The sequence below is a fragment of the Pseudomonas sp. N-137 genome (assembly GCF_034555295.1).
In the GTDB taxonomy this organism is placed as follows: domain Bacteria; phylum Pseudomonadota; class Gammaproteobacteria; order Pseudomonadales; family Pseudomonadaceae; genus Aquipseudomonas; species Aquipseudomonas rhizophila.
This window is the reverse complement of the sequence record NZ_JAXUDQ010000008.1, coordinates 1-115,343: the sequence shown is the minus strand read 5'-3', so window position 1 is coordinate 115,343 and position 115,343 is coordinate 1. Positions and strand designations below refer to the sequence as shown.

Annotated in this window: 92 protein-coding genes (1 of these 92 running past the window's edge); 48 read left to right on the top strand and 44 right to left on the bottom strand. The window is 60.9% G+C overall.

What is annotated here, in order from left to right; all coding sequences use genetic code 11:
• The 4 genes from T3A99_RS08325 to T3A99_RS08310 form a co-directional block, all read left to right on the top strand.
• On the top strand, positions 1 to 782 hold the 3' portion of the coding sequence (locus T3A99_RS08325; protein WP_047228859.1) for an amino acid ABC transporter substrate-binding protein. Its footprint begins 250 nt before the window's first position; 782 of the gene's 1,032 nt are visible here — the last part of the coding sequence; its start codon lies beyond the left edge, outside the window; its stop codon occupies positions 780 to 782.
• A 65-nt stretch (positions 783 to 847) separates the two neighbouring features.
• Positions 848 to 2,029, top strand: coding sequence for an amino acid ABC transporter permease (locus tag T3A99_RS08320; protein ID WP_047228860.1), 1,182 nt, complete (start codon positions 848 to 850; stop codon positions 2,027 to 2,029).
• Positions 2,030 to 2,041: 12 nt separating this feature from the next.
• Positions 2,042 to 3,139, top strand: a complete 1,098-nt coding sequence (locus tag T3A99_RS08315) for an amino acid ABC transporter permease (protein ID WP_047228861.1) — start codon at positions 2,042 to 2,044, stop codon at positions 3,137 to 3,139.
• Between the two features lie 11 nt (positions 3,140 to 3,150).
• Positions 3,151 to 3,915 (top strand): amino acid ABC transporter ATP-binding protein, encoded by a 765-nt coding sequence (locus T3A99_RS08310; protein ID WP_047228862.1) that lies wholly within the window; start codon positions 3,151 to 3,153, stop codon positions 3,913 to 3,915.
• Between the two features lie 58 nt (positions 3,916 to 3,973).
• On the opposite strand, the gene T3A99_RS08305 is transcribed toward T3A99_RS08310, so the two are convergent.
• A complete protein-coding gene (locus tag T3A99_RS08305; RefSeq protein ID WP_047228863.1) occupies positions 3,974 to 4,462 on the bottom strand; it encodes a type II toxin-antitoxin system MqsA family antitoxin in 489 nt (162 codons plus the stop codon).
• Positions 4,459 to 4,770 carry a type II toxin-antitoxin system MqsR family toxin gene (locus tag T3A99_RS08300; protein ID WP_047228864.1) on the bottom strand — a complete coding sequence of 104 codons (312 nt, stop codon included), beginning with the start codon at positions 4,768 to 4,770 and terminating at the stop codon, positions 4,459 to 4,461. The genes T3A99_RS08305 and T3A99_RS08300 overlap by 4 nt, the downstream gene beginning before the upstream one ends.
• A 319-nt stretch (positions 4,771 to 5,089) precedes the next feature.
• Between T3A99_RS08300 and T3A99_RS08295 the strand changes: the two genes are divergently transcribed.
• The 4 genes from T3A99_RS08295 to T3A99_RS08280 all read left to right on the top strand — a co-directional run bounded on the left by T3A99_RS08295 (position 5,090) and on the right by T3A99_RS08280 (position 8,351).
• Entirely contained in the window at positions 5,090 to 6,418 is a 1,329-nt protein-coding gene (locus tag T3A99_RS08295) for a CynX/NimT family MFS transporter (protein ID WP_076383631.1), read from the top strand.
• A gap of 85 nt (positions 6,419 to 6,503) precedes the next feature.
• Positions 6,504 to 6,974, top strand: a complete 471-nt coding sequence (locus tag T3A99_RS08290) for a nuclear transport factor 2 family protein (protein ID WP_047228866.1) — start codon at positions 6,504 to 6,506, stop codon at positions 6,972 to 6,974.
• A gap of 41 nt (positions 6,975 to 7,015) precedes the next feature.
• Entirely contained in the window at positions 7,016 to 7,339 is a 324-nt protein-coding gene (locus T3A99_RS08285; RefSeq protein WP_076383632.1) for a GIY-YIG nuclease family protein, read from the top strand.
• 79 nt (positions 7,340 to 7,418) lie between these two features.
• Entirely contained in the window at positions 7,419 to 8,351 is a 933-nt protein-coding gene (locus tag T3A99_RS08280) for a glutathione S-transferase family protein (RefSeq protein WP_322834211.1), read from the top strand.
• Positions 8,352 to 8,437: 86 nt separating this feature from the next.
• Here the strand turns inward: T3A99_RS08280 and T3A99_RS08275 are convergent, their stop codons facing one another.
• The 3 genes from T3A99_RS08275 to yejK all read right to left on the bottom strand — a co-directional run bounded on the left by T3A99_RS08275 (position 8,438) and on the right by yejK (position 10,383).
• Positions 8,438 to 8,713, bottom strand: a complete 276-nt coding sequence (locus T3A99_RS08275; RefSeq protein ID WP_047228869.1) for a hypothetical protein — start codon at positions 8,711 to 8,713, stop codon at positions 8,438 to 8,440.
• 309 nt (positions 8,714 to 9,022) lie between these two features.
• Positions 9,023 to 9,379, bottom strand: a complete 357-nt coding sequence (locus T3A99_RS08270) for a glutaredoxin family protein (RefSeq protein ID WP_322834210.1) — start codon at positions 9,377 to 9,379, stop codon at positions 9,023 to 9,025.
• Positions 9,379 to 10,383: a nucleoid-associated protein YejK gene (yejK, locus tag T3A99_RS08265; protein WP_047228871.1), complete on the bottom strand. Its 1,005-nt coding sequence runs from the start codon at positions 10,381 to 10,383 to the stop codon at positions 9,379 to 9,381. Before yejK ends, T3A99_RS08270 begins: the two co-directional genes overlap by 1 nt.
• Positions 10,384 to 10,778: 395 nt before the next feature.
• Here yejK and T3A99_RS08260 point away from each other — a divergent pair, with 395 nt between their 5' ends.
• Positions 10,779 to 11,060, top strand: a complete 282-nt coding sequence (locus T3A99_RS08260) for an HU family DNA-binding protein (RefSeq protein WP_047228872.1) — start codon at positions 10,779 to 10,781, stop codon at positions 11,058 to 11,060.
• A 113-nt stretch (positions 11,061 to 11,173) separates the two neighbouring features.
• On the opposite strand, the gene rlmF is transcribed toward T3A99_RS08260, so the two are convergent.
• The 5 genes from rlmF to T3A99_RS08235 all read right to left on the bottom strand — a co-directional run bounded on the left by rlmF (position 11,174) and on the right by T3A99_RS08235 (position 17,882).
• A complete protein-coding gene (gene rlmF, locus T3A99_RS08255) occupies positions 11,174 to 12,193 on the bottom strand; it encodes a 23S rRNA (adenine(1618)-N(6))-methyltransferase RlmF (RefSeq protein WP_076383633.1) in 1,020 nt (339 codons plus the stop codon).
• A 265-nt stretch (positions 12,194 to 12,458) separates the two neighbouring features.
• Positions 12,459 to 15,305, bottom strand: a complete 2,847-nt coding sequence (locus T3A99_RS08250) for a valine--tRNA ligase (protein ID WP_322834209.1) — start codon at positions 15,303 to 15,305, stop codon at positions 12,459 to 12,461.
• Positions 15,306 to 15,529: 224 nt separating this feature from the next.
• The gene (locus T3A99_RS08245) at positions 15,530 to 15,895 is read right to left on the bottom strand and encodes a hypothetical protein (RefSeq protein WP_047228875.1); all 366 of its coding nucleotides are present in this window, start codon (positions 15,893 to 15,895) and stop codon (positions 15,530 to 15,532) included.
• Positions 15,896 to 15,902: 7 nt separating this feature from the next.
• Positions 15,903 to 16,331 carry a DNA polymerase III subunit chi gene (locus T3A99_RS08240; protein WP_047228876.1) on the bottom strand — a complete coding sequence of 143 codons (429 nt, stop codon included), beginning with the start codon at positions 16,329 to 16,331 and terminating at the stop codon, positions 15,903 to 15,905.
• 60 nt (positions 16,332 to 16,391) lie between these two features.
• Complete coding sequence (locus T3A99_RS08235; protein WP_047228877.1) at positions 16,392 to 17,882, bottom strand: leucyl aminopeptidase; 1,491 nt, start codon at positions 17,880 to 17,882, stop codon at positions 16,392 to 16,394.
• A gap of 459 nt (positions 17,883 to 18,341) precedes the next feature.
• On the opposite strand from T3A99_RS08235, the gene lptF reads away from it, so the two are divergent.
• The 8 genes from lptF to pdxJ all read left to right on the top strand — a co-directional run bounded on the left by lptF (position 18,342) and on the right by pdxJ (position 26,742).
• Complete coding sequence (gene lptF / locus T3A99_RS08230) at positions 18,342 to 19,463, top strand: LPS export ABC transporter permease LptF (RefSeq protein ID WP_047228878.1); 1,122 nt, start codon at positions 18,342 to 18,344, stop codon at positions 19,461 to 19,463.
• The gene (lptG, locus tag T3A99_RS08225) at positions 19,456 to 20,517 is read left to right on the top strand and encodes an LPS export ABC transporter permease LptG (RefSeq protein ID WP_047228879.1); all 1,062 of its coding nucleotides are present in this window, start codon (positions 19,456 to 19,458) and stop codon (positions 20,515 to 20,517) included. Before lptF ends, lptG begins: the two co-directional genes overlap by 8 nt.
• Before the next feature lie 140 nt (positions 20,518 to 20,657).
• Positions 20,658 to 22,457 carry a translation elongation factor 4 gene (lepA, locus tag T3A99_RS08220; protein ID WP_047228880.1) on the top strand — a complete coding sequence of 600 codons (1,800 nt, stop codon included), beginning with the start codon at positions 20,658 to 20,660 and terminating at the stop codon, positions 22,455 to 22,457.
• Between the two features lie 5 nt (positions 22,458 to 22,462).
• Positions 22,463 to 23,317: a signal peptidase I gene (gene lepB / locus T3A99_RS08215; RefSeq protein ID WP_047228881.1), complete on the top strand. Its 855-nt coding sequence runs from the start codon at positions 22,463 to 22,465 to the stop codon at positions 23,315 to 23,317.
• Positions 23,318 to 23,501: 184 nt separating this feature from the next.
• On the top strand, positions 23,502 to 24,191 hold the full coding sequence (rnc, locus tag T3A99_RS08210) for a ribonuclease III (protein WP_047228882.1): 690 nt from the start codon (positions 23,502 to 23,504) through the stop codon (positions 24,189 to 24,191).
• Positions 24,184 to 25,086, top strand: a complete 903-nt coding sequence (era, locus tag T3A99_RS08205; protein ID WP_047228883.1) for a GTPase Era — start codon at positions 24,184 to 24,186, stop codon at positions 25,084 to 25,086. Before rnc ends, era begins: the two co-directional genes overlap by 8 nt.
• Before the next feature lie 171 nt (positions 25,087 to 25,257).
• Positions 25,258 to 25,947: a DNA repair protein RecO gene (gene recO / locus T3A99_RS08200; protein ID WP_076383636.1), complete on the top strand. Its 690-nt coding sequence runs from the start codon at positions 25,258 to 25,260 to the stop codon at positions 25,945 to 25,947.
• Positions 25,948 to 25,998: 51 nt separating this feature from the next.
• The gene (gene pdxJ / locus T3A99_RS08195) at positions 25,999 to 26,742 is read left to right on the top strand and encodes a pyridoxine 5'-phosphate synthase (protein ID WP_047228885.1); all 744 of its coding nucleotides are present in this window, start codon (positions 25,999 to 26,001) and stop codon (positions 26,740 to 26,742) included.
• 131 nt (positions 26,743 to 26,873) lie between these two features.
• Here the strand turns inward: pdxJ and mltF are convergent, their stop codons facing one another.
• Positions 26,874 to 28,334, bottom strand: coding sequence for a membrane-bound lytic murein transglycosylase MltF (gene mltF, locus T3A99_RS08190; protein ID WP_322834208.1), 1,461 nt, complete (start codon positions 28,332 to 28,334; stop codon positions 26,874 to 26,876).
• A gap of 287 nt (positions 28,335 to 28,621) precedes the next feature.
• Here mltF and purL point away from each other — a divergent pair, with 287 nt between their 5' ends.
• Complete coding sequence (purL, locus tag T3A99_RS08185) at positions 28,622 to 32,518, top strand: phosphoribosylformylglycinamidine synthase (protein WP_322834207.1); 3,897 nt, start codon at positions 28,622 to 28,624, stop codon at positions 32,516 to 32,518.
• Positions 32,519 to 32,522: 4 nt separating this feature from the next.
• Positions 32,523 to 32,834, top strand: a complete 312-nt coding sequence (locus T3A99_RS08180; RefSeq protein ID WP_047228888.1) for a YqfO family protein — start codon at positions 32,523 to 32,525, stop codon at positions 32,832 to 32,834.
• A gap of 249 nt (positions 32,835 to 33,083) precedes the next feature.
• Here T3A99_RS08180 and T3A99_RS08175 read toward each other — a convergent pair whose 3' ends face one another.
• Positions 33,084 to 33,590, bottom strand: a complete 507-nt coding sequence (locus tag T3A99_RS08175; protein WP_047228889.1) for a L,D-transpeptidase family protein — start codon at positions 33,588 to 33,590, stop codon at positions 33,084 to 33,086.
• Positions 33,591 to 33,631: 41 nt separating this feature from the next.
• On the bottom strand, positions 33,632 to 34,183 hold the full coding sequence (locus T3A99_RS08170; RefSeq protein WP_047228890.1) for an NUDIX hydrolase: 552 nt from the start codon (positions 34,181 to 34,183) through the stop codon (positions 33,632 to 33,634).
• 146 nt (positions 34,184 to 34,329) lie between these two features.
• Here T3A99_RS08170 and T3A99_RS08165 point away from each other — a divergent pair, with 146 nt between their 5' ends.
• Genes T3A99_RS08165 through T3A99_RS08155 form a run of 3 tightly spaced genes read left to right on the top strand, consistent with a single transcriptional unit; the run spans position 34,330 to position 35,676 of the window.
• Complete coding sequence (locus T3A99_RS08165; protein WP_047228891.1) at positions 34,330 to 34,929, top strand: CoA pyrophosphatase; 600 nt, start codon at positions 34,330 to 34,332, stop codon at positions 34,927 to 34,929.
• 16 nt (positions 34,930 to 34,945) lie between these two features.
• Entirely contained in the window at positions 34,946 to 35,470 is a 525-nt protein-coding gene (locus T3A99_RS08160; protein ID WP_092456398.1) for a gamma carbonic anhydrase family protein, read from the top strand.
• On the top strand, positions 35,467 to 35,676 hold the full coding sequence (locus tag T3A99_RS08155; protein WP_047228893.1) for a DUF1289 domain-containing protein: 210 nt from the start codon (positions 35,467 to 35,469) through the stop codon (positions 35,674 to 35,676). The genes T3A99_RS08160 and T3A99_RS08155 overlap by 4 nt, the downstream gene beginning before the upstream one ends.
• 161 nt (positions 35,677 to 35,837) lie before the next feature.
• Here the strand turns inward: T3A99_RS08155 and T3A99_RS08150 are convergent, their stop codons facing one another.
• Together T3A99_RS08150 and T3A99_RS08145 are read right to left on the bottom strand one after the other, a co-directional pair.
• A complete protein-coding gene (locus T3A99_RS08150; RefSeq protein ID WP_047228894.1) occupies positions 35,838 to 36,485 on the bottom strand; it encodes a Pr6Pr family membrane protein in 648 nt (215 codons plus the stop codon).
• A gap of 3 nt (positions 36,486 to 36,488) precedes the next feature.
• Entirely contained in the window at positions 36,489 to 36,719 is a 231-nt protein-coding gene (locus T3A99_RS08145; RefSeq protein ID WP_047228895.1) for a VF530 family DNA-binding protein, read from the bottom strand.
• Between the two features lie 269 nt (positions 36,720 to 36,988).
• Between T3A99_RS08145 and T3A99_RS08140 the strand changes: the two genes are divergently transcribed.
• Positions 36,989 to 38,371 carry a carbohydrate porin gene (locus tag T3A99_RS08140; RefSeq protein WP_322834206.1) on the top strand — a complete coding sequence of 461 codons (1,383 nt, stop codon included), beginning with the start codon at positions 36,989 to 36,991 and terminating at the stop codon, positions 38,369 to 38,371.
• A gap of 218 nt (positions 38,372 to 38,589) precedes the next feature.
• Positions 38,590 to 41,004, top strand: coding sequence for a glucose/quinate/shikimate family membrane-bound PQQ-dependent dehydrogenase (locus T3A99_RS08135; protein WP_047228897.1), 2,415 nt, complete (start codon positions 38,590 to 38,592; stop codon positions 41,002 to 41,004).
• A 321-nt stretch (positions 41,005 to 41,325) separates the two neighbouring features.
• Here the strand turns inward: T3A99_RS08135 and purT are convergent, their stop codons facing one another.
• The 4 genes from purT to T3A99_RS08115 all read right to left on the bottom strand — a co-directional run bounded on the left by purT (position 41,326) and on the right by T3A99_RS08115 (position 44,644).
• Positions 41,326 to 42,507 (bottom strand): formate-dependent phosphoribosylglycinamide formyltransferase, encoded by a 1,182-nt coding sequence (purT, locus tag T3A99_RS08130; RefSeq protein WP_047228898.1) that lies wholly within the window; start codon positions 42,505 to 42,507, stop codon positions 41,326 to 41,328.
• 102 nt (positions 42,508 to 42,609) lie between these two features.
• Entirely contained in the window at positions 42,610 to 43,077 is a 468-nt protein-coding gene (locus tag T3A99_RS08125) for a preQ0 transporter (protein WP_047228899.1), read from the bottom strand.
• A gap of 197 nt (positions 43,078 to 43,274) precedes the next feature.
• Complete coding sequence (locus T3A99_RS08120; protein ID WP_047228900.1) at positions 43,275 to 44,060, bottom strand: siderophore-interacting protein; 786 nt, start codon at positions 44,058 to 44,060, stop codon at positions 43,275 to 43,277.
• Entirely contained in the window at positions 44,057 to 44,644 is a 588-nt protein-coding gene (locus T3A99_RS08115) for a PadR family transcriptional regulator (RefSeq protein WP_047228901.1), read from the bottom strand. Before T3A99_RS08115 ends, T3A99_RS08120 begins: the two co-directional genes overlap by 4 nt.
• A 429-nt stretch (positions 44,645 to 45,073) precedes the next feature.
• Here T3A99_RS08115 and T3A99_RS08110 point away from each other — a divergent pair, with 429 nt between their 5' ends.
• The 6 genes from T3A99_RS08110 (at position 45,074) to T3A99_RS08085 (ending at position 52,195) form a co-directional block, all read left to right on the top strand.
• Positions 45,074 to 45,562, top strand: a complete 489-nt coding sequence (locus T3A99_RS08110) for a CS1 type fimbrial major subunit (protein WP_047228902.1) — start codon at positions 45,074 to 45,076, stop codon at positions 45,560 to 45,562.
• A 114-nt stretch (positions 45,563 to 45,676) separates the two neighbouring features.
• Entirely contained in the window at positions 45,677 to 48,199 is a 2,523-nt protein-coding gene (locus T3A99_RS08105; RefSeq protein ID WP_322834205.1) for a TcfC E-set like domain-containing protein, read from the top strand.
• Between the two features lie 105 nt (positions 48,200 to 48,304).
• Positions 48,305 to 49,048 (top strand): molecular chaperone, encoded by a 744-nt coding sequence (locus T3A99_RS08100; RefSeq protein WP_322834204.1) that lies wholly within the window; start codon positions 48,305 to 48,307, stop codon positions 49,046 to 49,048.
• A gap of 45 nt (positions 49,049 to 49,093) precedes the next feature.
• On the top strand, positions 49,094 to 49,576 hold the full coding sequence (locus tag T3A99_RS08095) for a CS1 type fimbrial major subunit (RefSeq protein WP_047228905.1): 483 nt from the start codon (positions 49,094 to 49,096) through the stop codon (positions 49,574 to 49,576).
• A 30-nt stretch (positions 49,577 to 49,606) separates the two neighbouring features.
• Positions 49,607 to 50,878, top strand: a complete 1,272-nt coding sequence (locus T3A99_RS08090; protein WP_322834203.1) for a hypothetical protein — start codon at positions 49,607 to 49,609, stop codon at positions 50,876 to 50,878.
• A 51-nt stretch (positions 50,879 to 50,929) separates the two neighbouring features.
• The gene (locus tag T3A99_RS08085; RefSeq protein ID WP_223194349.1) at positions 50,930 to 52,195 is read left to right on the top strand and encodes a hypothetical protein; all 1,266 of its coding nucleotides are present in this window, start codon (positions 50,930 to 50,932) and stop codon (positions 52,193 to 52,195) included.
• A gap of 34 nt (positions 52,196 to 52,229) precedes the next feature.
• Here the strand turns inward: T3A99_RS08085 and T3A99_RS08080 are convergent, their stop codons facing one another.
• Positions 52,230 to 55,337 (bottom strand): transglycosylase domain-containing protein, encoded by a 3,108-nt coding sequence (locus T3A99_RS08080; protein ID WP_288912309.1) that lies wholly within the window; start codon positions 55,335 to 55,337, stop codon positions 52,230 to 52,232.
• Positions 55,338 to 55,697: 360 nt separating this feature from the next.
• Between T3A99_RS08080 and T3A99_RS08075 the strand changes: the two genes are divergently transcribed.
• Together T3A99_RS08075 and T3A99_RS08070 are read left to right on the top strand one after the other, a co-directional pair.
• Positions 55,698 to 56,159 carry an REP-associated tyrosine transposase gene (locus tag T3A99_RS08075; RefSeq protein WP_047230585.1) on the top strand — a complete coding sequence of 154 codons (462 nt, stop codon included), beginning with the start codon at positions 55,698 to 55,700 and terminating at the stop codon, positions 56,157 to 56,159.
• Positions 56,160 to 56,667: 508 nt separating this feature from the next.
• Positions 56,668 to 58,089, top strand: coding sequence for an amino acid permease (locus tag T3A99_RS08070; protein WP_047230406.1), 1,422 nt, complete (start codon positions 56,668 to 56,670; stop codon positions 58,087 to 58,089).
• 108 nt (positions 58,090 to 58,197) lie between these two features.
• Here T3A99_RS08070 and T3A99_RS08065 read toward each other — a convergent pair whose 3' ends face one another.
• The 6 genes from T3A99_RS08065 to T3A99_RS08040 form a co-directional block, all read right to left on the bottom strand.
• Positions 58,198 to 59,817 (bottom strand): FMN-binding glutamate synthase family protein, encoded by a 1,620-nt coding sequence (locus T3A99_RS08065; protein ID WP_047230405.1) that lies wholly within the window; start codon positions 59,815 to 59,817, stop codon positions 58,198 to 58,200.
• Between the two features lie 138 nt (positions 59,818 to 59,955).
• Positions 59,956 to 61,362 (bottom strand): ATP-binding protein, encoded by a 1,407-nt coding sequence (locus T3A99_RS08060; protein ID WP_107321936.1) that lies wholly within the window; start codon positions 61,360 to 61,362, stop codon positions 59,956 to 59,958.
• Positions 61,355 to 63,160, bottom strand: coding sequence for a DAHL domain-containing protein (locus T3A99_RS08055; protein WP_322834202.1), 1,806 nt, complete (start codon positions 63,158 to 63,160; stop codon positions 61,355 to 61,357). Before T3A99_RS08055 ends, T3A99_RS08060 begins: the two co-directional genes overlap by 8 nt.
• Positions 63,157 to 64,116 carry a cytochrome-c peroxidase gene (locus T3A99_RS08050; RefSeq protein ID WP_274089966.1) on the bottom strand — a complete coding sequence of 320 codons (960 nt, stop codon included), beginning with the start codon at positions 64,114 to 64,116 and terminating at the stop codon, positions 63,157 to 63,159. The genes T3A99_RS08055 and T3A99_RS08050 overlap by 4 nt, the downstream gene beginning before the upstream one ends.
• Positions 64,117 to 64,161: 45 nt before the next feature.
• Positions 64,162 to 66,036, bottom strand: coding sequence for a putative bifunctional diguanylate cyclase/phosphodiesterase (locus tag T3A99_RS08045; RefSeq protein ID WP_047230401.1), 1,875 nt, complete (start codon positions 66,034 to 66,036; stop codon positions 64,162 to 64,164).
• Complete coding sequence (locus T3A99_RS08040; protein WP_047230400.1) at positions 66,033 to 68,324, bottom strand: EAL domain-containing protein; 2,292 nt, start codon at positions 68,322 to 68,324, stop codon at positions 66,033 to 66,035. The genes T3A99_RS08045 and T3A99_RS08040 overlap by 4 nt, the downstream gene beginning before the upstream one ends.
• A 229-nt stretch (positions 68,325 to 68,553) precedes the next feature.
• Between T3A99_RS08040 and T3A99_RS08035 the strand changes: the two genes are divergently transcribed.
• The 4 genes from T3A99_RS08035 to T3A99_RS08020 all read left to right on the top strand — a co-directional run bounded on the left by T3A99_RS08035 (position 68,554) and on the right by T3A99_RS08020 (position 71,708).
• Positions 68,554 to 69,918, top strand: a complete 1,365-nt coding sequence (locus T3A99_RS08035; protein ID WP_047230399.1) for an HD domain-containing phosphohydrolase — start codon at positions 68,554 to 68,556, stop codon at positions 69,916 to 69,918.
• Positions 69,919 to 70,083: 165 nt separating this feature from the next.
• A complete protein-coding gene (locus tag T3A99_RS08030) occupies positions 70,084 to 70,500 on the top strand; it encodes an NUDIX domain-containing protein (protein WP_322834201.1) in 417 nt (138 codons plus the stop codon).
• 24 nt (positions 70,501 to 70,524) lie between these two features.
• The gene (locus tag T3A99_RS08025) at positions 70,525 to 71,163 is read left to right on the top strand and encodes a LysE family translocator (protein WP_274089964.1); all 639 of its coding nucleotides are present in this window, start codon (positions 70,525 to 70,527) and stop codon (positions 71,161 to 71,163) included.
• Between the two features lie 2 nt (positions 71,164 to 71,165).
• A complete protein-coding gene (locus tag T3A99_RS08020) occupies positions 71,166 to 71,708 on the top strand; it encodes a GNAT family N-acetyltransferase (protein WP_076383651.1) in 543 nt (180 codons plus the stop codon).
• 7 nt (positions 71,709 to 71,715) lie between these two features.
• Here the strand turns inward: T3A99_RS08020 and T3A99_RS08015 are convergent, their stop codons facing one another.
• Complete coding sequence (locus T3A99_RS08015; protein WP_322834200.1) at positions 71,716 to 72,963, bottom strand: hypothetical protein; 1,248 nt, start codon at positions 72,961 to 72,963, stop codon at positions 71,716 to 71,718.
• A 150-nt stretch (positions 72,964 to 73,113) separates the two neighbouring features.
• On the bottom strand, positions 73,114 to 74,031 hold the full coding sequence (gene metR / locus T3A99_RS08010) for a transcriptional regulator MetR (protein ID WP_047230407.1): 918 nt from the start codon (positions 74,029 to 74,031) through the stop codon (positions 73,114 to 73,116).
• 107 nt (positions 74,032 to 74,138) lie between these two features.
• On the opposite strand from metR, the gene metE reads away from it, so the two are divergent.
• On the top strand, positions 74,139 to 76,451 hold the full coding sequence (gene metE / locus T3A99_RS08005) for a 5-methyltetrahydropteroyltriglutamate--homocysteine S-methyltransferase (RefSeq protein ID WP_076383653.1): 2,313 nt from the start codon (positions 74,139 to 74,141) through the stop codon (positions 76,449 to 76,451).
• Positions 76,452 to 76,661: 210 nt separating this feature from the next.
• On the top strand, positions 76,662 to 77,681 hold the full coding sequence (locus tag T3A99_RS08000; protein WP_076383654.1) for an alpha/beta fold hydrolase: 1,020 nt from the start codon (positions 76,662 to 76,664) through the stop codon (positions 77,679 to 77,681).
• A gap of 178 nt (positions 77,682 to 77,859) precedes the next feature.
• Here T3A99_RS08000 and T3A99_RS07995 read toward each other — a convergent pair whose 3' ends face one another.
• Positions 77,860 to 78,741, bottom strand: a complete 882-nt coding sequence (locus tag T3A99_RS07995; protein ID WP_322834199.1) for a LysR substrate-binding domain-containing protein — start codon at positions 78,739 to 78,741, stop codon at positions 77,860 to 77,862.
• A gap of 115 nt (positions 78,742 to 78,856) precedes the next feature.
• On the opposite strand from T3A99_RS07995, the gene T3A99_RS07990 reads away from it, so the two are divergent.
• Positions 78,857 to 80,494: a 5-guanidino-2-oxopentanoate decarboxylase gene (locus T3A99_RS07990; protein ID WP_076383656.1), complete on the top strand. Its 1,638-nt coding sequence runs from the start codon at positions 78,857 to 78,859 to the stop codon at positions 80,492 to 80,494.
• Entirely contained in the window at positions 80,491 to 81,939 is a 1,449-nt protein-coding gene (locus T3A99_RS07985; protein WP_076383657.1) for an aldehyde dehydrogenase family protein, read from the top strand. The genes T3A99_RS07990 and T3A99_RS07985 overlap by 4 nt, the downstream gene beginning before the upstream one ends.
• A 153-nt stretch (positions 81,940 to 82,092) precedes the next feature.
• Here the strand turns inward: T3A99_RS07985 and T3A99_RS07980 are convergent, their stop codons facing one another.
• Positions 82,093 to 83,022, bottom strand: a complete 930-nt coding sequence (locus T3A99_RS07980; RefSeq protein WP_047230390.1) for an AraC family transcriptional regulator — start codon at positions 83,020 to 83,022, stop codon at positions 82,093 to 82,095.
• 327 nt (positions 83,023 to 83,349) lie between these two features.
• Here T3A99_RS07980 and T3A99_RS07975 point away from each other — a divergent pair, with 327 nt between their 5' ends.
• Entirely contained in the window at positions 83,350 to 83,703 is a 354-nt protein-coding gene (locus T3A99_RS07975) for a putative quinol monooxygenase (protein ID WP_107321945.1), read from the top strand.
• 41 nt (positions 83,704 to 83,744) lie between these two features.
• Positions 83,745 to 83,990: a hypothetical protein gene (locus T3A99_RS07970; protein ID WP_322834198.1), complete on the top strand. Its 246-nt coding sequence runs from the start codon at positions 83,745 to 83,747 to the stop codon at positions 83,988 to 83,990.
• A gap of 115 nt (positions 83,991 to 84,105) precedes the next feature.
• Here T3A99_RS07970 and T3A99_RS07965 read toward each other — a convergent pair whose 3' ends face one another.
• The 7 genes from T3A99_RS07965 to T3A99_RS07935 form a co-directional block, all read right to left on the bottom strand.
• Positions 84,106 to 84,726 (bottom strand): flavin reductase family protein, encoded by a 621-nt coding sequence (locus T3A99_RS07965; RefSeq protein ID WP_107321946.1) that lies wholly within the window; start codon positions 84,724 to 84,726, stop codon positions 84,106 to 84,108.
• Between the two features lie 339 nt (positions 84,727 to 85,065).
• Positions 85,066 to 85,437, bottom strand: a complete 372-nt coding sequence (locus tag T3A99_RS07960) for a heme utilization protein (RefSeq protein WP_322834197.1) — start codon at positions 85,435 to 85,437, stop codon at positions 85,066 to 85,068.
• A 302-nt stretch (positions 85,438 to 85,739) separates the two neighbouring features.
• Positions 85,740 to 87,059 carry an MFS transporter gene (locus T3A99_RS07955; protein ID WP_047227120.1) on the bottom strand — a complete coding sequence of 440 codons (1,320 nt, stop codon included), beginning with the start codon at positions 87,057 to 87,059 and terminating at the stop codon, positions 85,740 to 85,742.
• A gap of 296 nt (positions 87,060 to 87,355) precedes the next feature.
• Positions 87,356 to 88,501, bottom strand: a complete 1,146-nt coding sequence (locus T3A99_RS07950; RefSeq protein WP_322834196.1) for a CfaE/CblD family pilus tip adhesin — start codon at positions 88,499 to 88,501, stop codon at positions 87,356 to 87,358.
• Complete coding sequence (locus T3A99_RS07945) at positions 88,498 to 91,185, bottom strand: TcfC E-set like domain-containing protein (RefSeq protein WP_076383661.1); 2,688 nt, start codon at positions 91,183 to 91,185, stop codon at positions 88,498 to 88,500. Before T3A99_RS07945 ends, T3A99_RS07950 begins: the two co-directional genes overlap by 4 nt.
• Positions 91,186 to 91,250: 65 nt before the next feature.
• Entirely contained in the window at positions 91,251 to 91,748 is a 498-nt protein-coding gene (locus tag T3A99_RS07940; RefSeq protein WP_047227118.1) for a CS1 type fimbrial major subunit, read from the bottom strand.
• Between the two features lie 89 nt (positions 91,749 to 91,837).
• Positions 91,838 to 92,593: a fimbrial protein TcfA gene (locus T3A99_RS07935; protein WP_047227117.1), complete on the bottom strand. Its 756-nt coding sequence runs from the start codon at positions 92,591 to 92,593 to the stop codon at positions 91,838 to 91,840.
• Positions 92,594 to 92,927: 334 nt separating this feature from the next.
• Here T3A99_RS07935 and T3A99_RS07930 point away from each other — a divergent pair, with 334 nt between their 5' ends.
• Entirely contained in the window at positions 92,928 to 93,257 is a 330-nt protein-coding gene (locus T3A99_RS07930) for a hypothetical protein (protein ID WP_139049252.1), read from the top strand.
• Between the two features lie 118 nt (positions 93,258 to 93,375).
• Here the strand turns inward: T3A99_RS07930 and T3A99_RS07925 are convergent, their stop codons facing one another.
• The 6 genes from T3A99_RS07925 to T3A99_RS07900 form a co-directional block, all read right to left on the bottom strand.
• Complete coding sequence (locus T3A99_RS07925) at positions 93,376 to 94,716, bottom strand: sigma-54-dependent transcriptional regulator (RefSeq protein ID WP_274089956.1); 1,341 nt, start codon at positions 94,714 to 94,716, stop codon at positions 93,376 to 93,378.
• Positions 94,709 to 96,475 (bottom strand): sensor histidine kinase, encoded by a 1,767-nt coding sequence (locus tag T3A99_RS07920; RefSeq protein ID WP_322834195.1) that lies wholly within the window; start codon positions 96,473 to 96,475, stop codon positions 94,709 to 94,711. The genes T3A99_RS07925 and T3A99_RS07920 overlap by 8 nt, the downstream gene beginning before the upstream one ends.
• A gap of 77 nt (positions 96,476 to 96,552) precedes the next feature.
• The gene (locus tag T3A99_RS07915) at positions 96,553 to 99,366 is read right to left on the bottom strand and encodes an RHS repeat-associated core domain-containing protein (RefSeq protein ID WP_139049255.1); all 2,814 of its coding nucleotides are present in this window, start codon (positions 99,364 to 99,366) and stop codon (positions 96,553 to 96,555) included.
• A 65-nt stretch (positions 99,367 to 99,431) separates the two neighbouring features.
• On the bottom strand, positions 99,432 to 102,239 hold the full coding sequence (locus T3A99_RS07910; protein WP_322834194.1) for an RHS repeat-associated core domain-containing protein: 2,808 nt from the start codon (positions 102,237 to 102,239) through the stop codon (positions 99,432 to 99,434).
• A gap of 3 nt (positions 102,240 to 102,242) precedes the next feature.
• Positions 102,243 to 106,700 (bottom strand): SpvB/TcaC N-terminal domain-containing protein, encoded by a 4,458-nt coding sequence (locus tag T3A99_RS07905; protein WP_322834193.1) that lies wholly within the window; start codon positions 106,698 to 106,700, stop codon positions 102,243 to 102,245.
• A 564-nt stretch (positions 106,701 to 107,264) separates the two neighbouring features.
• Positions 107,265 to 108,788 (bottom strand): fumarate hydratase, encoded by a 1,524-nt coding sequence (locus tag T3A99_RS07900; RefSeq protein WP_047227110.1) that lies wholly within the window; start codon positions 108,786 to 108,788, stop codon positions 107,265 to 107,267.
• A 467-nt stretch (positions 108,789 to 109,255) separates the two neighbouring features.
• Here T3A99_RS07900 and T3A99_RS07895 point away from each other — a divergent pair, with 467 nt between their 5' ends.
• Genes T3A99_RS07895 through T3A99_RS07885 form a run of 3 tightly spaced genes read left to right on the top strand, consistent with a single transcriptional unit; the run spans position 109,256 to position 112,068 of the window.
• Positions 109,256 to 110,362, top strand: coding sequence for a sensor domain-containing diguanylate cyclase (locus T3A99_RS07895; protein ID WP_047227128.1), 1,107 nt, complete (start codon positions 109,256 to 109,258; stop codon positions 110,360 to 110,362).
• Positions 110,355 to 111,290, top strand: coding sequence for an iron-sulfur-binding ferredoxin reductase (locus T3A99_RS07890; RefSeq protein WP_047227109.1), 936 nt, complete (start codon positions 110,355 to 110,357; stop codon positions 111,288 to 111,290). Before T3A99_RS07895 ends, T3A99_RS07890 begins: the two co-directional genes overlap by 8 nt.
• 28 nt (positions 111,291 to 111,318) lie before the next feature.
• Positions 111,319 to 112,068 carry an enoyl-CoA hydratase-related protein gene (locus T3A99_RS07885; RefSeq protein ID WP_281459880.1) on the top strand — a complete coding sequence of 250 codons (750 nt, stop codon included), beginning with the start codon at positions 111,319 to 111,321 and terminating at the stop codon, positions 112,066 to 112,068.
• A gap of 345 nt (positions 112,069 to 112,413) precedes the next feature.
• Here the strand turns inward: T3A99_RS07885 and pyk are convergent, their stop codons facing one another.
• Complete coding sequence (gene pyk / locus T3A99_RS07880) at positions 112,414 to 113,865, bottom strand: pyruvate kinase (RefSeq protein ID WP_047227107.1); 1,452 nt, start codon at positions 113,863 to 113,865, stop codon at positions 112,414 to 112,416.
• A 252-nt stretch (positions 113,866 to 114,117) separates the two neighbouring features.
• Between pyk and T3A99_RS07875 the strand changes: the two genes are divergently transcribed.
• Both T3A99_RS07875 and T3A99_RS07870 read left to right on the top strand, forming a co-directional pair.
• On the top strand, positions 114,118 to 114,492 hold the full coding sequence (locus tag T3A99_RS07875; RefSeq protein WP_047227106.1) for a tetratricopeptide repeat protein: 375 nt from the start codon (positions 114,118 to 114,120) through the stop codon (positions 114,490 to 114,492).
• 294 nt (positions 114,493 to 114,786) lie between these two features.
• Complete coding sequence (locus tag T3A99_RS07870) at positions 114,787 to 115,146, top strand: PilZ domain-containing protein (protein WP_047227105.1); 360 nt, start codon at positions 114,787 to 114,789, stop codon at positions 115,144 to 115,146.
• Positions 115,147 to 115,343: the final 197 nt, after the last annotated feature.

Sequence of the window (115,343 nt, the reverse complement as noted above, 5' to 3'; positions counted from 1 at the left end):
AGTTGAACGCCAAGGAGCGCTTCACCGCGCTGCAGTCCGGCGAAATCGACATCCTTTCGCGCAACACCACCATGACCAGTTCCCGTGACGCGGGCATGGGCCTGAAATTTCCAGGCTTCATCACCTACTACGACGGCATCGGCTTCCTGGTAAACAACAAGCTGGGCGTCAAGAGCGCCAAGGAACTGGACGGTGCAACCATCTGCATCCAGGCCGGTACCACTACCGAGCTGAACGTCTCCGACTACTTCCGTGGCAATGGCCTCAAATACACCCCGATCACCTTCGACACCTCCGATGAAAGCGCCAAGTCGCTGGAATCCGGTCGTTGCGACGTGCTGACCTCCGACAAGTCCCAGCTGTTTGCCCAGCGCAGCAAGCTGGCCGCGCCGAAGGACTACGTGGTTCTGCCGGAAACCATTTCCAAGGAACCACTGGGCCCGGTCGTGCGTAACGGCGATGACGAGTGGCTGGCCGTTGTGCGCTGGACTGGCTACGCCATGCTCAACGCCGAAGAAGCCGGCATCACTTCGAAGAACGTTGAAGCTGAAGCCAAATCCACCAAGAACCCGGACGTCGCCCGTATGCTCGGCGCTGACGGTGAATATGGTAAAGACCTGAAGCTGCCCAAAGACTGGGTTGTCCAGATCGTCAAACAAGTCGGTAACTACGGTGAAGTGTTCGAGCGCAACCTCGGCAAAGGCACCCCGCTGGAAATCGATCGCGGCCTGAACGCGCTGTGGACCAACGGCGGCATTCAATACGCACCACCAGTGCGCTGATGGTTCTATCACCCGGTGGGCCAACCACCGGGTGATGTTCTGTTCCATTCTTTGCGGGGCACTTCATGCAAAATTCAATCGGCGCACCTAAGCAGAGGCTTAGCCTCAGCGATCCACGCGTGCGTGCCTGGGTATTTCAGATCGTCACCATTGTGGCGGTGGTTTCACTGGGCTGGTTTCTGTTCGACAACACGCAAACCAACCTAGAGCACCGGGGCATCACCTCCGGCTTCAGCTTTCTGGAGCGCAGTGCCGGGTTCGGCATCGCTCAAACCCTGATCGACTACACCGAAGCGGACAGCTATGCCCGCGTCTTTGTCATCGGGTTGCTCAACACTCTGCTGGTGACGTTCATCGGCGTGATCCTGGCGACGATTCTCGGTTTCATTGTCGGCGTGGCCCGACTGTCGAAAAACTGGATCATCGCCAAAGTGGCAACGGTGTATGTGGAGGTTTTCCGTAATATCCCGCCACTGCTGCAGATCCTGTTCTGGTACTTCGCGGTATTCCTCACCATGCCGGGGCCCCGCGCCGCCCATAACTTCGGCGACACCTTCTTTGTCAGCAGCCGGGGCCTGAACATGCCGGCCGCGCTGGTGGCGGACGGGTTTTGGCCATTCGTGATCAGCGTCGTGCTGGCCATCGTCGCCATCGTGCTGATGACCCGCTGGGCCAACAAGCGTTTCGAAGCCACGGGTGAGCCGTTCCATAAATTCTGGGTGGGCCTGGCGCTGTTCCTGGTAATCCCGGCGCTGTGCGCCCTGGTCTTCGGAGCCCCTGTGCACTGGGAAATGCCGGAACTCAAGGGCTTCAACTTCGTCGGTGGCTGGGTGCTGATTCCCGAATTGCTGGCATTGACGTTGGCACTGACGGTGTACACCGCGGCGTTCATCGCCGAGATCGTGCGTTCGGGCATCAAGTCGGTCAGCCACGGCCAGACCGAAGCCGCCCATTCCCTGGGCCTGCGTAACGGTCCGACCTTGCGCAAGGTGATCATCCCGCAAGCCCTGCGCGTGATCATCCCGCCGCTGACCAGCCAATACCTGAACCTGGCGAAGAACTCCTCGCTGGCGGCCGGTATCGGTTATCCGGAAATGGTTTCGCTGTTTGCCGGTACGGTGCTGAACCAGACCGGGCAGGCGATCGAAGTTATTGCGATCACCATGAGCGTGTACCTGGCGATCAGTATCAGCATTTCCCTGCTGATGAACTGGTACAACAAGCGCATTGCGCTGATCGAGCGGTGAGGAAAAACGCGCATGACATCCCATACTTTCAAACCTGACATGCCCCCACCGAGCAGTAGCATCGGCGTGGTGGCGTGGATGCGCGCGAACATGTTCTCCAGCTGGCTCAACACCTTGCTGACGTTGTTTGCGTTCTACCTGATTTACCTGGTCGTTCCACCGATCATCAGTTGGGCGATCCTCGACGCCAACTGGGTCGGCACCACACAGGCTGACTGCACCAAGGAGGGCGCCTGCTGGGTGTTCATCCAGCAGCGCTTCGGCCAGTTCATGTACGGCTACTATCCGACGGACCTGCGCTGGCGCGTGGACCTGACCGTGTGGTTGGCTGTCATTGGTGTGGCTCCGCTGTTCATCTCGCGCTTCCCGCGCAAGGCGGTCTACGGCCTGAGTTTCCTGGTGCTGTATCCGATCATCGCCTGGTGCCTGTTGCACGGTGGTGTATTCGGCTTGACCACCGTGCCGACCAGCCAATGGGGCGGCCTGATGCTGACCCTGGTGATCGCCACCGTCGGTATCGCCGGGGCTTTGCCGTTGGGCATCGTGCTGGCTTTGGGGCGGCGTTCGAACATGCCGGCGATTCGTGTGGTCTGCGTGACCTTCATCGAATTCTGGCGCGGCGTGCCGTTGATCACGGTGCTGTTCATGTCCTCGGTGATGCTGCCGCTGTTCCTGCCTGAAGGCATGAACTTCGACAAGCTGCTGCGGGCACTGATCGGCGTGATCCTGTTCCAGTCGGCCTACGTGGCTGAAGTGGTGCGTGGCGGCTTGCAAGCCATTCCCAAAGGTCAGTACGAAGCGGCCGCGGCGATGGGCCTGGGCTACTGGCGCAGCATGGGCCTGGTGATTCTGCCGCAAGCCCTGAAGATGGTGATCCCGGGTATCGTCAACACCTTCATCGCGTTGTTCAAGGACACCAGCCTGGTGATCATCATCGGCCTGTTCGACCTGCTCAACAGCGTGAAACAAGCTGCCGCCGACCCGAAATGGCTGGGCATGGCCACCGAAGGCTATGTGTTCGCCGCCCTGGTGTTCTGGATTTTCTGTTTTGGTATGTCCCGCTATTCCATGCATTTGGAACGCAAGCTGGACACTGGCCACAAGCGTTAGGAGCGTAGTTTATGAGTGAAGCGATCAAACAGCCTGTGAGCCCTGAAGGCATTATTCAGATGCAGGGCGTGAACAAGTGGTACGGCCAGTTCCACGTGTTGAAAGACATCAACCTGAACGTCCAGCAGGGCGAGCGTATCGTGCTGTGCGGCCCGTCGGGTTCCGGCAAGTCCACCACCATCCGTTGCCTCAACCGCCTGGAAGAACACCAGCAGGGTCGCATCGTGGTCGATGGCGTGGAACTGACCAACGACCTCAAGCAGATCGAAGCGATCCGCCGTGAAGTCGGCATGGTGTTCCAGCACTTCAACCTGTTCCCGCACTTGACCATCCTGCAGAACTGCACCCTGGCGCCGATGTGGGTGCGCAAGATGCCCAAGCGCAAGGCCGAGGAAATCGCCATGCATTACCTGGAGCGCGTACGCATTCCAGAGCAGGCGCACAAATACCCGGGCCAGCTCTCCGGCGGCCAGCAGCAGCGTGTGGCCATCGCCCGTGCCCTGTGCATGAAACCGAAAATCATGCTGTTCGATGAACCGACTTCAGCGCTCGACCCGGAAATGGTGAAAGAGGTTCTGGACACCATGATCGGCCTGGCCGAAGACGGCATGACCATGCTCTGCGTGACCCACGAAATGGGCTTTGCCCGCACCGTGGCCAACCGTGTGATCTTCATGGACAAGGGCGAAATCGTCGAACAGGCCGCGCCGAACGACTTCTTCGATAACCCGCAGAACGACCGCACCAAGCTGTTCCTGAGCCAGATTCTGCATTGATCCGGCCTTAGGCATTGAAATAGACCCGGACTTGTCCGGGTTTATTTTTGCCTGGGATTCAGGGTGTCAGAACGGTTGCCTGTTCCGGATGGCGGGTAGTCAACAACTGCTTCAAATCGGTGCCCTCGCTCAGTGCGAGTACTTCCGCCATCAGGTGGGGATGACGATCGAGCAGGCGCATCAGCATGAACAGTGGTTGCGGTGGGGCGACTTCGCCACGCTCGTAACGGGAAAAGGCGTTGTGTCCGCCGCCAGACAGCAGTTTCACCGCGTCTTTTTGCGTGAGGTGCAGTTTGCGGCGGATGCGTTTCATCTCCGCCGCCATCGCCTGGGCACAATCTTCGAGCAACTGATCGCTCGCCTGGGAATAACGTTGCGCGCTGTCGGTGTCGTGATCAAATTCGATTTCACCACAGACCCGGCACTCCCATCCGGCGATGTCGTGCACCTGCCGTGCTACCTGCTTGTAGTCGATGGTAAAGCTGCGGCCCTCAAAGTGTTGCATGGCGTCTTGAGTACCGCAGTTGACACATTGCTGCGTTTTCATTGGTCTTTCTCCTTGAAGGAGACTACCGGATGCCCACCGCCAGGGCGGTAGGTCACCTTGATGTAAATCTCCCGATCCTGAAATGTGGTGTGATAAACGTCCTGCCAGATTCGATGATCGGCATAGGTCGTCATCGATTTGTGCAACATCCTGTACTCCAGCGAGGCCATGATTTGCAGCATCCGGGCAGTGCTTAACGACATTCTTCGAGCGCCTTGCTGAGCGCTCATTGTGAATGCCTTGTTCCCCAGCCTGAGGACTTCGGCCTTGACGACTGCCAGGTCGTAGTGGGGTGTGCTCTTTTCCATAGAACTGTATGCCTTGTCCTTAAAATTACCCTTAAGGGGTAATTTTGACCAATCGAAAATTTCGCTCCTTTTCCCTCGCATTGACCTTAGGCGGTTGCCGTCCTACAAGAAGCTGACTAATCTGTCAGAAAATTCAACCCATGCTGCCTACCCCTGCGCTCAGCGAAGGCTATCGTGACTTCCCAAGCGTCATCGGCGCGCAGTGGCGCCAGAGCTTCGTCCTCGTCCTCAACCGGTGTTCGATCTGCACATCGAATCCTCGACGCTGTCGAACAACAGGTTCGGCAATGGGCCAAGGCCCTCCGTCGACAGTTGATCAATGAACCCTGAACCAGAGCTTTCCATGTCCCGCGATACGCTTGACCGCATGACCCCGACGACGCCCAAACGCGCCGCAGAGCTTGAACATTTGCTGATCGACGCCGAAACCGACGATGAGCAGACCCAGCAGGCCCCTCCATTGCTGCGCAAACCCTGGCTGTTACTGCTCGGGTTGATCCTGGTGGCGCTGAACCTGCGTCCGGCGCTGTCGAGCATGGCCCCATTGCTTAGTGAAGTTTCAAAAAGCCTTGGTTTGTCGGCTGCCCAGGCCGGCTTGCTGACGACGCTGCCAGTGCTTTGCCTGGGCCTGTTCGCACCGCTGGCGCCGGTGCTGGCGCGGCGCTTTGGAGCTGAGCGGGTAGTGTTGGGAATCTTGCTGGCCCTGGCCGGTGGGATCATTTTGCGCAGTTCTTTCGGCCAGATCGGCCTGTTTGCTGGCAGCATCCTGGCCGGCGCGAGCATTGGTGTGATCGGTGTGCTGTTGCCGGGCATCGTCAAGCGTGACTTCGCCAAACACGCCGGCGCCATGACCGGCGTCTACACCATGGCGCTGTGCCTGGGGGCGGCGATGGCGGCCGGGGCCACCGTGCCGTTGAGCGAGCATCTGAATCACAGCTGGGCGATGGGCCTGGGGTTCTGGGTGGTGCCGGCGCTGCTGGCCGCCGTGTTCTGGCTGCCGCAAGTGGGCCAGAAACACGGTGCTCATCAGGTGGCATATCGGGTTCGCGGTTTGCTGCGTGACCCGTTGGCCTGGCAGGTGACGTTGTACATGGGGTTGCAGTCGTCCCTGGCCTACATCGTGTTCGGCTGGCTGCCGTCGATCCTAATTGGCCGTGGCCTGACGCCGACCCAGGCCGGGCTGGTGTTGTCCGGCTCGGTCATCGTGCAACTGATCAGTTCCCTGGCGGCGCCCTGGCTGGCGACTCGGGGCAAGGATCAACGCCTGGCCATTGTGATCGTCATGGTCATGACTCTGGGCGGGCTGTTTGGATGCCTCTATGCGCCCATTGAAGGTTTGTGGGGTTGGGCGATCCTGCTGGGGCTTGGGCAGGGAGCAACGTTCAGCCTGGCGCTGACGCTGATCGTGCTGCGCTCGCGGGACGCCCATGTGGCGGCGAATCTTTCCAGCATGGCCCAAGGGTTCGGCTACACATTGGCGTCCATGGGGCCGTTCGCGGTCGGGGTGGTCCACGACTGGACCGGCGGCTGGAGTGCCCTGGGCTGGATCTTCGGCGTGATTGGCCTGGGCGCGATCATCGCGGGCATCGGGGCCGGCCGGGCGCTATACGTTGGGGTCAGCAGCGAAAGAGTCAGTGATCTTCGCTGATGTTATTTTCATGGCGAATGACGATAGTGTTCCTCGCCAGAGCAGATTATCGTGCAGCTCTACTGAAGATTTTCGGAGCTTGTCCATGAGTGATGCCCACAACGCCTTGATCACCCGCTTCTACCAGGCCTTCCAGCGTCTGGATGCCGACGCCATGAGCGCCTGCTACACCGACGACGTGGTGTTCAGCGACCCGGCGTTCGGTGAACTGCGCGGGCGCGATGCCGGCGACATGTGGCGCATGCTCACCACTCGGGCCAAGGATTTTTCCCTGACCTTCGATAACGTGCGCAGCGATGAGCGTACCGGCGGTGCCCACTGGGTCGCGACTTACCTGTTCAGTCAGACCGGCAACACGGTGGTCAATGACATTCAGGCACGGTTCGTGTTTCGCGACGGCAAGATTTGCGAGCACCATGACAGTTTTGATCTGTGGCGCTGGTCTCGCCAGGCATTGGGCACCAAGGGCCTGCTGCTGGGTTGGACGCCCCTGGTGCGCAATGCCGTCAGAGCCCAGGCCCTCAAGGGGCTACGGGCGTTTCAGGCCAGTCGCTGATAAGATTGCGGCTTGTTTTCTACACGTCTGCTGAACATCCTGTGACGACCGCCAACCCATCCTCCGACCTGCCAGGGCAAGCTGCAGCCGAACCGGGCAAACCCTGGTTCGTCTACCTGGTGCGGGCCGCCAACGGTTCGCTGTATTGCGGCATCAGTGATGACCCGGTTCGGCGTTTCGCCAAGCATCAAAGCGGCAAGGGCGCGCGTTTTTTCCTTTCCAGCCCGGCGGTGGCGTTGGTGTACACCGAAGCCTGTCGCGACAAGGGCGAAGCCCTGCGCCAGGAGCGATTGATCAAGAAACTCAAGAAAAGCGCCAAGGAGTGCCTGGTGGCGAGCGCATCGATGTTCCATCAACCGCGCTGATACGGCTTCATCAGAAGGGTAGGCTGTCGGACCCTGGCACGCTAAGCTGCGGGACTTCCTCCCCGCAGTGGCGAACCTCATGTCAGAGCTGATTCTTCATCATTACCCGACGTCTCCCTTCGCCGAGAAAGCCCGCTTGTTACTGGGTTTCAAGGGCCTGTCCTGGCGTTCGGTGAACATACCGCCAATGATGCCCAAGCCCGACCTGACGGCACTGACGGGCGGCTACCGCAAGACCCCGGTATTGCAGATCGGCGCGGATATCTATTGCGACACGGCGCTGATCGCCCGTCGGTTGGAGCAGGAAAAAGCTTCGCCGGCGTTGTTTCCCGAAGGCCGGGAGATGATTGCAGCGTCTTTTGCCGCATGGGCCGATTCGGTGGTGTTTCAACATGCGGTAAGCCTGGTGTTTCAGCCGGAGTCGGTGGCGGTGCGTTTCGCCAAGTTGCCGCCTGAAGTCATCAAGACGTTTATCAGCGATCGGGCCGGGCTGTTCAGTGGCGGTACGACCAAGCATCTGTCTGCCGAACAGGCCAAGCACCAATGGCCCACGATCATGGCGCGTCTTGAGCAACAGTTGCAGCGCGAGGAGGGTGACTTTCTGTTGGGCGATCCATCGATTGCCGACTTCGCCATGGCTCACCCTCTGTGGTTTCTCAAAGGCACTGCGGTGACTTCGCCGCTGGTAGACACCTACCCGGCGATCTCGGCATGGTTGGCGCGAGTGCTGGGTTTTGGCCATGGCGCGTCGAACGCGATGAGTTCCGAAGAGGCTTTGGAAGTGGCTCGCAACGCTACGCCGGCAGCGCTGCCGGATGAGTCATTCGAGGAGCCGAATGGGTTCACGAAAGGGCAGCAGGTGACGATTGCCGCAACCGATTATGGCGTCGACCCGGTGGCCGGAGAGTTGTTGTTTGCCGGTCGTGAAGAGCTGATCCTGCGTCGCGAAGACGCGCTTGGCGGTGTGGTGCATGTGCACTTTCCACGGCTGGGTTTTCAATTATCAACCTGATAAGAAAGTCAGGCGCTCGATTAAAGTCGATCTGTCGCCCGGAGCAGGCAATTCCGGGCGTTTATTCCAGAAGCGATCACCCGATATTACAGCTCGCATAGAACCAGGTGTGGCGCATTGGGAGGAATAAGGCCTTGCAGGTCGAAGATCGTTGTGGCGCGGCGGATTGCATCGCTCGTGCTGCTCCCGTTGAAAACGGTGGTGGTCTGTATGACGGTTTGATTCGGTGGCAGGAAGAGTTGGCAGGTGTATTGCGCGGCAGAGGCGGAACCGGCGTAGATCGCAATGAAAGACAACACCAGGGCGCGGTGGGTGTTTTTTATAACGCGGTTTCGGGCTGGGTAGTGCTGTATCGAGTTCATTTTATATGCTCCGTCTGTTCAGGCGTTCTCGCAAGAGGTTCGGCTCAGCGACGGCTTCGGCTGAGGGGGCATATAAAAAATGAACGCTATTTCAGGCATTGATACTGTAGGAGTTGACAGTCCCGACTAATGGGCGCTTACCGTCTACCCAGGGCTTGCGCTCTGACTGGACCACCGCCATCGCGAGCAAGCTCGCTCCCACACTGGATTTGCAGTGGTAACAGGCTTGGCGTCCGCCACGAATCCCTGTGGGAGCGAGCCTGCTCGCGATGAGGCCATCCGATCCAGCATCATCGCTAGCGGACAAACCTATTTCGCGGACAGTGCCTCAAGGATGTTCTGCGGCTCAAAACCACGAATCAGCGTGCCATTTACATCCAGAATCGGGATCCCGCGCCCGCCCAGCGCCTCATAGGCCTTGCGCGCCTGAGCGTTTTTCTCGATATCGAACTCGCGATAGGGCACGCCTTTTTCATCCAGGAACCGCCGGGTCGCCTTGCAGTAACCGCACCAGTCGGTGGCGTACAGCACAACCCGGGCATCGGCCCGGATCTGTTCAGGCAGCATCTGCGAGGGATTGAATACCCGCTCGATCTTGCCCCAGTTCTGGTACGCCACAACCACCAGCAAAATCAGCAGAAACTTCTTCAGGGCCTTTGCGAGCATCAGTTACGGCGCTTGAGCTGATCGGTCAGCGACGTGGGCAGGCCCTTGATGATCAGCGTGCCGGCTTCTTCGTCATATTCGATCTTGGAGCCCAGCAGGTGGGCTTCGAAACTGATGGACAAGCCTTCGGCGCGGCCGGTGAAGCGGCGGAACTGGTTGAGGGTGCGTTTATCCGCCGGAATCTCCGGCGACAACCCGTAGTCCTTGTTGCGAATGTGGTCGTAGAAGGCTTTCGGGCGATCTTCGTCGATCAGTTCGGACAGCTCTTCCAGGCCCATCGGCTCGCCGAGCTTGGCCTGGCTGCTGGCGTAATCCACCAGGGTCTTGGTTTTCTCCCGGGCGTCGTCCTCGGGCAGGTCTTCGCTTTCGACGAAATCACTGAAGGCCTTGAGCAGGGTGCGGGTCTCGCCGGGGCCGTCGACGCCTTCCTGGCAGCCGATGAAGTCGCGGAAATATTCCGAGACCTTCTTGCCGTTCTTGCCCTTGATGAACGAGATGTACTGCTTGGACTGTTTGTTGTTCTGCCATTCCGACACATTGATCCGCGCTGCCAGGTGCAGTTGGCCCAGATCAAGGTGACGGGACGGGGTCACGTCCAGCTCGTCGGTGACCGCCACGCCTTCGCTGTGGTGCAGCAGGGCGATCGCCAGGTAATCGGTCATGCCCTGTTGATAATGGGCAAACAGCACGTGGCCGCCCACCGAGAGGTTGGACTCTTCCATCAGCTTTTGCAGGTGTTCCACCGCTACGCGACTGAATGCGGTGAAGTCCTTGCCGCCGTCGAGATACTCCTTCAGCCAGCCGCTGAACGGGTGCGCCCCGGACTCGGCATGGAAGAAGCCCCAGGCCTTGCCTTGTTTGGCGTTGTAGCTCTCGTTGAGGTCGGCGAGCATGTTCTCGATGGCCGTGGACTCGCTCAACTCGGAGTCACGGGCATGGAGCACGGCGGGCGTGCCGTCGGGTTTTTTGTCGATCAGGTGGACGATGCAATGACGGATCGGCATGGATTTCTCGGCTGATGAAAGAGAGGAGGGCGCGCTCCCCCAAAAAGGCCCAGTGTACCGCAATCACTGGTTTTGGAACCCTGCAAAGCCCCTTTCAGACCCGTCCGACACGCCATATGCATTTTTTTACCGTTTTCGCGCAAGAAAGCTGACCAAATGGGTAGCTAGAGGCGGATATTTCACAGGCGTTGTGCTAGTTTTGCCCGGTCTTACGCGAAGTCACTGCGTTAAGCGTGCATTCAGCATTTGTCAGGTCGAACCAAACCCGGTTTTCGGCATCTATTACCCCGATCCGTCGTGGTGATTACCGAGGGTGTCTGATCCTCTGAGATCGGGCTCGATGGCTGACACTGCACTCTGCAATCCATATGAATTTGATAGGGAAGGAACACTACATGGCTCTTACTAAAGACCAACTGATCGCTGACATCGCTGAAGCTATCGACGCGCCTAAAACCACCGCGCGTAACGCTTTGGACCAACTGGGTCAGATCGTTGCCGATCAGCTGGAAAATGGCGGCGAAATCACCTTGCCAGGCATCGGCAAGCTGAAAGTCACCGAGCGTCCTGCCCGCACCGGCCGCAACCCTTCGACTGGCGCAGCCATCGAAATCGCTGCCAAGAAAGTTGTTAAGTTCGTTCCAGCCAAAGCGCTGACCGACGGCATCAACAAGTAAGATCGCGTTTAAAAGAAAACCGTGCTGCGGAGTGATCCGGGCACGGTTTTTTATTGCCTTGGAAAAAGTGGTCTGTGGTCAGGGCATTTGTGGCAGCAAGGCCTTGCTCCCACTCAGCCCTTGCGAACCCAACGCGACTGGCGCCACGCCTGCTGCTGTGCCTCGGTCTGGAAGGTCCAGGCCACAAAGCGGCTCTGCTTCTGCCCCTGGGACATTTCCACCACCTGGCTGTGCAGCGCCCCGGCCTTTTTCAAGGCGGTTTGAATCGCCGGTAGATTCGACGCCTTTGACACCAGCGTGCTGAACCACAGCACCTGGCTGGCCACCTGTGCGCTCTCGCCGATCAGTTGCGTCACAAACCGGGCCTCTCCGCCCTCGCACCACAACTCCGCCGCCTGACCGCCAAAATTCAGCACCGGCAGCTTGCGCTTCGGGTCGGCCTTGCCCAGCGCACGCCATTTGCGCTGGCTGCCCTTGGTGGCTTCCTCCAGGGAGGCGTGGAAGGGTGGGTTGCACATTGTCAGGTCGAACCGCTCGGCCTCTTCCAGCAAACCCAACAGGATCTGCTTGCGGTTGGCTTGCTGGCGCAGTTGGATGGCTTTGTTCAGCCCGTTGGACTGGACAATGGCTTTGGCCGAGGCAATGGCCGTCGGATCGATTTCCGAACCGAGGAAATGCCAGCGGTAATCGCTGTAGCCGATCAGCGGGTACACGCAGTTGGCCCCCGTGCCGATGTCCAGCACCTTCACCGCCGCCCCGCGTGGAATCGTTCCTTCGTTGTGGCTGGCCAGTAAATCAGCGAGGAAATGCACGTAGTCCGCGCGTCCTGGCACCGGAGGGCACAGGTAGTCGGCCGGAATGTCCCAATGGGCGATGTCGTAGAAGGACTTGAGCAGCGCCCGGTTGAACACCCTTACGGCTTCCGGGCTGGCGAAGTCGATGCTTTCCTTGCCATAGGGGTTGATGATCACGAACTTCGCCAATTCGGGCGTGGACTTGATCAATGCCGGGAAGTCGTAGTGACCCTGGTGGCGATTGCGTGGGTGCAGGCTGGCTTTCTCCCGCGGCACTTTGGCCTCGATGGCGGGTTTGGGCTTGGAGCGTGCTGGCTTGGGCGTGCGAGGGGCGGTCATGTGCGGGTCGATTCGGGGAGGGTTCAAAAAAGTGGCGGGTATTGTCCCACATCCTGCCCCTGCGAACCCAACTGCAACGATCGGCGCGATCTACTGTGGGAGCGAGCCTGCTCGCGATAGCGGTGGGTCAGCTTGCACCAATGTTGGATGTACCGCCGTCATCGCGAGTAGGCTCGCTCCCACAGGGGGTAAGCGTGTTCACTAGAAAGTACCAGGCATAAAAAAGGAGGTCCATCAGGACCTCCTTCTTCATTGCAAATCCCCGTTACAGGCTGGAGATCCGCGCATGTTGCTCGGCCAGCTTGCCCAAGGCCTGTTCAGCCTCGGCCAGTTTGGCGCGTTCCTTCTCGATGACTTCAGCCGGCGCCTTGTCAACGAAACCGGCGTTGGACAGTTTGCCGCCGACACGCTGGACTTCGCCCTTCAAACGCAGGATTTCCTTATCCAGGCGCGCCAGTTCGGCAGCCTTGTCGATCAGGCCGGCCATCGGCACCAGCACTTCCATCTCGCCAACCAAGGCGGTGGCGGACAGCGGTGCTTCTTCGCCAGCGGCCAGGACGGTCACCGATTCGAGCTTGGCCAGTTTCTTGAGCAGTGCTTCGTTCTCGTGGAGGCGGCGCAGGTCTTCGGCGCTGGCATTGTTCAGGAACAGGTTCAGCGGTTTGCCCGGGCCGATGTTCATTTCGGCGCGGATGTTACGCAGGCTCAGCATGAAGGTCTTGAGCCATTCAATGTCGTCTTCGGCGGCCGGGTCGATGCGGGTTTCGTTGGCCACCGGCCACGGTTGCAGCATGATCGTCTTGCCTTGGGCGCCCGCCAGCGGAGCGACACGCTGCCAGATTTCCTCGGTGATGAACGGCATGAACGGATGCGCCAGGCGCAGGGCGACTTCCAGCACGCGCACCAGGGTGCGGCGGGTGCCGCGCTGGCGTTCGACCGGGGCGTTTTCGTCCCACAGCACTGGTTTGGACAGCTCCAGGTACCAGTCGCAATACTGGTTCCAGATGAACTCGTACAACGCTTGTGCCGCCAGGTCGAAACGGAACTGATCGAGCTGGCGGGTCACTTCGGCTTCGGTGCGTTGCAGCTGGGAAATAATCCAGCGATCAGCCAGGGTCAGCTCAAAGGCTTCGCCGTTCTGGCCGCAGTCTTCGCCCTTGTCCAGCACGTAGCGCGCGGCGTTCCAGATCTTGTTGCAGAAGTTGCGATAACCCTCGACGCGGCCCATGTCGAACTTGATGTCACGACCGGTGGACGCCAGCGAGCAGAAGGTGAAGCGCAGGGCGTCGGTGCCGTAGCTGGCGATGCCGTCGGCGAATTCTTCGCGGGTGGCCTTCTCGATCTTCTTCGCCAGTTTTGGCTGCATCAGGCCCGAAGTGCGTTTCTGCACCAGGGTTTCCAGATCGATGCCGTCGATGATGTCCAGCGGGTCCAGGACGTTGCCCTTGGACTTGGACATCTTCTGGCCCTGACCATCGCGCACCAGGCCGTGCACGTAGACGGTCTTGAACGGGACTTGTGGCGTGCCGTCTTCGTTTTTCACCAGGTGCATGGTCAGCATGATCATCCGGGCGACCCAGAAGAAAATGATGTCGAAGCCGGTGACCAGTACGTCGGTGGAGTGGAATTTCTTCAGGAACTCGGTCTGCTGTGGCCAGCCCAGGGTGGAGAAGGTCCACAGGCCCGAGCTGAACCAGGTATCGAGTACGTCGTTGTCCTGTTGCAGAGCTACGTCCGGACCGAGGTTGTGCTTGGCGCGGACTTCGGCTTCATCGCGGCCGACGTAGACCTTGCCTGACTCGTCGTACCAGGCCGGGATGCGGTGGCCCCACCACAGTTGGCGGCTGATGCACCAGTCCTGGATGTCACGCATCCACGAGAAGTACATGTTTTCGTATTGCTTGGGCACGAACTGGATGCGGCCATCTTCTACCGCAGCGATCGCAGGCTCGGCCAGCGGTTTGGTGGATACGTACCACTGATCGGTCAGCCACGGCTCGATAATGGTGCCGGAGCGGTCGCCTTTCGGCACTTTCAGGCCGTGATCATCGACGCTGACCAGCAGGCCGGCTGCGTCGAATGCCGCGACGATCTGCTTGCGCGCTTCAAAGCGGTCCAGGCCGGCGTATTCGGCCGGGATCTGGCCGTCGACGCTTTCGTTCAGCGTGCCGTCGAGGTTGAACACCTGGGCCGCCGGCAACACGTTGGCGTTCTTGTCGAAGATGTTCAGCAGCGGCAGGTTGTGGCGCTTGCCGACTTCGTAGTCGTTGAAATCGTGGGCCGGGGTGATTTTCACGCAACCGGTGCCGAATTCGGGGTCGCAGTAATCGTCGCCGATGATCGGAATGCGCCGGCCAACCAGGGGCAGCTCGACGAACTTGCCAATCAGGGCTTGGTAGCGCTCATCGTTCGGGTTCACCGCAACGGCGGAGTCACCCAGCATGGTTTCCGGGCGCGTGGTGGCGACGATCAGGTAATCCTTGCCTTCGGCGGTCTTGGCGCCGTCGGCCAGCGGGTACTTCAGGTTCCACAGGAAGCCTTTCTCGTCGTGGTTCTCCACTTCGAGGTCGGAAATGGCCGTGTGCAACTTGGTGTCCCAGTTGACCAGGCGCTTGCCGCGATAGATCAGGCCGTCTTCATGCAGGCGCACGAAGGCTTCCTTCACCGCTTCCGAAAGACCGTCATCCATGGTGAAGCGTTCGCGGCTCCAGTCCACGGACGAGCCCAGGCGACGGATCTGGCGGCTGATGTTGCCACCGGACTCGTCTTTCCATTCCCAGACTTTCTCGAGGAATTTCTCGCGTCCCAGGTCATGGCGGTTCTGGCCCTGGGCTTCGAGGCGACGTTCCACCAGCATCTGCGTGGCGATGCCAGCGTGGTCGGTGCCCGGCTGCCAAAGGGTGTTGCGGCCTTGCATGCGGCGGAAACGGATCAGGGCATCCATGATCGCGTTGTTGAAACCGTGGCCCATGTGCAGGCTGCCGGTGACGTTCGGCGGCGGGATCATGATGGTGTAGGAATCGCCCGCGCCTTGCGGAGCGAAATAATTCTCGGACTCCCAGGTGTTGTACCAGGAAGTTTCAATGGCGTGCGGCTGGTAGGTCTTATCCATGCGCGGCGGGACCCTATTGGCATTTATTCAGGAAAAGCCGGGAAGTATAGCGGGCGGGGGAGATGCAAGCCACACGCAGCAAGCGAGAAGCCGGACACGGTTGAACCCTGTGGAAGCGAGCCTGCTCGCGATGAGGCCAGCAGATTCAACATCAATGGGGACTGACAGTCCGTTATCGCGAGCAGGCTCGCTCCCGCAGGATGTTCACAATGAGGCAGAGGGCGTTATTCGTACTGACTCAGCAATCGCTCCATCCGCGCATCCAGCCGGCGCTTGATCTCGGTCTCGATGTGCGGAGCGAAGTCGTCGATGACGTCTTGCATGATCAATTGCGCGGCGGCGCGCAGTTCGCTTTCCAGGTGCAACAGCGCATCGGGGCCTTTGGCCTCGGCCTTGGGCGCCGGCTTGGGTTCGGGCTGGCCGTTGATCGGCTCGAACAGCAGTGGAATCTGCTCGTCATGCTCGGGCTCGTGCTCCACCGTATCGGTCAACAGCGGTGGTTGCAGGTTGTCGTCGCCGAGCAGTTGGCGGATCGACTCGAGGTCGTCCAGCAGGTGCGTGGGCTTTTGTGGCGGTTTTGGAGTGTCCATCGTGGGCTCAGAGTCGCTGTAAACGGTGGTCTTGCAGAGGATAGCCCTGTTCGCGGTAGAAACGGAAACTCTCCCGCGCGGCTTGCCGGATGCCCGGGTCTTCCACCACCACTTCCGCCACACGGGCGAAGCGCTGGGCAAAAGGCGGCACTTTCAGGTCAAGGTTGACCAGCAAGTCCTGGTGCTGACCGCAGTCATCTCCCAGCCCGAGCACGATCAATCCTTCGGGTTCGTTTTCGGCCGGGCCATGGGGTACGAAGCTCTCGCCCTTGAAGGCCCACAGACGTGCATCGAGGTCATCGCGCTGGGCGGCATCGCTGCAATGCAGGTAGATGCGGTGGCCCATGCGCCAGGCCTTTTCGGTGAGCTTGCAGGCGAAATCCAGCCGCGCCGACGGATCGGCGCTGGGCAGGATGTAGAAATCGACTTTGGTCATTGCAGTTCCTGAGCCGCCATTGGCGCCGCCCGAAGGCGACGCCAACGCCGGTCATCGGTGTCAGGCCTTGGCGCGGTCCAGCAGGTATTGGGTCAGCAGGGGAACCGGCCGGCCGGTGGCGCCCTTGTCCTTGCCGCCGCTGGTCCAGGCTGTGCCGGCGATATCCAGGTGCGCCCAGTTCAGGTTCTTGGTGAAGCGCGAGAGGAAGCACGCCGCGGTGATCGTCCCGGCTTTCGGGCCGCCGATGTTGGCGATGTCGGCGAACGGGCTGTCCAGCTGCTCCTGGTATTCGTCGAACAGCGGCAATTGCCAGGCGCGGTCGTCGGCTTGCTGGCCGGCGCTGAGCAGTTGGCCGATCAGCTCGTCGTTGTTGCCCAGCAGGCCCGAGGTGTGGGCGCCGAGGGCGACGACGCAGGCGCCGGTCAGGGTGGCGATGTCGATCACCGCTTGCGGCTTGAAGCGTTCGGAGTAGGTGAGGGCGTCACACAGCACCAGGCGGCCTTCGGCGTCGGTGTTGAGGATTTCCACGGTCTGGCCGCTCATGGTGGTGACGATGTCGCCTGGACGCGAGGCGTTACCGCTGGGCATGTTCTCGGCGCAGGCCAGGATGCACACCAGGTTGATCGGCAGTTGCAGTTCGAGCACGGCGCGCAGGGTGCCGAACACGCTCGCGGCGCCGCCCATGTCGTACTTCATTTCATCCATGCCGGCGCCCGGCTTGAGGCTGATGCCGCCGGTGTCGAAGGTGATGCCCTTGCCGACCAGTGCGTACGGCTTCTCGGACTTCTTGCCACCGTTGTATTGCATGACGATCAGGCGTGGCGGCTGTGCGCTGCCCTGGCCGACGGAGTAGAACGAGCCCATGCCCAGGTCTTTGATTTTCTTTTCGTCGAAGACTTCGACTTTCAAGCCCTTGAATTCCTTGCCCAACGCCTTGGCCTGTTCACCCATGAACGTCGGGTGGCAGATGTTCGGTGGCAGATTGCCCAGGTCGCGGGTGAAGGCCATGCCGTTGGCGATCGCGGTGGCGTGGGTCACGGCACGCTGAACTTCAGCCTGGGCAGCCTTGATGGTCAGCAGGGTGATTTTTTTCAGGGCGCGGGGTTCGGCTTTCTGGCTCTTGAACTGGTCGAACTGGTATTCGCCGTCCACCAGGGTTTCAGCCAGCAGGCGGTTTTTGCCGTAGCTGTCGCGACCCTTGACCACCAACTCGTCCAGCGCCAGGACGGCATCAGCGCCACCCAGACCCTTGAGGGTGCCCAACACGCCGGCGATGATTTTACGGAACGGACGGTCGCCCAGTTCGGCGTCCTTGCCCACGCCCACCAGCAGCACGCGCTCGGCCTTGAGGTTGGGCAGGTTGTGCAGCAACAGGCTCTGGCCGACTTTGCCAGCCAGGTCGCCGCGCTTGAGCACAGCGCTGATGGCACCGCCGCTCAGGCTGTCGAGTTGGGTGGCGACGACGCCGAGCTGGCGGTTTTCACCGACGGCAACCACCAGCGTGGCGGTTTTCAACGTTTCTGGGCTGACGCTTTTTACAACCAGTTCCATGTCCGGATCCCTGAATGAATGGTCAAGATGCCAGGCGCCGACACAATGGCGCGCTGAGCGAGCTTCTTCTATATAAGAGAAGCGCCGGTGCTTGCCGGCGACAAAGGCCGCAGTTTGAACCCCGGCGCCAGGGCCTGACAACCCCACCGACAGCGCTAAATTGTGGCTTTAAGCACCGGGTTAAAGCGTGCGAAGTGACAGGCGCCCCCAATCACAGGATAATGCGGCTCTTTTTTCGGCGGCGCGCTGTGGCGGGCCGGCTCGATACGTTTGCTTGTTTGGCCGCCTTAGGGTTTGTATGAAAAGTCGCCGAGCGGCGATCAGGCAAGGCGAAAACAGGCGAGGAAGCGGAGTTGACTGGTTGTCAATGAGCATTCCGAGCCTGTTTTCAACGCAGCATGATCGTCGCGCAGGCACTTTTCGTACAAATCCTAGCCTGACAGCCCTGGAGTGTCTGGTGTGATCGTCTTCCGTTATCTATCCCGCGAAGTCCTGCTGACCCTGAGCGCCGTCAGCGCCGTGCTGCTGGTCATCATCATGAGCGGGCGCTTCATCAAATACCTCGCCCAAGCGGCCTCCGGTGCCCTGGATCCAGGCTCGCTGTTCCTGATCATGGGCTTTCGCCTGCCGGGCTTTTTGCAACTGATCCTGCCGCTGGGGTTGTTCCTGGGTATTCTGCTGGCCTACGGCCGGTTGTACCTGGACAGCGAAATGACCGTGCTGTCGGCCACCGGCATGAGCCAGCAACGCCTGTTTCGCATGACCCTCTTCCCGGCCACTCTGGTGGCGCTGGTTGTGGCCTGGCTGAGTCTTAGCCTGGCGCCCCAGGGAGCCAACCAGTTCCAGATGCTGATCAACCAGCAGGACGCCCTGACCGAGTTCGACACCTTGGTGCCCGGGCGCTTCCAGGCCCTGCGCGACGGGACTCGCGTCACCTATACCGAAGAACTCTCGGAAGACCGGGTCGACCTGGGCGGCGTCTTCATTACGCAAAAGAACGTGTCTTCCGACACCAAGAAGGACCGCGGCATTTCGGTGCTGGTGGCTGAGAAGGGGCGTCAGGAAATCAACCCCGACGGCAACCGCTACCTGATCCTGGAAAACGGCTACCGCTACGACGGCAAGCCGGGGCAGGCCGATTACCGGGCCATCAAGTACGACACCTATGGCGTATTGCTGCCCAAGCCCGAGGTCAGCGACGAAGTCACCGACCGCGATGCCATGCCCACCTCGAGTTTGCTGGGCAACAACGACATTCGGGCGCGCACTGAATTGCAATGGCGCCTTTCGCTGCCGCTGCTGGTATTCATCGTGACCCTCATGGCGGTCCCGCTGGCGCGAGTCAATCCGCGCCAGGGCCGTTTCCTCAAGCTGCTACCGGCGATTCTTCTGTATATGGCTTACCTGACCATCCTGATTTCCGCCCGTAGCGCTCTGGAGAAAGGCAAGATCCCGCCCGCGCTGGGCCTTTGGTGGGTGCATTCGATCTTCCTGGCGATTGGCCTCGGGTTGCTCTACTGGGAACCACTGCGCCTGAAGCTGGCCAGTCGTCGCAGCGCGCTGGAGGTGGCCCGTGGTTAAACTCGATCGGTACATCGGCAGCAGTGTGTTCATGGCGATTCTCGCGGTGCTGGGGATCATTCTTGGCCTGGCGACCCTGTTCGCCTTCATCGATGAAATGGGTGATGTCAGCGACACCTATACCTTGATGGACGTGTTGAGCTACGTATTGCTGACCGCCCCGCGGCGGCTCTACGACATGCTGCCGATGGCGGCGCTGATCGGTTGCCTGATCGGGCTGGGCAGCCTGGCGAGCAACAGCGAGCTGACCATCATGCGCGCCGCCGGTGTTTCCGTTGGTCGGATCGTCTGGGCCGTGATGAAACCGATGCTGGTGCTGATGCTGGTGGGTTTGCTGGTCGGCGAATACGTTGCCCCGGCCACCGAAAACACTGCCCAGGCCAACCGTTCCCTGGCCCAGGGTGGCGGCGACGCACAAAGCGCCAAGCATGGCCTGTGGCACCGCCAGGGTGACGAGTTCATCCACATCAACTCGGTCCAGCCCAACGGTGTCCTGTACGGCGTGACCCGCTACCGCTTCGACGACCAGCGGCACATGCTGTCGTCGAGCTTCGCCAAGCGCGCCAAGTTTGTTGAAGATCACTGGCAGCTCAATGATGTCACCACCACGTTGTTCCATGACAAGCGCACCGAAGTGGTCGCTGCGCCGCAAGAGCGTTGGGACGTGGCGCTGAGCCCGCAGTTGCTCAGCACCGTGGTGATGGCGCCGGACTCCCTGTCGATTACCGGTTTGTGGGGGTATATCCACTATCTGGCGGATCAGGGCTTGAACAACGGTCGCTACTGGTTGGCTTTTTGGGTCAAGGTGTTGCAGCCGCTGGTCACCGCAGCCTTGGTGCTGATGGCGATTTCCTTCATCTTCGGCCCGCTGCGTTCGGTGACCCTCGGTCAGCGTGTGTTTACCGGCGTACTGGTGGGTTTCACCTTCCGTATTGCCCAGGATTTGCTGGGGCCGTCGAGCCTGGTATTCGGTTTCTCGCCGCTGTTTGCGGTGCTGGTACCGGCCGCCGTCTGCGCCTTGGCCGGGCTCTGGCTGTTGCGCCGGGCCGGTTGATCAGCGCACCGATGGCGAGGGGGCTGCGGGGGGCAAGGCTGTGTGGGAGCAAAGCTTGCTCCCACTTGCGCGGTGTATCAGGTACAATTCCCGGCTATTTTTCGGCGGGCCATGCCTGCAGCCTTTTTGAGTGTTGATCCGTGAGTGATTTGAGTCATATCCGCAATTTCTCCATCATCGCCCACATTGACCATGGCAAGTCGACGCTGGCTGATCGCTTCATCCAGATGTGCGGCGGCCTGGCCGAGCGTGAAATGGAAGCCCAGGTCCTGGATTCCATGGATCTGGAGCGTGAGCGCGGGATCACCATCAAGGCCCACAGCGTTACGCTCTACTACAAGGCCCGCGACGGCATTACCTATCAGCTGAACTTCATCGATACCCCGGGCCACGTCGACTTCACCTATGAAGTCAGCCGGTCGCTGGCGGCCTGTGAAGGTGCATTGCTGGTGGTCGATGCCGGCCAGGGCGTCGAGGCGCAATCGGTTGCCAACTGCTACACGGCCATCGAGCAGGGCCTGGAAGTCATGCCGGTGCTGAACAAGATCGACCTGCCCCAGGCCGATCCGGACCGCGTGAAGGAAGAAATCGAGAAAATCATCGGCATCGATGCCACCGACGCGGTCACTTGCAGCGCCAAGACCGGCCTGGGCGTGGACGAAGTGCTCGAGCGCCTGGTGACCACCATTCCTGCGCCGACCGGCAATATCGAAGATCCGCTGCAAGCGTTGATCATCGATTCCTGGTTCGACAACTACCTGGGCGTCGTCTCCCTGGTTCGCGTGCGCCACGGCCGCGTCAAGAAGGGTGACAAGATCCTGGTCAAATCCACCGGCAAGATCCACCTGGTGGACAGCGTCGGTGTCTTCAACCCGAAACACACCGCCACCGTTGATCTGAAGGCCGGTGAAGTGGGTTTCATCATCGCCGGCATCAAGGACATTCACGGTGCACCGGTCGGTGACACCCTGACCTTGAGCTCCACCCCCGACGTCGATGTGCTGCCCGGCTTCAAGCGTATCCAGCCTCAGGTCTACGCCGGCCTGTTCCCAGTCAGCTCCGACGACTTCGAGGATTTCCGCGAAGCCCTGCAAAAGCTGACCCTGAACGACTCGTCCCTGCAATACACCCCGGAAAGCTCCGACGCCCTGGGCTTTGGCTTCCGTTGCGGATTCCTGGGCATGCTGCACATGGAGATCATCCAGGAGCGCCTGGAGCGCGAGTACGACCTGGACCTGATCACCACGGCGCCGACGGTAATTTTCGAGCTGCTGCTCAAGAACGGCGAAACCATCTACGTCGACAACCCGTCCAAGTTGCCGGACCTGTCGGCCATCGAGGATATGCGCGAGCCGATCGTGCGGGCCAACATCCTTGTGCCGCAGGAGCATCTGGGCAACGTCATTACCCTGTGCATCGAAAAGCGTGGCGTGCAGCACGACATGCTGTTCCTCGGTACCCAGGTCCAGGTGACCTACGACCTGCCGATGAACGAAGTGGTGCTGGACTTCTTCGATCGCCTGAAATCCACCAGTCGCGGCTATGCTTCGCTGGACTATCATTTCGATCGTTACCAATCGGCTAATCTGGTGAAGCTGGATGTGCTGATCAACGGTGAGAAAGTCGATGCCCTGGCATTGATCGTGCACCGTGACAACGCGCACTACAAAGGTCGTGCATTGACCGAGAAGATGAAGGAACTGATTCCGCGGCAGATGTTCGATGTGGCAATCCAGGCCGCCATTGGTGGGCAGATTGTGGCGCGTACAACCGTCAAGGCGCTCAGAAAGAACGTATTGGCCAAATGCTATGGCGGCGACGTCAGCCGTAAGCGCAAGCTGTTGGAAAAGCAGAAGGCCGGTAAAAAACGCATGAAGCAGGTTGGTAACGTGGAAATTCCACAGGAAGCCTTCCTTGCGGTGCTCAGGTTGGATAGTTAGGTCCTATGTCGCTAAATTTCCCGCTGTTGCTGGTTATCGCCGTGTTCGTCTGCGGCCTGTTGGCGTTGCTTGATCTGTTGTTCCTGGCGCCGCGGCGCCGGGCTGCCATCGCCTCCTATCAGGGCAGCGTCAGCCAGCCTGATGGGGTGGTGGTCGAAAAACTCAACAAGGAACCGCTGCTGGTCGAATACGGCAAGTCGTTCTTTCCGGTGTTGTTCATCGTACTGGTGCTGCGCTCGTTCCTGGTGGAACCGTTCCAGATCCCGTCCGGCTCAATGAAGCCGACCCTGGATGTGGGCGACTTCATCCTGGTGAACAAGTTCTCCTACGGGATCCGCCTGCCGGTGATCGACAAGAAGGTCATCGAAATCGGTGACCCGCAACGCGGCGATGTCATGGTGTTCCGTTTTCCGAGCGATCCGAACGTCAACTACATCAAGCGTGTGGTCGGCTTGCCGGGAGACAAGATTCGCTACAGCGCCGACAAGCGCCTGTTCGTCAACGGCGAACTGGTGGCCGAACGGTTGATCGGCTCCGAGCCGGGCACACTGGGCAGCGCCGAGCTCTACCAGGAAAAACTCGGCGAGGCCGAACACCTTATCCGCAAGGAAATGAGCCGTTACCGCGCCGCACCGGACCATTCGTGGACCGTGCCGGCCGGGCACTATTTCATGATGGGCGACAACCGCGACAACTCCAACGACAGCCGGTACTGGGATGATCCGAACATTCCCAAGGACATGCTGGGCATGGTCCCCGACCGTAATATCGTCGGCAAGGCCTTTGCGGTCTGGATGAGCTGGCCGGAACCCAAACTCAGTCACCTGCCGAATTTCTCGCGGGTTGGCCTGATCAAGTAATCACACACGGCGCTGTTGAACACAGCGCCGAATGCATTTCTGGAGCCTGCACAAGGTTGCCCGAAGGCATGAAGCCAACGATAGTCAGGACGTCATTTTTGAACACAGCGTTAATTGTCCCAAGCCAACGGCACTTCGCGGCCGTGGTGGTGGAATCCAGCCACGAACTCAGCGTGGGTAAACCGTGAGCGTTTCTCTAAGCCGTCTCGAGCGTCAGCTCGGCTACACTTTCAAGGATCAGGAGCTGATGCTTCTGGCTCTCACTCACCGCAGTTTTGCCGGGCGCAACAACGAACGCCTGGAGTTTCTGGGTGATGCCATCCTCAACTTCGTGGCTGGCGAGGCATTGTTCGAACGCTTCCCGCTGGCTCGGGAAGGCCAGTTGTCGCGTTTGCGCGCGCGCCTGGTCAAAGGTGAGACCCTGGCCGTGCTGGCCCGCGGTTTCGACCTGGGTGAGTACCTGCGCCTGGGCTCCGGTGAATTGAAGAGCGGCGGTTTCCGTCGTGAGTCGATTCTGGCCGATGCCCTGGAAGCGCTGATTGGCGCGATCTACCTGGACGCCGGCATGGAAATGGCGCGCGAGCGCGTGCTGGCCTGGCTGACCTCCGAGATCGACAGCCTGACGCTGGTGGACACCAACAAGGACCCGAAAACCCGTTTGCAGGAATTCCTGCAATCGCGCAGTTGCGAGTTGCCGCGTTACGAAGTGGTGGATATCCAGGGCGAGCCGCATTGCCGAACCTTCTTCGTTGAATGCGAAGTGGTCTTATTGAATGAAAAAAGCCGGGGTCAGGGTGTGAGTCGTCGTATTGCCGAACAGGTAGCGGCCGCCGCAGCACTGATTGCCCTGGGCGTGGAGAATGGCAATGACTGATACAACCGTCACCCGCTGCGGCTATGTCGCCATTGTCGGCCGGCCGAACGTGGGCAAGTCCACGCTGCTCAATCACATCCTGGGCCAGAAGCTGGCGATCACTTCGCGCAAGCCTCAGACCACCCGCCACAACATGCTGGGTATCAAGACCGAAGGCGCCGTACAGGCGATCTACGTTGATACCCCCGGCATGCACAAAGGTGGCGAAAAAGCGCTGAACCGCTACATGAACAAGACTGCTTCGGCGGCGCTGAAAGACGTCGATGTGGTGATCTTCGTGGTTGATCGCACCAAGTGGACCGAAGAAGACCAGATGGTTCTCGAACGCGTCCAGTACGTGACAGGTCCCTTGATCGTGGCGCTGAACAAGACCGACCGCATCGAAGACAAGGCCGAATTGATGCCGCACCTGAGCTGGTTGCAGGAGCAACTGCCCAACGCCCAGATCATGCCCATCTCGGCCCAGCACGGCCACAATCTCGATGCGCTGGAGCGGGTGATCGCCGAGCACCTGCCGGAAAACGATCACTTCTTCCCCGAAGACCAGATCACCGACCGCAGCAGCCGCTTCCTGGCCGCCGAACTGGTGCGCGAGAAAATCATGCGCCAATTGGGCGCAGAGCTGCCGTACCAGATCACCGTGGAAATCGAAGAGTTCAAGCAGCAGGGCAAGACCCTGCACATCCATGCGCTGATCCTCGTCGAACGCGACGGCCAGAAAAAAATCATCATTGGCGACAAGGGCGAGCGTATCAAGCGCATCGGCACCGAAGCGCGCAAGGACATGGAGCTGTTGTTCGACTCCAAGATCATGCTCAACCTGTGGGTCAAGGTGAAGGGTGGTTGGTCCGATGATGAGCGGGCGCTGCGGTCGTTGGGTTACGGCGACCTGTAAAGCTCTTCCTGAGTGCATGAATTTCCATTGTGGGAGCGAGCCTGCTCGCGATAGCGGTCTGTCAGTCAACATTCCTGTTGAATATCAGTCCCTCATCGCGAGCAGGCTCGCTCCCACAGTGGTTTGTGGTTGTCAGTAATACTGCGTTTACTCATTGAGAGCTGCGATCCCATGCCGCCAACCCAACCCACCGCCCAACCCGCCTACGTTCTGCATTCGCGCGCCTACCGCGAAAGCAGCGCCTTGGTGGACTTTCTTACGCCCCAGGGGCGACTGCGGGCGGTGTTGCGGGGCGCGCGTGGCAAGGCCGGAACGCTGGCGCGGCCGTTCGTGCCGCTGGAAGTGGAATTCCGGGGGCGGGGCGAGTTGAAGAACGTCGGGCGCATGGAAAGCAACGGTGTTGCGGCCTGGCTTAACGGCGAGGCGTTGTTCAGCGGCCTTTATCTCAACGAGCTGCTGATCCGCCTGTTGCCCGCCGAAGACCCCCATCCCGCAGTGTTCGATCACTATGCCGCCACACTGTTGGCCCTGGCCGAAGGTCGCCCTCTGGAACCGCTGTTGCGTTCCTTCGAATGGCGGCTACTGGACGATCTGGGCTACGGTTTTGCCCTGAACACCGACCTGCATGGCGAGCCCATCGCAGCGGACGGTCTGTATCGGCTGCAGGTGGATGCCGGCCTGGAACAGGTCTACCTGCTGCAACCCGGGTTGTTCAATGGCACCGAACTTCTGGCCATGGCCGAGGCCGACTGGAGTGCGCCGGGCGCGCTCTCGGCGGCCAAGCGTCTGATGCGCCAGGCCCTGGCGGTTCATTTGGGCGGTCGGCCGCTGGTCAGTCGCGAGCTGTTTCGCAAGCCTTGATCAACCCGTATGCTGTGGGCCGAATCTCTGTCCATCTCAGGAGCGCTTTTCGTGAGCACCAGCAATCGCATTCTTCTCGGCGTGAACATCGACCATGTCGCCACCCTGCGCCAAGCCCGTGGTACCCGCTACCCGGACCCGGTCAAGGCCGCGCTGGATGCTGAAGAGGCAGGCGCCGACGGCATCACCGTGCACCTGCGTGAAGACCGCCGTCACATCCAGGAGCGCGACGTACTGCTGCTCAAGGACGTGCTGCAAACGCGCATGAATTTCGAAATGGGCGTGACCGAAGAAATGATGGTGTTTGCCGAACGCATCCGCCCCGCGCACATTTGCCTGGTGCCCGAGACGCGTCAGGAGCTGACCACCGAAGGCGGCCTGGACGTAGCGGGGCAGGAAGCACGGATCAGGGCGGCGGTGGAGCGTTTGTCGAAGATCGGCGCAGAGGTGTCGCTGTTCATCGACGCCGACGAGCGGCAGATCGAAGCCTCCAGGCGCGTCGGTGCCCCGGCCATCGAACTGCACACTGGCCGTTATGCCGATGCGCAAACGCCCACCGAGGTAGCTGAAGAGCTGCAGCGGGTAGCCGATGGCGTCGCCTTCGGCCTGGCCCAGGGCCTGATTGTGAATGCTGGCCATGGCTTGCATTACCACAACGTCGAGGCCGTCGCGGCCATCAAGGGCATCAATGAACTGAACATTGGCCATGCGCTGGTGGCCCATGCATTGTTTGTCGGGTTCAAGTCGGCGGTGGCTGAAATGAAAGCGCTGATCCTGGCAGCCGCCAAAGTTTGATGCATACGCAGGGCCCGTGTGGGAGCGAGCCTGCTCGCGATAGCGGTCTGACATTCACCATTGATGTCGACTGACACACCGCTATCGCGAGCAGGCTCGCTCCCACAAGGGGGCCTCAGTGTATTGGGGATTCAGAGCGGCGGGGTTTCCGGGTTCGGCTTGCTCTTGTCGACGCCCGGCACGTGCAGGTTGCCCTCGGCCACTTGGTCGCCTTCGAGCTGCGGCTGTGTGACCCAGGTCAGGATGTCGTAGTAGCGACGGATGTTCGCCACGAAATGCACCGGTTCACCGCCCCGGGCGTAGCCGTAGCGGGTTTTGCTGTACCACTTCTTCTGGGAAAGGCGCGGCAGGATCTTCTTCACATCCAGCCACTTGTTCGGATTCAACCCTTCCTTGGCCGCCAGTTTGCGAGCGTCATCCAGGTGACCGCCACCCACGTTATAGGCGGCGAGGGCGAACCAGGTGCGGTCCGGCTCCTCGATGCTCTCGTCCAGTTGTTCTTTTATGTAGGCCAGGTACTTGGCGCCACCCATGATGCTCTGCTTGGGATCCAGGCGATTGGACACACCCATGGCCTGGGCGGTGTTCTGGGTCAGCATCATCAGGCCGCGCACACCGGTCTTGGACGTGACTGTCGGCTGCCACAGTGATTCCTGGTAGCCGATGGCCGCCAGCAGGCGCCAGTCGACTTTTTCGGCCTTGGCGTAGTTCTTGAAATGCTTCTCATACTTGGGCAGACGTTGCTGCAAATGCTGGGCGAAGGTGTAGGCGCCGACATAACCCAGGACATCAACGTGCCCGTAGTAGCGATCCTTCAGGCGTTGCAGGGTGCCATTCTTCTGCACTTTGTCCAGGTAGGCGTTGATTTCGTTGAGCAGGCTGTTGTCTTCGCCAGGGGCCACGGCCCAGCTCTGGTTGCTGGCATCGCCCAGGTCGAAAGCGACCCGCACGTTGGGGAAGTACACCTGGTTCATTGCCACTTCGTTGGAGTCCACCAGCGTCAGGTCGATCTGGCCTTCATCCACCATGCGCAGCAGGTCGACGACTTCTACCGCGTCGGACTCTTCGTATTCGATGCCGGGATATTTCTGTTTCAACTGCGCCAATTGTTCGGCGTGGGTGCTGCCCTTGAGCACCATGATCTTCTTGCCCTCCAGGGCGGCCGGGTCGGTGGGGCGTGACTGGCCGTTGCGGTAGATGATTTGTGGGGTGACTTCGAGGTAGGAGTGGGAAAATCGCACCTGACTCTTGCGTTTTTCGCTGCTGACCAGACCGGCGGCAGCCAGTACCGGGCCGTTGGGCTTGCCCAGCTGGGTGAAAAGGTCATCGAGGTTGTCGGCGGTCTCGATTTTCAGCTCCACCCCCAAATCGTCGGCGAAACGCTTCACCAGCTCGTATTCGAAGCCGGTTTCACCATTGCGATCCTGGAAGTAGGTGGCGGGGCTGTTTCGGGTAACCACCCGCAGCACGCCATCCTCCTTCACGCGCTCCAGTGTGTTGGGTTTCTCAACACAACCACTGAGCACCAGGAAGAGTCCGGTTGCGATCAGCCACTTGGCGTACCGCGGACGCAAAGCCGTTGGGGAAAACATCTGCGCAGTATACGCAAACGGCCCCGACCGCCATATCTCGACAGCAGAAGGCCAGTCTGCTAGCGGTTGCAAAACGTGTCCGCAACACAGGCGGGCCGGGGGGCCCCGTGTTTTGCCCCGATGAAAAATATCTCGGTACGACCGTGCAAACGGGGGCCGGAAGAGCCATTCCTGCAAAGACCGACATTCGGCCAGCATCGTACGTGCCGTTTCGGGTGCCGTCGCCAGCGGTTTAGGCTAGAATGCACGGCCTCAAAGCACACCCCCTTCCCGAGGCTGTCCCGAAGATGTTGATCCTGCGCGGCGCTCCTGCCCTTTCTGCCTTTCGCCACAGCAAACTCCTTGAGCAACTGAGCCAGAAGGTTCCGGCTGTCAGTGGCTTGTATGCTGAATTCGCTCACTTCGCCGAAGTCACCGGCGGTTTGACCGGCGACGAACAGCAGGTGCTCGCGCGCCTTCTGAAGTACGGTCCCAGTGTTCCTGTCCAGGAGCCGACCGGTCGTCTGTTCCTGGTGCTGCCACGTTTCGGCACCATTTCGCCATGGTCGAGCAAGGCCAGCGACATCGCCCGTAACTGCGGCCTGGCGAAAATCCAGCGCCTGGAGCGCGGCATTGCCTTTTATGTTGCCGGTGAGTTCAGCGAGGCCGAGGCCCAACTGATCGCCGAGGGCTTGCATGACCGCATGACCCAGATCGTCCTGGGCAACCTGGAGCAGGCCGCGGGCCTGTTCAGCCATGCCGAGCCAAAACCGCTGACCGCCATCGATGTGCTGGGCGGTGGCCGTGCCGCACTGGAAAAAGCCAACGCCGAACTGGGCCTGGCCCTGGCCGAAGACGAGATCGATTACCTGGTCAACGCCTTCCAGGGCTTGAAGCGCAACCCCCACGACATCGAACTGATGATGTTCGCCCAGGCCAACTCCGAGCACTGCCGGCACAAGATCTTCAACGCCAGTTGGGACATTGATGGCCAGAGCCAGGAAAAAAGCCTGTTCGGCATGATCAAGAACACCTATCAGATGCACAACGAAGGTGTGCTCTCGGCCTACAAGGACAACGCCGCGGTGATCGTCGGCAACGTCGCCGGGCGTTTCTACCCGAACCCTGAGACCCGCCAGTACGGTGCGGTCCAGGAGCCGGTGCACATCCTGATGAAGGTCGAGACTCACAACCACCCGACCGCCATCGCCCCGTTCCCGGGTGCGTCCACCGGTTCCGGTGGCGAGATCCGCGACGAAGGCGCCACCGGTCGCGGTGCCAAGCCCAAGGCTGGCCTGACCGGCTTCACCGTATCGAACCTGCAGATCCCGGGCTTTGAACAGCCGTGGGAAAAGCCCTACGGCAAGCCCGAGCGCATCGTCAACGCCCTGGACATCATGATCGAAGGTCCTCTTGGGGGCGCGGCGTTCAACAACGAATTCGGCCGTCCGGCCCTGACCGGTTACTTCCGTACCTTCGAGCAATCCATCAGCACTCCGCGCGGTGAAGAAGTGCGCGGCTACCACAAGCCGATCATGCTCGCCGGCGGCATGGGCAACATCCGCGCCGAACACGTGCAGAAAGGCGAGATCCTGGTCGGTTCCAAGCTGATCGTCCTCGGTGGCCCGGCCATGCTGATCGGCCTGGGCGGCGGCGCCGCTTCCTCCATGGCCACCGGCACCAGCTCGGCGGACCTGGACTTCGCCTCGGTCCAGCGGGAAAACCCGGAAATGGAACGCCGTTGCCAGGAAGTCATCGACCGTTGCTGGCAGTTGGGTGAACACAACCCCATCAGCTTCATCCACGACGTCGGCGCGGGCGGCCTGTCCAACGCCTTCCCGGAATTGGTCAACGACGGTGGCCGTGGTGGCCGCTTCGAACTGCGCAACATTCCGAACGACGAGCCGGGCATGGCCCCGCACGAAATCTGGAGCAACGAATCCCAGGAACGTTATGTCCTGGCGGTCGGCCCGGCCGACTTTGAGCGTTTCCAGGCCATTTGCGAACGCGAGCGCTGCCCGTTCGCCGTGGTCGGCGAAGCCACTGCCGAGCCGCAACTGACCGTCACCGACAGCCACTTCGGCAACAGTCCGGTGGACATGCCGCTGGAAGTGCTGCTGGGCAAGGCCCCGCGCATGCACCGTTCGGCCGTTCGCGAAGCCGAGCTGGGCGATGATTTCGACCCGTCGACGCTCGACGTTGCCGATTCCATCGAGCGCGTTCTGCACCACCCGGCCGTGGCGAGCAAAAGTTTCCTGATCACCATCGGCGACCGCACCATCACCGGTCTTGTGGCCCGTGATCAAATGGTCGGCCCGTGGCAGGTGCCGGTGGCCGACGTTGCCGTGACCGCCACCAGCTTCGACGTCTACACCGGCGAAGCCATGGCCATGGGCGAGCGCACGCCGTTGGCGTTGCTGGACGCTCCGGCGTCGGGCCGCATGGCGATTGGCGAGACCCTGACCAACATCGCGGCCTCGCGCATCGGCAAGATCTCCGACATCAAACTGTCGGCCAACTGGATGTCCGCCGCCGGTCACCCGGGTGAAGACGCCCGCCTGTACGACACCGTCAAGGCTGTCGGCATGGAGCTGTGCCCGGAGCTGGGCATCACCATTCCGGTGGGCAAGGACTCCATGTCCATGGCCACGCGCTGGAACGACGAAGGCGTGGACAAGAGCGTCACCTCGCCGCTGTCGCTGATCGTCACCGGTTTCGCCCCGGTCACCGACATCCGCCAGACCCTGACCCCGCAACTGCGCATGGACAAGGGCACCACCGACCTGATCCTGATCGACCTGGGCCGTGGCCAGAACCGCATGGGCGCCTCGATCCTCGCCCAGGTGCACGGCAAGCTCGGCTCGCAAGCGCCGGACGTCGACGATGCCGAAGACCTGAAGGCGTTCTTCGCGGTCATCCAGGGCCTCAACGCCGACGGTCATCTGCTGGCCTACCACGACCGTTCCGACGGTGGTTTGCTGACCACCGTGGTGGAAATGGCTTTCGCCGGCCATTGCGGCCTGAGCCTGACCCTCGACAGCGTTGCCGAGTCTACGGCTGAAATCCCGGCCATCCTGTTCAACGAGGAACTGGGCGCGGTGATCCAGGTTCGCCAGGACGCCACCCCGGACATCCTTGCCCAGTTCAGCGCAGCGGGCCTGGCCGACTGCGTCTCGGTGATCGGCCAGCCGATCAACAACGCCCACATCAACATCACCTTCAACGGCGACACCGTCTTCGAAGGCCAGCGCCGTCTGTTGCAGCGCCAGTGGGCGGAAACCAGCTACCAGATCCAGCGCTTGCGGGACAATGCCGACTGCGCCGAGCAGGAATTCGACGCGCTGCTGGAAGAAGACAACCCGGGTTTGAGCGCCAAGCTCAGCTACGACGTCAATCATGACGTGGCCGCGCCTTACATCAAGAAAGGCATTCGCCCACAAGTGGCGGTGCTGCGTGAGCAGGGTGTCAACGGTCAGGTGGAAATGGCGGCGGCGTTCGACCGCGCCGGTTTCAACGCGATCGACGTGCACATGAGCGATATCCTGGCCGGCCGTGTCGACCTGAACGACTTCAAGGGCATGGTCGCCTGTGGCGGTTTCTCCTACGGCGACGTGCTGGGTGCCGGTGAAGGCTGGGCCAAGTCGGCACTGTTCAACAGCCGCGCCCGCGACGCGTTCCAGGGCTTCTTCGAACGCACCGACAGCTTCACCCTCGGCGTGTGCAACGGTTGCCAGATGATGTCCAACCTGCACGAGTTGATCCCGGGCAGCGAGTTCTGGCCGCACTTCGTGCGTAACCGTTCCGAGCAGTTCGAAGCGCGCGTGGCGATGGTCCAGGTCCAGGAATCCAACTCGATCTTCCTGCAGGGCATGGCCGGTTCGCGCATGCCGATCGCCATCGCCCACGGCGAAGGCCATGCGGAATTCGAAAGCGAAGAAGCCCTGCTCGAAGCCGATTTGTCCGGTTGCGTGTCGCTGCGGTTCGTCGACAACCACGGCAAGGTCACCGAAACCTACCCGGCCAACCCGAACGGCTCGCCGCGCGGGATCACCGGCCTGACCAGCCGCGACGGCCGCGTCACGATCATGATGCCGCACCCGGAACGTGTGTTCCGCGCGGTGCAGAACTCATGGCGTTCGGACGACTGGAACGAAGACGCGCCATGGATGCGCATGTTCCGCAACGCTCGCGTCTGGGTGAACTAAGGGCGTGTACAAGCTCTGCTTCTTCGTCCCGGCCAGCCACCTGGACGTGGTCAAAAGCGCCGTATTCGCCGCCGGTGGCGGACGGATCGGCGCCTATGACCACTGCGCCTGGCAAGTGCTGGGCCTGGGCCAGTTCCGCCCCTTGGACGGCAGCCAGCCGTTCATTGGCGAAGCGGGGCAGGTCGAGCAGGTCGAGGAATGGAAAGTGGAGCTTGTCGTGGCCGATGAGTTGATTCGTGCGGCGGTGGCGGCGTTGAAGCAGAGCCATCCCTATGAGACACCGGCTTATGAAGTGTGGCGGTTGGAGGATTTTTGATCGTCCGGCCGTTGAATGAGAAGCCCGCTGATTGATTCAGCGGGTTTTTTATTGGTCGCGATATAGGTTGAAACACAACTGTGGACACGGACCTGTGGCGAGGGGATTTATCCCCGTTGGGCTGCGCAGCAGCCCTCAAGCCAGGCAATTCGGTGTTTCAGGCAGATTGAGTTGTTGGCTTAGGGGACTGCTGCGCAGTCCAACGGGGATAAATCCCCTCGCCACAGGGAACTCATGTGTGGTCGGGCGCTACGGCCGGATCTCGATCATGGTGCCATCCGGCACCAGGTTCCACACCTCGCGCATGTCCACATTGCGCATGGCAATGCAGCCGTCGGTCCAGTCCAGGGTGTGGAACAGCTGCTCAGGGTTTTCTTCGGAATCCGGGGTGCCATGGATCATGATCATGCCCCCCGGTTCCACGCCTTCGCGGCGGGCGCGGGCGGCGTCGCTGATGTTGGGGTAGGAAATGTGCATCGACAGGTAGAAGCGGTCGCTGGTCTTGCGCCAGTCGATCCAGTAGAAACCCTCGGGGGTGCGCTTGTCGCCTTCGATGAGCTTGGGGCCTTTTTTGGCGCCCTTGCCCAAAGAAATGCGATAGGTCTTCAGTGGTTTGCCGTCGTTGATCAATTGCAATTGATGGGCGGACTTGAGCACCAGCACTTTTTCGATGGTCTTGCCGTTGTAGGTTCCCACCGCAGAAGCCTGGGACACCGCAGCGAACGACAAGCAGAACAGGACAAGCAACCAGCGCATTGAAACGATATCCCTAGAGGTGTCGCGGCTATTATGGATTTTTAGGTATTGGCAGGCTGGGCCAGCGGCGGGATCGATTCGGATCGCACCGGGTAGTCCTCGGTTCGCCGGTCAGCATAGAAGTATTCTAGGGTACGGCCCACCGTGCGGAAAGCCAGCTCGTCCCAGGGAATGTCCGCTTCGTCGAACAGTTTCACTTCCAGGCTCTCGGGCCCGGCGGCGAAATCTTCGTCCACCAGCTCGGCGCGGAAGAATACATGCACCTGGCTGATATGCGGAACATCGATCAGCGTATAAATGCTCAGGTTGCGCACGCGGGCGCAGGCTTCTTCGGCGGTCTCGCGCACGGCGGCCTGCTCGACGGTTTCGCCGTTCTCCATGAAACCTGCCGGCAATGTCCAGTAACCGCGCCGTGGCTCGATGGCACGCCGGCACAGCAGCACTTTGCTGCCCCAGGTCGGCACGCAACCGGCCACGATATTGGGGTTCTGGTAGTGGATGGTGTGGCAGGTATCGCAGACAAAGCGCAAGCGCGAGTCGCCTTCGGGGATACGCTGGGTTACCGGGTTACCGCACTGGCTGCAGAATTTCATGCTTGGGTTCCTGAATGCTGCGCCTATCTTGGCGTCTGCGGGCGGCTGTCGGCAAGTTGTCGTTTCGCGACACGTCGCAGTGCGGGGGTTGGGCGGCTTGCCTGATTGGTGCATGATGCAAGGTAGCGAATAAATCGAGAAGTCTCATGCTGGACGAGCTACTGCATCGAGTAAGCAACCATACCCCACGTGATCTGGAGACTGACCGACGTTTCCCTGAAGCGGCGGTGCTGGTGCCCATTACCCGCAGTGACGAGCCGGAACTGGTCCTGACCCTGCGCGCCAGCGGGCTTTCGACCCATGGCGGCGAGGTTGCATTTCCCGGTGGGCGCCGCGACCCGGAAGACCCGGACCTGATTTTCACCGCCTTGCGCGAAGCCGAAGAAGAAATCGGCCTGCCCCCCGGCCTGGTGGAAGTGATCGGCCCCCTCAGTCCCTTGATCTCGCTGCACGGCATCAAGGTCACGCCCTACGTGGGGGTGATTCCCGATTACGTCGAATACCAGGCCAACGATGCCGAGATCGCCGCGGTGTTCAGCGTACCGCTGGAGTTCTTTCGCAAGGACCCGCGCGAGCACACTCATCGCATCGACTACCAGGGCTGCAGTTGGTATGTGCCCAGCTATCGTTTTGGCGAGTACAAGATCTGGGGCCTGACGGCGATCATGGTGGTCGAGCTGGTCAACCTGATGTTCGACGCCGGCATCGACCTGCACACCCCGCCCAAGACTTTCATCAATACCTGAAGCCCCGAGGAACCTCATGAAATACCGCCTGGGTGATGCCCGTGTCGAAACCCACCCACAGAGCTGGGTCGCCCCCAACGCCACATTGGTGGGCAAGGTCCGCCTCGAAGAAGGCGCCAATGTCTGGTTCAACGCGGTGCTGCGTGGCGATAACGAACTGATCCTGATCGGCAAAAACAGCAACGTGCAGGACGGCACGGTGATGCACACCGACATGGGCTTCCCGCTGACCATCGGCACCGGCGTGACCATCGGCCATAACGCCATGCTTCACGGTTGCACGGTGGGGGACTACAGCCTTATCGGCATCAATGCGGTGATCCTCAACGGCGCGAAGATCGGCAAGAACTGCATCATCGGCGCCAACTCGCTGATCGGCGAAGGCAAGGAGATTCCTGACGGTTCGCTGGTGATGGGCTCACCCGGCAAGGTTGTGCGGGAATTGACCGAAGCGCAGAAGAAGATGCTCGAGGCCAGCGCGGCGCACTATGTTCACAACGCGCAGCGCTACGCCCGCGACTTGGCCGAGCAAGAGCAATGAACCCGCCAGAACGCCCGGTTCCGTCGCCCTGCGTGAACATCTGCGCCCTGGACGATGACGACATCTGCACCGGCTGCCAGCGCACCGTGGCGGAAATCACCCGTTGGAGCCGGATGGACAACGATGAGCGACGCAGTGTTCTGGCGTTGTGTCATGAAAGGGCCAAGGCCAGTGGATTGGTGTGGATGTTGCCGGTGAGGCGCTGACGCCCACACAAGACTCTGTATGAGCACATACCTGTGGGAGCAAAGCTTGCTCGCGATGCAGGCACCCAGGTCGTCAGGTGGACCGCGTGATCATTCATCGCGGGCAAGCCTTGCTCCCACAGGTTTGGCCTCCACAGATATTTTTCCTCAAAATCTTTATTTCAGCGACGCCACCGATCCAAACCCACCACCCCCAGCGCAATCGCGACAAACCCCGCCAATATCCCTGCGGCATTGATGAGCACCTGTGGATAACCCAGGTTCGCCACGTCAATGAAAGGGTAGGGGTACGCCGCCAGTAATTCCCCCCGCAGCAGGAGCCACGCGAAGTACACCACCGGGTAAATCATCCACAGCCCGATGTGCTTCATGCGCAAGGTGCCCTTGGGTACGCAGAACCACCAGTAGGTCATGAACAGCAACGGCATGACGTCGTGCAGCAATTCGTCGGCCACGAACTGCCAGCCTTCGGGTTGCCACAGATGTCGCAGCAGCAGGTTGTAGGCCAGGCCGACCAGGGTGATGCTCACGGTAATGCCGCTGCTGACCCCCGGCTGCAAGAACCAGCGCCGGGCCGGCGATTCTCGCTGGATCAGTTCCCAGGTCAGCACCACGGCCACCAGAGTGTTGGTCAGCACGGTGAAGAAACTGAGAAAGTTCACCAGGCCGCCGAGCAAGCTTGCGCCCAGTTCCCAGCGACCGAGCAGGATCAGGTACAACTGGATGCTCAACCCGGCCCAGCCCAGCAGGGCCGCCACTGACACGAAACATTGTCGCAGCGCGGGGCGCCGACGGATCTGAATGTCCACGGCTCAGACCGGTCGTTTGGTGCGCATCAGCTTGATGTACAGCCGCTCGACTTTCTCCCGCGCCCACGGCGTCTTGCGCAAAAAGGTCAGGCTGGACTTGATGCTCGGGTCGCTCTTGAAGCAACGAATGTCGATGCGCTCGGCCAGACCCGACCATTCGTAGTGCTGCACCAGGGCGTTGAGGATCTGCTCCAGCGTCACGCCGTGCAGCGGGTTGTTGTTGGATTCGGTCATGGGAGGCCTTCGCGCAAAGAGGTGTAAAGCCGCGCACCTTAGCCGAGGTGCCCGCGTGGTGGAAGTATCACTGAAACGCTGCCTGTTTGTTTCGCGGCTTTGCGCAACGCCTACTGTTACCGAATCCGAAATGATTCATGTCAGTAAAAGGCCTTTCTCTATTTGTAACAGGACATTATCCTTGCGCCGCCTGCTGAAACGCTTCTTCTGCCGTGCCAAAGCCCCCGGCGTTCAGCGAATCCCCTAAAAAGATCAAGAATTCCTTCTTTATGTTCGATGTTCAGACTCTGCAAGACAGCGCTGTCCGGCACTGTATTGCCGCCAGAAACACCCTTCACCTGATGGCCGGTCTCGGCGCCTTGGGCATTGCCATCGGCGCTCAGGCCGCTCCCGCGTTCGACAGCGACTCACCCTGGATGCTGGGTGACTGGAACGGCACGCGAAGCGAACTCGCGAAAAAAGGCTACGACTTCAAGTTCGATTACACCGGTGAAATGGGCAGCAACCTGCACGGCGGCTACGACCATGACCGCACCGCTCGCTACAGCGACCAGTTCGCCTTCGGCACGCACCTGGACCTGCAGAAAATCCTCGGTTGGCACGCCGCCGAGTTTCAACTGACGGTCACCGAGCGCAGCGGCAATAACATCAGCAATGACCGGATCAACGACCCGCGCGTTGGCGGTTTCACTTCCGCCCAGGAAGTCTGGGGCCGTGGCCAGACCTGGCGGTTGACGCAGATGTGGTATCAGCAGGCATTTTTCGATGACCGGCTCGATATCAAGGCCGGTCGTTTCGGTGAGGGCGAGGATTTCAACAGCTTCCCCTGCGACTTCCAGAACCTGGCGTTCTGCGGCTCGCAAGTGGGCAACTGGGTGGGCGGCATCTGGTACAACTGGCCGGTCAGCCAGTGGGCGCTGCGGGTCAAGTATCACCTCACGCCTGAGCTGTATGCGCAGATCGGGGCTTATGAACAAAACCCCTCGAACCTGGAAACCGGTAACGGCTTCAAGCTCAGCGGCAGCGGCACCCAGGGCGCCGTAGTGCCGGTGGAGCTGGTGTGGTCGCCCAAGCTCAATGGTCTGCCGGGCGAATACCGCGCCGGTTATTACTACAGCAGTGCCAACGCCACCGACGCCTACAAGGATCGCAACGGCCAGCCGGCCGCCCTGAGCGGCGAGGCGTATCGCAGCGCGTCGAGCAAGCATGGCGTGTGGTTGGGGGCGCAACAGCAACTGACCAGCCTCGCCAGTGACCATTCCCGTGGCCTGAGTGTGTTCGCCAACGCCACGATGCACGACAAGAAAACCAACGCTATCGACAACTATGTCCAGGCCGGTCTCGTCTACAAGGGCCTGTTCGACGCCCGCGCCAGGGATGACATCGGTTTTGCCCTGGCTCGGGTTCACGTCAACCCGGCTTACCGCAAGAACGCCGAGGCCACCAACCAGGCCCGCGCCGTCCAGGGTTACGACAACCCGGCCTTTTTGCCGCCTCAGGACACCGAGTACAGCGCCGAGTTGTATTACGGCGTACACGTGACGAACTGGCTGACCGTGCGCCCGAACCTGCAGTACATCCGCCATCCAGGTGGCGTGGACAAGGTCGATGACGCGCTGATTGGCGGGATCAAGATTCAGTCGTCGTTCTAGTCAGTGCACAAGACCCTTGTGGGAGCGAGCCTGCTCGCGGTAGCGATTTCACATCCAACATTGAAGTCGACTGTCACGCCGCCATCGCGAGCAAACCCGCTCCCACAGCAACCGCTTCAACCCAATTACCTCTTTCAACTGAACCATGCCCCCTCAAGATCGTCATCTACAGTGACTACTTGCGCGGGACTCCTTAAAACCTCACGGAGAATCACACTATGAGCACTGAGGGTGCTATGAGTCGAAGCCGTCTGCTACCGAGCCTGCTCGGCATTCTGCTTCTATTGATGGGCCTGGCCCTGTTGGCGGGGGGAATCAAGCTGAGCACGCTTGGCGGCTCGCTGTATTACCTGCTGGCCGGTATCGGCCTGGCGCTGACCGGCGTGCTGCTGATCATGGCCCGGCGTGCAGCCCTGGGCCTGTACGCGCTGGTGCTGTTCGCCAGCACCGTGTGGGCGCTGTGGGAAGTGGGCCTGGACTGGTGGCAACTGGTGCCGCGCCTGGCAATGCTGTTTGCCTTGGGCATCGTCATGTTGCTGCCGTGGTTCCGCCGTCCACTGTTGACCCCCGACGCTTCGCCCATGGGCACCCGTGCTTTGGGCGCCGCCGTGGTTATTGCCGGCATCACCGCGCTCGCCAGCCAGTTCACCAATCCGGGTGAAATCGAGGGCCAACTGGACCGCGACAGCGTGCCTGGCATGACCAACACCGCCCCGGCGATGCCGGACGGGGATTGGAACTCCTATGGCCGCAGTGCCCATGGTGACCGTTATTCGCCCCTGGCGCAGATCACCCCCGAGAACGTCAGCAAGCTGGAACCGGCCTGGACCTATCGCACTGGCGACCTGCCAGGGCCGAACGACCCGGGTGAGACCACGGCGGAAAACACACCGCTGAAGGTCAACGGCATGCTCTACGTGTGCACGCCCCACAGCCAGGTGATTGCTTTGGAGCCTGAAACCGGCAAGGAAATCTGGCGGTTCGATCCGAAGCTTTCCACGCAGAAAGCGGAAAACTTCAAGGGCTGGGCCCACATGACCTGCCGCGGCGTGACCTATCACGATGACGCGGTGTACGCCTCGGCCGAGCAGAGCCCGACCGGCGCGGCCAGCACCACGCCGGCGAGCACCGTGTGCCCACGCCGGATCTTCCTGCCGACCGCCGACACGCGCCTGATCGCGCTGAACGCCGACACCGGCAAGATGTGTGAAGACTTCGGTGACAAGGGCCAGGTCGACCTGACCGCCAACATTGGCGGCTTCACGGCCGGCGGTTACTACTCCACGTCGCCACCGGCCGTGACCCAGAACCTGGTGGTGATCGGTGGCCACGTCACCGATAACGTCTCCACCGACGAGCCAAGCGGGGTCATCCGCGCCTATGACGTGCACACCGGCGAGCTGGTGTGGAACTGGGACAGCGGCAACCCGGACGACACTACGCCGATTGCCGAAGGCCAGACCTACACCCGTAACTCGCCGAACATGTGGTCCATGTTCAGCGTCGATGAAAAACTCGGCATGCTCTACCTGCCGATGGGTAACCAGACGCCCGACCAGTTCGGTGGTTTCCGTACACCAGAATCGGAGAAATACGCCGCCGGCCTGACCGCGCTGGATATCGCCACCGGCAAGGTGCGCTGGTACTTCCAGTTCACCCACCACGACCTGTGGGACATGGACGTAGGCGGGCAACCGACGCTGATGGACTTGAAAACCGCCGATGGCGTGAAGCCGGCGGTACTGGCATCGACCAAGCAGGGCAGCATCTACGTGCTGGACCGCAGCAATGGTCAGCCGATCGTGCCGATCAAGGAGATCCCGGTGCCGCAAGGCGCGGTAGAGGGTGACTACACCTCGCCGACCCAGCCGATGTCCGACCTGAACTTCGTGCCGCCGGTCCTCCAGGAACGCGACATGTGGGGCGTGACCCCGTTCGACCAGATGCTGTGCCGGATCGACTTCAAGTCGCTGCGCTACGAAGGCATGTTCACGCCGCCGTCGCTGCAAGGCTCGATCGTCTACCCAGGTAACTTCGGCGTGTTTGACTGGGGCGGTATTTCGGTTGATCCGGTACGCCAGATCGCTTTCGTCAATCCGAGCTACATGGCGTTCAAGTCGAAACTGGTTCCTGCGGCCGAAGTGGCCGGCGGTCCGGGGCGCAAGAGCGAGACCGAAGGCGTGCAGCCGAACAAAGGCGCGCCGTATGGCGTGATCCTCGAAGCGCTGCTTTCGCCAATGGGCCTGCCTTGCCAGGCACCGGCCTGGGGTTATGTGGCGGCCGTCGACCTGACCAACAACAAAACCCTGTGGATGCACAAGAACGGCACCGTGCGTGACAGCTCGCCGGTACCGATCCCGCTGAGCATGGGCGTACCGAGCCTGGGCGGCGCCTTCACCACCGCCAGCGGCCTGGCGTTCCTGAGCGGTACCCTCGACCAGTACCTGCGTGCCTATGACGTGAAAAACGGCAAGCAACTGTGGGAAGGCCGCCTGCCAGCGGGCGCCCAGACCACGCCGATGACCTACACCGGCAAGGACGGCAAGCAATACGTGCTGGTCGTTGCCGGTGGCCATGGTTCCCTGGGTACCAAGCAGGGTGACTATGTGATCGCCTATAAACTGCCGGATTAAGCGGGAGTGATCGTTCCCACGCTCCTGCGTGGGAATGCATCCTCCGACGCTCTGCGTCACCGTTTCAGAAGCGGAACGCGGAGCGTCCCTGGCGGCGTTCCCACGCTGAGCGTGGGAACGATCTGGGGTAAACCGGCGCTCATGAAAAAGGCGACACCTTTGCGGGTGTCGCCTTTTTCTTTAGCCCAATGTCATCCCAAGTTAGCTGTGGGAGCAAAGCTTGCTCGCGATGCTGGCGCCCTGGTCTTCAGTTGGACCGCGTTATCGTTCATCGCGGGCAAGCCTTGCTCCCACAGATCACCATGAGGCAAGCGATACTGCTTACAACTCGATCTTGACGGCCTGGGAAGCCCGGGTCGCCTTGGCGCGGGCGGCGTCGATGGATTCGTCCCGCGCCAGGGCCACGCCCAGGCGTCGCTGGCCGTTGACTTCCGGTTTACCGAACAGGCGCAGGGCGGTGTCCGGTTCGGCCAGGGCTGCGCCGAGGTTGGCGAAAGCGGTCTGGGTCGACTGGCCTTCCACCAGGATCACCGCCGAGGCCGATGGGCCGAACTGGCGGATCAGCGGGATCGGCAGGCCGAGGATGGCGCGGGCGTGCAGGGCGAACTGCGACAGGTCCTGGGAAATCAGCGTCACCAGGCCGGTGTCGTGTGGGCGCGGCGAGACTTCGCTGAACCACACCTGGTCACCCTTGATGAACAGCTCGACGCCAAACAGGCCGCGACCACCCAAGGCTTCGGTCACGGCTTTAGCCACGCGCTCGGATTCAGCCAGGGCCACCGGGCTCATGGCCTGAGGCTGCCAGGATTCCTGATAGTCGCCTTTTTCCTGGCGGTGACCGACCGGTGCGCAGAAGGTGGTGCCGCCAACATGGCGCACGGTAAGCAGGGTGATTTCATAGTCGAAATCGATGAAGCCCTCGATGATCACCCGGCCCTTGCCGGCACGGCCGCCTTCCTGGGCGTAGTCCCAGGCTTTCTGCACGTCATCGGCACTGCGCAGCAGGCTCTGGCCCTTGCCCGAGGAACTCATCACCGGCTTTACCACGCACGGGAAGCCCAGGGTTTCAACGGCCTTGCGGTAGTCTTCCACGGTGTCGGCGAAGAAATACGGCGAGGTCGGCAGACCCAACTCTTCGGCGGCCAGGCGCCGGATGCCTTCGCGGTTCATGGTCAGTTGCGCGGCACGAGCGGTGGGGATCACGGTGAAGCCTTCAGCTTCCAGTTCCACCAGCGTGGCGGTGGCGATGGCTTCGATTTCCGGCACGATGAAGTGCGGCTTCTCGGCCTCGATCACCGCGCGCAGGGCCGCGCCATCGAGCATGTTGATCACATGGCTGCGATGGGCCACTTGCATGGCCGGCGCGTTGGCGTAGCGATCCACGGCAATCACTTCAACGCCCAGGCGCTGCAGTTCGATTACCACTTCCTTGCCCAGTTCACCGCTGCCACACAACAAAACGCGGGTCGCGGTGGGCGACAATGGAGTTCCGATACGGGTCATCTGAAGGTCCTCAAACAGGAGCGGAGCATCGAGGGTCGCGCGCCGGGCGAGCTTCCCATGGGGAGAAAGCGCGGCATTTTACATGAACCGCAGGTTTTGGCTTCAGCCGGTGACGGCCTGTTTGCGCAAACGCCAGGCCATGATCAGCCACACTGCCGTGACCCCGGCGAATTTCGAGACCAGCGCGGTGATCACCACGGCCGGTGTCAGGGCATCGATCATGCCGAAGAAAATGAAGGTGTCCAGAGGAATACTCAGGGCCGAACTGATCCACAACCGGTCATGCAGCGGACGCTTGGTGATGGAGAACACCAGCCAGTCAATGCATTCGGATACCGCGAACGCCGTGGCGCTGGCCAGGGCAATGGTCGGGTCGGAGGTGACGTAGGACAACACCAGCGCCACCAGCATCGCCACGATGGCGCCGTGGCCGAACCGAGTTTGCACCATGTCGCGCAGGACAAATACCAGCCCGCCCCAGGCCGACCAGATGATGTCCAGGTGCGGCGCGGCGGAAAACGCGAAGTTGATCAGCACGACGCTGCTGATATAGGCGATCAGGAAAAGCATGGATCGGGGTACCTGGTGGGGTGTAAATCAAGTATTCAAGAGCGACGATAGCCCTGTGGGAGCAAAGCTTGCTCGCGATGCAGGCGCCTCGCTTTCTGAAAGACCTCATTGCCTTCATCGCGGGCAAGCCTTGCTCCCACACAGGTTGTGTTCGGTCAGTGGGTGCAGGGTACTTTAGCAGGCCAGCACGCCGCACCTCATTCCTCCTCGCTGTCATCCGCCTTCCAATACCCCACCGCCTTCACAAAATCCTGATCCAGCCCTTTCTCCTCCAACAACACCTTGCGAATCTGTCGCGACACTTTGCTCTCGGTGGCGACCCAGGCGTATAGCTTGCCGCCGGGCATTTCCAGGTGCTGCACGGTGGTCAGCAGGTTGTTCTGGCGGCCTTCGCGCAGCACCCAGATCACGTGTACTTGCGCGGGGCTGTTAAGGATTTGCTGCTCGGCGCCGTTTTCCACTTCCACCACCACCAGCGCACGCCGGTTGGCCGCCAGGTTTTCCAGGCGACGGGCGATGGCGGGCAGGGCGGTTTCGTCGCCGATCAGCAGGTAGTGGTCGAAGATGTCCGGGACAATCATCGAGCCCCTTGGCCCGGCGATGTTGAGGTATTGCCCGGGCGTCGCCTGGGTCGCCCAGGTCGCGGCAGGCCCATCGCCATGCAGCACAAAGTCGATGTCCAGCTCCAGCGTCTGCAGGTCATAACGGCGCGGGGTGTAGTCGCGCATTTGCGGCATCGGGCCCTGATCCTTGCCAGCGCCGGGGGCGAAGTTTTCCAGGGCGGCGTGTTCCTCGGCGTTCTGTGGGAACAGCAGTTTTACGTGATCGTCGCTGCCGAGGCTGGTGAACCCGGCCAGTTCCGGCCCGCCCAGGGTGATGCGGCGCATGCGCGGAGTCAGGTCCTGCACTCGCAACACTTGCAGGCGGCGGCGCTTGATCTCGTGGCTGACACGGTGAATGGTGTTTTGATCGACTTCAGTCATTGGCTGGACTCCGAAACAGGTGGACGGTCGGGACCGTCGATAATGGCTTTGGCGGTGTTGTTGAGCAGGTCGCGAATCCGCAGGGTTTCTTCCGGGCTCCACCGGCCATGGTGTTTGTGCAGCGCATTGCGCAGGTTATACACCGCTTCGTGGATTTCCGGGGGGCGGTCTTGGCCGCGCAGGGAGCGCTTGCTCGCTTCAATGCGCATGCGTACCTCATTCAACGCCGGGGCCTGGTCTTCAAGGAATAGACGTCCGGCGTCGGTCACGCTGTAGCGTTTTTTTCCACCTTCGGCGTTGCCGGCGATCAATGCGCCCATTTCCAGGAAGGTCAGCGTCGGATAAATCACGCCGGGGCTGGGGCTATAGGCGCCGTCGAACATGTTTTCGATCCGGCGGATCAAGTCGTAGCCGTGGCAGGGCTGCTCGCCAATCAGCGCGAGCAACAGCAATTTCAGGTCACCGGAGGCGAAGACCCGGGGGCCCCGGCTACCACGCTCACGGCCTGCGGGTCGACGTTCGAAACCATCGTGTTCATCGTGTTCATCGTGTTTTCGGCTGGGATGGGAAGGGGGGACTGTCATATGCCTGCTCTCCGTTCTGCATAAGATAGAACTGAGATATATCTTTATCCGTAGATATATCTTTGACCCTCGATATATCTTGGAACTAAGATATATCGAAGTCGGGTTCCAATTGTTTGAAAAAGATAAGACCTTACCCGAATCCCTTGCCTGTACGGGCGGCAAAGTAGGCAACTGTCTGCATTTGCAGTTTTAAATCCGGGGTGTGACTTGCAGGTGTGGGTTGTTTCTTACATCCAAACTTCGGTTTTATATAAAACAGTGTATTTTTCGTTATTGCGCATGGCGGTTTGGCTACGTGCTTTTGGGAATAGGCCTGCTTATTTTTAATTAAAGAGAGTGGATCATGCTCCGGCGTTGAGGTCAGGCCAGGCTGTAGTGGGTCTGCAACTTCAAGCCTTCTCTTTATGCTATGAACAGGTGTCAAACATGCTCAAACAAATCGTATCCGGTACTGCTCTGGTCGCCGCTGCCCTGAGTTCCTCGCTGGTCTTCGCTCTGGACGATGCTCGCTCCTCTATTCATATCACCGCGACGATCCCCACCAAGCAGTTCCATGTACTGCCACGCAACCCTGACTTCGGTAAGGATGAAGTCATGCACTACAACCCGGTGACCAACTCCTTGAGCCCTTTGCGTCAGACCTTCGACGTGAAGAACACCGACGGTTCGGTGCATGCCTATATCCTGGGCGGCCAGGCTTCGCTGACCAATGGTACGGACGCCATTCCGCTGCTGACCCGGTTCAACAATGTCACCCTGACCGAGTTTCCTCAGGAAGTGGTGACTGACGCGGCATCCACTCCAGGTACCCAGGCCGACATGCTCATCATGGCCTCGACCGTGCCTCTGGAGAGCCAGGTCGGTCAATACACCGCCGACTTCACCGTGATCTTCGACGCGGTGCCTCGCCCGTAAACCCTTCACTGCCCGATGAGGCTTTTCTCGTCCTGCGGGCATGAACGCAGGTCGGCCGCCCGGCCGGCCTGTACCTGGAACGTCCCGATAGTTTGCTGATATGAGAATCCATTGATGTTTGCGATGACACCCATCGTGGGTGCGCTGGCGCTGTTGTTGTGCGCCAGTGCATTGGCTGCGCCGACCGCCCCGGGTACGACGCCCAGAAGTCTGTTGTCCCAGGCCAAGGGGCTGCCGGAGGAGTTTGAAGCCCACTTTTTCGATGTGCCTCTGGCGGTTCGTATGGAACTCGATCAACAGTACCTCGGCGAAGCCATGGTGGTGTTGACACGCGATGATCGTATTACCTTGCTCGAATTCACCGACACCCAGGACAGCCCGATCCCGCCCGTCGAGCGCGGGCAATGGGAGCAACTGCTCAAACAGGGGCGCGCCTTGGGTGCCTGCGAAGCCAAATGCACGGCGGGGCTGCTGGCGGTGCATTACAGCCTTGAACATTCACTGGTGTCGATCCTCACTGAAAAAGTGGAGCGCGGCAGCGTGGAGAAACGTTATTACGATCAGCCACAGGGGGGCAGCCTGGGCTTGATCGTCAATAACCAACTCAATCTCAACGGTGGTCAGGAGCAGGATACGGGCGGGCGTTATGGCCTCAATGCCAGTTCCAGCGTGGGCAACTGGACCCAGTCGTTCGATCTGCAGCTGTCGCGCCTGGGCGGGCCGGACGATAAGCTCTACCACGCCGTTCATGAGCTGCACACCCAGCGCGAGATGCAAGACAGTTTTTTGCGCCTGGGTTATTTCATGCCGGGCTCCGATGGTTTGAACCGTCAGATCCGTTCGTTCGGGGCCAACCCGGATACCGCGCTGGGGGTCATGTACGGCAGTTCCGACAGCCTGGTGATCAATAATCCCAAGCCCAGCGTGTACCCCATTTATGTCACCGCCAGTCGTCAGGCGGCGGTGGAGATCTACCGCAACGGCCTGTTGCTCAATACCCAGGCCGTCAGCGCCGGCTTGCAGAGCCTGGATACCCGGCCATTGCCCGGCGGCATCTATGAAGTGGAAGTGCGGCTGATCGAAGACGGGCAGACCACCGCCACGTCCCAGGAGCTGGTCTACAAGCCCAACAACTGGCGCAGTGCCGATGATCGCTGGCGCTACAACCTGTTTGCCGGCCGCGAAACCAAACTGCTGAGCAATTGGGATGATCAACCCTCGGGCTTCACGACTGCCGGGGTCGGTCTCAATTACTTGCTGCACCCGCGAGTGGTGTTGGGGCTTTCCACGCGCCAGGTGCAGGACAAGCTGCAGTACGGCACCTCGGTGGACTGGACGCTGCCCGCCAACACCAGCTTCTTTGCCAACGTTTACCAGACCGAGCAATACGGCACTGGCATGGACCTGCAGGCGCTGTACAGCTACGGTCTGGGCAGTGTGGTGGCCAGCCATAATCGCAGTTGGCTGGACACGCGCAACACTTACGAAACCCTGCCTGACGGCACCCGTATCCGCCAGCGCGACGTGTTCGTCGGCCAGACCAGCAATTCGTCGCTGTCGGTCTCCCATCGACTGAGCAACAAGTCGTCGATCAACGGGCGGCTGTTCTACAGCGAAGGCAATGTCGAGGGCGCCGGTGTGGACCTGGGATGGACCCAGCGTGGCAAGCTTGGCGGCAGCGATGCCAACTGGCGGTGGTCGGTGTTCGACCGTCCGGGCACCTCCAGTACCGCCGATCGACGAAATCGCGGCGTGGACCTGAGCGTCAGCGTGGCCTTGGGCGGGCCGGGCGAGTATTGGTCGGGCAGTATCGGCACCCGCACATCCCGTGACGGAACGCGGGACAACAATGGGTCGCTGAGCTATCGCCGGGACCTGCAGGATCACGTGCTGCAAAGCGTGTCCGCCACGGTACTGGCCGATACCTATGGCGTGGGCCTGTCCGGCCTCGCCAGTTTCGACACCGATACGGTGTACGGCGACGGTTTCATCCAGCGCTCTTCCTACAACAACAACCTCACCGGTGGCTTGAACCTCAGCAGCACGGTGGCCGTGGGTGGCCAGAAAGTCGCCTTCACCGGCCTGCCCCAGAGTGGCGGCGCGGGCATGATCGTGGATGTGGAAACCGACCTGGACGACATCGTCCTGCTCGCCGACGACCTGACGGGTGGCACCACCACCTTGCGTCCCGGCCGCAACTTCGTGCCCATCACCGCCTATCAGAACAGCCTGTTGACCTTCGACTTCGACGGCGTGCATCCACCGGCGGCCAACATAGAGCCTTCACGCAGCCGCTATCACTTGAACAAAGGGGGCGTGGACTACCGCAAAGTCAGCGTGATGAGAAGCGTGACCGTGCTCGGTCGTCTGCTGGACGCGCAGGGCCAGCCGCTCAAGGGCCATCACGTGATCAACCACGCCAGCCGTGGAGTCAGCGAGGTGGACGGTTTCTTCTCCATGGAGATGAACGCCAGCTCCCCGACGCTTGAAGTGCGCTATGGCAATGACTTGCTTTGCCAGTTCCGCCTCGACCCGGATAACGCCAACAGCGAGGGCGATGTGTTGATGATCGGTGATTTGCGCTGCACGCCAGACACCCTGGCCGACAGCAACAACTCGATCGAGACGGCGGGTTGAACTTGATCCTGGCGCGCCGGCCAGCGTGGTGCGCCCTTCAACATTGCAAGCAGTGTTCCGTGAAACGGTCGCCATCGGCCGCCTTCCATTCATGAGGTTTTGGTAATGAAGCGCTTATTGGTTCTGTGTGGTTTGTCGCTGTTTTCGCTGATGGCCCAGGCCGGGCCGCAGATTAATGTCGGGGTGGTCTACGACTATCTCGAAGGCGACAAGAGCACCTACATGAAACGGATCTTCAACGGCGGAACGTCCACCGCATTCGTCAAGGTCGACATCCTCGAGATTCTTTACAGCGACGACGGCAGCTACCTGGAGGTGCCGCTACAGGATCAGGACGGCGTACTCGCCAGAAATGGTCTGATGGCGAGCCCGGCACGCCTGATCGTGCCGGCCAACGGCATGCAGGGCACGCGTCTGCTGTTCATGGGCGACCGCAGCAAGGAGCGGTACTTCCGGGTTCGCTTCGTCCCGGTGGTGCCGGAGGCCGAGGACGAGTTCGCCGTCAGCGCCGAGGAACGCGAGCAATACAAGAAGGAACGGATCGCCGCCGGGGTGAAAGTGCTGGCCGGCTTCGGCACGGTGTTTTTTGTCAGGCCCAAGGAGACCCGTTTCGAGACGGCCATCGATGACAGTGCCGATCGCTATCTGGTGCGCAACAACGGCAACAGCGTGGTGGTGATTGATGAGTTCAAGGATTGCGCTGCGCAAAAAGACAACGATTGCCGGCCGACCACCAAGCACCACGTCATGGCCGGTCGCACCTTTTCGTTCGACAAGGAGCCTGGGCGTGAGTACCGCTTCAGCCTGATCGAAGGTCGCGAGGAAAAAGCCATTGAGATCAAAGGCTGACGGTATGCCGTCACTGAACCGCCGTTGGCGCCACAGGTAATCATCATGTTCAAGACGCTGTTACGTACTCTCCTGTTCACCGCCTTGACGCTGCCGGGTTTGCCCGCGTGGGCAGCGCTGGAGCGGGAAACGTTCGAACTCTTCGTCACTATCCCGACGATCGACTTCCACGTGCTGCCGGTCGACCCGCAACTGGTCGAGCGTGAACAGCCGATGCTGTTCAGCACCCTGACCTCCGGGCTCTTGCCGCTGCGGGCCAATTACGAAGTGAAGAACATCAACGGGGCCATTGGCGCCCGTCTGGGGCAAGAGGCTTACCTGTCCAATGGCCGTGAGCGCATCGACCTGCAGGTGACGTTCAACAACGTCCAACTGACCCTGGATTCGGCCCAGGTGGTCTCGGCCGCCGAAGCCCGGCCCGGTCGGCGTGTGGGGCTGGAAATCATCGCCGTCAAGACCGAGGAGGAGTATGCGCCTGGGGATTATTTCGGCACCGTGCACATGGTGTTCGATGCCATTGCGCCGTAGGGCAATTGCGGTTTATTGGAGTAAGTCGAAATGAGTCGTTCAAACATCTTCGGGCGCGGTGTTTCGCTGTGCCGCGTTGCCACGGCTTTTGTCTTGTTGTGTATAGGCATGCCGACGGCCAATGCATTGACCCAGGAGATCAGTGCGCGTTTCCGGCCTGATCCGGCGAAGCCCATGGAGAACAAGTTCACCAATACCACACCGGTGAGTGGGTATTGTTCCCAGCACCCCAGGGAATGTGAAATCACGGGCATGTTCAGTATCCGGATGCCCATTACCTTTGATTCGTCCGCGCCTATTCAGGCCAACCACCCCAGTAATCGGCAAGGCGCCATGTTCAAGGTGCCCGCCAACTGGCGTCCGGCAACCGTCTTCAATTCAAGCACCGGCGAAAGTGAAGAGGTTGAAGTGCGCGTATCCGGTATCGGTTCGCAATATCGCCTCAGCGTGAGTCCTGTCGAGCTGGTGGGAGGGGGGGAGGATCTCAAGACGGCCCATTACAGGCTATGGGGCGGCAGTTGGGTGTATGCGCCTTCGCCGTGCCGCTACAGTGGTGTTGCGACCTACAACACGCTCACGTACGCATTTTTTTGGAAAACGCCGCAAGAAAGCGCCTGCGCCAAACAGGCAAAATACCTGGTGCCCGATATGCGCTACACCTATCTGGATTTTGCCTACGAACTGCGCACCCCCAACCCCTTGAAGATGTCGGCCGGTCATTACACTGGGACGTTGAGCTACAGCGTCGGGCCGGGCCAGGACTTCGACATGGGTGACGTGATGATCCCGAACGATTCGGTGATTGCGCTCAATTTCAATCTCGAAGTCCAACACACGCTCAAGGTCGAAGTTCCTCCTGGCGGCAACAAGGTCGTGCTCGAACCTCAGGGCGGTTGGCAGGCCTGGTTGAGCCAGGGGCAAAAACCGACGCGGTTGTTTCGTGACCAGACCTTCCATATCTGGGCTTCATCGCGGTTCAAGATGCGTATGCAATGCCAATTCGCCGATACGAGCGATAACACCTGCCTGCTCTGGGCACCCAGCTCCGGCCTTCTGGTGCCGGTGAATGTCAGCGTGACCCTGCCCAACGGCTTGACTGACGCCGCCGGCCAACCGGTCAACCGCCGTCGGCTCTACCTCGACGGCAGCGGCACCGAACTGTTCCAGCCGGGGCACTACATCGACCGCAAGCCGGGCACCCTGCATTTCGAAGTCGGCCGCAATCAGGTTGAGGAAATGCTAGCTGGGGAAGCCAAGAGTTACATAGGCAATGTGACGGTGATCTGGGATTCAGAGGTTTAGGTGATCCCCTGTGGGAGCGGGCTTGCTCGTTGCAGTTTTATTGGAGTGAAAATGAGTCGTTCAAACATCTTCGGGCGCGGTGTTTCGTTGTGCCGCGCAGTCGCGGTTTTTGCCTTGTTGTTGACAGGCGTTCCGACGGCCAATGCGCTGACCCGGGAAATCAGTGCCGTATTCAGGCCAGACCCTGCTAAGCCTCAAGAGAATAAATTTCGCAATACCACTCCGACCACGGGTTACTGCGCGTCATTTCCAAATCAATGCAAGACGATGTTCAGCATTCGCTTGCCTATCACTTTCAGTTCGACCCTTCCTATCGAAGCGAATCATGGGGACGCTCGGCAAGGTGCGATGTTCAAAGTGCCTGCCGGTTGGCGCTCGCTACAAGTAACCCATGCAAGTACGGGTGAAACTGAAGTCGTTGAAATACGTTTGTCCGGCATAGGTTCGGAATACCGACTTCCTGTTAACGCAGCCGACTTGGTCGGTGGAGGTGTTGACGCTTTAAAGGCTCATAACCTGTTATGGGGTTCTAGCTGGGTCAGTGCGCCCTCGCCATGTCGATTCGGCGGTAATGCACCTTATAACGTCAATTGGTACGGTTTTTTCTGGACCACCCCGGTAGAAGGTGTGTGCGCCAAAAGGGCTCGTTACTTGATCCCCAGTATGACTTACCGTTATCTGGATTTTGCCTACGAATTGCGTACCCCCAATCCCTTGACCATGTCGACCGGTCAATACACGGGCTCGCTGACTTATAGCGTTGGTCCGGGGCAGGACTTCGATATGGGCGATGTGATGATCCCGAATGATTCAATAATCGCGTTCAATTTCAAACTGGATGTCGAACACACCCTCAAGGTCGAAGTGCCTCCTGGCGGCAACAAGGTCGTGCTCGAACCTCAGGGCGGTTGGCAGGCCTGGTTGAGCCAGGGGCAAAAACCGACGCGGTTGTTTCGTGACCAGACCTTCCACATCTCAGCCTCGTCGCGTTTCAAGATGGGCCTGCAATGCCAGTTCGCCGGTTCGAGTGATAACACCTGCCTGCTCTGGGCACCCAGCTCCGGCCAGATGGTGCCGGTGAATATCAGTGTGACCCTGCCCAATGGCCTGACCGACGCTGGTGGCCAACCGGTCAACCGCCGTCGGCTCTATCTCGATGGAAGCGGCACCGAGTTGTTCCAGCCGGGGCATTACATCGAGCGTCGGTCGGGAACGATGCACTTTGAAGTCACCCGCAACCAGGTCGAGGAAATGCTGGCCGGCGATGCCAAGAGTTACATAGGCAATGTGACGGTGATCTGGGATTCGGAGGTCTAGCGGTCCACCATCGCTCCTAAGGGGTTGGATTGAGTCAATGGCGCGCCACCAACGGCTGGCACTGGGTATGGCTACCCGGTTGCAAGTACGGCGAGAGGAACGGCGCCATACCCTTGAGCACCTGCACCGGCAAGGCCGAGGTGAATTTGAAGTTCTGCGCCGAAACCCCCGGCACATAGGCGGTGAGGGTGCCGAAATGGCTGTCGCCGATGTAGAACACAAAGGTCGCGGTGCGGTTGATCGACTTGGAACTGATGACCCGCCCGCCGGCGCCAACGGCTTCGATGCGATTGTCGCCGGTGCCGGTCTTGCCACCCATCGATAACGGCGTGCCATCGGCCAGGGTGAAACTGCCGGCCACCCGTTTCGCGGTGCCGGCATCGACCACCTGGGACAACGCACCGCGCAAAGCCCGGGCCACTTCCACCGGCATCACCCGTTTGCCGTTATCCGGATCGCTGATCAGCCGTGTCTCATAAGGGGTATTGACGGCGAAGTCGAGGCTGTCGACGCGCAGCGCCGGGAGCCGGATGCCGTCGTTGAGGATGGTGCCCACCAGCTCCGCCAGCGCGGCGGGGCGGTCGCCGGAGCTGCCGATGGCGGTGGCCAGCGACGGCACCAGATGGTCGAACGGGTAGCCGACTTTCTGCCAGCGTTGGTGGATATCAAGGAAGGCCTCGACTTCCAGCATGGTGCGGATACGACTGTCGCGGGCGCTCTTGTGCCGGCTTTTGAATAGCCAACTGTAGACCTCTTGGCGTTCGAACCGGCTGGCTTTGACGATCTGGCTGAACTTGGCATCAGGATTGTTCAGCAGATAACCCACCAGCCACAGGTCCAGCGGATGGACTTTGGCGATAAAGCCCTGGTCGGGCAGGTCATAGTTGCCCGGGCCGTAGCTGCTGTAGAGCCGTTCCAGGCGTTCGTCGGTGAGCTTTTCGGCGCTCTTGGCCGACTTGAGGTGAGAACGCACAAAGTGGTTGAAGCTTTCCTGGCTGTCGCCGGGAAAGAAATAGCGGTGCACGGCGGCCAGGCGGATCGCGGTGGGGCGCATGCCGTCGAGGAAGGTTTCGAGACGCTGGCCCGTGTCCTTTTTCTGGTACTTCTTCCAGAACTTGAGCAGGAAGGTGGTGCCTTCGCGGTCGGCAAACTGGGCCAGGTACTCCTGGCGGCGCGGATTCTTGTCGTCCTTGAGCAGCTCCGAACTGTTGTCGGGACCCGCGTACGTGGCGTAGCGCACCAGGTCACGCATCAGGCGAATGAATGGCAGGTTGATCGACTCGCGCAGGGCGTCGCGCAAGGTGGGATTACGGCCGTTATCTTCCTTACGGAAATTATTGAAGGTGTGCAGCCCGCCGCCGGTGAAAAACGCCTCGCCGGGGCTGGCTGAATAGGTACGATCCAGCGCTGCCTCAAGCATCGTCGGCAGGTTGCGATCGCTGTGTTGGATCAGGTAGTCGACGGCCCAACGGGAGAGGCGGTCCTGGTCGGCGATCTCGGCTTTTTTCAATGTTGCCGGGGTTTCGTGGGCATAACGTTCGTGCAGTTCGGCGATGATCTGCAGGTAGGTGGTGAGCACCCGTAACTTGGCGGTGGAGCCCAGTTCCAGTTTGCTGCCTTCGTTGATATCAAAGGGTTGGTCGGTGCTGTCGGTTTGCACGCGCACGCGCGAGCCGTCCGGGGTCAGTTCCAGCAGGGTGAAGCTGTAGCGCACCTGGGCGGTGCTGGTAGGCGTCAGAAGACGTTCGCCCATCAGGCCGATTTCGGCAGCGAACGCCGGGTCCGCCAAGCGCTTGAGGTAATCGGTGGCCTGGGTCTGCAAGTCGTTTTGCAAGGTGCTGGTGGCGGAGAGGTCCAGGCGATCGAGGTCGTAGAACGAGCGGTTGAGCAGCGTGGCCAGACGACTGCGGGCGGCGCTGATGCCCTTGTTGATTTCGTTGGGCTGAATGGTGGGTTGCTGCACCCAGTCGCGATAACTGACCTTGCTTGCCAGGGTCGCTTCGGCCAAGGAGGCGTCGATCACGCCGTTCTGGGCCAGCAGCCGGACGTGGCTGTCGGTCAGGCGCGCCAGTTCGTCCCGGCCTTTGGACAGGTAATAGGAGGGGCGGCGCTGGGCGATCATCAACGACAGCATTTCCCGCAGGGCCAGGCCTTTTTCCGCGAGGCTGGCGGGGTCTGTCGCGGTGCTGGACAAGCGTTCGTTGGCACGCTTGAAATCGGCGCCGTACCAGACCCGCAAACCTTCGGCCATGCCGTGGACTTCGCCATGCCCCGGCACGGCGGAGAGCGGCACGCTGTTGAGGTAATCACGGATGATTTTCTGCCGGGCCTCAAGGGTCTGTGGGCCTGCCTGATAGGCCCGCACACTGGCGGAAATCATCTGGCGGATTTTCTCCGCCCCCGACCCGGTGAGGCCGTCGGCGGAGTGGCGGTACTTTTCCAGCTGCGTCGCCAGTGTACTGCCCCCGGCGGACTGCCCAGGCAGACTCAGGAGCTTGGCGACTTGCGACCACGCCGCCATGCCGAAGCGCGGCCAGTCCACCGCCGGGTTGGCCTGGGGGTGCTTGGGGTCGAGTAAAAAGCGGTTCTCGATGAACAACAGGCTTTGCACCACCACGGGGGGGATTGCCTCGAAGCTGGCGTACAGTTGCTGCGGGTACTTGAACTGGTACAGCGGCGCGACGCGGCAATCGGTGATCGTCAGGCCGGCCTGGATCTTTTCCGCATAAGGGACAAACAGGCCCTTATCGACGTAATTCATCAAGGCCGGGGAGAAACGTGCCTGGGCCTGGATCACATAATCGCGCTTGAGCAACCGCGGCAGGAATTCATCCAGCGAGCTGTAACCCAACCGCCGGTCGAACGGACCTGCGCCAGGGTAGACGATGGCGTCGCTGGGCCCCGGTTGCACCGAATAGGTCAAAGACGCGGCGTACCGGCTTAGCTCCTGGGCTTGAAACCTGGACGTGCGCATTTCCTTGGCCACCGCCAGGCCGACCACCACCACGATAATCAACAGCAACAACCAGAACGCTCGCCAGCCATGCCCTGCGCGGCGTTTTTTTTGGGGTAAAGGTGCTTCTTCCATACGTTCAGTCGGGCCCACAGGTTTACTCGAATCGGTTTGCCATAACGCGCCCATAGTCGACTGATCCATTCACGCATTGATCGGGACTTGTTTGAAGCTTAGACGGTGGCGGCGCGGGCGGCGGGGAAATTGTGGACACCGTATGTATAAGACGGTTGTTGTTCTCTATGGCTGAGGGGCTTTTGTGGCGAGGGAGCTTGCTCCCGCTCGGCTGCGCAGCAGACGCAACTGATGCATGGCTGAGCAGTATTCCAAGGTTGAAAAGGCCGGGGGCGGCTGCGCCACCCAGCGGGAGCAAGCTCCCTCGCCACGGGTACTACGTTGCTATCGGAAACGTCGTTCAAACATCAAAGTCTCGGGTCAGACCGGGCGGGGCTACCGTAAGTTGATACCCCAACGACAGGAAGCCAAGGAATGTATCCACCACGCCCAAACTCTCATCAATTGCGTCGCGGACGCTCTTCGGAACGGGGGCGAGGCTACCTCGTCACTACGGTCGTTCACCAACGCATGCCGCTCTTCAAGGACTGGCGATTGGGACGCTTGCTGGTTGCAGAACTGCGCCGGGCTCATGAACGAGGCCAGGTTAATTCGCTGGCCTGGGTTGTCATGCCGGACCATCTGCATTGGCTGGTGCAACTGGAGCAAGCCCAACTCACTCAGGTCATGCAAGCCGTCAAATCTCGCAGCACCCTGGCGATCAATCGAGCAATGAATAGAAAAGGTGCCTTCTGGCAAAGCGGTTTCCACGATCGTGCGATCCGCGACAACCAGGAGCTGCGGCCCTTCGCTCGGTACATCATCGCCAATCCGCTTCGCGCAGGGCTGGTGGATCGCATTGGTGATTACCCGCTCTGGGACGCGAAATGGCTCTAGTCGCTTTGGTTGCTTTGGTTGCTCTTGTGGCGAGGGAGCTTGCTCCCGCTCGGCTGCGCAGCAGACGCAACTGATGCATGGCTGAGCAGTATTCCCAGGTTGAAAAAACCGGGGGCGGCTGCGCCACCCAGCGGGAGCAAGCTCCCTCGCCACAGGGGCTGTTCAGCCCAAGAACTCTGCGCTAGAGCCATCGGCATGTCCCCGGGCATGACGCTGCACCATCGCTGTGCAATACTCGGCGCCGTTTTACGAATTGACTGTAATCCCAGGCAATACGTCTCCATAGATGGGTATAGGGATGAGGTTTATCCCTGATTTTCCCTGGTTTTACAGTGAAACTCTCTGCCTCTGGCTTTTTATACTGCACGACCCGCTGATCCTGCGGCTTTTGTTCTACAGGACGGTCTATCCACAAAACAGACCCGGTTTCGGCAAGGTGGCAGGCCTATCGGCTTGCGGCTTTGGAGACTCGGTGGTCAATCCAATAACAAAACGAGGTTGTATCCCTATGCCTGTCGGCAATCATCTGCCCCATGGCGAGACCGCTCAGGGTGGTCCGCTCAAACGTGAACTCGGCGAGCGGCATATCCGCCTGATGGCGCTCGGCGCTTGCATCGGTGTCGGGCTGTTCCTCGGCTCGGCCAAGGCCATCGAAATGGCCGGTCCGGCAATCATGCTGTCCTACATCATTGGTGGCCTGGCGATCCTGGTGATCATGCGTGCGCTCGGTGAGATGGCCGTGCACAACCCGGTGGCCGGCTCGTTCAGTCGTTATGCCCAGGACTACCTCGGGCCGCTGGCGGGATTCCTGACCGGCTGGAACTACTGGTTCCTGTGGCTGGTTACCTGCGTGGCGGAAATCACCGCGGTGGCGGTGTACATGGGCATCTGGTTCCCCGACGTGCCCCGCTGGATCTGGGCCCTGGCGGCACTGATCAGCATGGGCTCGATCAATCTGATCGCGGTCAAGGCCTTCGGCGAATTCGAGTTCTGGTTCGCCTTGATCAAGATCGTCACCATCATCGCCATGGTCATCGGCGGCGTGGGCATCATCGCTTTCGGGTTCGGCAACGACGGCGTGGCCCTGGGTATTTCCAATCTCTGGACGCACGGCGGTTTCATGCCCAACGGCGTGCAGGGTGTGTTGATGTCCCTGCAAATGGTGATGTTCGCCTACCTGGGTGTGGAAATGATCGGCCTGACCGCCGGTGAGGCGAAGAACCCGCAGAAAACCATCCCCAACGCCATCGGTTCGGTGTTCTGGCGGATCCTGCTGTTCTACGTCGGTGCTCTGTTTGTGATCCTGTCGATCTACCCCTGGAACGAGATCGGCACCCAGGGCAGCCCGTTCGTGATGACCTTCGAGCGCCTGGGTATCAAGACCGCCGCCGGCATCATCAACTTCGTGGTGATCACTGCGGCGCTGTCGTCCTGCAACGGCGGGATCTTCAGCACCGGGCGGATGCTCTACAGCCTGGCGCAGAACGGCCAGGCCCCGGCTGGTTTCGCCACCACCTCGGCCAACGGCGTGCCGCGCCGCGCGTTGCTGCTGTCCATCGCCGCGCTGCTGCTGGGCGTGCTGCTCAACTACCTGGTGCCGGAAAAAGTCTTCGTCTGGGTGACCTCCATCGCCACCTTCGGCGCGATCTGGACCTGGGTGATGATCCTGCTGGCCCAGCTAAAATTCCGTAAAAGCCTGAGCGCTTCGGAACGTGCGGCCCTGAAATACCGCATGTGGCTGTACCCGGTCAGTTCGTATTTGGCGCTGGCGTTCCTGGTGCTGGTGGTGGGCCTGATGGCCTACTTCCCCGATACCCGCGTGGCCCTCTACGTGGGCCCGGCGTTCCTGGTGCTGCTGACGGTGTTGTTTTATACCTTCAAGTTGCAGCCCACGGGTGATGTGCAGGGTTCGATGGATACCGCTTCATAAATTGCCGGCAATAAAACGAAAAGCCCCGGTCGAATGATCGGGACTTTTTCTCAAGGGGATACCCCTCGTACCGTGGAGGATCCTGTCTCATGCCTGATGGCACTGCCGTCAAGCGGCGGCGACTTCCTGCGGCTCAAAACTGTCCGCCCGCGCCATCTGCCACATCCGCGAATAAAACTCCCCATTGACCTCACCCGTCAGCAATTCCCCCGGTTTCAAGAACACATGCAACTGGGAAAATAGCTTGATTTCAGTGGCGGACATGCGCCGTACCAGATGTTTGGGTTGCAGTTGTGAAGGATGCTCGAGGCCGGCGGCGGCGAGCATTTCGGCCAGGGCCTTGAGGGTGTTGCGGTGGAAGTTGTAGACCCGCTGGGCCTTGTCCGGCACAACCAGGGCGCGCTGGCGCAGGGTGTCCTGGGTGGCGACGCCGGTAGGGCATTTGTTGGTATGACAGCTTTGGGACTGGATGCAGCCGATGGCGAACATGAAGCCCCGCGCGGCGTTGGCCCAGTCGGCACCGATGGCCAGGACGCTGGCGATGTCGAAGGCGCTGACGATCTTGCCGCTGGCGCCGAGCTTGATTTTGTCCCGCAGGTTCAGGCCCACCAAGGTGTTGTGGACAAACAGCAGGCCCTCGCGCAACGGCACGCCAATGTGGTCGGTGAATTCCACTGGCGCTGCACCCGTGCCACCTTCCTTGCCGTCCACCACGATGAAGTCGGGCAGGATGCCGGTTTCCAGCATGGCCTTGGCGATGCCCATGAACTCCCAGGGGTGGCCCAGGCAGAACTTGAAACCCACTGGTTTGCCACCGGACAGTTCGCGCAATTGCTGGACGAACTGCATCAGTTCGATCGGTGTGGAGAAAGCACTGTGGCGTGACGGTGAAACGCAGTCCTCGCCCATGAGGATGCCACGGGTTTCGGCGATTTCCCGGGTGACCTTGTGCTTGGGCAGAATTCCGCCATGGCCTGGTTTGGCGCCCTGGCTCATCTTGATTTCAATCATCCGCACCTGCGGGTTCTGCGCTTGGGCGGCGAAGCGCTCCGGGTCGAAGCGACCTTCACGGGTGCGACAGCCGAAATAGCCGCTGCCCAGTTCCCAGGTCAGGTCGCCGCCGTGTTCGCGGTGATAAGGGCTGATGCTGCCTTCGCCCGTGTCGTGGGCGAAATTGCCGAGCTTGGCGCCCTGGTTCAACGCCCGAATGGCGTTGGCGCTCAGGGAACCGAAGCTCATGGCGGAGATGTTGAACACCGACGCTGAATACGGTTGGGTGCATTGCGGTCCGCCGACCGTCACGCGAAAACCGCTGGGGTCGCTTAACGGAGCCGGGCGCATGGAATGGCCGATGAATTCGAAACCGGTCTGATAAACATCGATCAGGGTGCCGAACGGTTTGTCGGCGCTTTCGTTCTTGGCCCGGGAGTACACCAGGGAACGCTGTGCGCGCGAGAAGGGCAGGGCGTCGCTGTCGGATTCGAGCAGGTACTGACGAATTTCCGGGCGGATGCCTTCGACCAGATAGCGGATATTACCCAGGATCGGGTAGTTGCGACGCACGGCATGGCGGTTCTGCAGCAGGTCGAACAGTCCCAGCAGACTTAACAGACCTGTCACCAGCGTGATCGGCCAGAGCCAGTCGTGTTGCAGAAACGGTAGGCTGGCGAGGGTGAAAACTACGCAGCCGGCAAAGAAGGCGTAACGGCTCAGTAAAGACAGGCTCATGCGGTTTCCTTCGGGTGAGCGATGGGGTGGGGCGGTGCAGGCATTCTGCGCTGGCAGCGAAAGGGCGGGCAACTGTGGCGAGGGGATAAATCCCCTCGCCACAAGAGCCTGTTCGCTGCTGTTAGGCGGCGCAGTTGTTCAGCTCGCCTGTTTCATCTGCCGCACCGGCAACTCCACGCGGAAGGTAGTTCCCACCCCGACCTCGCTGCGCACTGTGATCTCGCCGTTGTGTTTTTTCACGATGCCGTAGGACAGTGAAAGTCCCAGTCCCGTGCCCTGGCCGACAGGTTTGGTGGTGAAGAACGGGTCGAAGATTTTTTGCAGTGTCTCAGGCGGCATGCCCGAGCCGTTGTCGGCGACTTCGATCCACACGGTGTCTTCTTCAATGCCGTTGCGCAAGGTGATGGTGCCACGCTCGGGGCCGATGGCCTGGGCGGCGTTGACGATGAGGTTCATGATCACCTGGTTGATCTGCGACGGTAGGCATTCGACTTCCGGCAACGGGCTGTATTGCTTGATCACGTCGGCCTTGTACTTGATTTCATTGGCGACGATGTTCAGCGTCGAATCCAGGCCTTGTTGCAAGTTGGCCATCTGCCATTCCTGGTTGGAGTCGACGCGGGAGAAGTCCTTGAGGTCCTTGACGATCTGCCCGACCCGGCTGATGCCGTCCTTGGACTCTTTGATCAGCAGTGGAATGTCCTCGACGAGGAAGTCCAGCTCCACCTGCTCGCGCAGCTTTCTCAGATTCACTACCAGTTCCGGCGAAGAAATGGCTTGCTCGGCACTGTCATAGGCCTGGAGCATCTCCTGGAGTTTGCCAAAGTAGCCATCCAGGGCCCCCAGATTGGAAGAAATGAAACCGATCGGGTTGTTGATTTCGTGAGCGACCCCGGCGGCCAACTGGCCCAGCGAGGCGAGTTTTTCCGACTGGACCAACTGGCTTTCCAGCATCTTGCGTTCGTCGATTTCCATCTGCAGCAAAGAACTGGCCTGTTTGAACGCCTGGGTCCGCTGCTCCACCAGCTCCTCGAGTTTGCTCATCTGCAATTGCGCGCGGGAAGTCATTTCCCACTTGGTGGTCAGGGTGTTGGCCATTTGCTGGACTTCGATGTTGTCGAAGGGTTTCTTCAGAATCAGCAACCGGTCATGGCCATTGAGGCGGTCCAGCAGTTCGTCCCAGGAATAGTCCGAGTAGGCGGTGCAGACCACCACTTGCAACAGTGGGTCGTGCTTCCAGAGTTCCTCGATGGTTTTGGCGCCATCCCAGCCCTCGGGCATGCGCATGTCGACAAAGGCCAATGCATAAGGGTGCTCCGTTGCCAGCGCTTGCAGCAGTTTGTTCAGACCTTCCTGGCCGCCGTAGGCCGAGTCGAGTTCGAATACGGTGCCGGCCGGTTTCGGTGCGTCGCCGAACAAGGCGTTTTCCATGTCCAGTAGATCGACATTGACCTGATCCTCCGGCGTGAGGATTTTGCGGAAATCGTCATGGATGGCCGGTGTATCGTCGATCAACAGGATGCGGCGGTTGCTCAGATTATTCATGCTCACCTTCTGCGAGTTTCAAGGGCAGTTGCAACACGAACGTTGCTCCTGTGCCTGGTCCCTCACTGTGAGCGGTGAGGTGGCCGTTCATCTCAATGGCCGCGAGCGCGCAACTGTGCAAACCGAACCCGTGGCCTTCCTTACGGGTGGTAAAACCATGGGCGAAGATACGCGTCATGTTTTCCGCCGGGATGCCTTCGCCTTCATCCTTGACACTGATCTGCAGGGTATCGTCATTGATCACCGTGGCCTTGAGGGTCATGTTCCGTGCGTGGTTGGAAACCCCCGCCATGGCGTATTTGGCGTTGCTGATCAGGTTGATCAGAATCAGCAGCAAGCGGTGTTTGTCGCCCAGGATCCGCGGCACGTCGCCGTATTCCTTGAGCACCGTCACGTGGTGTCGGGTCAGGGCGCCGGAGTTCATGCGCAGGGCGTCTTCGAGCAGTTCGCTGACCACCAAAGGCTCCACCAGGCTGTTGGCGCCGGCATAGGATTGCTGGGTGGAGACAATATCCTTGATGTGATCCACGCTCTTGCTCAACTGGGCCAACTCGTCGGTAAGGCCTTGCTGTTCGACCGCGATGGCCTCCACCAACTGGTTCAGATAGCCGGGCAACAGCTTGCCTTTTTCGTCTTCGGTAAGGAAGTGCCCCAGGTCGTGGGGGTGTTCATTGATCAGTTGCATCGCCTTGCCCAGCCCCAGGGCCTTGCTGCTGCGCAGTTTACGGCTGATCAGGTCGGCGGAGATGTTCACACTGTTGAGCACGTTGCCAACGTTGTGCAGCACGTTGGTGGCGATTTCCGCCATGCCGGCCTGACGGGCGGTGTCCATCAGTTCGCTCTGGGTGTCCTTGAGTTGGCGGGTGCGCTCTTCGACCCGTACCTCCAACTCGTCGTTGGCGGTTTGCAGGGCGTTGTTGGCCCGTTTGGTTTCGGCGAAGCTGCGCATCAACCGGATGGCCAGCCCGATCAGGATCAACACCAGGAACGTGGCGAAAACCAACAGAAGAATATGGTTGCGCTGATGCCTGGCGGCAGCTTTCTCCTGGTCTTTGTCCAGCAGGCTGGTGATGGTGTCCAACCGGCCGGCCACGGGAACGGCTTCGATTCCCTGCAAGAGGTCATTGACCCTGGGTTGTTCGCGCAAGATCAGCGCGATGTGCCTGCTCAGGATATCGACGGATTTTTGCAGACCTTCCGGCAGGCGCTCCTTGTTGACGTCCAGCCGGTTCAGGCCTAGCAGCACTTCGGCGGCTTGCTCACGGGTGGTCAGATGAGCGAACTCCATGGCGCTGAGCAACAGATCGTAGGTGTCGATGGCAACGTTTTGCAGCTGCAGTTTGTCGGCGTCCGCAAGTTCGCCGAACTGGGCCTGGATGTCATCTTCGGCGGTGGGCAGGAAGGCGAGGGAGTTGCGCAATACCGCATTGTGGGATTTGAATCTTTCCACCAGACGGGTTTTCTCCTTCACCGCCTTGAGGTATTCGTCGCGCTCCTGTTCCCAGCTTGACGGTGCGTGGCGAGCCGGTTCCGATTCGATGGCGTCGAGGCGCTGCCACAGACGCGCCATCTCATTGAGGGGCGAGACCAGGGGGTCATAGTTTTGGCTCAAAGCCATCCGGGATTTAAGGACTTCGTTGTCCCAGATGGCGTCCTGCTGTTTGAGCAGGCGGATCAGGTCCCGAGATTCAATGTACGAGGCGGCCTGCTGTGCACTCGACTGGATGTACATAAACAGCAGGACTGACGCCAGCAAGAGGCCGACGAATGCCAGACCGAGGCGACGCAGGGCGGTCATAGCGGCTTGCCCTCCCATTCGCCGGTGAGGGTCTTGAGGAATTCGACGATCAGTTCCGTGTCGTTCTTCAAGGGTTCACGGCCCAACTGGTACTTGAACATCACTTCCACCGCGTTCTCCAGGGTAGGCGCTGACCCTGCGTGAAAGTACGGGGCGGTGATGGCGACGTTACGCAGACTCGGCACCTTGAAAACCTGGCGGTCAGCCTCGTCGCCAGTGACATTGAAGCGGCCGTCGTCGGCGCGGGTAGGGTTGCCCCGGTCCTGGATGTAGTCGCCCATCACGCCGAATTTCTGGAACATGTTGCCGCCGATGTTCACGCCCTGGTGGCAGGCGATGCAGCCGTATTCCTTGAAGCGCTGGTAACCGAACTTTTCCCGGGGCGTGAGGATGTCAGTGTTGCCCAGCAGGTACTGGTCGAAACGTGAATTTGGGGTCAGCAGGGTGCGTTCATAGTCGGCCAGGGCACTCTGGATGTTGGCCTGGGTCACGCCGTCGGGGTAGGCATCGTCAAAACCCCGAGCGTAGTCCGGGTCCTGGCCGATGCGCTTGAGCACCGTTTCCCAGGTACTGCCCATTTCCGCCGGGCTGGTCACGACGATGTGCACCTGTTCTTCCAGGGTGTCGACGCGGCCGTCCCAGAACTGATGGAAGTTCAGGCTGGCGTTGAACACCGTGGGTGTATTGAACTCCACCGGTTTACCGTCGAAGCCCAGGGAAAACCGTTTTTCGTCGGCGCCACCCTTGTCCAGGCGATGGCAACTGGCACAGGACAGGGTGTTGTTGACCGACAGCCGCGGGTCGTTGAAAAGCCGCAGGCCCAACTGGACGCGCTTGGGGTCCAGGGTCGGAATGGGGGGCAGCGGTTTGAGCGGTTCATCCAACGGCTCGGCGTGAACGGTCACGCTCAATCCCACCAGCAGGCCGAGGGCCAGAATCAGTCCATGTGACGCCATGGGATGCTTTCCTTGAAACTTTTGGTTGATGGAACTCAGGTGTGTTCACGCAAACGGGTTGTGGCGTTGTTCCCACTCGCTCATCCACAGGGCAAAGGCTTGTGGCTCCACGGCCTTGCTGAAGTAGTACCCCTGGGCTTCCTCGCACTGGTGAGCCTTGAGGAACTCCAGTTGCTCAAGGGTTTCCACGCCTTCGGCAATGATGTGCAGGTTCAGGCTCTTGCCCAGGCTGATGATGGTGCTCACCAGCTTTGCGTCATTACTGTCGATGCTCAGGTCGCCGACGAACGACTGATCGATCTTCAACACATCCACCGGAAATTTCTGCAGGTAGCTCAGGCTCGAGTAGCCGGTGCCGAAATCGTCGATGGCCAGCCGTATTCCCAGGCGCTTGACGGCCTTGAGGATGGCGACGGTGGTGTCGACGTTCTGCATCAGCACGCTTTCGGTGATCTCCAGTTCTAACTGTGTCGGGTCGAGACCGGTTTCCTTGAGGGTCCGGGCGATGCCTTCGACGAAACCGCGCTGGCGAAAATCGATGGTGGAGACGTTCACCGACAGGTAGAGCGGGCGCATGCCATCGGCTTGCCAGCGACAGGCCTGCTGGCAGGCTTCCTGGAGCACCCATTGGCTCAGCGGGACGATCAGGCCGCTGTCTTCGGCCACGGGGATGAAGTCCGATGGATAGACCAAGCCGATGTCAGGCCGGTTCCAGCGCACCAGCGCTTCGGCGCCGACCACTTTGCCACTCCTCAAATCGATCTTGGGCTGGTAGTGCAGCACGAACTCCTTGCGTTGCAAGGCCAGGCGCAGGCCCGATTCGATGGTTTGCTGCTGTCGCGCCCGACGGTTCATGTCTTCAGTGAAAAAACGGTAGTCGTTGGGGCCGGTTTCCTTGACGTTGCGCATCGCCGTTTCGGCTTTTTTGATCAACGCCACGGCATCGAAACCGTCGGCCGGATACATGCTGATGCCCAGGCTTGCGGTAACGGTCAGGTCGTGTCCGTCGATGGGGTGGGGCGTGCTGATGGCCGTCAGCAGTTTGTCGGCCACGCCTTTGGTCTGTTGCGAGTCGGTGATGTCTCCCAGTATCACCACGAACTCATCGGAGCCGTAGCGAAACACCGAGTCGGATTCACGCACCACCGTTGCCAGCGCCCGGGCCACCCGCTTGAGCATTTCGTCGCCCACCGGGTGCCCCAGTGCGTTATTGATACGCTTGAAACGGTCCATGCCGATGAACATCACCGCCAGTTGCCGGTCGTGGCGACGGCACTGGGCCATGGCCTGGGTCAGGCGATCACCGAGCAACATGCTGTTGGGTAGCTCGGTGAGTACGTCGTATTGCAGCAAGTGGGAGACTTTCAGCAACTCCTGGACCCGTTCCTCGATGGTGCGCTCCAGACTGCGCATTTTTCTCGCCGCATCCTGGGCCAGTTGCCATTTCCAGGTCATGGCACTGGCCATCTGGCGGATTTCCAGGGTGTCGAAGGGTTTCTTCAGGATCAGCAACTGATCGTCGAACTCGATGCGTTCGGACATGGTTTCCCAGGAATAATCCGAAAACGCCGTGCACAGCGCGATTTGCAGCCGTGGGTCGGCCTCCCACAAACGCTCGATGGTTTGCAGGCCGTCCCAGCCCGGCGGCATGCGCATGTCGGCGAACACCAGCGCATAGGGCTGGCCTTCGGCCTGGGCGCGCTTGACCAGTTCCAACGCCTCTTCGCCCTGATAGGCCGAGTCGATCTGAAATTGCAGGCGGCTGACCTGGGGCGTGCCAAACAGCAGGCTTTCAGTGTCGTCCAGCGAGTCGTCGCTACCGGCGCCCGGGCTGAGGATCTTGCGGAAGTCCTGGTGGATCGCCGGCGTGTCGTCCACCACCAGGATTCGCCTGTTCGCCGGCACCGACATGGGGTTCATGGGTTGCTCTCCGATAACTGGCTGGCAGGCCGGGTCCAATGGTCCGTCACGGGAACGATGGTGCCGGCCTTGAGCAGTTCGCTGGCTTGCCCACTGTCTACGGCAGTGCTGAAGTAATGCCCCTGGGCCTGCATCGACCCGCCGCTGGACATCAGCGTGGTGCGTTGCTCCTGGGTTTCGACGCCCTCGGCAATGATCCCGATGCCCACATCCCGGGCGAAATTGATGATCGCTCGCAGCGTCATTGCGTTCTCGGGGTCGACGTTGGCGCTGTCGAGAAACCGTTGGGCGAGCTTGAGATGGTTGACCCGGTAGGTCTTGAGGTAATCGAACGAGGAGTACTCGGTGCCGAAATCATCGATGGCAATTTGTACGCCCAGTTCGCACAGACGTGGCAGCACGTCGTTGTGGGTCCACTTGGTTTGCGCCAGGGTGGCCTCGGTGACGTCAAAGCGCAGGTCCCAAGGGGCCAGTTCCCAGCGGGCGGTGGTGCGCAGCACGTCATAGATCAGCTCCGGACCGGTCTTGAGTTGCGTCAGGCAGAGGTCGATGGCGATCACCGGGGGCGCCATGCCCTGGTCACGCCACTGGCGCATCTGTTGACAGGCCTGGTCCAGCACCCAATGCCCCAGGCCAACGATGATCCCGGTCTTCTCGGCGGCCGGCATGAACGACGCCGGCTCCAGCCAGCCGCGCTCAGGGTGGTTCCAGCGCACTTGCACGCCCATGCCCAGGATTTTGCCGGTGCCCAGGTCGACCTCCGGCAGGTAGTGCAAATGCAGCTCGTTGTTTTCGATGGCCTGGCGCAGGTCATTGGCCAGGGCGACGCGGTCGGTGACTTCCTGATTAATCTCCTCGCTATGGAAATGGTACTGGTTGCGGCCCTTTTCCTTGGACCGGTACAAGGCCATGTCGGACTGTGCCATCAGGCTGTCGGCGCTTTGGCTCTGGGAGGAATACAGGCTGATGCCGATGCTCACGGAGATCCGCACTTCGTTGCCGTCCAGGGAATAGGGCGCCACCAGGGCATCTCGGATCTTGGCGGCCAGGGCGGCGCAATGGGTCGCTTCGTGGACATCCAGTTGCAGGATGGCGAACTCGTCGCCACCCAGGCGCGCTACCACGTCGTTTTCCCGGGTACAGCCCTTGATGCGTGCGGCGACCTCCTGCAGCAGCAGGTCGCCGATCGGGTGACCCAGGGTGTCGTTGATCCGCTTGAAATGGTCCAGGTCCAGGTAAAACATCGCAAACGGCGCCGCTCCCCGGCGAGCCGCGGCAAAGGCTTGATGCAGGCGCTCGATCATGGTGGCGCGGTTGGCCAGCCCGGTCAGGCCGTCGGTGCGGGCCAGCAGGGCGATTTTCTCCTCGGCCAGCTTGCGTTCGGTGATGTCAAGAATGATGCCTTCCACTTCCAGCAGCAGGCCCTGTTCGTTGCGCACCGGAATGTAGCGGTTTTCCACCCAGCGGAACGTGCCGTCGCCCGTGCGCATGCGGAACTCGATGGACGCCCCCGCCGTGTCGCGGTTCAAGACGCGGACCATGGCGTCGTCGATCTTGCTTTGGTCGTCGGGATGGATCAGGGTTTGCGCCCAGTCCGGCGAGTTGACCAGTTGCGCCGCCGCGTGGCCGAACTTGGTGATGTTGTGGGAAATGTACATCAGCGCGAACGGCGGCTCGCCACGCAGGCGATACAGGATGGTCGGGCTGTTCTGCACGATGATATTGGCGTCGGCCAGTTCCCGCGTGCGCTCCTGCACCGCGCGTTCGAGCATGTCCATTTTCAGCGCCGCGTCTTCGGTCATCTGCCATTTGACGGTCAGGGTACTGGCCATCTGGCGGATCTCGATGGCATCGAAGGGTTTTTTCAGGATGAGCAGGCGGTCGCCCAGTTCGAGGCGCTCGGCGATGTCTTCCCAGGAATAATCGGAATAGGCGGTGCACAGCGCCACTTGCAGCTTGGGGTCGACGCGCCATAGCCGTTCGATGGTTTCAAGGCCGTCCCAGCCAGGGGGCATACGCATGTCGATGAACGCCATGGCGTAGGGTTTGCCCTCGGCCAAGGCAGATTCGACCTTGTTCAGGGCTTCCATGCCCTGGAAGGCCGAATCGAGCACGAAACTCTGGCTGGCAACCGCCACAGGCGCGCCGAACAGGGCTGCTTCAGCGCTGCTCAGGCTGTCCTCGGGGATAGCATGGGGGCTGAGGATCTTACGAAAATCCTCGTGGATCGTCGGAGTGTCATCGACGATCAGGATCCGCCGGTTGGCCCTTTCCGTCGGCAGGCTCATGGCCGTGCACCGTCGCGATGCTGACTGTTGAACCGTGGATACATCTGATATCCCTTCCGTTGGCATGAGTATTCTGGCCTGTTCTTGGCCCTTCATGGTCTACAGCATAGCTGTCTCATTGAGATGCGCTCGGCCGGTCAAGGCAAAATCGTGTCTAAATTCACGCAATCTACTAGCCTCAAATTCGGGGGTAGCGTAGAACAGGTGTCGTTAACAGGAGGGGGGTCCAATGGAAGATCAATCGCAGGATGTACCGGTCAGGAAGCCGACGGTACTGTTGGTCGATGATGAAGAGTCGATTCTCAATAGCCTGCGTCGGTTATTGCGCAGCCAGCCGTACGAAATCCTGCTGGCTGACAGTGGCGCCAAAGCCCTGGAAATCCTCAAGGAGCGGCCGGTCGACCTGGTCATGACCGATGCCCGCATGCCCAACATGGACGGCGCCACTTTGTTGGCGCAGATTCGCAAGCTTTATCCGTCGACCTTGCGCATCCTGCTCACCGGTTATGCCGATGTGGACATGATGACCAAGGCCATCAACGAGGGGCAGTTGTATCGCTACCTCAGCAAACCCTGGAACGACGAGGAGCTGGTGCAGGCCCTGCGTCAGGCCCTGGCGCACCAGCACTCCGAAAGCGAGCGCCAGCGCCTCGAAGCGCTGAACCGCGAACAGAACGAACAGCTGCGGATACTCAACACCACCCTGGAAAAACGCGTGGCGTCGCGCACCGCCGAGCTGCAGCAGACCGCCGACATGCTCGACCTGGCCTATGACGAGCTCAAGCGCAGCTATGTGACCGGCACCGAAGTGTTTTCGCTGATCGCCAACCTGCGCCTGCCCAAGGCCAAGCAGACCAACCGGCAGATCATCGAGCTGATCCGGGTCTACAGCAGGCTGCACTTTCTGGACGAGTCCACCGACCGCGACCTGACCATGGCCGCGGCGCTCTACAACATCGGCAAACTGAGCTGGACCGACAACATGATGGTCACGCCCGCCGACATGCTGCACCACACCGAGCTTGATCTCTACCGGGCCTATCCGAAGCAGAGCGAGTCGCTGCTGATGACCCTGGACCCGATGAAAGACGCCGCGCGCATCATCCTCCATCACCAGGAACGTTGGGACGGCAGCGGTTTTCCCGACCATCTGCGAGGCGAGGCCATTCCGTTCGGTTCGCGGCTGTTGAAACTGGCGGTGGACTTCATCGAACTGCAGCGCGGGTTGATCCTGGAGCGGCAGATGAACAGCGACGAGGCGCTGGTCTACATCCGCAAATACGCCGGCAAACTGTACGACCCGGGCATGGTGGAGGACTTCATCAAGGCGTGTGGTGAATACCTGGACGACGTGACCTTGTCGGATCCGACGGTGCAGGTCATGACAACCCGCGACCTGACGGCCGGCATGATCCTGGCGCGCAACCTCAACGCCGACAACGGCATGCTGTTGCTCAACGCCGGCAAGGTGCTGAGCGCGCCTCTGGTGGAAAAGCTCATTGCTTTCGAAGCGATGGAAGGGGCGCGCTACAGCGTGTTCGTCAAAATCCCCGAAGAGGCAGACCCTTCGGTGCCGAAGCCGATGTTGGGGTGATGCAGATCTGACTGAGAGTACAGTCATCCTGTGGGAGCGAGCTTGGCTCCCACAAAAACTGCTCCCACAGTGGTTTTGTGTGGCGTCTGAAGGTGGCGCCGGGCTTTGCTCCCATCGCTGCGCTCTGTACCCTTGCGAGCATTTTTCTGCCCAGGGCATTTCATCATGACCACTCCCATCATCCGCATCGCCGCCGCTCTGTTGATCGGACCGGACGGCCGGACCTTACTGGTGCGCAAGCGCGGCACCCAGGCCTTCATGCAGCCGGGCGGCAAGATCGAGGCCCATGAGCAACCGGTCCAGGCCCTGGCCCGTGAGCTGGACGAAGAGCTTGGGCTGGCGATTGATCCGGCACAGGCCCGTTACCTGGGGGCGTTCAGTGCCCCGGCCGCCAACGAGCCGGGTTTTGTCGTGCAGGCTGACGTTTTTTTACTGAGCATCGATGCGCCGGTTTCTCCCGCCGCCGAGATTGAAGAAATGCGCTGGATCGACCCGGCCAGTGACAGCGATCTGCTGCTGGCGCCGTTGACAGGCGAGGTGATCCTGCCGTTTTATCGAGCCAGCCTTCTCGAGACGTGCTGACCCCAGACTCAAGGACTGACGCCCATGATTCCATTGCCGGACCTGCTGATTTTCGCCGCCGCCGCGTTGCTGATGGTGCTCACGCCCGGCCCGAACATGATCTACCTGATTTCCCGTTCGATCTGCCAGGGCCGCAAAGCCGGCGTCACCTCCCTGCTGGGGGTGGTGGCGGGCTTCTTCGTGCACATGTTTGCCGCGGCGGCGGGGCTGACGGCGGTGTTCCTGGCGGTGCCCATGGCCTATGAGGTGTTGAAATGGGCCGGCGCGCTGTACCTGTTGTGGCTGGCCTGGCAGGCAGTCAAGCCCGGCGCACGTTCGCCGTTCCAGGCCCAGCAACTGCCGGCGGACTCGACGCGCAAGCTGATCACCATGGGGTTCCTCACCAGTGCCCTGAATCCAAAGATTGCAGTGTTTTACCTGTCGGTGTTCCCGCAGTTCATCAGTCCGGAACACGGCTCGTTGTTCACCCAGAGCATCATCCTCGGGCTGACCCAGATCAGCGTCAGTTTCAGCGTCAACCTGCTGATTGCCTTGTTCGCCGCCGGCATTGCCTCCTGGTTCGTCCATAACCCCACCTGGTTGGCGGCGCAGCGCTACTTCATGGGGTTTGTGCTCGGCGCGCTGGCGTTGCGCCTGATGCTTGAACAGCGCAGGACGGCGTGAGCATGTGGATTGAGCGTTTGGATGCCAATCACGCCTTGGCCTACCGCGAGCTGATGCTTGAAGCCTACGATCGCCATCCGCAGGCGTTCACTTCCAGTGTGCGGGAGCGGGCGCTGATGCCGTTGAGTTGGTGGGAAGGGCGGTTGACCGGCAAGCTTGATGTGGTGCTGGGTGCGTTCGAAGCAGGAACATTGGCCGGCATCGTTGGCCTGGCTTTCGAACCGAGGGAAAAGGCCCGCCACAAGGCAACACTGTTTGGCATGTATGTGTCGGCCGAATTTCGTCAGCGCGGCTTGGGTTATGAGCTGGTACAAGCTGTACTGGCCGAAGCGCAAAGCCACCCTGCACTGAAACTCATCCAGCTCACCGTTACCGCCGGCAATGAGGCCGCCTTCAAGTTGTACCAGCGCTGCGGTTTCATCCAGTTCGGGCTTGAACCTTTAGCGGTGCGGGTGGGCGAGGATTATTTCGACAAAATCCACATGTGGCGCCAGATATCGATGCCTGAGATCAAGGGCGAAGAGGTCGATTCGCCCTTGTCCTGATAATTGGTCAAGGGTATTTGATCTCTGGCCGTGGACCGGTATAAACGGGCAAATCGGATTCCTCCGCAGGCGCGCTCATGCTTCCTGCTCCACTGTTCAAGCGCACGATTCTTATGTTTCGTATGCCGAAATCGTTGCCGTTACCGCTATCCTGGTCATTGTTTATATACATTCGTACCATCCCTCGTTCGGTGATGGTGAACTCGATTGAAAACAGGTACCAGACTCCATCCTTGGGGACATGACGGGGCACGCCACGCCATTGCGGCATGCCGGTGTCAGGGTAAAGGATCGGGTTGACCAGCCCTGGAATGTGGCTGCTGTCGGCAACATGGGTTCCTTCGAACGTGAATTGGTATTGTCCGGGAATGAAAAGGAAATCCTGATAGAGGATGACCCCGGCGAAGCCGTATGGGGCGCCTTGATCGGTGAAGTTGAAAAACGCGTTTACTGATTGATGGTTCATGACGTGCGGGCGGATAGATCCGGAACGAGCCGCCAGATAGGGAATCCAGCCGTTATAGGAGTCCGCCAGTGAAGTGTAGTGATCCTCCCATTCCACCGGTGCCGTGCCGATGATGATGGAGCTCGTCGTCGATATATTACTGTTGCGCAACTGATCGACAATCCGGGCACTCACCGGATGGGTGCCGTCGCCGATCTGCTGAAGGTCGGCGGCCGACAACGTGTAAGTGATCGGGTTGGCAGGATGGACATAGGGGATTGTTTTACTCCAAGTCCCCACGGTCAGTGTCACCTCATCAAATTCGCGTGGGTAGCTGCGGGTTAAAGTAAATGTGCCTGGCTGTGCCGGGCTGACGCTGGCCGGATGGCTGACCGTGATCCCGGATGGCGGGTAATGGAACAGCAGGTCCAGGATCGGGGTCGAGTCTTCGTGATTCTGGCTGACCCGGGTCACTCGGTAAAACAGTGCATTGCCGCCGTTCACCAGCCACCCCCATGGCAACTCCATGTCTATGCGGTCGTTCTCCTCGCCTGCCTTGATGACCTTGATCACGGATGTCGGTTTGCCATTGACCCACAGCTCGACAGAATCACCGATATCCATTGGTTCAGAGAGTATCGTCACCGGATCAATCACCATGTACAGGCTGATGGATGGCGAATGAATGGTCAGGGGAATGCCGCCGTGGTAGGCGCCGGTCGGCAGCACGGGTGTCTTCCATCCGGGAATGTACATGGGCAGCAGCTCAAGAGCTGCGTCGGCCTGCGATGAGTTGCGCACGCTGTCCATCTTTCTCCTCGCTACGGTGCCTGAACTGACTCGGGGCTGGCACCATCAGAGCGCGAAAGGAGAAGGGTGTCACCTGTCAGACCTGACAGGTGAGTGTGATATTCAGACAGTTGGTCATTTTGCACACCGAATGAAAAAACACGCTGTGCTTCAGCGCACGGCACTGACGCCGTCGAGGGTCGAAAACGAAGTATCCTTGGCCGTCAGCAGAAAGTCGCGCATGTAGGGCGCATCGAGCATGTCGGTGCGCACGGCGGCATACAGCGTGGCGAACAAACCTTTCTCTCCCAGTCGCTTGGCCTTCACGTAGCCCCGCGAGCTGTATTCATGCAGTGCCCAATGGGGCATGCCGCAGACGCCACGACCGCTGGCCACCAGTTGCATCATCATCACCGTCAGTTCAGACGTGCGCACCTGGGCCGGTTCGATGTCGGCCGGCTCCAGGAAACGGGTGAAGATGTCCAGGCGATCGCGCTCCACCGGGTAGGTGATCAGGGTTTCGCTGACCAGGTCTTCCGGCACGATGTAGGGTTTGTTCGCCAGTCGGTGCTGGTTGGCCACGGCGAGCATCGCTTCGTAGGTGAACAGCGGCACGTAGGTGATGCCCGCCAGTTCCAGCGGGTCGGAGGTCACCACCAGGTCCAGGTCGCCCCGGGCCAGGGCCGGCAGTGGGGCGAAGGCGAAGCCCGAGGCCAGGTCCAGCTCGACTTCCGGCCAGGCGTCGCGGAACTGGTCGATGGTGGGCATCAGCCACTGAAAGCAACTGTGGCACTCGATGGCCATGTGCAAGCGCCCGGCGGTGCCTCCGGCCAACCGACCGATGTCCCGCTCGGCGCTGCGCAGCAACGGCAGGGTGGCGTCGGCCAGTTGCAGCAGGCGCAGGCCGGCACTGGTGAAACGCACCGGTTTGGTCTTGCGCACGAATAGCTGCATGCCCAGGCGTTCTTCCAGTTCCTTGAACTGGTGGGAAAGGGCGGACTGGGTCAGGTGCAGGCGTTCGGCGGCTTCGACCAGGCTATCGGCTTCGCGCAGGGCGTGCAGGGTCTTGAGGTGGCGGATTTCAAGCACCGTGGGCTCCATGAGTAAAACTCGTGATCAACACGAAAAGGTTGAGTTTGTCTCATGTGGGGCTGGCTGTCGACAATGGCGCCATCTTTTACAGGAGGACACACACCATGGCCCTGGCCCACACCTTAGGTTTTCCCCGCATCGGCGCCGACCGCGAACTGAAAAAAGCCCTCGAAGCCTACTGGAAGGGCGACCTGGCACCGGCCGCGCTGCAAGCGGTGGGCCGTGAACTGCGGGCCCGGCACTGGCAACTGCAGAAAGAGGCCGGCATCGACCTGCTGCCGGTCGGTGATTTCGCCTGGTACGACCAGGTGCTCAGCCACACTTTGACCCTGGGTGCCGTCCCGTCGCGATTCCACAACACCCTCGACGCCCAGGCCAAGCCGACCCTCGACACCCTGTTCGCCATGGCCCGAGGCGCCACCGCTGCCTGCTGCGGAGCTGATCACGGGCAAGCCCAATACGCTCAGGAACTGACCAAGTGGTTCGACACCAACTACCACTATCTGGTCCCGGAGTTTTCCGCCGACCAGCGCTTCGCCCTGAGTTGGGAGCAATTGTTCGAGGAAGTGGACGAGGCCCATGCCCTGGGACATCGGGTCAAACCGGTGATCATCGGCCCTTTGACGTATCTGTGGCTGGGCAAGGCCAAGGGCGAGGACTTCGACAAGCTCGACCTGCTTGAACGTCTGTTGCCGGTCTACGGTGAAATCCTCAATCGCCTCAAGGCCCAGGGCGTGGAATGGGTACAGATCGACGAGCCGATCCTCACTCTCGACCTGCCCCTGGCCTGGAAAAGCGCGTTCGAGCGGGCCTATCACATCCTTCAGTATTCGCCGCTGAAAAAGCTGGTGGCGACCTATTTCAGTGGTCTGGAAGACAACCTCGGCCTGGCGGTGAGCCTGCCGGTGGACGGTTTGCACATCGACGCGGTACGGGCGCCGGAACAACTGGGCCAGGTGCTCGATCGCCTGCCGACCTACAAAATCCTGTCGGTGGGGCTGGTCAATGGTCGCAATGTCTGGCGCTGTGAACTGGAACAGGCGCTGGCGCAATTGCAGCCGGCCCAGGAGCGTTTTGGCGACAACCTCTGGGTCAGCACCTCTTGCTCACTGTTGCACAGCCCCGTGGACCTGGAGCGTGAAGACCGACTGGACCCTGAACTCAAGAGCTGGCTGGCCTTTGCCGTGCAGAAATGCGGTGAAGTGGCGGTACTGCGCGATGCGCTCAACGACCCCCAGGCACCCGGTGTGCAACACGCCTTGGCCGACAGCCGCGACGTGCATGCTCGTCGTGCCGGCTCGACACGCATTCACAAAGCCGAGGTTCAGGCCCGCCTCGCCGCGATAGGGCCACAGGACAGCCAGCGGCGCTCGCCGTTTGCCCAGCGCATGGAGCAGCAGCGCGCCCGGCTGAAACTGCCGGCCTTTCCCACCACCACCATCGGTTCCTTCCCGCAGACTCCGGCGATTCGCCTGGCGCGCCAGGCCTACAAGCAAGGCAAGCTGTCGGTCAACGATTATCAGGACGCCATGCACACTGAGATCCGCCATGCCGTGCAGATCCAGGAACGCCTGGGCCTGGATGTGCTGGTACATGGCGAAGCCGAACGCAACGACATGGTGGAATATTTCGCCGAACAACTGGACGGCTATGCCTTCACCCGTTTCGGCTGGGTCCAGAGCTACGGTTCGCGTTGTGTGAAGCCGGCAATCATCTACGGCGACATCAGCCGGCCGAAAGCGATGACCGTCGACTGGATCCGCTACGCCCAGAGCCTGACCGACAAGGTGATGAAGGGCATGCTCACCGGCCCCGTGACCATGCTGATGTGGTCGTTCCCTCGCGAGGACGTCTCGCGTCAGGTCCAGGCGCAACAACTGGCCCTGGCCCTGCGTGACGAAGTGCAGGACCTGGAAAAGGCCGGGATCAAAATCGTGCAGATCGACGAGGCCGCCTTCCGCGAAGGCTTGCCTCTGCGACGCGGGCAATGGCAGGCGTACCTGGACTGGGCCGTGGAGGCCTTCCGCTTGAGCGCATCGGGTGTAAGCGACGAAACCCAGATCCACACCCACATGTGCTACAGCGAATTCAATGATGTGATCAAGGCCATCGCCGACATGGACGCCGATGTCATCACCATTGAAACCTCGCGTTCGGACATGGAGTTGCTGGAGGCTTTCGAAGCGTTCGAGTATCCCAACGATATCGGCCCGGGTGTCTACGACATCCACTCGCCACGGGTGCCGGACACGGCCGAGATGGTGGCGTTGATGAGCAAGGCGGTGAAGCGGATTGCGGCGGACCGGCTGTGGGTCAACCCCGATTGCGGCCTGAAGACCCGGGCGTGGCCGGAGACAGAGGCGGCGCTGGTGAACATGGTGGCGGCGGCGCGGCAGTTGCGCAGTCAGTTGGCCTGAAGCCCGAATACTCTTACAGGCATGCACCTGACCTGTGGCGAGGGGATAAATCCCCTCGCCACAGGGGGAGTGCTCTGCTTTGCTTCATTTGACCGGGTGGAGCGACCATTTGGCAATCTTCATCAAACTGTCACGCAACTGTGGCAGCGCGCTTGAACAAACTTCATCAGACTCGCGCTCTACTGGGGTTCTGCGTTTTGGTGTTTCTTCATGCGTGTATTTATCTTTCTGGCCGCGTTGTTGTTCGGCCTGCCGTCGATTGCGGCTTCTCGATGTGATGTCAACGTTGCGACCCAACGGGTCGATCTGGATCAGGTCAGTCTGGCGTACCAGAGCATCGGCCGTGCCTCCGACCCGGTGTTGTTGCTGGTGATGGGCTTGGGCGGGCAGTTGATACATTGGCCGGACGAGGTGGTGGCGGCCCTGTGCGAGCAGGGCTTTCGGGTGATTCGCTACGACAACCGCGACGTGGGCTTGTCCGCCTGGCGTCAGGCGCCCGGCAGCGCCAACCTGGCCTTTGAAGCCTTGCGCTACAAGCTGGGCCTGCCCGTGGCCGCTCCCTACACCTTGACCGACATGGCCGACGACGGCTTGGGGTTGATGGACGCGTTGCAGGTGCAAAGCTTTCACGTACTGGGGGTGAGCATGGGCGGGATGATCGCCCAGCACATGGCGGCCATGGCGCCGCAGCGGGTGGAGAGCCTGACTCTGATCATGACCAGCTCGGGTGCCGAAGGCCTGCCGGCACCCAGCGAAACCCTGGTGCAGCTGTTGTCCCGGCGCAGTGCGCCGAATCGTGAAGTGGCCCTGGAACAACAGGCCGATCTGCTGGCCGCCCTGGGCAGTCCGATGGTGGTGGATGATCGTCAAGCACTGTTGCATCAGGCCGCCCAGGCCTATGACCGGGCCTTCAACCCCGAAGGCGTGCAACGCCAGATCATGGCGATCATGGCCGAGCCGAGCCGGGTGGCGCTGCTCAATCAACTGCGCGTGCCGACCCTGGTGGTTCACGGCACCGCCGACCCGTTGTTGCCGGTGATGCACGGTGTGCACCTGGCGGCGCACATCCGTGGCAGCCGCCTGAAGCTGATACCGGGCCTGGCCCACCGGTTTCAAGAAGCGTTCAAGGAACCGTTGCTGGGGGCGGTGTTGCCCTACTTGCAGCAGCATCGCGAAGACACCTCGCATTGGGCGCAGATCGAGCCGGTGCAGGTGCCGAATCTGCTGTAGCTTTTCCCGTGATAAGGGGACTGATCTGTGGCGAGGGGATTTATCCCCGCTGGGTTGCGAAGCGACCCCAAAACTGGCGCCTCGGTATGTCAGGCTGATCATGTTCGATTGCTTGGGGCCTGCTGCGCAGTCCAGCGGGGATAAATCCCCTCGCCACAGAGGGCTTGCGGTGAAACAGCTACCGCGTCTGCGCCTGCTCCACCAACCACTCCATCAGCGCCTGCAACTGCTCCGACGCTCCGGGCTTGCGCGGATACACCAGGTGATAGGCCAACCCGGTCCTGACCTTCAGTTCGAAGGGCATCACCAGTCGCCCGGCGTTCAGGTCGTCGCCGATCAGCGACCAGTCGCCAATCGCCACGCCCGTGCTTTGGGAGGCCATGGACATCGCCAGGTCCAGGGTTTCGAAATGCTGGCCTTTGCTGACGTTGCTCAGTTGCACCTGCGCAGCCTCCAGCCAAGCGTTCCAGTCGCGCTCGTCACTGGTGGGATGAAGCAGCAGATGGTGTTGCAGGTCGGCGGGTGAGCGCAGCGGCACCGGACCTTCAAGCACTGGACGCGAACACACCGGTGTCAGTTGTTCGTCGAACAAGTGCAGGCTCGTCAATGAAGGCGCGGGCGGCGGCCCATAGACCACCGCGGCGTCGAAGGTTTCGCGCTGGAAATCCACGCCGTGGCGGACGGTGGTGGTCAACTCCACCGGTATGTCCGGTCGTACCTTTTGCCATTGCAGCAAACGCGGCATCAGCCAGCGCAGCACGCAGGTCGGCGCCTTGAGTCGCACGCTCTGGCGTTTCTCGCCGATCTGCTCCACCGCTTCCGCGATCAGGCCGAACACCTGTTGCACCCGTGGCAACCACGCCTGTCCCTGCGACGTCAGGCTCAGGCCCCGTGCCTGACGCAGGAACAGCGCGTAACCCAAATGCTCCTCCAGCCCGGCGATCTGCCGGCTCACCGCGCCCTGGGTGATGTGCAACTGTTCCGCCGCCCGGGTGAAGTTGCAGCACTGGGCGGTGATCAGAAACGTGTGCAGCGCCGGGAGCGGAGGAAGTCGTTTCATTTGGAATCGAGCCATGATGTAGGGACATGGCTAGTATGACTTTTTATCCATTGTTGCGGCTATGGCCTGGCCGTTCCAATAACGCCATTCCCCGAAAACAAGAAGGTCAGTGGCAATGGCGACGTGCGGCGAAGTATTGGTCAAGTTACTCGAAGGTTATGGCGTGGAGCAGGTGTTCGGGATTCCCGGCGTGCACACCGTCGAGTTGTATCGTGGGCTGGCCCGTTCCAGCATCCGCCATGTGACGCCGCGTCACGAACAGGGCGCCGGCTTCATGGCCGATGGCTACGCCCGCGTCAGCGGCAAGCCCGGTGTGTGCTTCATCATCACCGGCCCCGGCATGACCAACATCACCACCGCCATGGGCCAGGCCTACGCCGATTCGATCCCGATGCTGGTGATCTCCAGCGTGCAGTCGCGCAGCCAGTTGGGCGGCGGGCGCGGCAAACTCCATGAACTGCCGAACCAGAGCGCGTTGGTGAGTGGCGTGGCGGCGTTTTCCCACACGCTGATGTCCGCCGCCGAGTTGCCGGGAGTGCTGGCCCGGGCTTTCGCCTTGTTCCAGGCCGGTCGCCCGCGGCCGGTGCACATTGAAATTCCGTTGGACGTTCTGGTCGAAGACGCCGATGCCTTGCTCGCCACAAGGCCAGTGAACATCAGCCGTGCCGGGGCCGCGCCGAGTGCCGTGGCGCAGATGTCGGCGATGCTGGCGAAGGCCCGCCGGCCGCTGATCCTGGCCGGTGGCGGCGCCATTGATGCCGCCCGCGAACTGACCGAACTGGCTGAATGCCTCGGCGCCCCCGTGGCATTGACCATCAACGCCAAAGGCTTGTTGCCGTCGCGTCATCCTCTGCTGATCGGTTCCACGCAAAGCCTGGTGGCCACCCGAGCACTGGTGGCCGAGGCCGACGTGGTGCTGGCCATCGGCACGGAGTTGGCCGAGACCGACTACGACATCACCTTCGCCGGCGGCTTCGAAATCCCCGGTGCATTGCTGCGCATCGACATCGACCCGGACCAGACCGTGCGCAACTACCCGCCGCACCTGGCGCTGGTGGCCGATGCCCGCAGCGCTAGCCAGGCCTTGCTCGATGGGTTGAAGCAACAATCCCTGACCCAGCGCAACAGCGATTGGGGCCAGGTGCGTGCCGCGCGGTTACGGGCGGATCTGGACCGGGACTGGGACGTCGCGACCCGCGCGCAGACCTTGTTCATCGACACGGTTTTGCAGGCCTTGCCCGACGCGGTATTCGTCGGTGACTCCACACAACCGGTGTACACCGGCAACCTGACCTTCAACCCGGAACATCCACGTCGCTGGTTCAATGCTTCCACCGGCTACGGCACCCTCGGCTATGCCTTGCCGGCGGCCATCGGCGCCTGGCTCGGCGGCATCGATTCGGGTAAGGGGCGCCCGCCCGTGGTGTGCCTGATCGGTGATGGCGGCTTGCAGTTCACCCTGCCGGAGCTGGCCAGCGCCGTGGAAGCAGGCGTGCCAGTGATCGTGCTGCTGTGGAATAACCAGGGTTACGAAGAGATCAAGAAATACATGGTCAACCGCGCCATTGAACCGGTGGGCGTGGACATCTACACCCCGGATTTCATTGGCGTGGCCAAGGCCCTGGGCTGCTTTGCACAGGCGGTCGACGGCGTGGCGCCATTGCGCGCCGCATTGCTGGAGGCCCACGACCGCCAGGGTCCGACCCTGATCGAAATCGATCAGGCGCGCTGGATGGTGGGGGTGGCCCAATGAATTTCCCCACCACCCAGGACGGCCTGTACATCAACGGCCAATGGTCATCGGGCGATCAGCATTTGCGGGTGATCAACCCGGTCACCGAGGCGCTGCTGACCACGGTCAATGGCGGCGATGAGCGCGCCGTCGATCAGGCCTTGAACGCGGCGACCCAGGCTTTGGCGCAATGGTCGAACACCACCGGCGCCGAGCGCGGGGCGCTTCTGCGCCGTATCGCCGCCGGCGTGCGGGCTGCTCGTGAGCGCTTGATGCATCTGCAATCGAGCAATAACGGCAAACCCCTGTTCGAAGCGGCCATCGATGTCGACGACGTGGTCGCCACCTTCGAGTATTACGCCGAACTGGCCGAAGGGCTGGACGCCCGGCAGGACAGCCCACTGGCATTGCCCAGCGATGACTTCAGGGCACGCCTGCGCCGCGAACCCTGCGGTGTGGTGGGCTTGATCGTGCCGTGGAATTTCCCGATGGTCACCACCGCCTGGAAGCTCGCCCCGGCCTTGGCTGCCGGCTGTTGTGTGGTGCTCAAACCTTCGGAGGTGACACCGCTGCCGGAGTTGGAACTGGCGTCGATCATCGCCGAGTGCGGCTTACCCCACGGCGTGTTCAACCTGATCTGCGGCACGGGTCTGGCCGTGGGCGCACCGCTGGCGACAGATCCGCGCGTGGCGAAGATTTCCTTTACCGGCAGCAATGCGGTGGGGGTGCAGGTGATGCAACGGGCGGCGGAAACGGTGAAGGGCGTCAGCCTGGAATTGGGTGGCAAGTCGTCGCTGCTGGTGCTGGCCGACGCTGATCTGGAGCTGGCGGTGGAGCTGGCCTGTGGTGGCGGTTTCTTCAACGCCGGACAAATGTGCTCGGCCACCAGTCGCGTGCTGGTCGCCGATGAGCTGGCCGACGAGTTCCTGCAACGGCTCAAGACTCGCGCCGAAGCGATTCGCGTGGCTGACCCGTTTGACCCTGACGTGGAGATGGGCGCGCTGGTCAACCAGGCGCAATACCAACGCGTGCTTGGGCATATCGACCGGGGCTTGAGCGCCGGGGCGACGCTGGTGTGCGGCGGACAACGCCCCGCGCATTTGCCGCGCGGCTATTTTCTACAGCCGACAGTCTTCACCGACGTGCCTGTGGACAGCGAGCTGTGGTGCGAAGAAATCTTCGGGCCGGTGCTGTGTGTGCGCCGTTTCACCTCCCTGGAGCAAGCGATTGCCTTGGCCAATGACAGCCGTTTCGGCCTGGTGGCCAGTGTCGTCAGTCGCGATACCGAAGTTGCCGAACAGGTGGCCAATGCACTGCAGGCGGGACTGGTGTGGATCAACGCCCCCCAAGTGATCTTTCCCCAGGCGGCGTGGGGCGGTTACAAGCAGAGCAGCATGGGCCGCGAGTTGGGGCCTTGGGGGTTGGCGGCGTTTCAGGAGATCAAACATGTAGTGCGGGCGGTTTGAGCGCTAGAAGTGGGCTGTCTTTACTGGCCCCATCGCGAGCAGGCTCGCTCCCACAGTTGATCTGGGTGAACGGAGAATTTGTGTTCAACACAGAGCCCTTGTGGGAGCGAGCTTGCTCGCGATGAGGCCGGCACAGCCAACCCAAAAATCAGCTCAGACGGTCATCCGCAACCGCGCCAGATCCCGCAGCGGCGGCGCGCCGAACAGGCGGCTGTACTCGCGGCTGAACTGCGAAGGGCTTTCATACCCCACCCGATACCCCGCCGCCGAAGCTTCCAGCCCTTCGGCCAGCATCAGTCGCCGGGCTTCCTGAAGGCGCAGTTGTTTCTGGTATTGCAGCGGGCTCATGGCCGTCATGGCCTTGAAGCGGTGATGCAGGGTCGAGACGCTGAGGTTCACTTCCCGGGCCAGGTCATCGATGCGCAACGGTTGCTCGAAATGGCCATTGAGCCATTTGATCGCCTGGCTGATGCGATGGCTCTGACTGTTGGTAATGGCGATTTCGTACAGCCGATAGCCCTGAGGGCTGCGCAGCAGGCGGTACAGAATCTCCCGGCGCACCAGGGGCGCGAGCATGGCGATGTCTTTCGGGCTGTCGAGCAAGCGCGTCAGGCGCAACACGGCGTCGAGCATCGGCGTGTCCAAGCGTTCTACATACAGGCCGCGACCGGTGGGGCGCGTCGGTACGCCGAGGGGGCCTGCGTCGGCAATCAGCGCGGTGATTTCCGCCGGATCGATGTCCAGGCGCAGGGCCAGGATCGGCTGATCGGGCGAGACGCTGGCGATGCAACCACTCAGGGGCATCGAGACCGAGACCACCAGGTAATGGAGCGGATCGTAGTTGAACAACTCATCCGCCAGGCGCACCTGCTTGCTGCCCTGGGCCATGATGCACAGCGCCGGTCGCGCCAGCACCGGTGCGAATTGATGGGCTTGACTGTGGCGCGACAGATTCAGCGAGTCGATGGCCGTGGCGTAGTTGCCGTCTTCACTGGTATTGCGGGCGATGATCGACGCCAGTTCGGCGCGCTGTTGTTCCAGATACGTGTCCAGCGGGACGTGGGCGTGGTCAAGCGGCGACATGCCGGAATCCTCGGGAAAGGGGGAGCGATGAGCAGAGCTTATGTTTGTGCAAGTTGCAGGGGTAGCCACATCCTGTCGAAAGCTTGCCTGATCCTGCACGGTGCATCGATTCACCAAGGCTTAATGTGACAAAAACTTGCTTGAAACCTTTTGTTTCAACTTTCCTGGATCCTCGCGAATGGAGGACCGATTGGGTCCCGCTTTCGCGCAGGATCGTGCAATGGGTCGGCAGGAATCGACTAACGAGCCTGGTGTCGTGACGCTTAACCTTTGATCCTGTCGCAGCCTGTCCCGGGCTGCACAACGGATTACCTGGGAGGGTTGAACATGTCTACACAGATCCCCGTCAGTCATATGGCCTTTGTGCGGGCCCGTTCCGGTTGCTCCAAGCCATTGGGTGCACGCCTGAGTACGCTGATCGCGCCTTCGCGCCAGGCTCCCGGATGCCTGCATTTTGCCTTACAGCAATCGCAATGCGACGCCGATCTGTGGCTGGTGTCCGGGCTCTGGGTCAATCAACAGGCGATGGATGCTTATTTCAACTCACCGGCCATGGCGATCTTCGCCGAGCTGGTACAGGACCTGGTGGTGAGCAGCCTGGATTTCCACACCTTCCGGGAAGTGTCCGCCGCCCAGGCGACCGAAGGGTGCCTGGCGAAGGTACACAAACTGGCGGGTTGAAGGTTTAATGAGCGTCATTTTCCATCGCCAGGATGCGCAATATGGCACGTAAAGCCTTTGAAACCTTCGAAGCTGTTTCCGCGGTCGTTTCCAAAGAGGGCGGCGGCTACTACGCGGCGATTGCCACCAAAGCCATTGGTGGTTCCGGTGCACCGCGTTTTAACAAGGTGCTTGAAGATCAGACGTTCAAGACGGCCACTGATGCCGACTCGGCGGCGGCCATTGAGTTGACCCATCTCAAGGGTGTGGGCGATGAGGGCGAGCTGATCTGGAACCCGCGAGATTAACGTTATGGGAGCAAGGCTTACCCGCGATGCAGTCACCTCGGTTCAAAAGACAGGCCGCGTTGTCTTCATCGCGGGCAAGCCTTGCTCCCACAGATAAACGCTGTGTCGTGCACTGCTATTGAGGACGGTGCATCTTGAACAGCGCCTCGGGACCCAGCTGGAAATAATCCGCCGGCCCGCCGCCGCGCAAAATCGGCTCGGCGGCGGCGGTGTCGTATACCCCATCCTTCAACAACCATTTGGCGATATGCACGGCGACCACCTCGCCGAGAATCAGCCAACTGGGCACCAATGCCTTGTCCGCGCGCTGCAACTGGATGATCTGGGTGACCTTGCATTCGAAGGACACCGGGCTTTGCGCCACGCGTGGCACCTGGATCACCCGTGATGGCGCTGGCGTCAAACCGGCCAGTTCGAATTCATTGACCTTTGGCGCGACCATGGCGCAGCTCTGGTTCATCTGCTCGGCCAACGGGCGTGTCGCCAGGTTCCAGGCGAATTCGCCGGTCTGTTCGATGTTGTTCAGGCTGTCTTTGCGCCCGACGCTGCAGAAGCCGATGATCGGCGGAATGTAGTTGAAGGCGTTGAAAAAACTGTAGGGCGCCAGGTTCAGGTGCCCTTCGGCGTCCTGGGAGGAAATCCAGCCGATGGGGCGTGGGCCGACGATGGCATTGAACGGGTCGTGGGGCAGGCCGTGACCCTGGGCGGGTTCGTAGTAGTGGATGTCGTCGGGCATGAGGCGAGGGTCCTGGGGATGGATTTTGAGGATGTTGTGGATAGTGCAGGGGGCGACTGTTTTTGTCAGCACCTGGCAAGCCTGCCCACTCATTTGCTCTTCAGGGTTCACGGAACTTTCGTCTGCCACACAATCCTGTGGGAGCGAGCCTGCTCGCGATGACGGTGTAGCAGGGGACGTAGGGGTTGAATGTGCTGACCTCTTCGCGAGCAGGCTCGCTCCCACAATTTGTTCTTCAGTGAGACCACTTTTGTGTTGGGCTTGAGGCTGACCGTTTTCCTGTACCCCAAAAACAACTAAGCCCGGCCGAAGCCGGGCTGTGAGAGAGCCTCGTTGGGATTAGCTGAGAGAGGCGGTGTTGGTGCGGTCAAAGCCGTCTTCAGCGATAGCGTTCGAGCCAGTGCGGTCAAAGCCGTCTTCAGCGATAGCGTTCGAGCCAGTGCGGTCGAAGCCGTCTTCAGCGATAGCGTTGGAGCCAGTGCGGTCGAAGCCGTCTTCAGCGATAGCGTTCGAGCCAGTGCGGTCAAAGCCGTCTTCAGCGATAGCGTTCGAGCCAGTGCGGTCGAAGCCGTCTTCGGCGATAGCGTTGGAGCCGGTGCGGTCGTAACCGTCAGCGGCAATGGCCGACTGAGTGCGGTCGAAGCCATCGGCGGCGAAGGTGTTGGCGGCCAGTACGGACAGGGTCAGGGCGAGGATCAGTTTGGTTTTCATGGTCGTTCTCCGAAGTGGTTGGCGTTGATCGCCTTGGGTGTGGAATTCATATTACGCTTGTTAAATCGATTAAAAAGCGCAAAAAAACGCTCAAACAAATCGTATTTATCGATTGGTTGCTCGTTGTTACTGATCGGCGATAAATGTCATCACCGGCGTACCCGAACAACGTTTTGGTGAGGATGAGGATGTAGGGCGGGCATTAACCAGAGATTAATGTCGGATAAATCTTCGGACACGAGGCACAAAAAAAGGGGCGAACCTGTACAGGTTCGCCCCTTTCGTGTGTGCGTGTACGCAGGTCAGTCGGTCAAGATCCGCGAATGCTTGCGGGTGTCTTTCATGGTGATGTAGACCAGCAGCGACACGGCGATGCACGCCGTCACGTACCAGTAGTAGCCGGTTTCCATGCCGATGCTCTTGAACCACAGGGCGATGTATTCAGCGGTGCCGCCGAAGATCGATACGGTCAAGGCGTACGGCAAACCGACGCCCAGGGCGCGGATCTCGGTGGGGAACAGCTCGGCTTTGACCACGGCGTTGATCGAGGTGTAGCCGCTGACGATGATCAGCGCCGCCATGATCAGGAAGAACGCGCCCCACCAGGTCTGGATGGTGTGCAGGGTGGTCAGGATCGGTACGGTGAACAGCGTCCCCAGGATGCCGAAGGCGATCAGGATCGGCCGCCGACCGACCTTGTCCGACAAACCGCCGATCAAAGGTTGCAGGCACATGAACAGGAACAGGGTGGCGGCGGAAATGGTGGTGGAGTCGGAAATGCTCATGCCGACCGTGTTCACCAGGTATTTCTGCATGTAGGTGGTGTAGGTGTAGAACGCCAGGGTGCCGCCCATGGTCAGGCCGACCACAGTCATCAACTCTTTTGGATGGCGCATCAAGGTGCGCATGGCGCTTTCCTTGGCTTTTTCCTTTTTGGTGAACGACTCGGTTTCTTCCATGCCGCGACGCAGGTACAACGCCACTATCGCGCACAACGCGCCGATGGCGAATGGAATGCGCCAGCCCCAGGCATACAGCTCTTCGGTGGTGAGGAACCGTTGCAACACGATCAGCACGCCGAGGGCGATGAGTTGGCCGGAGATCAGGGTCACGTACTGGAAGCTGGAGAAGAAGCCGCGACGTTCCTTGGTGGCCATCTCGCTCAGATAGGTTGCCGAGGTGCCGTATTCACCGCCCACCGATAGGCCCTGAAGCAAGCGGGCCACTACCAGCAGGATGGGGGCACCGACGCCGATGGTTTCATAGCCGGGGCTCAGGGCGATGATCAGCGAGCCGAAGCACATCAGGTACACCGAGGCCATCAGCGCCGCCTTGCGGCCGGCGCGATCCGCGTACAGGCCCATCAACCAGCCACCGATCGGACGCATCAGGAAGCCCACGGCGAAGATCGCGGCGGTTTTCATCAGTTGCGCGGTGGAGGACCCGGCCGGGAAGAATACTTTGGCGAAGTACAGCGAGAAAGCGGCGTAGACGTACCAGTCATACCACTCGACCATGTTGCCGACCGAACCGCTGAAAATCGACTTGATCCGGCTGGCAGTGGTTCTTTCACGGGCGGGCGCGGCGGCCGACCCGAGGGGAAGGGCGTTGGAGTTATCCATTGAAGGATCCTTCGTTTAATTGTTTTTGTGGAGCGCGTGGGAACGCAGCCTGCCAGGGCTATAGCAGGAGCTGTGCCAGGTGGGAGAAGGCCGGTCTAGAGGGGTTTTGAACGCTGGGTGAGCGGATTGGCGCTCATTTTTGCTGTGGAATGAGCGGGAATCCGCTCATCCTTGAGGTCATCATTCTTGGCTGCTGGCCTCATCGCGAGCAGGCTCGTTCCCACAGGGTTCTGTGTATGCAGGTCCAATGTGGGAGCGAGTCCGCTCGCGATGGCGCGGTACCGACACCCAAAGGCTCAGGGCGACGAGGTTGAAGGCGTGAACTCCAGGTTCAACTCTCCCCGATATTGCCCGGTATTCTTGTCGATCTGCCGGAACTGCGGTGTCTCCAGGGTGATCGGCCAGGGTGTGCACACGACCGGGAAGGGGACGTTGGGCAAGCGCACGGCGCGGATATCGGCATTGTTGATACCGGTAAAGGTCACCGGTTGACCTGAGACATGCTGTGTCTCGCCCAGGTTGGTGGTGCGGGTGCGAACCCGGTATTCGATACGGTTACGTTCGTCCGTCCCCCCGGAGGTGTGCTGCACGAAGAAGCGTCCAGCCATGCCAGGTACGGGGTTTTTGTCGGTGACGCGCATTTCGAAACGCTGGCTGTTGGAGTTGTAGCCGTCGTAGAGGCAGGCATCGACGACAGCCTGGCCGGAGACGATACCGCCGGGGCCATTGATCAACGGGCGGGTGCGCAGGTTCAGGTCCACCTGCGGGGTGCTGATGCCGTGGGCGGGCAGGTAGATCTGCACGTTATTGTGATCGGTCACGTCCAGCTTGAAATCGACGGTGTAGATATGGGCGTCTCCGATTGGCTGCGAGTAGAACCTCCTGAGCTTCATGACCAATTGCGCCGTCCAGATGCCACCGGCAGGCAATTTGGCGAGTTCTGACCGAGGAATCCAGAGGGTGGAGGCCGTACCCGTCGCATCCACTCCCTCGCAATTGCCATGTGATGTCGAGGTCAGCATCCAGGTGCTGGAACCCCACACCCCGCAGGGGCTGTGGATCGGGAGTCTGCGTGTAATGTTGCCTTTGACGGTCAGAACCACGGACAGTCGGCTGCGTTTCTCCGTGAAACGCAGCTTTATCTCGGTGGTGCCATATCTGCCTCCGGTGGTGGTCAGGCACTGGCCTGTTGCTGGATCGGTGTTGGACAGACAGACAAAATGCATTGTCTTATAGCCTGCGCCTGCCACGGGCTGTTCGTGCCAGCCATGGGTCATCCGCGTCCAGATGTAATGATCGGCGGGCGGGGTCGAGCGGTCGAATTGCAGCATCTCGGATTGATAGTGGTTGCTGGGATGGATGTCCCCGAGCGCCGGTAGCGCAGCGAACGCGCCAATCAGTGCGCCAAGGCGACGGGCCCAACGGTGAAAGATCAGATTCATGGCTGGTTTCTCTTGTCTGACGATAACGCGGCGCTGCGGCGCGCGGTCCAGCGTTCCAGTCGGTCGGGGTCGCGCAGGTCTCTGGGCAGAGCGTCCAGGGTGGTGCTCTGGCAGGTCAGCGTGCCGACCTGGCGCAAGCTGCTGCGAGCGGTGGCCGACTGCACGGCGCAGGCATGCACACCGTTCAGGTCCAGGGCGAACAACGGTTGCGGGGGTTTGTTGAGATCGACGACGAAGCTGCCGTCCTCGGCGGTTTCCATCATCGCTGCGTTGAGGATGGCCGCCTGTGCCAGCGGTTGTCCCCGGGCGTCCACCAGGCGTCCGATGTAGGTGTAGCTGAGGCTGGACTCGATGCGCTGTACCGCCAGCTTGCCGGGTGGCAGGAACCAGTCGCGGCTGCCGTTGCCGACATTCACCGAGCTCAGGTTCTGGCGCGAGGCATCGGCATCGCTGATGCGAGTCTGGGAGACCTCGAAGCCATTGATCGGAATCAGCCGTTTCTCGCCGAAGCCGATGCTGGTCTGGGCGCCGTAGCCGCCACTGACCTTGGCCGCGGCGCCGGTGGCGTTTTCCATTGGCGCAGCGACGATGCCGACGGCGGCACCAGGGCCTGTGCCGCCCTGGCCGGGGCCCCAGAAGAAACCTTCGCGCCCCAGTGCCAGGGAGGAAGAGTGGTTGCCGCTGAGCCCAGGGCGTGAATCATGCCGGTCACCGCCGCGCTGTGACATCGCCAGGCTCGTTTCGCCCCAGCTACGTTCGAGTCGCCCGGCCAGTTCGGCGTCCCAGCGGCCCAGGTCGTCGTAACCCAGCCCGGTATTCATCTCGTTGCGACCTTGCTCGCTGTCCCAGACACGGGTATGGGCCAGGCTGGTCCGGACGCTGTCGCTGGCGGCCTGCTCGCGGCGCGCGTCCAGGCCGACACTGGTCTGCCGGAAGCCACCGGATGTCGAGCGCTGGTTATGGGACAGACTGAGGCTCAGGTACAGGCCGTGGTCGGTCGGCCGATTGCCGCTCTGATTGCGAAACGCGCCCACGCGGTGCGTGAGGTGGAACTGGCCCAGGCGATGCCCGCGGGAGAACCCCACCTGCAGGGTGCGGGCCCAGGTGGCGGTGGTCAGTTCGTCGGTCAGGTCCGGCTCGCCGGGCAACGTGTTCCAGTAGTAGGACGGATTCACCTGGGCATAACGGTTGTAGCTATAGCCAGCGGTGAGGGCGCCGCCGGCCAACGGCAGCGATGCGCTGGCCGTCAGCGATTCGTTGCAGCCACTCTGCTGGTAGGTGCGGCGGTTGTGCTCGCAGGACGGGCTGCGCAGCGAGTAGCGATAGAGGTTCCAGGACAGGCCATGGTTGAACGTGAACTGCTGGCTGTTGCCGCTCGCCCCGTCGTTGCCCTCCAGGAGGGCGGCCGACAGCGACCAACTGCTGGCGCCCAGCGTGCCGGCCCAGTCCAGGCGGCTTTCGTTGTAGAACGCGGTGTCCAGCCAGGTGATCGCGCTGGTGAGCGCCAGGTTATCGAGCAGCGGTACCCGCAGGCCGGTCTGGGCCACGGCGGCGGGATCTTGTTCGTACAGGGAATGCTCGGCCGTGCGCCCACCCTGTAAAAACCATTGCACGGTGTCATCCCCCAGGCCGTTGCCGTCGGTGCGGCTGAAGGGCACGGTTTCGGTACGGGTTACCTGGCCGTTTTCGATCACCCGCAGGGTCACCGGATAACTGCCGTTGGGGAAGGTTCGGGTGTCGACGTTCTGCACACCGGCATCCAGATAAGAAGTGGAGAGCAGTTCTTCGCCGCGAAAGGCATCGACGCGGGCGCGTTGGGTCAGGATCAGGGAGATGGGCGTGCCCTGTCCGACGACGTCGCGATTGAGGTAGGCCAGGGTGGTGCCGACACGGGCGCCGTCGATCCGGCCCAAAGGCAGCAGGCTGAAGTTGAAGTTGCCGCCTTCGGCGCTGGACAGGTTGCTCATGTCCATGCGTCCCGCCTGTGCGTAGTGTTCACGGTCGAAGTCTCGCCGGTAGTAGGCGTTGTTGAATTCCAGGTTGCTGTCACTGCCGCGCTTGTTCTGGTTGGCCTGATAGGTCCAGGTGAACCCCAGGTGACTGTTTTCTCCCAGGCCGAGTGCGCCGAGGCCGCTGGCACCCAGGGCGCGGTAACTGTCGGACTGGGCGATATTGATGTTTTGCCGGTGGACGAGGGCATTCTCTGCCTCGCTCGGCGTGTGCAGCCGCAGGGCCGAGGCCTCGTTGGTCGGCAGCCAGTCCTTGCGCAGCAGGACCTGGAGACGGGCGCCGGCCTCATCGAGAATCACGGCCACTGCCTCGGTTTCGAGATAGCCGCAACTCGCCTCGCTGGCCAGGCCGTAGGAGCAGGCCAACTGGCTATTGCTGGGCAAGGGCTGTGACAGTAATGGCAGCAGTTCCTGAGGCGAGGCCAGTACGCCGGCTTCCACCAGCAGGGCCGCGATGCGCTCAGGCTGCTTGAATTCGATCCGGCCGGGCTGGACCAGCACCGGGTGCACGCCGAGATTGCGGTTGAACAGTTGTAGTTCGAGCTGTTCCACCTGCCCTTCGACCAAGGCTTCGAAGCCGGCCGGCACCTGAGTCAAGGCGTCGGTCGCGGCCCAGGCGCCTTCGGCCAGCGCCCATGAAAGGGAGATGGAGATAGCTGTGAAGTGGCGTTTCATACGTGGCCTTGATGCAGGAAAGGGGGTACGACGACGCCGTACCCCCTTGGGAGGAACGGTTGTGTTTACGGTTGCTGAGTCAGCACCAGGCTGACGATGCCTTCATAGCGGCCAGCGTTTGCGATAGCGCCAACGGTGGTTTGCTTGATCTCCAGCATCTGCTCGATCGAGCCGCTGGTCGGGTCGCCACCGGGGAACAGGTCGGCCGCCGACAAGGCGACGCCGGTGGTGCTTAGCGTTCTGCCACCAAAGGTGACGGACAGGGGAACCGCGGTGGAAGCCGGGTTGGTCATGTTGGCCAGGACGGGGCTGGTGATCAGCCTGATGGTCATGTCCTTATCGGTGTCATTGCTGAAGACCCGCGTGCCCAGACGCGTGGGTTGCAGACCCGCACCCGGCAGGTAGCTCATCTCCATGGAGGGCGGCAGGGCACTGCCATCGGATTGGAGCAACTCCAGCGTCGGATCGACATCGGCATAGACCAGAATGCTTTTCTCAACCGCCAGGGCGGGCATCGAGACCAGTGCGGCCAGTGCCAACGGGGCGAATTTGAGCAGTTTCATGGGGTGTTTCCTCTTTTCTATGGGTGAACAGGGGCCCAGCCATGTGCAGGCACATGGCTCAGATTGAAAAATGTGAGGGGGGGAGTGGGTTACGGCAGCACGGCCAAAGTGCGTGGCCGTTTGTCGTCGCTGGTCACAAAGCGCATGAGCAGATTGCCGCTTGTGCCGGATGTCTGGACAGGGAGCGTGCTGCCCGGATACAGGCTGCGATTGACATCGTTCCAGAGGCAGTCTTTTTCGCCCTTGACGTCGGTGCAGCGTCCGACCTGCAATACACCGATGCGCACGTTGCCGTCATTGCGTAGCGCTTCACCGCTTTGTTGCAAGCCGACGCTCATTTGACGGTCATCGGGCAGTAGGCGCACGAGCGCGCCCCAGATCAGGTTTACGCCGATTCTGGGTTGCGTGCCTTGCGGGTCGTCGTCTTCTGCCGCCAGATCCTGTGGAGCGGCCACTGGCTCGAAATAAACCCGGTAGACGGTTTCCTCGCTGGGCATCGCCTGCGCGATAATCCGTACCGTGCGGCTGGCGCCGGGAGCGAGTACCGTGCGTTGTGGCGACACGACGATACCCTTCGTATCGGCCGCAGACACTGGGCTTTCGTGTTCATCCGGCGTGCCCGGGCGCTGGATCTGGACCACACTGACCTTGATGTACTGCACCTTGTCCGACTTGGAATGCAGCTGGATCTGTCCAATGCCATCCTGCTCGGCGCCGATCGTGCTGGTCATCGGATAAACCACCAGATTGGCGGTCGCCGGCGACGATAAGCCGAACGCCAGCATCAAAAGCGCCAGCTTGCCCAAGGCAGCCCAACGGTGGGTAAACGTTTGATTCAAATCCATGTCAGACCTCAAGTAAAAAAGCTAAAAACTCAACGTTATTCAATGCGTCTGCTGAAGCGCTCTTGCCTTCGATGAAGGTCGGTGACGAGAGGGAAGAGTCTCACGACTAGAGGCGAGCTATATTTACGACACTTCCTTTTGTGCTACAGATGCTTCTCTGTTCCATGTAGGAAATTTCCAGAGTAGATTCCAGCCCTGACGCTCCGACACGCTTGCTCCCGTGATTTGAGGTGACTTCCCGGGTGTACAGCGTCGGTACGGGCCATGGTGGTGACTCCTGTGAGGCGAAGATGATTGCTGTTTGTCCGAATTATTTTGGTGGGATAGTTACACCATGTCAATAGATTTGGTGGGATATATCCACGTTCGTCTGCGCGAGGAGATTGACCGTTGTGGGTTGTCATTGGCCGCGGCATCCCGTGCCGCTGGTGAATCCAGCCCGCAGCGTTTGAAAGAAGTGGTATCGGGGCGGCAGAAATGTCCGGCCGATCTGGTGGCCAAACTGGTGGTTATCGGCGTGGACGCGCAGTACGTCCTGGTCGGTGAGCGCGCCCAAATCGCCAAGCCGCCATTGACGCCTGATGAGGAAATGCTATTGGAGGCCTACCGGGCACTGGACGTGGGCGACCGGAAACGAATGCTCGCCGGCTTGATTTCGGGCTAGCGGGCAGCCTCATCGCGAGCAGGCTCGCTCCCACATTTCGACCTGTGTACACATCACTTCTGTGGGAGCGAGCCTGCTCGCGATGAGGCCAGTACAGCCGCCACAAAAAACGCCAACCCTACAAAAACATCTCCCGACTCAATCCATGCCGCTGCATCTTTTCATTGAAGGTGCGACGCGGCAGCTGCAATTCCTCGAGCACTGCTTTCACATCGCCCTTGTGCCGCGTCAAGGCGGCGCGCAGGCATTGAGCTTCGAAGGCTTCCTGCTGGGCGGCGAGGGATTGGCCTGGCTCCGTGTCGAGGACGCGGGGTTGATCCAGTCCCAGCAGGTGACGCTCGGCGACGTTGGCCAGTTCACGCACATTGCCCGGCCAGTCGTGGCCGAGCAAATGGCTCAACTGCGCACCGCTCAAGGGCACGGCGGGGCGACCCAGGCGTTCGGCGGCGTTGTGGGTGAAATGATCGAACAACAAAGGAATGTCCTCGCGCCGTTCACGCAATGGCGGCAGGCGTAGCTCGGCGACGTTCAGGCGATAGGCCAGGTCTTCGCGAAAACGTCCGGCGCGGGCTTCGTCGAGCAGGTCGGGCTTGGTGGCGGCGATGATGCGCAGGTCCACATGGATGCTCTGGTTCGAGCCCAGGCGTTCGAGCTTCTGTTCCTGTAGCACCCGCAGCAACTTGACCTGTTGAGCCAGGGGCATGCTCTCGATTTCATCGAGAAACAGCGTGCCGCCGTCGGCGTATTCGAGCTTGCCGATGCGCTTGCCCTGGGCGCCAGTGAAGGCGCCGCTTTCATGGCCGAACAGTTCAGCCTCGAACAGCGGTTCGGGAATGGCCGCACAGTTCAATGCCACGAAGGGTTTGTTTGCCCTGGGACCGAAGTCGTGCAGGCAACGGGCGACCAGTTCCTTGCCGCTGCCGGTTTCGCCGCGGATCAACACGTTGACCGGCAGTGTCGCCAGGTCCAGCACCTGGCGACGCAGGTTTTGCAGCGCCCGTGAAACCCCAAGCAGTGTCCCATCGAGCTTGTCCTTGACGTCGGCCTGCTCGTGCAGACGACGGTTCTCCAATACCAGCGTGCGCTTGTCCAACGCCCGGCGCAGGCTGCCGAGCAGGGTTTCGGGCGTGAAGGGTTTCTCCAGGAAATCGTAGGCGCCGTCGCGCATGGCTTCCACGGCCATCGGCACGTCGCCGTGGCCGGTCAACAGGATCACCGGCAGGTCCGGGTCGCGTCGGCGCACTTCGGCCAGCAGCTCCAGGCCGCTGAGCCCGGGCATGCGCACATCGCTGACAATCACCCCCGGGAAATGTCCTGGCAATTGCGCCAGGCATTCTTCGGCGCGACTGAACAACTGCACTTCAAAACCCGACAGGCTCAACCATTGCTCCACGGCGCTGCGGATGCTGGCCTCGTCGTCGACGACGATGACCTTTTTCAATGTGCAAGGGTTAAGCATGCAACTGCGCCTCCTGATCGATCGGCAAGGTCACGCAGAACTGTGCGCCGTTTTCATGGTTGTCCGCCGTCAGTCGTCCACCGGACTCATGAATGATTGCAAAGGAAACCGCCAGGCCCAAGCCCAGGCCGTCGCCCACTGCCTTGGTGGTGAAGAACGGGTCGAATACCTGGCTCAGGTGTTCCTCGGCGATCCCGGTGCCGCTGTCACTGACCGTCAGGCGCCACAATTGCTCATCGGCTTCCAGGCGCACTTCCAGGCGTTTGAGCGGCTGGCCGGCCATGGCATCGAGCGCGTTGCGCAGCAGGTTGATCAGCACCTGTTCCAGACGGATTGCATCGCCACGCACCCACGCCGGGCGGGTCAGGTGCAGCACCGTACTGACCTGTTCGTCCCGCAGGCGTGTGTCCAGCAGTTGCAGTGCCTGATCCACCACCACCGCCAGGTCGAGGCGTTCGCGCAGGCCGCTGGGGCTTTTGCGGGCGAAGGTTTTCAGGTGGCCGGTGAGGGCGGCCATGCGGGTCAGCATGTCGTCCAGGGGTTTGATGGCTTTGTAGGCATCATCGACCCGGCCATGGTCCAGCAACAGGCGCAGGGTTGCCAGTTGCATGCGCTGGGCCGTCAACGGTTGGTTGATTTCATGGGCCAGGGCCGCCGACATTTGTCCCAGGGCCGCGAGTTTGGCCGATTGCACCAGGCCGTCCTGGGCGGTGCGCAAATCCCGGGTGCGTTCTTCCACCAGCCGTTCGAGTTCTTCACGACTGCGCTGGCGCAGCTTCGCCAGGCGCCAGCGCTGGTTGAGAAACAGCAGCAGAAACACCAGGGCCAGCCATAACCCGGCGGCGGCGAGCCCGGCGTTGCGACGGTCTTCGAAGGCGATCTGCGGGCGGCGCAGCAAGTGCAGCGTCCAGCCTTCGGTGGTCAATGGCAGGGACTCCCACAGGTAATCCACGGCACCGTCGGGGGCCGTGACCCGGGCCAGATGACTGTTGTCGTCAAAGCGTCGCAGCGGCTCGACGGCCAAGGGTTGCAGCGGTTGCTTGTCGTATTGGCGAGTGGCCTTGAGCTCGGCGTGGTCGCTGTCGGTCAACGGCTGCAAGTGGCGATAACGCCAGCCCTCTCGGTTGGCGATGAAAATGATGCCTCGGGCATCGCTGACCAGCAGGGTGTCGCTGCCCTGCCGCCATTCGCGTTCCAGCTCGGGAAACTCCAGCTTCACGACCATCGCCCCCAGGAACTCACCGTTGTCGTCGGTCACTGCGCTGGACAGGAAGTAGCCCGGAATGCCACTGGTCACGCCCACCGCATAAAACCGTCCGGTGCCCTGGGTGCGGGTCTGGAGGAAATACGGCCGAAAGCCATAATTGTGTCCGACATAACTGCTGGGCAGGCGCCAGTTGCTGGCCGCGACGGCCAGGCCGGTGTGGTCGAGCAATTCCAGTGTGGAAGACTTTGCGGCACCGTTGATCTGTTCCAGTTTGCGATTCAGCGCGTCCTGTTGCGCGGTGCTGACCGGCCCCTTGAGGGCCGAGCGCAACTCGGGGTCCAGCGCCAGCACGGCGGGCAGGGCGCGGTAGCGTTCGATCAGGGTATGCAGGGAGTTGGCGTACAACGCCAGTTGCTGGTTCGCACGGCTGGCATCCTCTTCCAGTGCCTGGCGTTCGGCGTGCCGCACGGCGAGGGTGGCGGCAATGATGGCGCCGCTGAGGATCAGCAGGGTGTACAACGACAGACGCAAGGGACGAGGCATTGCCGGCATATGACTGTTTCAAGGACTGGGCAGGGACAGGCACGATAGCATGCCGTCTGCCCGCGGTGATGCGCCTCGCTCCGGCGTTATCGGAGCATGCTTTGTGTCTTCCTCAAGCGGCCGATGGTTGCTTCCATCTCCCTTCTCAGGCTTTGAGGCGTGTCGCCACTGGACTGGCCGATTACTTTGCTGAGCGGTCGGTAGGTATTGACTGCGTCAAGTTCCGCCTCGGCAAACAGCGTCTCGATGTGGGCCATTTGTGCGTTCAATATTTCCACCATGCCGTTGATGTGCGCATCTGCCCGAGCGATTTTCTCCTCGGTCAGTTCATGGCTTGCGGCGCCAATTTCATGAATGATCTCAATGGTTCCCAAAACAATGCTGGTCACGGCTCCTATTTCGCTAGAGGCCACGGTTCCTGTGGCTTTCAGCGCGATCTTGGTGCCAGTGCTGGTCACTTCCTTTCCCGCTTTCAGGACGTTTTTCTGGGTGGGCGCGCTGACGGCGTGGGCCAGATCCCGGGCTTTTGCCTTGGCATAGTGAAAGAGGTCAAGATTCTTGTATTCGCCTTTCTTGACGATTTTTTCAGGGTCCAGTTTCCGGCTCTTGAAGTTGACCGCTGCGCTCAGGCTCAATCGTTCCAGCGCATAATCCAGGCCAACGCTCACCGCTTTGCTGGTGACGAACCCCAGCGCGGCGCCCATGACGATGCCGGGTGGTCCCGCCACGCTGCCCAGCGCCGCGGCGCCGAAGCCTACCGCGAGTCCCGTTCCGTAGCTGACAACCTGTGCACCGACGTGACTACCCACACGTACCGCAGAGGCCTGGGCGTGCGCTGTTGCCGAGCGATGGCTGGCCAGTTGAGTTTGCGCTTCGCTGGCTCTGCGTGAAGTCAGCTTCATGATGTCCGTGAACTTTTTGATCTCCCTGTCCAGCCGGTTATAGTTTTTCCAGCGTTGCCAATAGGCTGCGCTCTGCGCTTTTCTAGCGTCTCTCTGCGCCGGGGTCTCTAGTATCAACCCTTGGTAGTCGGTCAACGTCATCGGGTTATTGCCGACAAATCCATACAGATTCAACCCATCCACATCCCCCGCCGGGTCCGCACTGACCCAGCGCTGCAACCACGGGGCGTAGTAACGCGCGCCGTAGTAATACAGCCCGCTGCTGTCCATTTCCTTGCCTGAATAACGAAGGGTCTTGTAGTCGACTTCAATTCTGGAACGAGCGGCGTGCCAGGCGGTGCCGCCAAAGGGGTAGTAGTGCTCGAGGCTGATCAAGGCGCCGTGACGGTCCAGCTCCAAGGTGCTGGAACCCAAATGATCGTCGAGGGTGTAGCGCAATTGGTCGGCTTCGATGTCGCTTGGCTGGCCGGCTTCCCAATGCAGGCAACGAACACTGCCATGGGCCAATGCACAGGTGACCACGTGCAGTTGTTCGCCGTGGCTGCTGGTGCGGATTTCAAGGCCTGGCAAATATCGCGTTTCGTGGCGAGTGCTGGCGGTGGTGTGGGTCTTGCTGACCCGTTCGCCCTGGCTGTAGAGGCAGGTTTCGTCATCGTTCAGCAACCCGTTGTCGCGTTTGAGCAACGTGACTTTAGTGAGCTGGTCGCGGGCGTCCCACACCAGCGACTGCGCGCCGCGTTGCAGGTAAAGCTGGTTGCCATGGGCATCGAACAGCGCGTCGAAATCCGGCTCCGGATCGCCTTCGGTCCACTGCACGCCTCGGTTGCTGTGAGGGTCGATGCGCAGTGTCCGGGTGTGATTGTTGCCGTCGCGAACATGGCGCAGTCGGGTCAGGTTGTGGCTGGTGTCGTAGTCATACAGCTGGGTGTAGTTGAAACGGTGGCCGGGGGCGATGGGGACGATCGGCTCGGGTAAGCCGGGATGCAGCTGAGGTGTCTCGCCCTCGAAACCGCTGGCGCTGATCAAACGGTAGAGCGAGTCGTAGGTGAAGTCGCGATGACCGTCTACGCGCTGGTTGGCAAAGTACAGGGGGGCGACGGTATGGTCTTCGATACGCAGCACATTACCCATGGGGTCATGGAAGTACGTCAGGTTCTGGAGCAGGGCTTGTCCGGGTTTTCCGGTCTTGAGGGTGCTCAGTTGATCGTTGGCCGGGTCATAGGTCCAGCGGCTGGTCAAGCCGTTGGCCGTATCCTGGCGCTCGATCTGGCCCGCGGCGTTGTAGCGGGCGTCCAGCAGAATGGGTTGTGGCGTGTCCTGGTCCCTGAGTTGCAGGTCCACCTGTTTGAGTTGCCCGCCGATGTCCAGCCGCAAGTAATGCCGGTGGCCGGCGGCGTCGGTCTGGCTCACGGGCGTGCCAAGGGCGTCGAGGGTCTGCTCGCAGATGTGGGGGATGGCATCGGCAAAACGGCGGACCTGGCGTAACGGTTCGCCCGTCAACCCGTAACTGTCCAGCTGCACCGTGCCGGAGGGATCGCTCTGCTCAAGCAATTGCCCGCGCAGGTTGTAATCGGCATCAGCCATGGCATCGGCGTAGATGAAGGTGTCGACCTCGGCCCGGCCGTTTTCCTCCAGGGCTATCGGGCGCAACTGAGGGTCATAAGTCACGCGCCAATGATGGGCGCGTTGATCCCAGCGCTGTCGGGATTCACCCGCCAGCCCCGGTAATGTCAGGCGCCATCCGGCATCGACGCTGTCGGTATGCAGCGGCTGACCGGTGAGGCTATGCAGCGTTGTCAGATTGGGTTTGGGCGCCTGACCGAAAAGGCGAGGGTCCCACTGCTCGACGAGGTGGCCGATGCTCTTGTGGTGCTGGCGCGATATCAGCGCGACGGCGGGGGTCGAGGCCTGGTTGCGCAAGTAAGTGGTTTGCCGCACAGGCAAGCCACGGCCGTCCACGGCAACGACGTCTGGAGTGCGCAAATGCACGGTACTCATGGGGCTCTGGCCTCCAGAGGGGTGTCAGTCTGAACCTTGATGCACGAGGAGCCGAGCTGCCTGGATCACGTGGTCATCCATTTCGGGCGGCCCTTGCCATGGCCGACAGGATGCGCATGCCAACTCGCCCACAAATTGTCCGTCGTGCCCATTTCCTTGTAAGCGGTGATTCCCTGCTGCGCGGCCTTGATGTTGGCCAGGGTGGCTTGGGTTCTTTTGCGCAAGGCGGCGCGACTGATCGGTGCCAGGGCTTCCTTGGACGTCATGAAGTTAACGTTGGGCAGCAGGTCTGCGGGGGAGATGACATCGGTGCCTAACGCATCGAAAGCATTTTCGGCCCAGGCAGCGCGTTGCTCCACAGCCGTTTTCCAGTCGGCGAGCAGCGTTTCGATTTTGCCGATCTTGACGGGGTCGAGGCGGTTTTTGATGTCTTCGCCTTCGATGGCCCGGGCGAACATATTGAGTGTGCCGCCGATGATCGGGATCCACGACCCCATCACCCGGTTCATCACGAAGCTGGGGTTGAGGACTGAGTTGAGCGCCGGGTGGATCACCTCATCTTTCATCTGCCGCCAGTTCTTGATGTCTTTAACCGCACCCTCGATACCGAGTCTGCGATCGATCGCCTCAACGGATATTTTTGAGGTCTGCGGTATGAGCGCGCCCACCAACCCTGCGCTATGCACGAACGGATCGGCGATCTCGCCGGCCACATCGCCGCCGACGTTGCCACCGATCAGTCCACCCGTGGTGGTGTAGGGCGTTGTGAAAGGGGCATCAGGCAGCACCAGATCGACCACCTCGCCCCCCAGCACACCTGTCTCATAGCCGAAGACGCCTTTGACCAGCTCTCCCCCCAGATTCCCCATCAGGCTTCTAAACACGCCTTTTTGCTGGATGATGTTGTGAAGCTGCCCGAGCAGTTGGCTGGACTCTCCACTGAGTTCGGAGAGAAAGCCTGAATAAAGCACGATCACGCTCTCGGCTTTTGCCTGCCCGTCCGTATCCACATAACGCAGTGGATTGTTGGCCACGAACGCATACCTGTTCAGCCCGTCCACATCCCCTGCCGGGTCGGCACTGACCCAACGCTGCAGCCACGGCGCGTAGTAACGTGCGCCGTAGTAATACAGCCCGCTGATGTCCATTTCCTTGCCCGAATAGCGCACGGTCTTGTAACTGACCTCTACGCCGGGACGGGCTATCAGCCACGCCGTGGCGCCGAACGGGTAATAGCCTTCGTGACTGATCAGTTGCGCATGCTGATCGAGCTCCATCATGTTTGAGCCTGAGTGGTCCTCCAGGCTGTAGCGCAACTGATCGGTGTCGATATCTGCCGGCTTGCCCGTTACCCAATGCAAGCAGCGGACGTTGATCAAGCCCGTGTCGAGGATGATGATGTGCAGTTCTTCGCCATTGTCCCGGGTGCGGATCTCCAGGCCCGGGAGATAGCGCACGTCCTGAAAATGGTCGCGCTTGGCGGTATGGGTTTCGTGACGTTTGTAGACCCGGGTCCCTTGGCTATAGCGGTAATGTTCTTGGTCATTGGCGGCGGTTTCGCGGTCGATCAGGGTGACCGCTGCCAGTTGGTCCCGAGCGTTCCATTGCAGGTTCTGCCCTGGCTGCAATGCCAGGAGATTGCCATGGCGATCGAACAGTGTGTCGAATGACGGGGCAGGATCTCCAGGCTGGTATCGCACCCCTCGATTGCTGCCCGGGTCGATGAACATCTGCCGGGTGTAGCCGGCACCCTCACGCACATGGGTGAGCTTGGTCAGATTGCCGCCCTCATCGTACTCATAGGTTTGCAGGTAGTTGAGCCGGTTGTTGGGGTCGGTTGGCTGGGGCAGGCCAGGTATATCCGAGGGCGGGCCATCGTCGTAGCCGCTGGCACTGGTCAACCGATAGAGCGAGTCGTAGCTGAAGGCACGATGGCCGTCGACTCGTTGGTTGGCGAAATGGGTAGGCGTATAGGTATGGTCCAGAATGCGGGTAATGTTGCCCATCGGGTCGTGGACATATTCGAAGTCCACCAGTGCGGTGGCCGGGTTTTTTTGTGAACGTTGTCTGAGCAGGCGAGCGCTGGCCGGGTCATAGCTCCAGTGGCTGATGACGCTGTTGCCTGCGTGCTGTTCGATGATTTGCCCGGCGGCATTGTATTGGGCATCGTGCAACACCGTCTGCCAGTCGGTTTGCCCCTTGAGTCGCAACTGCACCTGCTTGAGCTGCCCGGCCAGATCGTAGCGCGACTGTTGCTGGTGTTCACCGGCATCGGTCTGCTCAAGCACAGCCCCCGAAGGCCCGAAGAGACGACGGCTGGTAAACGCCTTGCTGTCGTGAAAAATACGCGTCTCACAGAGCGGCAGGCCGACCAGGCTATAACTGTCCAGAAGCAACGTACCCGAGGGGTCGACCTGCTCGAGCAACCGACCGCGAAGGTTGTGATCGGCATCGGCCGTGGCATCGGCGTAGATGAAGGTATCGACTGCGACCTGACTGTTTTCCTCCAGAGCCACCGGACGCAGTTGGGGGTCATAGGCAATACGCCAATGACTGCCGCGTTCATCCCAGCGTTGCAAGGTTTCACCCGCCAGGCCCGGTAATGCCAGGCGCCATCCGCCATCGACGCTGCGGGTACGCAGCGGCTGACCGGTGAGGTTGTAGTCGTTGCGCAGGTTGGCCGTGTCCGTACCGTAGAAACGTGGGTCCCATCGGGCGATAAGGCGCCCGGCGACGTCATACGCCTGGGCCGTGACCAGCGTTTGGGTGTCGTCGTTCGGCGATCGGCGCCAGTAGTCCACTCGCCTGACCGAGCCTGCTCGTGCGTCAAGTACCGACAGGACCGGTGTACCGCCATGAGTTAGCCTGCTCACTCGTCAGCTTCCCGGGTCCGTGTCGTTGTAGTCGTGGTCGCACAAGTACCAGGGATGATGCACATGCCAGGCTTCATAGCCCTTGGCATTGATGACCTTGACCAGGCGTCCTGGTGGATCGTAGAACTGCTGGTCGTGGTAGCCGTGCAGACGCAGCGAGGCGTCGTTGATGTAGCGCCAGGCGTCGGCGAAATACGGCCGATAGACCCGCGTGACCAGTCCCTTATTGTTGTACTCGACCCGTTCGCTGACGCGCCAGCGCGGGTCGGCCAGGTGCTGCAACGGTTGCCCGTTCTGTAGCTCCAGCGAGCCGTCCTCGGCCACGGCATAGGCCTCCCCGGGTTCGACCCGCTGCTTGGTTTGCAAGGTGCGGCCGAATCCGTCGATGGCGCTGAGGGTGATGCGGACCTGTTGCAATGGATCGTCCGGGTAGCGATCGGCGCTCAGCACGACGCTGTGAACCGGCTCCCGGGCCGTGGCCTGGATCAGCGTCCACAACTGTTCTTCGGCGGCGCTGCGTTCGGCCAGCCGCGCCAGGTGAATGCGTGCCCTGGCGCGGACATGGCCGCTGGGCATCAAGTAGCGGGCGCTGATCCACTCGTTGCGCTGCGCAAGGGAGACTTGGGCGAGGTCAAGCGCGCCCATCCAGCTGAACTCGTCGGTGCGCACGGCACTGGCGATTCTGCCCAGGGTGGCTTCGGGGTGTTCGATGGCATAAGCCGGTGTCAGGTCGTCGGGCAGCTCGTAGGTGTCGATGGCATCGAAGCCTGCCGGCAGGCCATTTTCGCTGCCGAAAAACGTAATGCCCAAAGGCACGCCGTCGGGGCCATACAGCGCTTGCTGCACGTTGTCGTTGGCGTCGATGATGCTCTGCGGCAACAGCGAGTGATAGTCGTATTCGATCTGGGTCGTACAGCCGTCCGGCAGGGTAATGGCGGTGGTCATCAGGTGATAGGCATCGTACGTCAGGGTCGTAACACCATGACTCTGGGTTTCTTGCAGGGCGTTGATCTGGAAGAAGCCATCAAGCGAGTGGTAGGTGGCAAAACCGCTCTTTTTCGACCAGAGGTTTTCGGCGGTGTCTTCGTCCGGATCTTCAGGCAGAAACAGCGGCATGGGCTCAAAGCCGATTTCTTCCAGTTGCCCGCGGATGTCGAACGGCGGTGGCACGGCGTCGTAGGCGTCCAGTGCCTGCTTGTCGAACTCGGCCGTCTCCAGCGGGCCGAGCAACGCCTGGAAGGCAATATCGCCTTGGTCGTCACGCAGGTAGTTCTGTTCCTCAAGCGCAACCAATTGCCGTGCGGCTTGCCATTGCGGGGAGTCGTGATGTGCGAGGAAGGTTTCATAGCTGATCTGGCGAGGGTTGAGGCCTTGCGGCAGTTCGCCCTTGGGGCGATGCAAAGCGTTGGCTCGACTGCGCCAGGGCAGGCCCAGGCGCTGACGCCACCCGGTTTCGTCGAACAGGTGCAGGTGCTCGGCCCGGCTCTCGACAAGGTGGAACACCTGCTGCTGCTCATCATGGGCATCGAGCCACCAGGTGTTCTCGTCTTCATCGTCGAAGGGAGGCGGATCGAGCGGCGTAAGGCGTCGGGCGTAATGGACGATGAAGCCGTGAACAAGCTGGCCGTAGAGATTCCATTTCAGATTGATGCCGTGCTGGCTTTGCGGGTCATTGGTAAAACCGTCGTATTGATGGCTGAGCGCCTCCAGTTCCAGTACCAGCAGGCTTTTGTGATGGGGATGGTGCTGGCGCAGCAGATAGCGTTGTTGCGTCACGGTGTAGGGCCGGGCCGTATCGTCCGATTCGGCGGGATGGATTTCTGTGCGTAACACCTGGCCGCCCAAGGCATAAGCCATATCCCGGGCGGTCTCAGGGTCGGGCACGATAATCTCGTCGGCCTCGTCGCCTTCATGAAAACAGCTCAACAGCGCCGGGCCAAGCGGCACGGCGTCATCGTCGCCGTCGAAACAGTCCTTCAGAGGCTGGTTGACGGTTCGGCCGGTGTGGAACCAGGTCTTGACCAGTACCGGCGCGGTAAAGCCGCTTTGCACTTCAGCGTCGGGCAACTCGCTGTCCACCTGGTACAACCGAGCGAAGCCCCGGAACTCACGGTGATAGCCGTCGTAGTCGCCCTCGAAATAAGTGAAGCGCTGGGTCAGGCAATTGCCGGTGATTTCATCCAGCTGTTGCTGACGTGCCAACAACGGCAGGGCCATGGGCAGATAACAGTCCAATTGCTCGCCCTGCGCCCGGCGCTGTTGTTTTTCATCCAGCCAGTATTGCGCACTGCTGCGATAGGTCAGGGTGGTGCTGCAGCCCATGTTGTTATGGGTGGCGTTGAGCAGATAGGGCCGCGCCGCGACGAAGTCATAACGCCAATGCCTGGGCTTCATATCGGGGGACATGTGAGGCACGCTCAGAATCAGACTGGCGCAACCCAGCCCCTGCAGATCGGCCAGGCTGACCTGGCACAGATTGTCGTACCGCACGCCCACCGGCCATGGCACCTTGACGGGTGTTTGCTCAAGGCCGTTGCCGCCGTGGTTGAGGTAAATATCGAAACAGTCGCTGTTAAGGTAGATCAGCGCGGGCGCTCCAGCTCCGTCCAGATCGGCGATCCGCACCCGGTCAGCGTCGAATTGGCCGTAGCTGAAGGGCAGGGCGCTCATGACAAAACCTTCGCCGAAACGCCCGTGACCCAGGTTCGGCCAGCACTTGATTTCATCGAAGCGAATCCGGCACAGCTCGGTGCTGTCGCTGCCCAGCAAATTGCCGAACAACACCAGTTCGCTGCGCGAGTCGCTGAACAATGGCAGGGGGCTGTCCGGTTCATGGGGCACATTCACCCCCGGTGCGAACCCCTGCTCGCGGAGATTGGGGTACAACCGAACGCTTTTGGGCCCGACCATGGCCAGTGAGCGTAAACCGTCGCCGGTCAAATCGCCCAGTTGCGCGGCGGGGTGCAGGAACTCCGTCGGAAAACGATCAAACGGGGTGAAGGTCGACCAGCTACGGTCCGGGTTGAGGGTATGGAAGCCGCTCATGCCGGGTTGGGCAATGACCCAATTGAGGCGGCCGCTGCCGGTCAGGTCAGTCAGCACCTGCATCACGGCCGGGTTTTGGCTGGCGACCGGGATACTGTCCAGGCGAGACCACGGGCCATAACCGATGGCATCGTCATCGGGCCCGGCGCGCTCAGGCTCGCGGTAGTACCAGGCATCGGTGTAACGGCACAGAAACCCCGGCAGACCTTCGCCATACAGGTCCACGCATTGGTAATGCCGGTTGCCTTCGAGGGCGGGCATTGTCTCCAGATCGAAGAATTTTTCGGGTGTCAGGTTGAGGTCGAAATCGGTGTACTGCAATTCCACCGGAGGGCTGTAATCGACACCGCCTTCAGCGTCCCAGTCCTGATAGTGGGCGGCTGTCAGCAGGCTGTAACCTAGCGCAGTGGCGGTGTATTCCAGCACCAGCCGCCGGACCAGGGCAGGTTCAGTATCGGCCGCGGCAGGGAAGTGGTGGAACATCAACACCTGATGACACAAACGCCGCGTGCCGACCTCAAAACCGTATCGATAGGTGTGAAACGGGTCGCTGCGTAGCAGCCAGGGCGCCTCTTCGGGGGCTTGCCAGGAAGGTTGTTGCGCAAGATCGAGGGTGCGTTGCCCATAGTCGAACAGCAGATGAAAGTGCCAGTTGCGCTGGGCCGGGTCGGGCCCTTCGAAGCAGTACAGGGTGTCACTGGCGCTGGCGTTGCCATAGCACACCCGCCTCAGGTAGCGCTGGGCGCGATAGTCGTGGGGGCCGTCCAGCGCGCCGGGGTCGGCCTGGTACTCATAATAGATGTGCTCGCCTGCCGGGCTGACTTCTTCGAGCAACAACCATTCGGCGATGCGTGGTGGTTTTGGGGGATCGGGCTCGGGTTCGGCTTCAGGTTCGGCAATGCGCGACGCTTCGGTTTTACCGTAGCAATACACATGGCCGTTGCTGCCCTGGACACGCCAGAAGGGTGCCTGGCCGTCGGTGGGTCTCCACAGCTCATAAATATCGAAGCTGCTTTCAGTCCTGGGGTAATAACGCACCACCGAGCACGTTGCACTGCCGGGGCCCGCCAGGGGGCGAATGAGCGGTTCGGCGTTGAATTCGGGCCAGCGGTCAACCCCATCGGCGTCGACCATGACATCCTCATCAGCGTAGTGCGGCACACCTCTGCTGGTTTTGCGCGTGATGCTGGCGATGGAAAGCTGCATGCCGATGCCGAAGATGCCGTTGCCGCCCTGGCTGCTGTAATTCAAGGTCAGCGCCGGCGTCAGGTGGCGGGCGGCGGACAGGGGTAACGGCAGTTCAAAAGAACTTGCCCCTCGCGTACCGACAGGGCCGAGGCTGTTACCGAGGGTGGCGATAGAAGCACTGCCGGCGATGGTCGGGGTCACGATCTGGAGGGGCGCTTGTTCTGCCATCGGGATCATCTCTGTTAGCCGACGCCAGGGCGAATACCCGGCATGACTTCAGGATGCCAAGAGATGGTCCTTGGGTAACCTGTCAGATCTGACAGGTAGGCGGGCATGCCGATGAACGGCTCTACTCACGCCCGGCGGGGAGCATTGTGTGGGAGGCTTGGCTGAACATAGGTCGGGGTCCACTGAAGATCCAGTGTGGGAGCAAAGCTTGCTCGCGATGACTGAGGCACATCCAACATGGATGCAAGCTGACCCACCGCTATCGCGAGCAGGCTTTGCTCCCACAGAGGAGGCTTGGCTTGACATAGGCTTGGTCCCCCAATAGAGGCCTGGCTGAACATAGGTTTGGCCCCCCAGAAGAGGTTTGGCTGAACATAGGTTGGGGTCCACTGAAGATCCAGTGTGGGAGCAAAGCTTGCTCGCGATGACTGAGGCACATCCAACATGGATGCAAGCTGACCCACCGCTATCGCGAGCAGGCTCGCTCCCACAGGTTTTCTGCTGATAAAAAAAGGCCGGTGAGTTTGTCGCCCACCGGCCTTTTTTACGGCGTCAACGTGCGTGTTACTGCACTTCTACCGCCAGGCTGTCGCTGATTTTCTTCTGCCAGATCGCCGGGCCGGTGATGTGTACCGACTCGCCTTTGCTATCGACCGCAACGGTCACGGGCATGTCCTTGACCTCGAACTCGTAGATCGCTTCCATCCCCAGTTCGGCGAACGCCAGAACCTTGGACTTTTTGATCGCCTGAGCCACCAGGTAAGCGGCGCCGCCGACGGCCATCAGGTAGACCGCCTTGTTGTCCCTGATCGCTTCGATAGCGGTCGGGCCGCGTTCGGACTTGCCGATCATGCCCAACAGGCCGGTCTGTTCGAGGATCTGGCGGGTGAACTTGTCCATCCGCGTGGCGGTGGTCGGGCCGGCTGGGCCTACCACTTCGTCGCCTACCGGATCGACCGGGCCGACGTAGTAGATGAAGCGGCCCTTGAGGTCCACCGGCAAGGTTTCACCCTTGTTCAGCATCTCGACCATGCGCTTGTGCGCCGCGTCGCGACCGGTGAGCATCTTGCCGTTGAGCAGGACGGTTTCGCCCGGTTTCCAGCTCTGCACGTCTTCAGGTGTCAGGGTGTCGAGGTTCACGCGGCGCGCCGATGGACCGGCTTCCCAGACGATTTCCGGGTAAGCGTCCAACGGTGGTGCCTCCAGCGACGCCGGGCCGGTGCCGTCCAGCACGAAGTGGGCGTGGCGGGTGGCGGCGCAGTTGGGGATCATGCACACCGGCAGGGACGCGGCGTGGGTCGGGTAGTCCATGATCTTCACGTCGAGCACGGTGGTCAGGCCACCCAGGCCCTGGGCGCCGATGCCCAGTTGGTTGACCTTCTCGAACAGCTCCAGGCGCATCTCTTCGATGCGGTTCTGCGGGCCGCGGGCCTTGAGTTCGTGAATGTCGATGGACTCCATCAACACTTCCTTGGCCATGACGGCGGCTTTTTCCGCAGTGCCGCCGATGCCGATACCCAGCATGCCCGGTGGGCACCAGCCGGCGCCCATGGTCGGTACGGTTTTCAGTACCCAGTCCACGATGGAGTCGGATGGGTTGAGCATGGCCATCTTGGACTTGTTCTCGGAACCGCCGCCCTTGGCCGCCACGTCCACTTCCACGGTGTTACCCGGAACGATGGAGTAGTGGATCACCGCAGGGGTGTTGTCCTTGGTGTTTTTACGCGCACCAGCCGGGTCGGCGAGGATCGACGCGCGCAGGACGTTTTCCGGCAGGTTGTAGGCGCGACGCACGCCCTCGTTGATCATGTCGTCCAGGCTCATGGTCGCGCCATCCCAACGCACGTCCATGCCCACGCGCACGAACACGGTCACGATGCCGGTGTCCTGGCAGATCGGCCGATGGCCGGTGGCGCACATGCGCGAGTTGATCAGGATCTGCGCCATGGAGTCACGGGCCGCTGGCGATTCTTCGCGCAGGTAGGCTTCGTGCATCGCCTGGATGAAATCCACGGGGTGGTAGTAGGAAATGAACTGCAGGGCGTCGGCAACGCTCTGAATCAGGTCATCTTGCTTGATCACGGTCATGAGTCGCGCTCCTCTCTAAAGACGGGAACATTCAATAAGGTGCCGTCCGTTTGGGTGCATCGGTCGACGGACGGCACCTCTTAAGGCACGCCGGGCATGCTGGCGCGACACTAAAAAGGCGCGGCAGTATATCGCAGGCGAGCACCCTGTGGGAGCGAGCTGCCTTTGTGGCGAGGGGATTTATCCCCGCTGGGCTGCGCAGCAGCCCTGAAAGTCAGTCACCTCGGTGTGTCAGGTTGTTTGCCTTCAGTCATTTTGGGGCTGCTTCGCAGCCCAACGGGGATAAATCCCCTCACCACAAGAGGACCAGCCAGTCTCGAACAACTGCGTCAATTTAGGCCATTGCTTTGACGCCATTTTTCTGCTCCAGAATTGAATGGTCATTTGCCCTGCACGCCACTAAAGTGGCGTCTGGCCTGTAGCGTAGGACGCCTCCTGTCAGTTCCTTTCCCATGGTGAGTCAACGATTGACCCATAACGCCATTCAACGTCTTTTGCTGAAACGCTTCGCCTTGGCGGCCGCGACTTACGCGCTGGCACTGGTGTTGTTGTGGTTGGCATATTTCAGTGGTCATTACCTCGATTCGTTGCGCGATGTCATCATCGGCAGCGTGTTGGTGGTGTTGTGCCAGGCAGGGCTGTTCGCGCTGTTTATCACCGACCGCAATCTGCGGTTCGCCGACCCCAGTCTTACTGAAATACAGGTACTGATCGGCCTGGGCTGGCAGACCTGGATGATGGCGCATCTGGACCAGGCTCGGGGCGTGTTCCTGGTGTTCTATGTGCTGATCCTGCTGTTCGGGCTGTTCCACTTGTCCCGTCGGGCTTTCGTGCGCTGCGCGATGCTGGTGTTTTTCAGTTTCACCGCCATTACCCTCTGGGACGGTTACTTCTTCAGGCTTCCTGACCCCACGCTGGCCGCGTTACAGGTGTGCGTGCTGTTTATCGTGCTGGTGTGGCTGGTGCTCTATGCCAGTTACGTACAGAACTCGCGCCAACGCATGCGTCAGCGGCGGTTTGCCTTGCAGGCGCATCAGGACACCCTGCGCGGCATGATGCGTCAGCTCGAAGACCTGGTGGCCACGGATGAACTGACCGGCTTATTCAACCGCCGGCACTTCCTGCGCCTGGCGTCCCGTGAGCTCAACACACTCCGGCCCAATGTTGCCCATGGCCTGGCCTTGATCGACCTCGACCATTTCAAACGCATCAATGACCTGCACGGCCACGCCGCCGGTGATCAGGTGCTTCAGGCGTTCGCCAGCATCGCCACGGCCTGCCTGCGCGAAGGTGATGTGCTGGCCCGTTACGGTGGCGAAGAGTTCGTCATGCTGCTGCCGGCCTGCGACCCTTCACGGCTGACGGCCTGTTGCGAGCGGCTGCGCCTGGCATTTACTGAAGTCGAGTTGATCGGCTTGCAGATCGGCTCCCTCAGCCTGTCGGTGGGCATGACGATGCTGGAGACCGGCGACGACCTGGACAACGCATTGCAGCGCGCCGACCAGGCCTTGTACCGTGCCAAGCGAGACGGCCGCAATCAGTGCGCCGCTGCCTGGGAGAATGTCGATGCCTGAAGTAAAAGTCGCCGACCGGCAGTGGACGGTGGCGGCGGGCAGCAATCTGTTGGACACGTTGAATCAGGGCGGCGTGGCCGTGCCCTACAGTTGTCGCGCCGGCAGCTGCCATGCGTGTCTGGTGCAGTGCGTGAACGGTGACGTGCGCGACAGTCGGCCCGACGCCTTGAGCCCCGCGCAGCGCGAGCAAGGCTGGCGGCTGGCGTGTCAGTGCCAGGTGATCGAGGATGTGCAGATCCACACCTTTGACCCGCAATGCGACGGCCGTGCCGCCCAGGTGACCGCCGCGGATTGGCTGAGCCCCGACGTGCTGCGCTTGCGCATTATTCCTGAGCGGGCGCTGCGTTATCGGGCGGGCCAGCACCTGGTGTTGTGGGCCGGCGATGTCGCCCGGCCGTATTCCCTGGCGAGCCTGCCCGAAGAAGACCGCTTCCTGGAGTTTCACCTCGATTGCCGCGAGCCCGGCCAGTTCATCAATGCGGCGCGACAGATGAAAGCGGGCGACCCGATTTTTCTCGGTGAATTGCGCGGCGGCGCCCTGCATTACGATCCCGAGTGGCACGATAAGCCGCTGTGGCTACTGGCGGCCGGCACTGGCCTGGCACCGTTGTTCGGTCTTTTGCGCTCAGCCCTGCATCAGCATCACCAAGGCACGATTCGTCTTATTCACGTAGCCCATGATGCCGCCGGGCACTATCTGGCCAAACCCCTGGCAGCGCTGGCGGCCAAGCATCAACACCTCACCGTGGAGCTGCTGACCACGGCCGAGGCGCCGTCTGCGTTGGCGCAACTGCGGCTTGTTTCCCGGCAAACCCAGGCCTTACTCTGCGGCCATCCCGACCGGGTCGAGGCCTTTGCCAAGCGCCTCTACCTGGCTGGCCTGCCGCGTAATCAACTGCTGGCCGATGTCTTCCTGACCCGTGGTTGAGCGCTGATCTTCAGACGCGAGACCGACCATGACCGACACCCTGCTACTTGAGCGCGAACGCGGCCTGTTGACCCTGCGCCTCAATCGCCCGGAAAAGAAAAACGCCCTGACCCGGGCCATGTACAGCCAATTGGCCCAAGCCCTGGCGATGGCTGACGCCGACCCGCAGATCAGTGCGGTGCTGATCTGCGGGTCCCATGACTGCTTCACCGCCGGCAACGATATTGTCGACTTTCTCGAACAGCCGCCGGCCGATCTCGACAACCCGGTATTCGAATTCATGCTCAGCCTGCTCGATTGCCGCAAACCGGTGATCGCCGCCGTGGCCGGGCCGGCGGTGGGCATCGGCACCACGTTGCTGTTGCATTGCGACCTGGTCTACGTCAGCCGGGACGCGCGGCTGCGAACGCCGTTCGTCAACCTGGGGTTGTGCCCGGAATTCGGCTCCAGCTTGATTCTGCCGAGGCTGCTCGGCCAGGCCAGGGCTGCGCAGTTGCTGTTGTTGGGCGAGGGCTTGAGCGGCGAACAGGCGGCAGCCTGGGGCATCGCCACCGAGGCGCTGGACAGTGGCGAGGCGGCGTTGGCCAAGGCGCGGGACGTGGCACTGCGCTTCGAATCGCTGCCGGCTGAAGCGGTGCGCATCAGCAAACAACTGATGAAGGCGCCGGATCGGGAACAACTGCGCGCCGTGATCGAAGAGGAGGGCAGGCTGTTCACCCAGCGACTGCGCTCGCCAGAGGCGGTGGCGGCGCTGTCGGAGTTTATCAACAGGCATTAGTTTTGTAGCGCATGGGCTGGCCTCATCGCGAGCAAGCTCGCTCCCACATTGGGTTTGTGTTGAACACATTATTCATGAACACCACAGATCCCCTGTGGGAGCGAGCTTGCTCGCGAAGGCGTCGGCACATTCAACGTTGGTGCAAGCTGACCCACCGCTATCGCGAGCAGGCTCGCTCCCACATTGGGTTTGTGTTGAACACATTATTCATGAGCACCACAGATCCCCTGTGGGAGCGAGCCTGCTCGCGATAGCGTCAGCCCAGGCAACACCTTTTTCAGACGGCAAAAACCAAAAAGCCCCGCCATTCACATGGCGGGGCTTTTGTTTTCAGCAACCGGTCACTCAGACCATCGGGTCGCCAACGTGCAGGATTTTCATCCCGTTGGTGCCGCCGATGGTGTGGTAGCTGTCGCCCTTGGTCAGGATGACCCAGTCGCCGGTTTGCACCACGCCGCGCTTGACCAGTTCATCCACCGCCGCCTGGCTGACTTCGCCCGGTTGCAGGGCGGCCGGGTCAAATGGCACGGTGTAGACACCACGGAACATGGCCGCGCGAGCCTGGGTTTCGCGGTGCGGGGAGAACGCGTAGATCGGCACCGAGGAGCGGATGCGCGACATGATCAGCGGCGTGTAACCACTTTCGGTCAGGGCGATGATCGCCTTCACGCCTGGGAAGTGGTTGGCGGTGTACATCGTCGCCAGGGCGATACTCTCGTCGCAGCGCTCGAAGGTCTTGCCGATCCGGTGGCTGGAGGTCTTGCTGGTGGGGTGCTTTTCAGCGCCGATGCAGATGCGTGCCATGGCCTGCACCGCTTCAAGCGGGTAGAGGCCGGCGGCGCTTTCGGCCGAGAGCATCACGGCGTCGGTGTAGTCGAGCACGGCGTTGGCTACGTCGGACACTTCGGCGCGGGTCGGCATCGGGTTCTGGATCATCGACTCCATCATCTGGGTCGCGACGATCACCGCTTTGTTGTGACGGCGTGCATGCAGAATGATCTTCTTCTGGATGCCCACCAGCTCCGCGTCACCGATTTCCACGCCTAGGTCGCCACGGGCCACCATCACGGCATCGGAAGCCTTGATCAGGCCGTCGAGGGTTTCGTCGTCGGCCACGGCTTCGGCGCGTTCGATCTTGGCCACCAGCCAGGCGGTGCCGCCGGCTTCGTCGCGCAGTTGACGGGCGTATTCCATGTCAGCAGCGTCGCGGGGGAAGGACACGGCCAGGTAGTCGACTTCCATTTCCGCGGCCAGCTTGATGTCCGCCTTGTCTTTTTCGGTCAGGGCCGGCGCCGTCAGGCCACCGCCACGACGGTTGATGCCTTTGTGGTCCGACAGCGGGCCGCCGATGGTCACGGTGCAGTTCAGTTCCGTGGCCGTGGCGGTGTCGACGCGCATCACCACGCGACCGTCGTCGAGCAGCAGCTCGTCGCCCACGCCGCAATCCTTGACCAGGTCCGGGTAGTCGATACCGACCACCTGCTGGTTGCCTTCGGTCAGCGGATGGCTGGTGGAGAAGGTGAAAGTGTCACCAATCTTCAACTCGATGCGCTTGTTGGCGAATTTGGCGATACGGATCTTCGGGCCTTGCAGGTCACCCAGCAGGGCGACAAAACGGCCATGCTTGGCAGCAAGGTCACGCACCAGCTTGGCACGAGCCTTGTGCTCGTCGGGGGTGCCGTGGGAGAAATTCAGACGGGCAACGTCCAGGCCAGCCAGAATCAGCTGTTCGAGAACTTCCGGCGAGTTACTGGCCGGGCCAAGGGTAGCGACGATTTTGGTGCGACGGACGGACATGCAAGACTCCTCAGGTTCAAGCGCCAGCGAAGGCTACTATGCTCTTTGGGTGTAGTCATTGTTCATATGCACTACTTTTTCGTTTCTTTTCGAAATGAACATTCCTGAAAATTTTTGCGCCTCTACGGCTTCACATTCCTTCTGTGGCGAGGGGATAAATCCCCTCGCCACAAGAGCACTGCCAAGCTGCGTTTTCGGGTTGAAGATTTCCCCACCCAGGTCGATACAGAGCTCAAGACAGGAGAACCTCCCATGCGATTCGTGCTTTTTGTTGCCCTGGCCCTGAGCATCACGGGCTGCACCCGTTGGTCGATGAACCACCACATGAACCTGGCCTACAAGGCTTACGAGCGGGGCAATTGTGAGCAGGTGATGCTCGAGTTGTCCAAGGTCGACCGCGCCAGCCGTGCCCGGCGCTACATGCAGCCGGAAGTCTCGATGATGCGCGGCCAATGCCTGGAACGACAGAAGCTGTTTGTCGATGCGGCGCAAACCTACCAGTTCATCATGACCCAATACCCTAACAGCGAATACGCCTTCCGCGCCCGGGCCCGGCTGGAAACCTTGCAGAGCCTGGGTCATTACCCGCTCCGCAGCGCCCCGGTAATCCGCCCCACCGCGCTCTGATACCGTCCGTCAATATCATGGCCAGGGGCAATGCCTGGCCACCCCCACCTTGTACGATTGCACAGGATGAAACTATCGTACCGGGGCTGGCTGTCGCCAAACCTTGAGCTATATTTTGTACAAGAAGTGATTAGAGCCAGGTCTCTAATTCAAGAGGCACCTGTGACCGGCAGAAGTAGAGCCAAGGCGCTTGCAAGCGTCTGGCACCGGGATCGGGGAGAGCGGGCCTGTTCGTGCCCGTTCCGAAGTATCGATAGCCCCTGGTAGAGGGGCGTTCAAAAAGCGATACAGGACATGTACAAAAAGAGGCGAATCGAGCGGCATCAGCTGCCGTATTTCCTGCGCGTGTTCAACGGTATGAACGACAAGCCCATCGGCTTTCTGGGCAACGTCTCTGAGGATGGCCTGATGCTGATCAGCCATTTGCCGCTGATGGTCGGCGCGGACTTTAATCTGCACCTCAAGATCCCTAGCGATGACGGACCGCAGATGGACATCGAATTGAAGGCCAGTTGCCTGTGGTGCCACGAAGATGTGACGCCGCAGCATTTCGACGCCGGTTTCAGCCTCAAGTGGGCGCCGCCGGAGTACGGGCAATTGGTGAGTGCGTTGCAGCAGTATTTCAGTTTTCATCCGTTGCCGGAGTCGGCTTGAAACCGCCTCTGCAGGAATCGGCCTGACTTTTGCGGGGTTGCCTCAATCCAACTTGTGGGAGCGGGCTTGTTCACGAAAACGGTGGATCAGCTTGCATCAATGCTGAATGTGCCGACTGACCCAGTGTGGGAGCGAGCCTGCTCGCGATGGCGACCTCAAGTACGCCATCGCGAGCAGGCTCGCTCCCACAGGTTCTT

Excerpts from the sequence above, each read along its gene's own strand:
- T3A99_RS08320 (WP_047228860.1), top strand. The coding sequence starts at position 848 with ATGCAAAATTCAATCGGCGCACCTAAGCAGAGGCTTAGCCTCAGCGAT.
- T3A99_RS08315 (WP_047228861.1), top strand. The coding sequence starts at position 2,042 with ATGACATCCCATACTTTCAAACCTGACATGCCCCCACCGAGCAGTAGC.
- T3A99_RS08310 (WP_047228862.1), top strand. The coding sequence starts at position 3,151 with ATGAGTGAAGCGATCAAACAGCCTGTGAGCCCTGAAGGCATTATTCAG.
- T3A99_RS08305 (WP_047228863.1), bottom strand. The coding sequence starts at position 4,462 with ATGAAAACGCAGCAATGTGTCAACTGCGGTACTCAAGACGCCATGCAA.
- T3A99_RS08300 (WP_047228864.1), bottom strand. The coding sequence starts at position 4,770 with ATGGAAAAGAGCACACCCCACTACGACCTGGCAGTCGTCAAGGCCGAA.
- T3A99_RS08295 (WP_076383631.1), top strand. The coding sequence starts at position 5,090 with ATGAACCCTGAACCAGAGCTTTCCATGTCCCGCGATACGCTTGACCGC.
- T3A99_RS08290 (WP_047228866.1), top strand. The coding sequence starts at position 6,504 with ATGAGTGATGCCCACAACGCCTTGATCACCCGCTTCTACCAGGCCTTC.
- T3A99_RS08280 (WP_322834211.1), top strand. The coding sequence starts at position 7,419 with ATGTCAGAGCTGATTCTTCATCATTACCCGACGTCTCCCTTCGCCGAG.
- T3A99_RS08275 (WP_047228869.1), bottom strand. The coding sequence starts at position 8,713 with ATGAACTCGATACAGCACTACCCAGCCCGAAACCGCGTTATAAAAAAC.
- T3A99_RS08270 (WP_322834210.1), bottom strand. The coding sequence starts at position 9,379 with ATGCTCGCAAAGGCCCTGAAGAAGTTTCTGCTGATTTTGCTGGTGGTT.
- yejK (WP_047228871.1), bottom strand. The coding sequence starts at position 10,383 with ATGCCGATCCGTCATTGCATCGTCCACCTGATCGACAAAAAACCCGAC.
- T3A99_RS08260 (WP_047228872.1), top strand. The coding sequence starts at position 10,779 with ATGGCTCTTACTAAAGACCAACTGATCGCTGACATCGCTGAAGCTATC.
- rlmF (WP_076383633.1), bottom strand. The coding sequence starts at position 12,193 with ATGACCGCCCCTCGCACGCCCAAGCCAGCACGCTCCAAGCCCAAACCC.
- T3A99_RS08250 (WP_322834209.1), bottom strand. The coding sequence starts at position 15,305 with ATGGATAAGACCTACCAGCCGCACGCCATTGAAACTTCCTGGTACAAC.
- T3A99_RS08245 (WP_047228875.1), bottom strand. The coding sequence starts at position 15,895 with ATGGACACTCCAAAACCGCCACAAAAGCCCACGCACCTGCTGGACGAC.
- T3A99_RS08240 (WP_047228876.1), bottom strand. The coding sequence starts at position 16,331 with ATGACCAAAGTCGATTTCTACATCCTGCCCAGCGCCGATCCGTCGGCG.
- T3A99_RS08235 (WP_047228877.1), bottom strand. The coding sequence starts at position 17,882 with ATGGAACTGGTTGTAAAAAGCGTCAGCCCAGAAACGTTGAAAACCGCC.
- lepB (WP_047228881.1), top strand. The coding sequence starts at position 22,463 with ATGTCGCTAAATTTCCCGCTGTTGCTGGTTATCGCCGTGTTCGTCTGC.
- era (WP_047228883.1), top strand. The coding sequence starts at position 24,184 with ATGACTGATACAACCGTCACCCGCTGCGGCTATGTCGCCATTGTCGGC.
- recO (WP_076383636.1), top strand. The coding sequence starts at position 25,258 with ATGCCGCCAACCCAACCCACCGCCCAACCCGCCTACGTTCTGCATTCG.
- mltF (WP_322834208.1), bottom strand. The coding sequence starts at position 28,334 with ATGTTTTCCCCAACGGCTTTGCGTCCGCGGTACGCCAAGTGGCTGATC.
- purL (WP_322834207.1), top strand. The coding sequence starts at position 28,622 with ATGTTGATCCTGCGCGGCGCTCCTGCCCTTTCTGCCTTTCGCCACAGC.
- T3A99_RS08175 (WP_047228889.1), bottom strand. The coding sequence starts at position 33,590 with ATGCGCTGGTTGCTTGTCCTGTTCTGCTTGTCGTTCGCTGCGGTGTCC.
- T3A99_RS08170 (WP_047228890.1), bottom strand. The coding sequence starts at position 34,183 with ATGAAATTCTGCAGCCAGTGCGGTAACCCGGTAACCCAGCGTATCCCC.
- T3A99_RS08165 (WP_047228891.1), top strand. The coding sequence starts at position 34,330 with ATGCTGGACGAGCTACTGCATCGAGTAAGCAACCATACCCCACGTGAT.
- T3A99_RS08160 (WP_092456398.1), top strand. The coding sequence starts at position 34,946 with ATGAAATACCGCCTGGGTGATGCCCGTGTCGAAACCCACCCACAGAGC.
- T3A99_RS08155 (WP_047228893.1), top strand. The coding sequence starts at position 35,467 with ATGAACCCGCCAGAACGCCCGGTTCCGTCGCCCTGCGTGAACATCTGC.
- T3A99_RS08145 (WP_047228895.1), bottom strand. The coding sequence starts at position 36,719 with ATGACCGAATCCAACAACAACCCGCTGCACGGCGTGACGCTGGAGCAG.
- T3A99_RS08140 (WP_322834206.1), top strand. The coding sequence starts at position 36,989 with ATGTTCGATGTTCAGACTCTGCAAGACAGCGCTGTCCGGCACTGTATT.
- T3A99_RS08135 (WP_047228897.1), top strand. The coding sequence starts at position 38,590 with ATGAGCACTGAGGGTGCTATGAGTCGAAGCCGTCTGCTACCGAGCCTG.
- purT (WP_047228898.1), bottom strand. The coding sequence starts at position 42,507 with ATGACCCGTATCGGAACTCCATTGTCGCCCACCGCGACCCGCGTTTTG.
- T3A99_RS08125 (WP_047228899.1), bottom strand. The coding sequence starts at position 43,077 with ATGCTTTTCCTGATCGCCTATATCAGCAGCGTCGTGCTGATCAACTTC.
- T3A99_RS08120 (WP_047228900.1), bottom strand. The coding sequence starts at position 44,060 with ATGACTGAAGTCGATCAAAACACCATTCACCGTGTCAGCCACGAGATC.
- T3A99_RS08115 (WP_047228901.1), bottom strand. The coding sequence starts at position 44,644 with ATGACAGTCCCCCCTTCCCATCCCAGCCGAAAACACGATGAACACGAT.
- T3A99_RS08110 (WP_047228902.1), top strand. The coding sequence starts at position 45,074 with ATGCTCAAACAAATCGTATCCGGTACTGCTCTGGTCGCCGCTGCCCTG.
- T3A99_RS08105 (WP_322834205.1), top strand. The coding sequence starts at position 45,677 with ATGTTTGCGATGACACCCATCGTGGGTGCGCTGGCGCTGTTGTTGTGC.
- T3A99_RS08100 (WP_322834204.1), top strand. The coding sequence starts at position 48,305 with ATGAAGCGCTTATTGGTTCTGTGTGGTTTGTCGCTGTTTTCGCTGATG.
- T3A99_RS08095 (WP_047228905.1), top strand. The coding sequence starts at position 49,094 with ATGTTCAAGACGCTGTTACGTACTCTCCTGTTCACCGCCTTGACGCTG.
- T3A99_RS08090 (WP_322834203.1), top strand. The coding sequence starts at position 49,607 with ATGAGTCGTTCAAACATCTTCGGGCGCGGTGTTTCGCTGTGCCGCGTT.
- T3A99_RS08085 (WP_223194349.1), top strand. The coding sequence starts at position 50,930 with ATGAGTCGTTCAAACATCTTCGGGCGCGGTGTTTCGTTGTGCCGCGCA.
- T3A99_RS08080 (WP_288912309.1), bottom strand. The coding sequence starts at position 55,337 with ATGGGCGCGTTATGGCAAACCGATTCGAGTAAACCTGTGGGCCCGACT.
- T3A99_RS08075 (WP_047230585.1), top strand. The coding sequence starts at position 55,698 with ATGTATCCACCACGCCCAAACTCTCATCAATTGCGTCGCGGACGCTCT.
- T3A99_RS08070 (WP_047230406.1), top strand. The coding sequence starts at position 56,668 with ATGCCTGTCGGCAATCATCTGCCCCATGGCGAGACCGCTCAGGGTGGT.
- T3A99_RS08065 (WP_047230405.1), bottom strand. The coding sequence starts at position 59,817 with ATGAGCCTGTCTTTACTGAGCCGTTACGCCTTCTTTGCCGGCTGCGTA.
- T3A99_RS08060 (WP_107321936.1), bottom strand. The coding sequence starts at position 61,362 with ATGAATAATCTGAGCAACCGCCGCATCCTGTTGATCGACGATACACCG.
- T3A99_RS08055 (WP_322834202.1), bottom strand. The coding sequence starts at position 63,160 with ATGACCGCCCTGCGTCGCCTCGGTCTGGCATTCGTCGGCCTCTTGCTG.
- T3A99_RS08050 (WP_274089966.1), bottom strand. The coding sequence starts at position 64,116 with ATGGCGTCACATGGACTGATTCTGGCCCTCGGCCTGCTGGTGGGATTG.
- T3A99_RS08045 (WP_047230401.1), bottom strand. The coding sequence starts at position 66,036 with ATGAACCCCATGTCGGTGCCGGCGAACAGGCGAATCCTGGTGGTGGAC.
- T3A99_RS08040 (WP_047230400.1), bottom strand. The coding sequence starts at position 68,324 with ATGAGCCTGCCGACGGAAAGGGCCAACCGGCGGATCCTGATCGTCGAT.
- T3A99_RS08035 (WP_047230399.1), top strand. The coding sequence starts at position 68,554 with ATGGAAGATCAATCGCAGGATGTACCGGTCAGGAAGCCGACGGTACTG.
- T3A99_RS08030 (WP_322834201.1), top strand. The coding sequence starts at position 70,084 with ATGACCACTCCCATCATCCGCATCGCCGCCGCTCTGTTGATCGGACCG.
- T3A99_RS08025 (WP_274089964.1), top strand. The coding sequence starts at position 70,525 with ATGATTCCATTGCCGGACCTGCTGATTTTCGCCGCCGCCGCGTTGCTG.
- T3A99_RS08020 (WP_076383651.1), top strand. The coding sequence starts at position 71,166 with ATGTGGATTGAGCGTTTGGATGCCAATCACGCCTTGGCCTACCGCGAG.
- T3A99_RS08015 (WP_322834200.1), bottom strand. The coding sequence starts at position 72,963 with ATGGACAGCGTGCGCAACTCATCGCAGGCCGACGCAGCTCTTGAGCTG.
- metE (WP_076383653.1), top strand. The coding sequence starts at position 74,139 with ATGGCCCTGGCCCACACCTTAGGTTTTCCCCGCATCGGCGCCGACCGC.
- T3A99_RS08000 (WP_076383654.1), top strand. The coding sequence starts at position 76,662 with ATGCGTGTATTTATCTTTCTGGCCGCGTTGTTGTTCGGCCTGCCGTCG.
- T3A99_RS07995 (WP_322834199.1), bottom strand. The coding sequence starts at position 78,741 with ATGAAACGACTTCCTCCGCTCCCGGCGCTGCACACGTTTCTGATCACC.
- T3A99_RS07990 (WP_076383656.1), top strand. The coding sequence starts at position 78,857 with ATGGCGACGTGCGGCGAAGTATTGGTCAAGTTACTCGAAGGTTATGGC.
- T3A99_RS07985 (WP_076383657.1), top strand. The coding sequence starts at position 80,491 with ATGAATTTCCCCACCACCCAGGACGGCCTGTACATCAACGGCCAATGG.
- T3A99_RS07980 (WP_047230390.1), bottom strand. The coding sequence starts at position 83,022 with ATGTCGCCGCTTGACCACGCCCACGTCCCGCTGGACACGTATCTGGAA.
- T3A99_RS07975 (WP_107321945.1), top strand. The coding sequence starts at position 83,350 with ATGTCTACACAGATCCCCGTCAGTCATATGGCCTTTGTGCGGGCCCGT.
- T3A99_RS07970 (WP_322834198.1), top strand. The coding sequence starts at position 83,745 with ATGGCACGTAAAGCCTTTGAAACCTTCGAAGCTGTTTCCGCGGTCGTT.
- T3A99_RS07965 (WP_107321946.1), bottom strand. The coding sequence starts at position 84,726 with ATGCCCGACGACATCCACTACTACGAACCCGCCCAGGGTCACGGCCTG.
- T3A99_RS07960 (WP_322834197.1), bottom strand. The coding sequence starts at position 85,437 with ATGAAAACCAAACTGATCCTCGCCCTGACCCTGTCCGTACTGGCCGCC.
- T3A99_RS07955 (WP_047227120.1), bottom strand. The coding sequence starts at position 87,059 with ATGGATAACTCCAACGCCCTTCCCCTCGGGTCGGCCGCCGCGCCCGCC.
- T3A99_RS07950 (WP_322834196.1), bottom strand. The coding sequence starts at position 88,501 with ATGAATCTGATCTTTCACCGTTGGGCCCGTCGCCTTGGCGCACTGATT.
- T3A99_RS07945 (WP_076383661.1), bottom strand. The coding sequence starts at position 91,185 with ATGAAACGCCACTTCACAGCTATCTCCATCTCCCTTTCATGGGCGCTG.
- T3A99_RS07940 (WP_047227118.1), bottom strand. The coding sequence starts at position 91,748 with ATGAAACTGCTCAAATTCGCCCCGTTGGCACTGGCCGCACTGGTCTCG.
- T3A99_RS07935 (WP_047227117.1), bottom strand. The coding sequence starts at position 92,593 with ATGGATTTGAATCAAACGTTTACCCACCGTTGGGCTGCCTTGGGCAAG.
- T3A99_RS07930 (WP_139049252.1), top strand. The coding sequence starts at position 92,928 with ATGTCAATAGATTTGGTGGGATATATCCACGTTCGTCTGCGCGAGGAG.
- T3A99_RS07925 (WP_274089956.1), bottom strand. The coding sequence starts at position 94,716 with ATGCTTAACCCTTGCACATTGAAAAAGGTCATCGTCGTCGACGACGAG.
- T3A99_RS07920 (WP_322834195.1), bottom strand. The coding sequence starts at position 96,475 with ATGCCGGCAATGCCTCGTCCCTTGCGTCTGTCGTTGTACACCCTGCTG.
- T3A99_RS07915 (WP_139049255.1), bottom strand. The coding sequence starts at position 99,366 with ATGAGTACCGTGCATTTGCGCACTCCAGACGTCGTTGCCGTGGACGGC.
- T3A99_RS07905 (WP_322834193.1), bottom strand. The coding sequence starts at position 106,700 with ATGGCAGAACAAGCGCCCCTCCAGATCGTGACCCCGACCATCGCCGGC.
- T3A99_RS07900 (WP_047227110.1), bottom strand. The coding sequence starts at position 108,788 with ATGACCGTGATCAAGCAAGATGACCTGATTCAGAGCGTTGCCGACGCC.
- T3A99_RS07890 (WP_047227109.1), top strand. The coding sequence starts at position 110,355 with ATGCCTGAAGTAAAAGTCGCCGACCGGCAGTGGACGGTGGCGGCGGGC.
- T3A99_RS07885 (WP_281459880.1), top strand. The coding sequence starts at position 111,319 with ATGACCGACACCCTGCTACTTGAGCGCGAACGCGGCCTGTTGACCCTG.
- pyk (WP_047227107.1), bottom strand. The coding sequence starts at position 113,865 with ATGTCCGTCCGTCGCACCAAAATCGTCGCTACCCTTGGCCCGGCCAGT.
- T3A99_RS07875 (WP_047227106.1), top strand. The coding sequence starts at position 114,118 with ATGCGATTCGTGCTTTTTGTTGCCCTGGCCCTGAGCATCACGGGCTGC.
- T3A99_RS07870 (WP_047227105.1), top strand. The coding sequence starts at position 114,787 with ATGTACAAAAAGAGGCGAATCGAGCGGCATCAGCTGCCGTATTTCCTG.